This window comes from Streptomyces sp. ASQP_92, from assembly GCF_025399895.1.
In the GTDB taxonomy this organism is placed as follows: Bacteria; Actinomycetota; Actinomycetes; order Streptomycetales; family Streptomycetaceae; genus Streptomyces.
This window is the reverse complement of sequence record NZ_JAODUA010000019.1, coordinates 1-109,946: the sequence shown is the minus strand read 5'-3', so window position 1 is coordinate 109,946 and position 109,946 is coordinate 1. Positions and strand designations below refer to the sequence as shown.

The 109,946-nt window shown below is 72.5% G+C and carries 98 protein-coding genes and 2 pseudogenes; 62 read left to right on the top strand and 38 right to left on the bottom strand.

Annotated features, from left to right (window positions below; genetic code table 11):
* Window positions 1-240: 240 nt before the first annotated feature.
* Together N4G70_RS37215 and N4G70_RS30585 are read left to right on the top strand one after the other, a co-directional pair.
* Window positions 241-1,686, top strand: coding sequence for a hypothetical protein (locus tag N4G70_RS37215; RefSeq protein WP_261716012.1), 1,446 nt, complete (start codon window positions 241-243; stop codon window positions 1,684-1,686).
* A complete protein-coding gene (locus tag N4G70_RS30585; protein ID WP_261716011.1) occupies window positions 1,686-2,591 on the top strand; it encodes a tetratricopeptide repeat protein in 906 nt (301 codons plus the stop codon). The genes N4G70_RS37215 and N4G70_RS30585 overlap by 1 nt, the downstream gene beginning before the upstream one ends.
* A 235-nt stretch (window positions 2,592-2,826) precedes the next feature.
* Here the strand turns inward: N4G70_RS30585 and N4G70_RS30580 are convergent, their stop codons facing one another.
* A complete protein-coding gene (locus N4G70_RS30580) occupies window positions 2,827-4,110 on the bottom strand; it encodes a DUF1015 domain-containing protein (protein WP_261716005.1) in 1,284 nt (427 codons plus the stop codon).
* Between the two features lie 72 nt (window positions 4,111-4,182).
* Here N4G70_RS30580 and N4G70_RS30575 point away from each other — a divergent pair, with 72 nt between their 5' ends.
* The 4 genes from N4G70_RS30575 to N4G70_RS30560 all read left to right on the top strand — a co-directional run bounded on the left by N4G70_RS30575 (window position 4,183) and on the right by N4G70_RS30560 (window position 8,334).
* Window positions 4,183-5,211, top strand: a complete 1,029-nt coding sequence (locus N4G70_RS30575) for an HAD-IIA family hydrolase (RefSeq protein WP_261716004.1) — start codon at window positions 4,183-4,185, stop codon at window positions 5,209-5,211.
* Between the two features lie 102 nt (window positions 5,212-5,313).
* Window positions 5,314-6,372: an iron ABC transporter permease gene (locus N4G70_RS30570; protein WP_261716003.1), complete on the top strand. Its 1,059-nt coding sequence runs from the start codon at window positions 5,314-5,316 to the stop codon at window positions 6,370-6,372.
* Between the two features lie 50 nt (window positions 6,373-6,422).
* Window positions 6,423-7,397: a FecCD family ABC transporter permease gene (locus N4G70_RS30565; protein ID WP_399037428.1), complete on the top strand. Its 975-nt coding sequence runs from the start codon at window positions 6,423-6,425 to the stop codon at window positions 7,395-7,397.
* 136 nt (window positions 7,398-7,533) lie between these two features.
* On the top strand, window positions 7,534-8,334 hold the full coding sequence (locus N4G70_RS30560; RefSeq protein ID WP_315904309.1) for an ABC transporter ATP-binding protein: 801 nt from the start codon (window positions 7,534-7,536) through the stop codon (window positions 8,332-8,334).
* 478 nt (window positions 8,335-8,812) lie between these two features.
* Here N4G70_RS30560 and N4G70_RS30555 read toward each other — a convergent pair whose 3' ends face one another.
* A complete protein-coding gene (locus N4G70_RS30555; protein WP_261716000.1) occupies window positions 8,813-9,160 on the bottom strand; it encodes an SCP2 sterol-binding domain-containing protein in 348 nt (115 codons plus the stop codon).
* A gap of 42 nt (window positions 9,161-9,202) precedes the next feature.
* On the opposite strand from N4G70_RS30555, the gene N4G70_RS30550 reads away from it, so the two are divergent.
* The 6 genes from N4G70_RS30550 (at window position 9,203) to N4G70_RS30525 (ending at window position 15,788) form a co-directional block, all read left to right on the top strand.
* Window positions 9,203-9,493: a hypothetical protein gene (locus N4G70_RS30550; RefSeq protein ID WP_261715999.1), complete on the top strand. Its 291-nt coding sequence runs from the start codon at window positions 9,203-9,205 to the stop codon at window positions 9,491-9,493.
* Window positions 9,494-9,541: 48 nt separating this feature from the next.
* Window positions 9,542-10,357 (top strand): TlyA family RNA methyltransferase, encoded by an 816-nt coding sequence (locus tag N4G70_RS30545; RefSeq protein WP_261715998.1) that lies wholly within the window; start codon window positions 9,542-9,544, stop codon window positions 10,355-10,357.
* On the top strand, window positions 10,354-11,283 hold the full coding sequence (locus N4G70_RS30540) for an NAD kinase (protein WP_261715997.1): 930 nt from the start codon (window positions 10,354-10,356) through the stop codon (window positions 11,281-11,283). Before N4G70_RS30545 ends, N4G70_RS30540 begins: the two co-directional genes overlap by 4 nt.
* 303 nt (window positions 11,284-11,586) lie before the next feature.
* On the top strand, window positions 11,587-13,332 hold the full coding sequence (gene recN / locus N4G70_RS30535; RefSeq protein WP_261715996.1) for a DNA repair protein RecN: 1,746 nt from the start codon (window positions 11,587-11,589) through the stop codon (window positions 13,330-13,332).
* Between the two features lie 194 nt (window positions 13,333-13,526).
* Entirely contained in the window at window positions 13,527-14,324 is a 798-nt protein-coding gene (locus N4G70_RS30530; RefSeq protein ID WP_261715995.1) for a hypothetical protein, read from the top strand.
* Window positions 14,325-14,708: 384 nt separating this feature from the next.
* Window positions 14,709-15,788: a glycosyltransferase family 4 protein gene (locus N4G70_RS30525; protein ID WP_261715994.1), complete on the top strand. Its 1,080-nt coding sequence runs from the start codon at window positions 14,709-14,711 to the stop codon at window positions 15,786-15,788.
* Between the two features lie 122 nt (window positions 15,789-15,910).
* Here the strand turns inward: N4G70_RS30525 and N4G70_RS30520 are convergent, their stop codons facing one another.
* Together N4G70_RS30520 and N4G70_RS30515 are read right to left on the bottom strand one after the other, a co-directional pair.
* A complete protein-coding gene (locus N4G70_RS30520) occupies window positions 15,911-17,554 on the bottom strand; it encodes a PucR family transcriptional regulator (RefSeq protein WP_261715993.1) in 1,644 nt (547 codons plus the stop codon).
* Window positions 17,555-17,718: 164 nt separating this feature from the next.
* Window positions 17,719-19,527, bottom strand: coding sequence for a glycoside hydrolase family 15 protein (locus tag N4G70_RS30515; protein ID WP_399037416.1), 1,809 nt, complete (start codon window positions 19,525-19,527; stop codon window positions 17,719-17,721).
* 424 nt (window positions 19,528-19,951) lie between these two features.
* On the opposite strand from N4G70_RS30515, the gene N4G70_RS30510 reads away from it, so the two are divergent.
* The 12 genes from N4G70_RS30510 (at window position 19,952) to N4G70_RS30455 (ending at window position 32,946) form a co-directional block, all read left to right on the top strand.
* Entirely contained in the window at window positions 19,952-21,643 is a 1,692-nt protein-coding gene (locus N4G70_RS30510) for a CTP synthase (protein ID WP_261716009.1), read from the top strand.
* Window positions 21,644-21,729: 86 nt separating this feature from the next.
* Window positions 21,730-22,356: an NUDIX hydrolase gene (locus N4G70_RS30505; RefSeq protein ID WP_261715992.1), complete on the top strand. Its 627-nt coding sequence runs from the start codon at window positions 21,730-21,732 to the stop codon at window positions 22,354-22,356.
* 193 nt (window positions 22,357-22,549) lie between these two features.
* Complete coding sequence (locus N4G70_RS30500; protein ID WP_399037413.1) at window positions 22,550-24,577, top strand: tetratricopeptide repeat protein; 2,028 nt, start codon at window positions 22,550-22,552, stop codon at window positions 24,575-24,577.
* A 164-nt stretch (window positions 24,578-24,741) separates the two neighbouring features.
* Window positions 24,742-25,857, top strand: coding sequence for an alanine dehydrogenase (gene ald / locus N4G70_RS30495; protein WP_261715991.1), 1,116 nt, complete (start codon window positions 24,742-24,744; stop codon window positions 25,855-25,857).
* A gap of 403 nt (window positions 25,858-26,260) precedes the next feature.
* Window positions 26,261-27,379, top strand: coding sequence for a ParA family protein (locus N4G70_RS30490; RefSeq protein WP_261715990.1), 1,119 nt, complete (start codon window positions 26,261-26,263; stop codon window positions 27,377-27,379).
* Complete coding sequence (locus N4G70_RS30485; RefSeq protein WP_261715989.1) at window positions 27,364-27,897, top strand: hypothetical protein; 534 nt, start codon at window positions 27,364-27,366, stop codon at window positions 27,895-27,897. Before N4G70_RS30490 ends, N4G70_RS30485 begins: the two co-directional genes overlap by 16 nt.
* A gap of 73 nt (window positions 27,898-27,970) precedes the next feature.
* Window positions 27,971-29,089, top strand: a complete 1,119-nt coding sequence (locus N4G70_RS30480; protein WP_261715988.1) for a ScpA family protein — start codon at window positions 27,971-27,973, stop codon at window positions 29,087-29,089.
* Complete coding sequence (gene scpB, locus N4G70_RS30475; RefSeq protein WP_261715987.1) at window positions 29,086-29,706, top strand: SMC-Scp complex subunit ScpB; 621 nt, start codon at window positions 29,086-29,088, stop codon at window positions 29,704-29,706. Before N4G70_RS30480 ends, scpB begins: the two co-directional genes overlap by 4 nt.
* Window positions 29,706-30,866: a pseudouridine synthase gene (locus N4G70_RS30470; protein WP_261715986.1), complete on the top strand. Its 1,161-nt coding sequence runs from the start codon at window positions 29,706-29,708 to the stop codon at window positions 30,864-30,866. The genes scpB and N4G70_RS30470 overlap by 1 nt, the downstream gene beginning before the upstream one ends.
* 138 nt (window positions 30,867-31,004) lie before the next feature.
* Window positions 31,005-31,160 (top strand): hypothetical protein, encoded by a 156-nt coding sequence (locus N4G70_RS30465; protein WP_261715985.1) that lies wholly within the window; start codon window positions 31,005-31,007, stop codon window positions 31,158-31,160.
* A complete protein-coding gene (locus N4G70_RS30460; RefSeq protein ID WP_261715984.1) occupies window positions 31,157-31,936 on the top strand; it encodes an NUDIX hydrolase in 780 nt (259 codons plus the stop codon). Before N4G70_RS30465 ends, N4G70_RS30460 begins: the two co-directional genes overlap by 4 nt.
* Complete coding sequence (locus N4G70_RS30455; RefSeq protein ID WP_261715983.1) at window positions 31,933-32,946, top strand: ADP-ribosylglycohydrolase family protein; 1,014 nt, start codon at window positions 31,933-31,935, stop codon at window positions 32,944-32,946. Before N4G70_RS30460 ends, N4G70_RS30455 begins: the two co-directional genes overlap by 4 nt.
* Before the next feature lie 10 nt (window positions 32,947-32,956).
* On the opposite strand, the gene N4G70_RS30450 is transcribed toward N4G70_RS30455, so the two are convergent.
* From N4G70_RS30450 to N4G70_RS30440, 3 genes are all read right to left on the bottom strand, one after another.
* Window positions 32,957-33,697 (bottom strand): nucleotidyltransferase domain-containing protein, encoded by a 741-nt coding sequence (locus N4G70_RS30450; protein WP_261715982.1) that lies wholly within the window; start codon window positions 33,695-33,697, stop codon window positions 32,957-32,959.
* A gap of 18 nt (window positions 33,698-33,715) precedes the next feature.
* Entirely contained in the window at window positions 33,716-34,228 is a 513-nt protein-coding gene (locus tag N4G70_RS30445; RefSeq protein ID WP_261715981.1) for a Rieske (2Fe-2S) protein, read from the bottom strand.
* Window positions 34,229-34,385: 157 nt separating this feature from the next.
* Complete coding sequence (locus tag N4G70_RS30440; protein WP_261715980.1) at window positions 34,386-34,721, bottom strand: DUF952 domain-containing protein; 336 nt, start codon at window positions 34,719-34,721, stop codon at window positions 34,386-34,388.
* 152 nt (window positions 34,722-34,873) lie between these two features.
* Here N4G70_RS30440 and aroH point away from each other — a divergent pair, with 152 nt between their 5' ends.
* From aroH to der, 5 genes are all read left to right on the top strand, one after another.
* Complete coding sequence (gene aroH, locus N4G70_RS30435; RefSeq protein ID WP_261715979.1) at window positions 34,874-35,236, top strand: chorismate mutase; 363 nt, start codon at window positions 34,874-34,876, stop codon at window positions 35,234-35,236.
* Complete coding sequence (locus tag N4G70_RS30430) at window positions 35,233-36,318, top strand: prephenate dehydrogenase (protein ID WP_261715978.1); 1,086 nt, start codon at window positions 35,233-35,235, stop codon at window positions 36,316-36,318. The genes aroH and N4G70_RS30430 overlap by 4 nt, the downstream gene beginning before the upstream one ends.
* 101 nt (window positions 36,319-36,419) lie before the next feature.
* The gene (gene cmk, locus N4G70_RS30425) at window positions 36,420-37,127 is read left to right on the top strand and encodes a (d)CMP kinase (RefSeq protein WP_261715977.1); all 708 of its coding nucleotides are present in this window, start codon (window positions 36,420-36,422) and stop codon (window positions 37,125-37,127) included.
* On the top strand, window positions 37,085-37,789 hold the full coding sequence (locus tag N4G70_RS30420; protein ID WP_261715976.1) for a 1-acyl-sn-glycerol-3-phosphate acyltransferase: 705 nt from the start codon (window positions 37,085-37,087) through the stop codon (window positions 37,787-37,789). The genes cmk and N4G70_RS30420 overlap by 43 nt, the downstream gene beginning before the upstream one ends.
* An 81-nt stretch (window positions 37,790-37,870) precedes the next feature.
* Window positions 37,871-39,319, top strand: coding sequence for a ribosome biogenesis GTPase Der (gene der / locus N4G70_RS30415; RefSeq protein ID WP_261715975.1), 1,449 nt, complete (start codon window positions 37,871-37,873; stop codon window positions 39,317-39,319).
* Between the two features lie 49 nt (window positions 39,320-39,368).
* On the opposite strand, the gene N4G70_RS30410 is transcribed toward der, so the two are convergent.
* Together N4G70_RS30410 and N4G70_RS30405 are read right to left on the bottom strand one after the other, a co-directional pair.
* Window positions 39,369-39,749 carry a hypothetical protein gene (locus N4G70_RS30410; RefSeq protein WP_261715974.1) on the bottom strand — a complete coding sequence of 127 codons (381 nt, stop codon included), beginning with the start codon at window positions 39,747-39,749 and terminating at the stop codon, window positions 39,369-39,371.
* A gap of 127 nt (window positions 39,750-39,876) precedes the next feature.
* Complete coding sequence (locus tag N4G70_RS30405) at window positions 39,877-40,650, bottom strand: hypothetical protein (RefSeq protein WP_261715973.1); 774 nt, start codon at window positions 40,648-40,650, stop codon at window positions 39,877-39,879.
* A gap of 413 nt (window positions 40,651-41,063) precedes the next feature.
* On the opposite strand from N4G70_RS30405, the gene N4G70_RS30400 reads away from it, so the two are divergent.
* Together N4G70_RS30400 and N4G70_RS30395 are read left to right on the top strand one after the other, a co-directional pair.
* The gene (locus N4G70_RS30400) at window positions 41,064-42,344 is read left to right on the top strand and encodes a glycosyltransferase family 4 protein (protein WP_261715972.1); all 1,281 of its coding nucleotides are present in this window, start codon (window positions 41,064-41,066) and stop codon (window positions 42,342-42,344) included.
* The gene (locus tag N4G70_RS30395; protein WP_261715971.1) at window positions 42,341-43,165 is read left to right on the top strand and encodes a hypothetical protein; all 825 of its coding nucleotides are present in this window, start codon (window positions 42,341-42,343) and stop codon (window positions 43,163-43,165) included. Before N4G70_RS30400 ends, N4G70_RS30395 begins: the two co-directional genes overlap by 4 nt.
* A gap of 37 nt (window positions 43,166-43,202) precedes the next feature.
* Here the strand turns inward: N4G70_RS30395 and ctaD are convergent, their stop codons facing one another.
* Window positions 43,203-44,918, bottom strand: a complete 1,716-nt coding sequence (gene ctaD / locus N4G70_RS30390) for a cytochrome c oxidase subunit I (RefSeq protein ID WP_261715970.1) — start codon at window positions 44,916-44,918, stop codon at window positions 43,203-43,205.
* 459 nt (window positions 44,919-45,377) lie between these two features.
* Between ctaD and N4G70_RS30385 the strand changes: the two genes are divergently transcribed.
* A complete protein-coding gene (locus N4G70_RS30385) occupies window positions 45,378-45,593 on the top strand; it encodes an I78 family peptidase inhibitor (protein ID WP_261715969.1) in 216 nt (71 codons plus the stop codon).
* 107 nt (window positions 45,594-45,700) lie between these two features.
* On the opposite strand, the gene N4G70_RS30380 is transcribed toward N4G70_RS30385, so the two are convergent.
* Window positions 45,701-46,705, bottom strand: a complete 1,005-nt coding sequence (locus N4G70_RS30380) for a phosphatase PAP2 family protein (RefSeq protein ID WP_261715968.1) — start codon at window positions 46,703-46,705, stop codon at window positions 45,701-45,703.
* A 500-nt stretch (window positions 46,706-47,205) separates the two neighbouring features.
* Between N4G70_RS30380 and N4G70_RS30375 the strand changes: the two genes are divergently transcribed.
* Both N4G70_RS30375 and N4G70_RS30370 read left to right on the top strand, forming a co-directional pair.
* Window positions 47,206-48,885 (top strand): MFS transporter, encoded by a 1,680-nt coding sequence (locus N4G70_RS30375; protein ID WP_261715967.1) that lies wholly within the window; start codon window positions 47,206-47,208, stop codon window positions 48,883-48,885.
* A 73-nt stretch (window positions 48,886-48,958) separates the two neighbouring features.
* Window positions 48,959-50,152: an acyl-CoA dehydrogenase family protein gene (locus N4G70_RS30370; RefSeq protein ID WP_261715966.1), complete on the top strand. Its 1,194-nt coding sequence runs from the start codon at window positions 48,959-48,961 to the stop codon at window positions 50,150-50,152.
* Window positions 50,153-50,246: 94 nt separating this feature from the next.
* On the opposite strand, the gene N4G70_RS30365 is transcribed toward N4G70_RS30370, so the two are convergent.
* Window positions 50,247-50,684 (bottom strand): cell division protein SepF, encoded by a 438-nt coding sequence (locus N4G70_RS30365; protein ID WP_261715965.1) that lies wholly within the window; start codon window positions 50,682-50,684, stop codon window positions 50,247-50,249.
* A 642-nt stretch (window positions 50,685-51,326) separates the two neighbouring features.
* Between N4G70_RS30365 and N4G70_RS30360 the strand changes: the two genes are divergently transcribed.
* Both N4G70_RS30360 and N4G70_RS30355 read left to right on the top strand, forming a co-directional pair.
* A complete protein-coding gene (locus tag N4G70_RS30360) occupies window positions 51,327-52,232 on the top strand; it encodes a S1 family peptidase (protein ID WP_261715964.1) in 906 nt (301 codons plus the stop codon).
* Window positions 52,233-52,403: 171 nt separating this feature from the next.
* On the top strand, window positions 52,404-52,883 hold the full coding sequence (locus N4G70_RS30355; RefSeq protein WP_261715963.1) for a hypothetical protein: 480 nt from the start codon (window positions 52,404-52,406) through the stop codon (window positions 52,881-52,883).
* 162 nt (window positions 52,884-53,045) lie between these two features.
* Here N4G70_RS30355 and N4G70_RS30350 read toward each other — a convergent pair whose 3' ends face one another.
* Complete coding sequence (locus tag N4G70_RS30350; protein ID WP_261716008.1) at window positions 53,046-53,942, bottom strand: DUF4231 domain-containing protein; 897 nt, start codon at window positions 53,940-53,942, stop codon at window positions 53,046-53,048.
* 206 nt (window positions 53,943-54,148) lie between these two features.
* On the opposite strand from N4G70_RS30350, the gene N4G70_RS30345 reads away from it, so the two are divergent.
* The 4 genes from N4G70_RS30345 (at window position 54,149) to N4G70_RS30330 (ending at window position 58,423) form a co-directional block, all read left to right on the top strand.
* Complete coding sequence (locus tag N4G70_RS30345) at window positions 54,149-54,325, top strand: hypothetical protein (protein WP_261715962.1); 177 nt, start codon at window positions 54,149-54,151, stop codon at window positions 54,323-54,325.
* A 139-nt stretch (window positions 54,326-54,464) separates the two neighbouring features.
* A complete protein-coding gene (gene fxsBH, locus N4G70_RS30340) occupies window positions 54,465-56,657 on the top strand; it encodes a radical SAM/SPASM protein FxsBH, inactivated beta-hydroxylase extension form (protein WP_261715961.1) in 2,193 nt (730 codons plus the stop codon).
* Window positions 56,638-57,429, top strand: coding sequence for an aminoglycoside N(3)-acetyltransferase (locus N4G70_RS30335; RefSeq protein ID WP_261715960.1), 792 nt, complete (start codon window positions 56,638-56,640; stop codon window positions 57,427-57,429). Before fxsBH ends, N4G70_RS30335 begins: the two co-directional genes overlap by 20 nt.
* A 112-nt stretch (window positions 57,430-57,541) precedes the next feature.
* The gene (locus N4G70_RS30330; protein ID WP_261716007.1) at window positions 57,542-58,423 is read left to right on the top strand and encodes a slipin family protein; all 882 of its coding nucleotides are present in this window, start codon (window positions 57,542-57,544) and stop codon (window positions 58,421-58,423) included.
* 89 nt (window positions 58,424-58,512) lie between these two features.
* Here N4G70_RS30330 and N4G70_RS30325 read toward each other — a convergent pair whose 3' ends face one another.
* On the bottom strand, window positions 58,513-59,580 hold the full coding sequence (locus N4G70_RS30325) for an ABC transporter permease (RefSeq protein ID WP_261715959.1): 1,068 nt from the start codon (window positions 59,578-59,580) through the stop codon (window positions 58,513-58,515).
* Window positions 59,581-59,742: 162 nt separating this feature from the next.
* Between N4G70_RS30325 and N4G70_RS30320 the strand changes: the two genes are divergently transcribed.
* The 3 genes from N4G70_RS30320 (at window position 59,743) to N4G70_RS30310 (ending at window position 65,152) form a co-directional block, all read left to right on the top strand.
* A complete protein-coding gene (locus N4G70_RS30320; RefSeq protein WP_261715958.1) occupies window positions 59,743-60,531 on the top strand; it encodes a VOC family protein in 789 nt (262 codons plus the stop codon).
* A gap of 119 nt (window positions 60,532-60,650) precedes the next feature.
* Complete coding sequence (locus N4G70_RS30315) at window positions 60,651-64,187, top strand: DNA polymerase III subunit alpha (protein WP_261715957.1); 3,537 nt, start codon at window positions 60,651-60,653, stop codon at window positions 64,185-64,187.
* The gene (locus N4G70_RS30310; protein WP_261715956.1) at window positions 64,184-65,152 is read left to right on the top strand and encodes a hypothetical protein; all 969 of its coding nucleotides are present in this window, start codon (window positions 64,184-64,186) and stop codon (window positions 65,150-65,152) included. Before N4G70_RS30315 ends, N4G70_RS30310 begins: the two co-directional genes overlap by 4 nt.
* A gap of 7 nt (window positions 65,153-65,159) precedes the next feature.
* On the opposite strand, the gene N4G70_RS30305 is transcribed toward N4G70_RS30310, so the two are convergent.
* Window positions 65,160-65,801, bottom strand: coding sequence for a hypothetical protein (locus tag N4G70_RS30305; protein ID WP_261715955.1), 642 nt, complete (start codon window positions 65,799-65,801; stop codon window positions 65,160-65,162).
* Between the two features lie 370 nt (window positions 65,802-66,171).
* Between N4G70_RS30305 and N4G70_RS30300 the strand changes: the two genes are divergently transcribed.
* On the top strand, window positions 66,172-67,032 hold the full coding sequence (locus N4G70_RS30300) for a triacylglycerol lipase (protein WP_261715954.1): 861 nt from the start codon (window positions 66,172-66,174) through the stop codon (window positions 67,030-67,032).
* 74 nt (window positions 67,033-67,106) lie between these two features.
* Here the strand turns inward: N4G70_RS30300 and N4G70_RS30295 are convergent, their stop codons facing one another.
* Window positions 67,107-68,165, bottom strand: coding sequence for a lytic polysaccharide monooxygenase (locus tag N4G70_RS30295; RefSeq protein ID WP_261715953.1), 1,059 nt, complete (start codon window positions 68,163-68,165; stop codon window positions 67,107-67,109).
* A gap of 204 nt (window positions 68,166-68,369) precedes the next feature.
* Between N4G70_RS30295 and N4G70_RS30290 the strand changes: the two genes are divergently transcribed.
* Together N4G70_RS30290 and N4G70_RS30285 are read left to right on the top strand one after the other, a co-directional pair.
* Complete coding sequence (locus tag N4G70_RS30290) at window positions 68,370-68,846, top strand: GNAT family N-acetyltransferase (RefSeq protein WP_261715952.1); 477 nt, start codon at window positions 68,370-68,372, stop codon at window positions 68,844-68,846.
* Between the two features lie 41 nt (window positions 68,847-68,887).
* A pseudogene (locus N4G70_RS30285) lies at window positions 68,888-69,460 on the top strand (class I SAM-dependent methyltransferase); the annotation flags it as partial.
* Between the two features lie 80 nt (window positions 69,461-69,540).
* Here the strand turns inward: N4G70_RS30285 and N4G70_RS30280 are convergent.
* Window positions 69,541-70,041 carry a DUF402 domain-containing protein gene (locus N4G70_RS30280; protein ID WP_261715951.1) on the bottom strand — a complete coding sequence of 167 codons (501 nt, stop codon included), beginning with the start codon at window positions 70,039-70,041 and terminating at the stop codon, window positions 69,541-69,543.
* A 121-nt stretch (window positions 70,042-70,162) separates the two neighbouring features.
* On the opposite strand from N4G70_RS30280, the gene N4G70_RS30275 reads away from it, so the two are divergent.
* On the top strand, window positions 70,163-70,537 hold the full coding sequence (locus N4G70_RS30275) for a GntR family transcriptional regulator (protein WP_261715950.1): 375 nt from the start codon (window positions 70,163-70,165) through the stop codon (window positions 70,535-70,537).
* Window positions 70,538-70,654: 117 nt separating this feature from the next.
* On the opposite strand, the gene N4G70_RS30270 is transcribed toward N4G70_RS30275, so the two are convergent.
* Complete coding sequence (locus N4G70_RS30270; protein WP_261715949.1) at window positions 70,655-71,758, bottom strand: DUF5925 domain-containing protein; 1,104 nt, start codon at window positions 71,756-71,758, stop codon at window positions 70,655-70,657.
* A gap of 119 nt (window positions 71,759-71,877) precedes the next feature.
* Between N4G70_RS30270 and N4G70_RS30265 the strand changes: the two genes are divergently transcribed.
* Window positions 71,878-73,269, top strand: coding sequence for a xylan 1,4-beta-xylosidase (locus tag N4G70_RS30265; protein ID WP_261715948.1), 1,392 nt, complete (start codon window positions 71,878-71,880; stop codon window positions 73,267-73,269).
* An 84-nt stretch (window positions 73,270-73,353) separates the two neighbouring features.
* Here the strand turns inward: N4G70_RS30265 and N4G70_RS30260 are convergent.
* The 5 genes and pseudogenes from N4G70_RS30260 to N4G70_RS30240 all read right to left on the bottom strand — a co-directional run.
* A pseudogene (locus N4G70_RS30260) lies at window positions 73,354-73,596 on the bottom strand (hypothetical protein); the annotation flags it as partial.
* Window positions 73,597-73,792: 196 nt separating this feature from the next.
* Window positions 73,793-74,596 (bottom strand): polysaccharide deacetylase family protein, encoded by an 804-nt coding sequence (locus N4G70_RS30255; RefSeq protein WP_261715947.1) that lies wholly within the window; start codon window positions 74,594-74,596, stop codon window positions 73,793-73,795.
* Window positions 74,566-75,642 carry a glycosyltransferase family 2 protein gene (locus N4G70_RS30250; protein WP_261715946.1) on the bottom strand — a complete coding sequence of 359 codons (1,077 nt, stop codon included), beginning with the start codon at window positions 75,640-75,642 and terminating at the stop codon, window positions 74,566-74,568. Before N4G70_RS30250 ends, N4G70_RS30255 begins: the two co-directional genes overlap by 31 nt.
* Window positions 75,639-76,502 (bottom strand): glycosyltransferase family 2 protein, encoded by an 864-nt coding sequence (locus N4G70_RS30245; protein WP_261715945.1) that lies wholly within the window; start codon window positions 76,500-76,502, stop codon window positions 75,639-75,641. The genes N4G70_RS30250 and N4G70_RS30245 overlap by 4 nt, the downstream gene beginning before the upstream one ends.
* Window positions 76,503-76,828: 326 nt before the next feature.
* Window positions 76,829-77,257, bottom strand: a complete 429-nt coding sequence (locus tag N4G70_RS30240) for a hypothetical protein (protein ID WP_261715944.1) — start codon at window positions 77,255-77,257, stop codon at window positions 76,829-76,831.
* A gap of 270 nt (window positions 77,258-77,527) precedes the next feature.
* On the opposite strand from N4G70_RS30240, the gene N4G70_RS30235 reads away from it, so the two are divergent.
* Window positions 77,528-78,337, top strand: a complete 810-nt coding sequence (locus tag N4G70_RS30235; RefSeq protein ID WP_261715943.1) for an SGNH/GDSL hydrolase family protein — start codon at window positions 77,528-77,530, stop codon at window positions 78,335-78,337.
* A 6-nt stretch (window positions 78,338-78,343) separates the two neighbouring features.
* Here N4G70_RS30235 and N4G70_RS30230 read toward each other — a convergent pair whose 3' ends face one another.
* Window positions 78,344-79,969 carry a serine/threonine-protein kinase gene (locus tag N4G70_RS30230; protein ID WP_399037382.1) on the bottom strand — a complete coding sequence of 542 codons (1,626 nt, stop codon included), beginning with the start codon at window positions 79,967-79,969 and terminating at the stop codon, window positions 78,344-78,346.
* A gap of 289 nt (window positions 79,970-80,258) precedes the next feature.
* On the opposite strand from N4G70_RS30230, the gene N4G70_RS30225 reads away from it, so the two are divergent.
* Entirely contained in the window at window positions 80,259-80,522 is a 264-nt protein-coding gene (locus N4G70_RS30225; RefSeq protein ID WP_120724805.1) for a hypothetical protein, read from the top strand.
* 29 nt (window positions 80,523-80,551) lie between these two features.
* Here N4G70_RS30225 and N4G70_RS30220 read toward each other — a convergent pair whose 3' ends face one another.
* Genes N4G70_RS30220 through N4G70_RS30210 form a run of 3 tightly spaced genes read right to left on the bottom strand, consistent with a single transcriptional unit; the run spans window position 80,552 to window position 83,538 of the window.
* A complete protein-coding gene (locus N4G70_RS30220) occupies window positions 80,552-81,748 on the bottom strand; it encodes a CaiB/BaiF CoA-transferase family protein (protein ID WP_261715942.1) in 1,197 nt (398 codons plus the stop codon).
* A 48-nt stretch (window positions 81,749-81,796) separates the two neighbouring features.
* On the bottom strand, window positions 81,797-82,579 hold the full coding sequence (locus N4G70_RS30215; RefSeq protein WP_261715941.1) for an ABC transporter permease: 783 nt from the start codon (window positions 82,577-82,579) through the stop codon (window positions 81,797-81,799).
* Window positions 82,576-83,538 (bottom strand): ATP-binding cassette domain-containing protein, encoded by a 963-nt coding sequence (locus N4G70_RS30210; RefSeq protein WP_261715940.1) that lies wholly within the window; start codon window positions 83,536-83,538, stop codon window positions 82,576-82,578. Before N4G70_RS30210 ends, N4G70_RS30215 begins: the two co-directional genes overlap by 4 nt.
* A 64-nt stretch (window positions 83,539-83,602) precedes the next feature.
* Between N4G70_RS30210 and N4G70_RS30205 the strand changes: the two genes are divergently transcribed.
* Both N4G70_RS30205 and N4G70_RS30200 read left to right on the top strand, forming a co-directional pair.
* On the top strand, window positions 83,603-84,310 hold the full coding sequence (locus N4G70_RS30205; RefSeq protein WP_261715939.1) for a TetR/AcrR family transcriptional regulator: 708 nt from the start codon (window positions 83,603-83,605) through the stop codon (window positions 84,308-84,310).
* A gap of 55 nt (window positions 84,311-84,365) precedes the next feature.
* On the top strand, window positions 84,366-84,899 hold the full coding sequence (locus N4G70_RS30200; protein ID WP_261715938.1) for a GNAT family N-acetyltransferase: 534 nt from the start codon (window positions 84,366-84,368) through the stop codon (window positions 84,897-84,899).
* Window positions 84,900-84,914: 15 nt separating this feature from the next.
* Here the strand turns inward: N4G70_RS30200 and N4G70_RS30195 are convergent, their stop codons facing one another.
* From N4G70_RS30195 to hmgA, 3 genes are all read right to left on the bottom strand, one after another.
* Window positions 84,915-86,114: a type ISP restriction/modification enzyme gene (locus tag N4G70_RS30195; protein WP_261715937.1), complete on the bottom strand. Its 1,200-nt coding sequence runs from the start codon at window positions 86,112-86,114 to the stop codon at window positions 84,915-84,917.
* 81 nt (window positions 86,115-86,195) lie between these two features.
* Window positions 86,196-86,957 carry a GntR family transcriptional regulator gene (locus N4G70_RS30190; protein WP_388724612.1) on the bottom strand — a complete coding sequence of 254 codons (762 nt, stop codon included), beginning with the start codon at window positions 86,955-86,957 and terminating at the stop codon, window positions 86,196-86,198.
* 17 nt (window positions 86,958-86,974) lie between these two features.
* Window positions 86,975-88,300 carry a homogentisate 1,2-dioxygenase gene (hmgA, locus tag N4G70_RS30185; protein WP_261715935.1) on the bottom strand — a complete coding sequence of 442 codons (1,326 nt, stop codon included), beginning with the start codon at window positions 88,298-88,300 and terminating at the stop codon, window positions 86,975-86,977.
* A gap of 102 nt (window positions 88,301-88,402) precedes the next feature.
* Between hmgA and N4G70_RS30180 the strand changes: the two genes are divergently transcribed.
* From N4G70_RS30180 to N4G70_RS30160, 5 genes are all read left to right on the top strand, one after another.
* Complete coding sequence (locus N4G70_RS30180; protein ID WP_261715934.1) at window positions 88,403-89,023, top strand: TetR/AcrR family transcriptional regulator; 621 nt, start codon at window positions 88,403-88,405, stop codon at window positions 89,021-89,023.
* Between the two features lie 78 nt (window positions 89,024-89,101).
* Window positions 89,102-91,327: a molybdopterin oxidoreductase family protein gene (locus tag N4G70_RS30175; RefSeq protein WP_261715933.1), complete on the top strand. Its 2,226-nt coding sequence runs from the start codon at window positions 89,102-89,104 to the stop codon at window positions 91,325-91,327.
* A 122-nt stretch (window positions 91,328-91,449) separates the two neighbouring features.
* The gene (locus N4G70_RS30170; RefSeq protein WP_261715932.1) at window positions 91,450-92,829 is read left to right on the top strand and encodes a CitMHS family transporter; all 1,380 of its coding nucleotides are present in this window, start codon (window positions 91,450-91,452) and stop codon (window positions 92,827-92,829) included.
* An 89-nt stretch (window positions 92,830-92,918) separates the two neighbouring features.
* A complete protein-coding gene (locus N4G70_RS30165) occupies window positions 92,919-94,313 on the top strand; it encodes an aldehyde dehydrogenase family protein (RefSeq protein WP_261715931.1) in 1,395 nt (464 codons plus the stop codon).
* 52 nt (window positions 94,314-94,365) lie between these two features.
* Window positions 94,366-95,445 (top strand): Zn-dependent alcohol dehydrogenase, encoded by a 1,080-nt coding sequence (locus N4G70_RS30160; protein ID WP_261715930.1) that lies wholly within the window; start codon window positions 94,366-94,368, stop codon window positions 95,443-95,445.
* 59 nt (window positions 95,446-95,504) lie between these two features.
* On the opposite strand, the gene N4G70_RS30155 is transcribed toward N4G70_RS30160, so the two are convergent.
* Together N4G70_RS30155 and N4G70_RS30150 are read right to left on the bottom strand one after the other, a co-directional pair.
* Complete coding sequence (locus tag N4G70_RS30155; RefSeq protein WP_261715929.1) at window positions 95,505-96,551, bottom strand: DMT family transporter; 1,047 nt, start codon at window positions 96,549-96,551, stop codon at window positions 95,505-95,507.
* Window positions 96,552-96,648: 97 nt separating this feature from the next.
* Window positions 96,649-97,290, bottom strand: a complete 642-nt coding sequence (locus tag N4G70_RS30150; RefSeq protein ID WP_261715928.1) for a TetR/AcrR family transcriptional regulator — start codon at window positions 97,288-97,290, stop codon at window positions 96,649-96,651.
* A gap of 66 nt (window positions 97,291-97,356) precedes the next feature.
* Between N4G70_RS30150 and N4G70_RS30145 the strand changes: the two genes are divergently transcribed.
* The 3 genes from N4G70_RS30145 (at window position 97,357) to N4G70_RS30135 (ending at window position 99,580) form a co-directional block, all read left to right on the top strand.
* Window positions 97,357-98,508, top strand: a complete 1,152-nt coding sequence (locus N4G70_RS30145; RefSeq protein WP_261715927.1) for an acyl-CoA dehydrogenase family protein — start codon at window positions 97,357-97,359, stop codon at window positions 98,506-98,508.
* Window positions 98,509-98,585: 77 nt separating this feature from the next.
* On the top strand, window positions 98,586-98,873 hold the full coding sequence (locus tag N4G70_RS30140; RefSeq protein WP_261715926.1) for a YiaA/YiaB family inner membrane protein: 288 nt from the start codon (window positions 98,586-98,588) through the stop codon (window positions 98,871-98,873).
* 71 nt (window positions 98,874-98,944) lie between these two features.
* The gene (locus N4G70_RS30135; protein ID WP_261715925.1) at window positions 98,945-99,580 is read left to right on the top strand and encodes a TetR/AcrR family transcriptional regulator; all 636 of its coding nucleotides are present in this window, start codon (window positions 98,945-98,947) and stop codon (window positions 99,578-99,580) included.
* Between the two features lie 112 nt (window positions 99,581-99,692).
* Here the strand turns inward: N4G70_RS30135 and N4G70_RS30130 are convergent, their stop codons facing one another.
* On the bottom strand, window positions 99,693-100,154 hold the full coding sequence (locus N4G70_RS30130) for a MaoC family dehydratase (RefSeq protein WP_120724838.1): 462 nt from the start codon (window positions 100,152-100,154) through the stop codon (window positions 99,693-99,695).
* Between the two features lie 163 nt (window positions 100,155-100,317).
* On the opposite strand from N4G70_RS30130, the gene soxR reads away from it, so the two are divergent.
* Window positions 100,318-100,779 (top strand): redox-sensitive transcriptional activator SoxR, encoded by a 462-nt coding sequence (gene soxR / locus N4G70_RS30125; protein WP_261715924.1) that lies wholly within the window; start codon window positions 100,318-100,320, stop codon window positions 100,777-100,779.
* 12 nt (window positions 100,780-100,791) lie between these two features.
* Here the strand turns inward: soxR and N4G70_RS30120 are convergent, their stop codons facing one another.
* A complete protein-coding gene (locus N4G70_RS30120; RefSeq protein WP_261715923.1) occupies window positions 100,792-101,499 on the bottom strand; it encodes a 3-keto-5-aminohexanoate cleavage protein in 708 nt (235 codons plus the stop codon).
* A gap of 138 nt (window positions 101,500-101,637) precedes the next feature.
* Entirely contained in the window at window positions 101,638-102,249 is a 612-nt protein-coding gene (locus tag N4G70_RS30115) for a hypothetical protein (RefSeq protein WP_261715922.1), read from the bottom strand.
* A gap of 540 nt (window positions 102,250-102,789) precedes the next feature.
* On the opposite strand from N4G70_RS30115, the gene N4G70_RS30110 reads away from it, so the two are divergent.
* Window positions 102,790-105,624, top strand: a complete 2,835-nt coding sequence (locus tag N4G70_RS30110; RefSeq protein ID WP_261715921.1) for a penicillin acylase family protein — start codon at window positions 102,790-102,792, stop codon at window positions 105,622-105,624.
* Between the two features lie 58 nt (window positions 105,625-105,682).
* Here N4G70_RS30110 and N4G70_RS30105 read toward each other — a convergent pair whose 3' ends face one another.
* From N4G70_RS30105 to N4G70_RS30095, 3 genes are all read right to left on the bottom strand, one after another.
* Window positions 105,683-106,993, bottom strand: coding sequence for a serine-threonine protein kinase (locus N4G70_RS30105; protein ID WP_261715920.1), 1,311 nt, complete (start codon window positions 106,991-106,993; stop codon window positions 105,683-105,685).
* An 84-nt stretch (window positions 106,994-107,077) separates the two neighbouring features.
* A complete protein-coding gene (locus N4G70_RS30100) occupies window positions 107,078-108,421 on the bottom strand; it encodes an erythromycin esterase family protein (protein WP_261715919.1) in 1,344 nt (447 codons plus the stop codon).
* Between the two features lie 114 nt (window positions 108,422-108,535).
* Entirely contained in the window at window positions 108,536-109,825 is a 1,290-nt protein-coding gene (locus N4G70_RS30095) for a DUF1343 domain-containing protein (protein WP_261715918.1), read from the bottom strand.
* Window positions 109,826-109,946 lie beyond the last annotated feature (121 nt).

The window sequence follows — 109,946 nt, the reverse complement described above, 5'->3', positions numbered from 1 at the left end:
TATTTATGGACCCTTGGTCCCAGCGTTCACGCTGGGACCAAGGGTCTTTTTGTTTTTCCGCTTTGTTTTGCCGAAGCGCGTCGGGCAGCCGACTGCGCGAGAATGACTGTAGTACCCGAAGACTAGGAGTCACGATGTCCACCAACTCTCCCGACGATCGTCCGGAGCGCGAGCCGCGCCGTCAGGACGGTGGTGACCGGGGCGGCTACCGCGGTGGCCGAGACGACCGCGGTCCGCGTCGTGACAACGACCGAGGTGGCTACGCAGGACGTCGTGACGACAGTCGTGGTGGCTCCTCCACCGGTGGCTCTTCCGGCGGTGGGTACCCCCGCCGCGACGACCGTGGTGGTCGCCCCGCCGGTGGTGGCAGCTCGTACGGGCGTCGTGATGACCGTCCGGCTCCGCGTCGTGATGACGACCGTGGTGGGTTCCGTCGCGACGACAACCGCGGAGGCTCCGCCGGCGGCGGTTTCCGACGCGATGACAACCGTGGTGGCTCTGCCGGTGGTGGCAGCTCCTACGGGCGCCGCGATGACCGTCCCGCCCCGCGTCGTGATGACAATCGCGGTGGCGGCAGCTCGTTCGGCCGCCGTGACGACAGCCGTGGTGGGTCTGCCGGTGGCGGTTTCCGCCGTGACGACAGCCGTGGTGGCTCTGCCGGTGGTGGCAGCTCCTACGGGCGTCGTGATGACCGTCCGGCTCCGCGTCGTGATGACGACCGTGGTGGGTTCCGCCGTGATGACAACCGTGGCGGTGGCGGCGGTTTCCGTCGGGACGACCGTCCGGCCCCGCGCCGTGACGACAACCGCGGTGGTGGCAGCTCCTACGGCCGCCGTGACGACCGCCCGGCTCCCCGCCGCGATGACGACCGTGGCGGTTTCCGTCGTGACGACAACCGTGGTGGCTCTGCCGGTGGTGGCAGCTCGTACGGGCGTCGTGATGACCGTCCGGCTCCGCGTCGTGATGACGACCGTGGTGGGTTCCGCCGTGACGACAACCGCGGTGGTAGCGGCGGTTTCCGTCGTGACGACAGCCGTGGCGGGTCCGCCGGTGGCGGTAGCTCCTACGGGCGTCGTGATGACCGTCCGGCGCCTCGTCGTGATGACGACCGCGGTGGGTTCCGCCGTGATGACAACCGTGGCGGTGGCGGTGGTTTCCGTCGGGACGACCGTCCGGCCCCGCGTCGTGACGACAACCGCGGTGGTGGCAGCTCCTACGGCCGCCGTGACGACCGCCCGGCTCCCCGCCGTGATGACGACCGCGGTGGATTCCGTCGCGATGACCGTCCCGCCCCGCGCCGTGATGACGACCGTGGCGGGTTCCGTCGTGACGACAACCGTGGCGGTTCTGCCGGTGGTGGTAGCTCGTACGGGCGTCGTGACGACCGCCCGGCGCCTCGTCGGGACGACGACCGCGGTGGATTCCGTCGGGACGACCGTCCGGCCCCGCGCCGTGACGACGACCGCGGCGGGTTCCGTCGCGACGACCGGGGCGACCGCGGTGGTTACCGTGGGCGTGACGACCGGCGTGACGACCGTCCGGCTCCCCGTCGCGACGACGACCGGGGTGGCTATGGGCGTCGGGACGACCGCGACCGGGATCGTGACCGCGAGCCCGTCAAGCGGCTGCCGATCGATGAGGACGTCACGGGCGACGAGATCGACGCCGACGTCCGCCAGGAGCTGATGAGCCTTCCCAAGGGTCTCGCCGAAGAAGTGGCGTGCAACCTGGTGATGGTGGCGCGGCTCATCGACGACGAGCCCGAGCAGGCCTACGCCTACTCCCGCATCGCGCTGCGGCTCGCCTCCCGCGTCGCCGCCGTCCGCGAGGCCGCCGGCTTCGCCGCGTACGCCACCCAGAAGTACTCGGAGGCGCTCGCGGAGTTCCGTGCCGCGCGCCGGATGACCGGATCGGTCGAGCTGTGGCCCGTCATGGCGGACTGCGAGCGCGGCCTCGGCCGTCCCGAGCGGGCGCTGGCGATGGCCGGTGAGCCCGAGGTGCAGAAGCTCGACAAGCCGGGCCAGGTCGAGATGCGTCTGGTCGCGGCCGGTGCGCGCCGGGACATGGGGCAGCTCGACGCGGCCATCGTGACCCTGCAGAGCCCCGAGCTCGCGTCGAACTCCGTACAGCCGTGGACGGCGCGCCTGCGCTACGCGTACGCCGACGCGCTGCTGGCCGCCACCCGTGAGGACGAGGCCCGCGAGTGGTTCGCCAAGGCGCTCGAGGCGGACAAGGACGGCTCGACCGACGCCTCCGACCGGCTCGCCGAGCTGGACGGGGTCGACTTCGTCGACGCCATGGTCGAGCACGACGACATCGACGCGGACGGCGACCTCGATGGCGGCGGTGACCTCGACGCTCCGCGCGGTGAGGTCGAGGACGCCCCCGAGTTCGACGACGAGGGTGAGGAAGAGGACGACTTCGAGGGCGACGACTCCGATGTCGTCCGCGCCGCCGAGGTGGTCGACGCGGCCGAGGTCATCGACGCCGACCTGGTGGAGTCCGCGCCGAACGAGGCCGTTCCGTCGGTCGACAAAGCCGACAAGGCCGACAAGGTTGAGCAGAGCGAGCAGAGCGACAAGGACGCCTGACGTCGGGGTGATGTCTGAGCGTTGAGGAAGAGGAAAGAGGCGGTGCCCCCGGTGGGGCGCCGCCTCTTTTCGTTCCGGTGCCCGAGGAGGGGGCGATTTTTTCGTCTGCCGACCGTGCGTGGCTGGTCGCGCAGTTCCCCGCGCCCCTAAGGGGGTTGCAGTAAGCCCGGCCCCGCCCCCGTGTATGGCGGCCGTGGCTGCGGTCACCGGGCCCGGTGGGTGGGGCCGCTTCGGGTCAGTTCACCGTCAGGCTGCGCAGGACCAGGCCCGAGGCCGGCTTCGGGCCGAAGGAGGTCGACTTGCGGGGCATGGTGACGCCCTGGCGGGCCAGGTCCCGTACGACCTCCTCGCGGACCGGATGCATCAGGACGGCCGTCTTGCCGTGGCGTTCCGCCTGTTCGACGGCGGCCGCCGTGTCGTGGATGTACGCGATCTCCTCGGGCGTGTCCGGAATCCGCCAGATGTCGTCGAGCAGGGTCGAGTGCAGCACCGTCGCGTCGAGCGAGCGCCAGGCCGGGGGCCGGTCGGCGCGGATCGTACGCGCGAGGAGTGCCTCGTCCGGGCGGTCCAGGAGGTGGAAGGGGCCGTCGCCCGCGAGGAGGAAGGCGTTGCCGTCGCGAGCCGCCTCGCCGAGGGCCTCCAGGGCGCGGGGGAGCGGGACGTCGAGGGTGCGGACGCGGAAGGCGCCGGACCCGGTGACCGCTGCGAGGGCCTTGGCCACCGGAACGCGGTGCAGGAGGCGGTGGATGGCGCGGACCCGCAGTGGATAGCGGGCCGTGTCCACGAGGAGGACCAGGCCGAAGTCCCAGGGGCCCGGCGAGGCCTGCTCGTCGCGCAGCCGAAGGTAGGTGGCCCAGCGGTGGTGGCCGTCGGCGATCACCGCCTGGTGGGCGGCGAGGTCGGCCTGGACCTCGGCGAGGTCGGCCGGATCGGTGAGCGCCCACAGGCGGTGGCGGAAGCCGTCCTCCGTGGTGGTGCGCAGGAGCGGTTCGCGCTCGATGGCGCGGTCGATGACGGCGGTCGCGCCGGTCGGGGTGCTGGTGCCGCGGTAGGTCAGGAGCAGCGGTTCGAAATGGGCGGCGGTGGTCCGCATGAGGGCCGCGCGGTCCTCGACGACGTGCGGCATCACGTCCTCGTGCGGCAGGACGATGCCCGCGGCCGGTTCGGACAGCGCGAGGGCGCCGATCAGACCGCGCTGGAGGATGCCGTCGCCCTCTTGCTCGTAGACGTACAGGGCGGGCTCGGGGTCGGGGGCGAGAACGCCCTCGTCGAGCCAGTCGTCCAGGGTCAGGGCGGCCTGCTGGTTGCGGGCCGCCGGTGAGGAGGCCTGCGGCAGGATCAGCCGGACGATGTTGTACGGGTCGGCGGATTCCAGGTGCAGCAGACCGTCGGGGCGTACGACCACGTCGTACGGCGGCGAGGTCACGGCGGCGAGGCTGCCCACCCGCTCGGGAACATAGCGCAGTCCGCGGAACGGGATCAGGCGCAGCCCGAGGTCCGCACGCCCAGTTGTGCTCATCCGTGCATGGTATGTGGGGTTCGGGCATACGCGATGATCGGGGGGAGAGCATCGATCGAGGAGTGGATGAAGATGAGCCAGACCGGCCGGATCACGCCGAGCGGCAGCGAGCGGACGCTGAACGAGGCGTACGACACCGCCCTGCTGGATCTGGACGGGGTGGTCTACGCGGGCGGCGCCGCGATCGCACACGCCGTGGACGCGCTCGCCGCGGCGCGGGACGGCGGAATGCACCTCGCGTATGTGACCAACAACGCGCTGCGGACGCCGGACGCGGTGGCCGCGCATCTGACCGAGCTCGGGGTGCCGGCCGAGGCGTCCGACGTGATCACCTCGGCGCAGGCGGTGGCTCGGCTCGTCTCCGATCAACTCCCTGAAGGATCAAGGGTGTTGCTCATCGGCGGCGAGGGGCTGCGGGTCGCCCTCGAGGAGCGCGGACTCGTACCGGTGGAGTCGGCCGACGACGATCCGGCCGCCGTGGTGCAGGGGTACGGTGGCCCGGACATCACGTGGTCGCGGTTCGCGGAGGCCTCCTACGCGGTGGCGCGCGGGGTGCCGTGGTTCGCGTCCAACACGGATCTGACGATTCCGAGCGGGCGGGGCATCGCGCCCGGCAACGGCGCGGCGGTCGAGGTCGTGCGCATCGCGACCGGGGCCGAGCCGCAGGTGGCGGGCAAGCCGCTGCCCCCGATGCACCGGGAGACGGTGCTGCGGACCGGCGCGAAGAAGCCGCTGGTGGTCGGCGACCGGCTCGACACGGATATCGAGGGCGCGCACAACGGCGGGGTCGACTCGCTGCTCGTCCTGACCGGGGTGACGGACGGCGCTCAGCTGCTGGCCGCCCGGCCCGAGCACCGGCCCACCTTCGTGGACGCGGATCTGCGGGGTCTGCTGACCAGGCAGCCCGAAGTGAGCGGGGAGGACGGCCGGTTCACCTGTGGCGGCTGGACCGCGTCCGTCGCCGACGGGGAGTTCGCGCTCGACGGGGACGGCGAGGCGATGGACGGGCTGCGGGCGCTGTGCGCGGCGGCCTGGAGCCGGGCCGGGGACGGCGTGTGCGAGCTGGACGCGGCGAAGGTGCTGGCACGCCTGGGGCTGTGAGGCCCGCACCGGGGGACTCGTGACCGCGGGCGGGCCCCGGCGGCCGGGGGTCCTCTGCGGCCGGGGGTCCTATGCGGCGGAGGGTAGGCTAACCTAACTTCCGTGTTGGTAGACAGTCCTCCTCAGCCGCGCGACGGGACCACGTCCGCGCCCCCGGCCCCGACCGCCAAGCGCCGTACGGTGCGCACCGCGGGTCTGTTCGTGTCCGTGGGCGCGCTGGCGGTCGTCGCCGTCGCCAGCATCGCGATCGGCGCGAAACCGATGTCGCCGGGCGATGTCTGGCACGGCCTGTTCCATGCCTCCGGCACCGCCGACGACGTCCTCATCCATGACGTACGGGTGCCGCGGACGCTGCTCGGGCTGCTGGTCGGGGCCGCGCTCGGGCTTGCCGGGGCGGTCATGCAGGCCCTCACCCGCAACCCGCTCGCCGAACCCGGCATCCTCGGGGTCAACGCGGGAGCGGCCGCCGCGGTGGTCTCCGCCATCAGCTTTCTCGGCGTCAACTCCCTTACGGGATATGTGTGGTTCGCGTTCCTCGGGGCGGGTGTGGTGTCGGCGGCGGTGTACCTCCTCGGTGGCAGCCGCGCCGCGACACCCGTGCGGCTCGCGCTCGCGGGGACCGCGACCAGCGCCGCGCTCTACGGCTACATCAACGCCGTCCAGCTCACCGACTCCGCGGCCCTCAACCAACTGCGGTTCTGGCAGGTCGGCTCGCTGGCCGCGGCCGACATGGCGACCGTCCGCAAGGTCGCGCCGTTCATCCTCGTCGGGCTCGTCGTGGCCCTGCTGCTCGCCCGGCCGCTGAACGCGATGGCGCTGGGCGACGACACCGCCCGCGCGCTCGGCACCCGGCTGACCCGCACCCGGGTCGCGTCGATGGCCGTGGTCACCCTGCTGTGCGGGGCGGCGACCGCCGCCTGCGGGCCCATCGTGTTCATCGGCCTGATGGTGCCGCACATCGTGCGGGCCATCACCGGGCCCGACCTGCGGTGGATCCTGCCGTACGCGGCGGTGCTCTCGCCCGTGCTGCTGCTTGGCTCGGACGTGGTCGGACGGGTCGTCACCCGGCCCGCCGAACTCCAGGTCGGCATCGTGACCGCGCTCATCGGCGGACCCGTCTTCATCCATCTCGTACGGCGCAAGAGGATGGCCCAGCTGTGAAGGCGATACGTACCCCCGGCGGCCTCTCCTTCCGGGCCGAGCCGCGCGCGATGGCCGTGATCGGCGGGCTCGCCGCGGTGGCACTCGCGGCCGGCGTCGTCCTGATCGGCACCGGCGACTTCACCATCGCGCCCGGCGACGTCGTAAGCAGCCTGCTGGGATCGGGCACTCCCGCGCAGGACTTCATCATCAACGAACTGCGGTTGCCGCGTGTGCTCGTGGCGCTCCTGGTGGGCGCCTCGCTCGGCATCTCCGGAGCCCTGTTCCAGTCCATCTCCCGCAATCCGCTGGGCAGTCCGGACGTCATCGGCTTCGGCCAGGGCTCCTCGGTGGGCGCGCTCACCGTCATCGTGTTCTTCCACGGCGGCGCGGTCGCCGTCTCCCTCGGGGCGCTCCTCGGCGGCCTCGCCACCGGTCTCGCCGTGTACCTCCTCGCCTGGAAGAAGGGCGTGCACGGCTACCGGCTCGTGCTCGTCGGCATCGGCGCGGCCGCCATGCTCACCGCGGGCATCCACTATCTGCTCACCAAGTCCACCCTGGTCGACGCCACCCGCGCGATGGTCTGGCTCACCGGCTCCCTCGACGGGCGCGACTGGGCCCAGGTCTGGCCGCTGCTCGCGCTGTTCGCGGTGCTGCTTCCGGTGGTCCTCGCCTACGGCCGTCCCCTGCGGATGCTGGAGATGGGCGACGACGCGGCGTACGCGCTCGGCGTGCCGGTGCAGCGCACCCGTACCGTCCTGATGCTCGCGGCCGTGCTGCTCAACGCCTCGGCGACCGCGGCCGCCGGGCCCATCTCCTTCGTTGCCCTGACCGCGCCCCAACTGGCCCGCCGGCTCACCCGCGCCACCGGCCCCAACATCCTCGCCTCCGCCTGCATGGGCGCGACCCTGCTGGTCGTCGCCGACTGGGGCGCCCAAAGGCTGTTCGGCGAGAGCACGCTGCCGGTGGGGGTGCTGACCGGGATGGTGGGCGGCGTCTATCTGCTGTGGCTGCTCGTGACGGAGCGGCGGGCGGGGCGGATATGAGCGGGTGGTGTCCTGGGCGTTCGGCCGCGGCCCGGCTGTCCGTCACCGAGTGCCGGGCGGGGCGGGTATGAGTCGCTCTCCCCGGCCCGGCCCCAACTCCCTTACGGCTTACGGTTCTTCTGGCAGGAGTACGAGCATGCAGCGCCTCAGCGCCGAATCGGTCACCCTCGGCTACGACCAGCGGGTGATCGCCAAGGATCTGTCGGTCGAGATCCCCGACCACTCCTTCACGGTGATCGTCGGCCCCAACGCGTGCGGCAAGTCCACCCTGCTGCGGGCCCTGTCCCGGATGCTCAAGCCGAGCCTGGGCCGGGTGCTGCTCGACGGGCAGAGCATCCATGCGCTGCCCGCGAAGAAGGTCGCCAGGACGCTGGGACTGCTGCCGCAGTCCTCTGTCGCGCCGGACGGGATCACGGTGGGGGACCTCGTCGCGCGCGGGCGCTACCCGCATCAGGGGCTGCTGCGGCAGTGGTCGCCCGAGGACGAGCGGATCGTCCAGGAGTCCATGGAGGCGACGGGGGTCGCCGGGCTCGGGGAGCGGTACGTCGACGAGCTGTCCGGCGGGCAGCGCCAGCGCGTCTGGATCGCCATGGCGCTGGCCCAGCAGACGCCGCTGCTGCTGCTCGACGAGCCGACGACGTTCCTCGACATCCAGCACCAGATCGAGGTGCTGGATCTCTGTGCGCAGCTCCATGAGGAGCAGGGGCGGACGCTGGTCGCGGTGCTGCACGACCTCAACCAGGCGGCGCGGTACGCCTCGCATCTCATTGCCATGAGGGAGGGGGAGGTGGTGGCGGAGGGGGAGCCGTCGTCCGTGGTCACGGCGGAGCTGGTCGAGCGGGTGTTTGGTGTGCGGTGTCAGGTGATTGCTGATCCTGAGACGGGGACGCCGTTGGTTGTGCCGGTGGGGAGGCGGCGGGTGGCTCTTTCGGGCTGATTCTTCCCCACCCCGCCCCTTCCCGAGACCCTCCGGGGGTGTGAGTGGGTGGGCGCCTCTCCTGGGGCTCCGCCCCAGACCCCGTATCGCGCCTTAAGGGCGCTCGTCCTCAAACGCCGGACGGGCTGTAGGTGCCCCAGCACCCCTGGGCGGGGGCTCCGCCCCCTGCACCCCCGTTCGCGCCTTAAGGGCGCTCGTCCTCAATCGCCGGACGGGCTGAAGGTGCCCCAGCACCCTCGGGCGGGGGCTCCGCCCCCTGCACCCCCGTTCGCGCCTGAAGGGCGCTCGTCCTCAAACGCCGGACGGGCTGAGGTGGCCTGTGCTGGCCCGCACCGAGTAATTAAGGGGCGCGGGGAACTGCGCGAGAAGCGAGCACGGTCCGCACACGACCGCGGGTTTTGGGGGCGCGGGGAACTGCGCGAAATGCCCGCGCCCGGCGGCGGGGCAAGGGGCTCGGGGGCACCGCGGAGGGGGTTGGTCAGAGGAGGGCGCGGAGGCGGAGGAGGTCTCGGAAGCCGGCTTCCAGGCGGACCCTCCCCGACGCCCACGCCTTCGCGAAGTTGAGCTCGCCCCCCACCAGGGCCACCAGGTCGTCCCCCGCCATCGCCAGCCGGATCTGCGCCCGAGCCGGGGGCGCCCCCGGCACCGTGTCGTGGACCTCGATGCGGCCGTTCCGCAGCCGGCCCAAGAACGTGACGTCCAGGTCCGTGATGTGGCAGCTCAGCGAGCGGTCCAGCGCGGCGGCGGCATGCAGGTCGCCCTCCGCGCGGGCCAGATTGTCCGAAAGTTTGTCGAGTGCCGCGCGGCACTCCTCCGTCGTCGCCATCGTGACCGACCGTACCTCAGGGCTTCGCGGTAGCGTCGTGGCATGAGCGACTCGACGCCGGCTGACGCGGCGGAACCCGAGGTGGGCGGCCCCGTGCCGCTGGACGTGCCCCGTGCCCCCACCGGCGAAGCCGGCATCGACGCCCTCGTCGAGCGGCTCGGCGACGTGGACCACCTCGGTACGGACGGTCATCTGGAGGTGTACGAGGATGTACACCGGGGGCTGCGCGACTCGCTGAGCGCGCTGGACGCCCGCCCAGGGCCGGCTCCCTCCCCGGGGGCGGCGCCGGGAACCTCCGGATCGCCCCGGCCGTTGGCCGACCGACGCCCCTGACGGCCCGCCGGGCCGCCCGACACTACGACTACAGGAGCTGAACCGAACGTGGCAGGAGTGGCACGCCGCCGCCTCGACGCCGAGCTGGTGCGCCGGAAACTCGCGCGGTCGCGGGAGCACGCCGCCCAGCTGATCGCCGCGGGGCGGGTGAGCGTCGGCAGGACCGTCGCCACCAAGTCCGCCACCCAGGTCGAGACCGCCGCCGCGATCGTGGTGGTCGACGACGACAGCGATCCGGACTACGTCTCGCGCGGCGGCCACAAGCTGGCCGGGGCGTTCGAGGCCTTCGTCCCGCTCGGGCTGAAGATCGAGGGCCGCCGCGCCCTCGACGCCGGCGCTTCCACCGGCGGTTTCACCGATGTGCTGCTGCGCGCCGGGGCCGGACACGTGGTCGCCGTCGACGTCGGCTACGGACAGCTCGCCTGGTCGCTCCAGAGCGACGAGCGGGTCACCGTGAAGGACCGTACGAACGTACGCGAGTTGACGCTCGACGACCTCGACGGACAGCCGGCGGACCTTGTCGTGGGCGACCTCTCCTTCATCGCGCTCGGCCTGGTGCTGCCCGCCCTGGTGCGGTGCTCGGCGCCCGACGCGGACCTGGTCCTCATGGTCAAGCCGCAGTTCGAGATCGGCAAGGACCGGCTCGGCAGCGGCGGCGTCGTGCGCAGCCCCGAGCTGCGCGCCGAGACGGTGCGGACGGTGGCGGCGCAGGCGGCGGCGCTCGGCCTCGGCGTGGTCGGCGTGACCGCCAGCCCGCTGCCCGGCCCGTCCGGCAACGTCGAGTACTTTCTGTGGCTGCGGGCCGGGGCGCCCGCGCTCGATCCCGCGGACGTGGAGCGCGCAGTGGCGGAGGGACCCCGTTGAGCCCGTCGGAGAACAACCCGCAGAGCGGCACGGCCACCCGGACCGTGTTCCTGCTCGCGCACACCGGAAGACCCGCGGCCATCCGCAGCGCGGAACTGGTCGTCAGGGGCCTGCTGCGCAGCGGCATCGGCGTACGGGTGCTGAGCGCCGAGGCGGCCGACCTGCCGCTGCCGGCCGAGGCGGAGATCGTCGAGGACGCCAGCCCCGAGTGCCTGGACGCCTGCGAGCTGCTGATCGTCCTCGGCGGTGACGGCACCCTGCTGCGCGGCGCCGAACTCGCCCGCGCCTCCGGGGTGCCCATGCTCGGCGTCAACCTGGGGCGCGTCGGCTTCCTCGCGGAGGCCGAGCGCGACGACCTCGACAAGGTCGTCGACCGGGTCGTGACGCGCGCCTACGAGGTCGAGGAGCGGATGACCCTCGACGTCGTCGTGCACAACAACGGCGATGTGGTGCACGAGGACTGGGCCCTCAACGAGGCGGCCGTCCAGAAGGTGTCGCCCGAGCGGATGCTGGAGGTCGTCCTGGAGATCGACGGCCGCCCGGTGACCGGATTCGGCTGCGACGGCATCGTATGCGCCACGCCGACCGGTTCGACCGCGTACGCCTTCTCGGCCGGGGGCCCCGTGGTGTGGCCCGAGGTGGAGGCGCTGCTCATGGTGCCGATCAGCGCGCACGCCCTGTTCGCCAAGCCCCTGGTCACCTCGCCCGACTCGGTGCTCGCCGTCGAGGTGCAGCCGCACACGCCGCACGGCGTGCTGTGGTGCGACGGGCGGCGCACCGTCGAACTCCCTTCGGGCGCGCGGGTGGAGGTGCGGCGCGGGGCCGTTCCGGTGCGGCTCGCGCGGCTGCACCACGCCTCGTTCACGGACCGCCTGGTCGCCAAGTTCGCGCTGCCGGTGCAGGGTTGGCGCGGCGCGCCGCACTGACCGGGCCGGACGAGGGGTGTTCAGGGCGCGCCCGGTGTCCTGAACACCCGGCCGCGCGGCGCTGGGCGCGCCGGGGGAGACCGGCGGCGGTGGCGGTGGCGCCGGCGCGTGCGGCCCCTCTGGCACGCCGAGAGGGGCAGCTGTTGCTGTCGTGTACATGGTGACCCGGTAAGGCCGTCCGGCCGGTCTTCCGGTCGGTCTTCCGATCGCGTTCGGGCCGTCCCCCGCACCGGCGGTTCGGAGCCCACGGGAGGGTGACGGCACGGGGGGCGTCGCACACAGGGCTCCGGACCTCGTAAGGTCGTGTCCGTGTTGGAGGAGATGCGGATACGGTCGCTCGGGGTCATCGACGACGCTGTCGTGGAGCTGTCACCCGGTTTCACCGCGGTGACCGGCGAGACCGGCGCGGGCAAGACCATGGTCGTCACCAGCCTGGGGCTGCTGCTCGGCGGACGTGCCGACCCCGCGCTGGTGCGGATCGGTGCCAAGGCCGCGGTCGTAGAGGGGCGGATCGCGCTGCGGCCCGGCAGCTCGGCGACCCTGCGGGCCGAGGAGGCCGGGGCCGAGCTCGACGAGGGCGCGCTGCTCGTCAGCCGTACCGTTTCGGCGGAGGGCCGCTCACGGGCGTTCCTCGGCGGGCGGTCGGTGCCGGTCGGGGTGCTCTCCGAACTCGCCGACGAGCTCGTCGCGGTGCACGGCCAGACCGACCAGCAGGGGCTGCTGCGCCCGGCCAGGCAGCGCGAGGCCCTCGACCGGTACGCCGGTGACGCGGTGGCGGGCCCCCTCGCCAAGTACGCGGGCGCCTACCGCCGGCTGCGGGCCGTCGCGGTCGAGCTGGAGGAGCTGATCACCCGGGCGCGTGAGCGTGCCCAGGAGGCCGATCTGCTGCGCTTCGGTCTTGACGAGATCGCCGCGGTCGAGCCGCTGCCCGGCGAGGACGCCGAGCTCGCGGCGGAGGCCGAACGGCTCGGGCACGCCGAGGCGCTCGCCTCGGCAGCGGCCGTCGCGCACGCCGCGCTGGCCGGCAACCCCGAGGACCCGGAGAGCGTGGACGCCACGACGCTGGTCGCGGGCGCCCACCGGGCCCTGGAGGCCGTACGCTCCCACGACCCCGCGCTCGCGGCGCTCGCCGAACGCATCGGCGAGGTCGCGATCCTGCTGGGCGACGTGGCGGGCGAACTCGCCGGATACGCCGACGACCTCGACGCCGACCCGTTGCGGCTCGCCGCCGTCGAGGAGCGCCGGGCCGCCCTGACCGCCCTGACCCGCAAGTACGGCGAAGACATCGCGGCCGTACTCGCCTGGGCGCAGGAGGGCGCGGCACGGCTGACCGAACTCGACGGTGACGACGACCGGATCGAGCAGCTCACGGCCGAGCGGGACGGGCTGCGCGACGAACTGTCCGTCCTGGCACAGGAGTTGACGGACGCGCGCACGGAGGCAGCGGCCCGGTTCGCCGAAGCCGTCACCGCCGAGCTCGCCTCCCTCGCGATGCCGCACGCACGGGTGTCGTTCTCGGTGAGCCAGAGCGAGTCCGCCGACGAGGCTTCGGGCGTGGAGGTCGGCGGGCGGAGCGTGGCGTACGGGCCGACCGGCGCCGACGAGGTCGAGCTGCTGCTCGCACCCCACCCGGGCGCACCGCCCCGTCCCATCGCCAAGGGCGCCTCCGGCGGCGAACTCTCGCGCGTGATGCTCGCGGTGGAGGTCGTCTTCGCCGGTACGGACCCGGTGCCGACGTATCTCTTCGACGAGGTCGACGCGGGCGTCGGCGGCAAGGCGGCGGTCGAGATCGGCCGCCGGCTCGCCAAGCTCGCCAAGTCGGCGCAGGTCGTGGTGGTCACCCACCTTCCGCAGGTCGCGGCCTTCGCCGACCGCCAGCTCCTGGTCGAGAAGACCAACGACGGCACCGTCACCCGGTCCGGGGTCACCGTTCTGGAGGGCGAGGACCGGGTCCGCGAGCTGTCGCGGATGCTGGCCGGCCAGGAGGACTCGGAGACGGCGCGGGCGCATGCCGAGGAACTCCTCGCGACGGCTCGCGCGGACGGCTAGCCCCTTTCGCCGCCGCGGCGGCCGGTTCCTGGGGTCGGTCCCAGGGGTCGGCCCTGCGGTCGGACCTGTGGTCGGCCCTGCGGTCGGACCTGTGGTCGGTTCCTGGGGTGTGCTTCGGCGGCCGGCTCTTGCGTCGGCTCCTGTCCGGTCCGCCTGTGAACGGGTCACCCCATGGCTCTCGTAGGGTGGCCCGTATGGCTGATGTGGCAGGTGCGATACGGGCGTTCGGTGTGGCGGGTGTGGTGACGCGGGGCGTCTACGCGGCGCTCAGGACCCGGCGCGATGCCCGGTTCGAGCGCCGGAACTACGCCGGGCGCACCGTCGACCTGTACTCCGGGCCCGCCGTCGCGCTCGGCGCGCTGGCCGGGTGCGCGACGCTGTCCACCCCGCGCGCCCGGGCGGCCGGGGTCCTCGCGGTCGGGGCGGGCGCGCTGTGCGGGGCGTACGACGATGTCCGGGGCGACCACCGGCGCGGGTTCCGGGCACACCTTGCCGCCCTGCGCGGCGGCGAAGTCACCAGCGGGGCCGTCAAGTTGACCGGGATCGGCGGGGCCGGGCTGGCGGCCGGGGCACTCCTCAAGGAGCGGCCCCTGGACAAGGTGCTCGCCGGGATCGTCGTGGCCGGCACCGCGCACCTGGTCAACCTCGTCGACCTGCGGCCCGGCCGGGCCACCGGCGTGGTGCTCGCGCTCGGCGCGTCGGGGTTGCGGCGGGGGGCCGCGGCGGCGGTGCCGATGGGGGCGGCGGTGGCGGTCCTCGCGGATGATCTCGGCGAGCGCACCATGATCGGGGACGGGGGTGCGCATGCGGTGGGGGCGGCTGTGGGGGTGGCCCTTGCGGGGGGCTGGGGGCGGGGTGGTCTTGTGGCGGGGGCGGTGGGGGTTCTGGGGGCCGCGGCGTGGGGGGAGTGGCGTGCGGTTCGCTGCGCGGCGGGGGCGGGAGTTGGGGGTGGGGCTTCTCGCGCAGTTCCTCGCGCCCCTGACCCCTCTTGATCCTGCGGGTCGTGGTCGCTTTTCGCGCAGTTCCTCGCGCCCCTGACCCCTCTTGATCCTGCGGGTCGTGGTCGCTTTTCGCGCAGTTCCTCGCGCCCCTGACCCCTCTTGATCCTGCGGGCTGTGGTCGCTTCTCGCGCAGTTCCCCGCGCCCCTAAAGCCCTTCGGTTCGCAGAGCGTGATCGGTCCTCGCGTCGCTCGGCCCCTGGCGTCTGTCAGTAGTGGGGTGGGGGTTCACCCTTGGGGGTGTTTTGGGGGTGGGGGTTGCTGGTGCGACACGGCAGGAAACTGCGGGCGGTGCCGGAACGTCCGTGCGGGCTGGCATCCTTGGCCGGGAATCATCGACCTTCACCGCCGACTCGGCCGTTCCGGGAGCCCGTTCACGTGTCAGAGCTGCGTACGGTCCAAGTGCTCGGCGGCGGCAGCGCGGGTAGTAGCGCGCACGTCAGGTCGCTCGCGGCCGGGCTGGTCGCGCGGGGTGTGCGCGTCACCGTCTGCGCCCCGGCGGAGCTGGAGCGGGAGTACGACTTCGCGGATTCCGGCGCCCGCTTCGTGCCGGTCGCGCGGCGCGGCGACCCCGGGTCGGTCGCCGCGCTGCGGGCCGCCTGCGCCGACGCCGACGTGGTCCACGCGCACGGGCTGCACGCCGCTGTCCGCGCCGCCCTGGCGCTTCGCGGCCGGAAGGGCGTTCCGCTGGTCGTCACCTGGCACACCCGTTCGCACGCCGAGGGCGCCCGCGGCCAGGTGCTGCGTCTGGTGGAGCGCCGGGTCTCGCGGGTCGCGGCGGTGGTGCTCGCCACCTCCTCCGACCTCGTCGACCGGGCCCGCGACCGCGGCGCGCGCGACGCCCGGCTCGCCCCCGTCGCGATCCCCGCGCCCCGCCCGCTCTCCGGGCTCCCGCACGGCAAGGCGCGGGCCGAACTCGGCGCCGTGGAGCGGCCGTTGCTGATGGCGGTGGGCAGTCTGGTCGCCCACCGCGGCTACGAGGTGCTCCTGGACGCCGCCCGCACCTGGCGCGACCTGGACCCCGTGCCACTGCTCGTCATCGCGGGGGAGGGGCCCGGCCGGGCCGCGTTGCAGCACCGTATCGAGGCCGAGGGACTGCCGGTCCGGCTCGTGGGGCGGCGCGACGACATCACCGAGCTGCTCGCCGCCGCCGACGTCGCGGTGCTGCCCAGCCGCTGGGAGGCCCGCTCGCTGCTCGCCCAGGAGGCGCTGCGCCTGGGCGTGCCGCTGGTCGCGACGGCCGTGGGCGGGGTCCCCGAGCTGGTCGGGGGCGCGGCCCTGCTCGTGCCGTACGGGGACGCGGAGGCGCTGGCCGACGCGGTGGTGGGCCTCCTCGCGGATCCCGGGGCACACCGCGCGCTCGCCGAGGCCGGACGGGTACAGGCCGGGAGCTGGCCCACCGAGGACGAAACGGTGGCCCAAGTCCTCGCCGTCTACGACGAGTTGACCGCCCCATAGACCTGCGGGGCAGCTTTTGCCGGGAGTTGGCGAGGCCCTGGGCCCGTTGGGCGCCGCCCGCGGCGAGTTGGCGGGCCACCAGCGGGTCACGGCCGGGCCTGCGGCGCTCCTGGACCGGGCGTTCAGCCCTGCGGGCCGGCCGCGTGCCGGCGGGCCCGCAGGGCGAGGGACAGGGCGAGCACCGTCTGGGGGTCGTCCAGGTCCGTGCCGAGAAGGTCCGCGATCCGGGCCAGGCGGTTGTACAGGGTCTGCCGGTTGAGATGGAGCTCGCGGGCCGTCTCGGCCTTGCGGCCCGCGTGCGCCAGATACGTCTCCAGGGTGGGCAGCAGGGGCGGCCGTGAGGCGCGGTCGTGGGTCTGGAGCGGGCCGATCGCCCGCTCCACGAACGCCGCGAGGTCGCGGTGGTCGCGCAGCCGCCACAGCAGCAGGTCGATGTCGAGGCGCCGGGCGTCGTACCAGCACCGCTCGGGCAGCCCCTGGGCGGCGGCCGCGGTCTCCGCCGCGTGTCTGAGCCCGGCGCCTGCCGCCGCCCAGCCGCCCGCCATCCCGACCACGACCACCGGCTGCGTCCCGGCCCGCGCGCCCATGAGCCCGGCCCGCTCGACCCCGGCGCGCAGGGCCGCCGCGACCCGGTCCGCGACCGCCGTGCGCTCCGACTCCGAGCGCAGCCCGAGCAGCAGCGGCACCCGGCCCTCGACGGGGCGTACACCGAGCAGGACCGGTACGCCCACCGACGACAGCTCTTCGAGGACGGCCCGCGCCAGGACCGCCCAGTTGCCCGTGGGGGCGAGCTCGGAGGCCAGGCGCATCACGACCGGCAGGAGCGGGCCCTCGCCGGGCTTGAAGCCGAGGACCTTGGCCTGGGCGGGGGCGTCCTCGGGGGTGATGCGGCCCTCGGCGAGGTCGGTCAGGAAGTCGCCCCGGCCGCGCGCGGCCAGCTCCTCCTCCTGGCGGGCCTGCATGAGGACGACCGCGAGGATGCCCGCCGCCCGTTCCGCCGCCATGCGGTGCACCGGCAACAGGGGCGGGCCGACCGCGAGCAGGGCCAGGCGGGCCCGCACCGAACCCGCGCCGGGCCCGCCGCCGGGCACATCCACCAGGACCGCGCCCGTGGGCGGCCCCGAGGCGCGGGCCTCGCGCTGGCCGCGCAGCCCCTCCCACACCTGGAGCGGGTCGGCGGCCGCCTCACCCGTCTCACAGGCGGCGGCGTACAGGAGCTGTCCGTCGGGGGTCTCCAAGAAGACCGGGTTGGCGGTGAAGTCGGCCAGGATGCCGAGGACTTGGGGTATGCCGCCGCCGCCCAGCAGCGCCTCCGTGCACCGCCGGTGGACCTCCTCGGCGCGTTGCAGCAGGGCGTAGTGGCCGTTGACGATCTCGGTGTGGATCTCCTCGGTCACCGCGACGAACGGCACCTCGCGGTGGAGCTGGACGAGGGGCAGGCCCGCGGCCCGCGCGGTCTCCACCAGGGTGGCGGGCAGCCGGGCGAAGCGCGGGCCGAGCTCGACGACGAGCGCGGCGATGCCCCGGTCCGCGAGCCGCCGCACGAAGGCGCGCTGTTCGGCGGGGCGGGTGCCGAGGCCGAGCCCGGTCGTCAGGAGCAGCTCGCCGCCCTTGAGCAGCGAGGCGATGTTGGGCACCTCGCCGGCGTGCACCCAGCGCACCGTGCGCTGGAGCCGCTCGGCGCCCGCCACGACCTCCGGAAGACCTCCGCGCAGCCCCGGCAGTTCCAGTGCCCGCTGCACGGTGATGCCGCCCTGCGTGTCCACTGCGCCCACCTCTCGTCCTGCGGGACCCGGAGCCCGACCCCGGGACGACACCGCACGCTACCTGCGGTTACGTACCGGAACCTGCCTTGTGTGGCATACGTCACGCGGGACGGCACGGCGGTGCGCCGGGACGCGGCAAGGCCGGCCCGACGCACCCCGGCCGCTCAGCCGCCGTACGCGCCCGAGGCGGTCAGCCGCAGGGCGGTGTCGATCAGCGGAACGTGGCTGAAGGCCTGCGGGAAGTTGCCGACCTGGCGCTGGAGGTGCGGATCCCACTCCTCCGCGAGCAGCCCCAGGTCGTTGCGGAGCGCCAGCAGCTTCTCGAAGAGCTTGCGTGCTTCGTCGACCCGGCCGATCATCGCGAGGTCGTCCGCCATCCAGAACGAACAGGCCAGGAACGCGCCCTCCTCGCCCAGCAGACCGTCCAGGTTGTCCGTGTCGTCGCTGGTCGTCGGGTAGCGCAGGATGAACCCGTCCGGTGTGGACAGCTCGCGCTGGATCGCCTCGATGGTGCCGATCACCCGCTTGTCGTCCGGCGGCAGGAAGCCCATCTGCGGGATCAGGAGCAGCGAGGCGTCCAGTTCCTGTGAACCGTAGGACTGGGTGAAGGTGTTGCGCTCCTTGTCGTAGCCCTTCTCGCAGACGTCCCGGTGGATGTCGTCGCGCAGTTGGCGCCACTTGTCGAGCGGGCCGTCGGCGTCGCCGGACTCGATGAGCTTGATGGTGCGGTCCACCGCGACCCAGGCCATCACCTTGGAGTGCACGAAGTGGCGGCGCGGCCCGCGCACCTCCCAGATGCCCTCGTCGGGCTGGTCCCAGTGGGTCTCCAGGTAGCGGATCAGCTTGAGCTGGAGCAGCGAGGCGTAGTCGTTGCGGGCCAGGCCCGTCATGTGGGCCAGGTGCAGCGCCTCGGTGACCTCGCCGTACACGTCGAGCTGGAGCTGGTGGGCGGCGCCGTTGCCGGCCCGTACCGGCGTCGAGTTCTCGTACCCCGGCAGCCAGTCGAGCTCGGTCTCGCCCAACTCCCGCTCGCCCGCGATCCCGTACATGATCTGGAGGTTCTCGGGGTCGCCCGCGACCGCCCGCAGCAGCCACTCGCGCCAGGCGCGGGCCTCCTCGCGGTAGCCGGTGCGCAGCAGCGAGGAGAGCGTGATCGCGGCGTCCCGAAGCCAGGTGTAGCGGTAGTCCCAGTTGCGCTCGCCGCCGAGGGTCTCGGGCAGCGAGGTGGTGGGCGCCGCCACGATGCCGCCGGTCGGGGCGTAGGTGAGCGCCTTGAGGGTGATCAGGGAGCGGACCACCGCCTCGCGGTAGGGCCCGTGGTAGGTGCAGTGCTCCACCCACTCGCGCCAGAAGTCCTCGGTCGCCTCCAGGGACGCCTCGGGCTCCGGCAGCGCCGGCGGCTCGCGGTGCGAGGGCTGCCAGCTGATGGTGAACGCGACGCGCTCGCCGGGCGAGACGGTGAAGTCGGAGTAGGTCGTGAGGTTCTTGCCGTACGTCTCGGCCTCGGTGTCGAACCACACCGAATCGGGCCCCGCGACCGCGACGGTTCGCGTGTCGTCGACCTTGTGCACCCAGGGGGTGATCCGCCCGTAACTGAACCGCATACGCAGCGTGGAACGCATCTGGACGCGGCCGGTGACCCCCTCCACGATGCGGATCAGCTGCGGGGCGCCGTCGCGCGGCGGCATGAAATCGGTCACCCGGACCGTGCCGCGCGGGGTGTCCCACTCCGATTCCAGGATGAGCGAGTCGCCCCGGTAGCGGCGGCGGTCGGCCGCCGGGGGAGCTTCGTCGGCACCGTGTGCCGGGCCGACCCGCCAGAAACCGTGTTCCTCGGTGCCGAGCAGTCCGGCGAAGACGGCGTGCGAGTCGAAGCGGGGCAGGCAGAGCCAGTCCGCCGTGCCGTCCCGGCAGACCAGTGCGGCGGTCTGCATGTCTCCGATGAGTGCGTAATCCTCGATGCGCCCGGCCACGTGCAATCTCCAGTCGAACGGCCACGTCCGCCCCCGGGGGGCGCTTACAGCGACAGCGGTCAAGGGTTCGCCAACGAGCGCATGTTCCCGATGACGGACGGGGTGGCGCCGTGCTACCAGGTGGCTCGGCAAGCGAGTGTCCGAGCAGGATACGACGCACCCCAGTGATCCGCTTGAGCCTCCATTGAACGCCACTGGGCCGAACGAGTGAGGCTCGTACTCACGGCTGACCAGCGGCATACAGAGCGTGGCCGGACGCGCTCTCCCCTGGGCGCTGATACCCTGGTAGCCCGTGGCCGGGTGCTGAAAAAAGCCCCGAACCGCAGCGACGGCGCCCTCTGAGATCTCGCGGGATTCGCACAAGATCCACACAGGGTGACCGGTACGCACTCCAGATCGCGACCACGGGAGCCCCCTCTTGGCCATGCAGCCCAAGGCTTTTCGAAACAGCACAGCCACGACGACCAAGCACATCTTCGTCACCGGGGGTGTCGCCTCTTCCCTCGGCAAGGGTCTGACTGCCTCCAGCCTGGGTGCGCTCCTCAAGGCGCGGGGCCTTCGGGTCACGATGCAGAAGCTCGACCCGTACCTGAACGTGGACCCGGGCACGATGAACCCGTTCCAGCACGGTGAGGTGTTCGTCACCAACGACGGCGCCGAGACGGACCTGGACATCGGCCACTACGAGCGGTTCCTGGACGTCGACCTGGACGGGTCCGCCAACGTGACGACCGGCCAGGTCTACTCGCAGGTCATCGCCAAGGAGCGGCGCGGCGAGTACCTGGGCGACACGGTGCAGGTCATCCCGCACATCACCAACGAGATCAAGCACCGCATCCGCCGGATGGCGACGGACGACGTCGACGTGGTCATCACCGAGGTCGGCGGCACGGTCGGCGACATCGAGTCGCTGCCGTTCCTGGAGACCGTCCGCCAGGTCCGCCACGAGGTCGGCCGCGACAACGTGTTCGTGGTGCACATCTCGCTGCTGCCCTACATCGGCCCCTCGGGCGAGCTGAAGACCAAGCCGACCCAGCACTCGGTCGCCGCCCTGCGCAACATCGGCATCCAGCCCGACGCGATCGTGCTGCGCGCCGACCGCGAGGTGCCGCTGTCGATCAAGCGCAAGATCTCGCTGATGTGCGACGTGGACGAGGCGGCCGTGGTCGCCGCCATCGACGCCAAGTCGATCTACGACATTCCCAAGGTGCTGCACACCGAGGGCCTGGACGCCTATGTCGTCCGCAAGCTGGACCTGCCGTTCCGCGATGTGGACTGGACGCAGTGGGACGACCTGCTCGACCGGGTCCACAACCCGCTGCACGAGGTGACCGTCGCCCTGGTCGGCAAGTACATCGACCTGCCCGACGCCTACCTCTCGATCACCGAGGCCATGCGGGCCGGCGGCTTCGCCAACAAAACCCGGGTCAAGGTCAAGTGGGTCACCTCCGACGACTGCAAGACCCCGGCCGGCGCGAAGAAGCACCTCGGCGACGTGGACGCGATCCTGGTCCCCGGCGGCTTCGGCGACCGTGGTGTGAACGGCAAGATCGGCGCGATCCAGTACGCCCGGGAGAACAAGGTGCCGCTGCTCGGCATCTGCCTGGGCCTCCAGTGCATCGTCATCGAGGCGGCGCGCAACCTGGCCGGCATCCCGGACGCCAACTCCACCGAGTTCGACGCCGCCACCGCCCACCCCGTCATCTCGACGATGGAGGAGCAGCTCGCCTACGTCGAGGGCGCGGGCGACCTGGGCGGAACGATGCGCCTGGGCATGTACCCGGCGAAGCTCGCCGAGGGATCCGTCGTCCGCGAGGCCTACGGCGACCAGCCCTACGTCGAGGAGCGCCACCGCCACCGCTACGAGGTGAACAACGCCTACCGCGCGGAGCTGGAGAAGAAGGCGGGCCTCGTCTTCTCGGGCACCTCGCCCGACAACAAGCTCGTGGAGTACGTCGAGTACCCGCGCGAGGTGCACCCCTACCTCGTCGCCACCCAGGCCCACCCGGAGCTGCGCTCGCGCCCCACGCGCCCGCACCCGCTGTTCGCCGGACTGGTCAAGGCGGCCGTGGAGCGGCAGCAGGAAGCGCGCGAGGCGGCCAAGCCCGCCAAGTGATCGGTGCACGTTAACGTTGCCGGGGTACGGGTCCTTGGGGCCCGTGCCCCGGTTTCTGTTGTACGCGCACTGTGGAGGACGTCGACATGGCCCTTGAGGACACCGCCGAACACTGGCAGGTCGTGGCGAGTGCCACCCCCTTCACCGGCCACAAGACCAGCGTGCGCACCGATGACGTCGTGATGCCCGACGGCGCGGTGCACCAGCGCGACTACCAGGTCCACCCCGGCTCGGTGGCGATCCTGGCCCTGGACGACGAGGGCCGGGTCCTGGTCCTTCGCCAGTACCGCCACCCGGTGCGGCACAAGCTCTGGGAGATCCCGGCCGGCCTGCTGGACGTGCCGGGCGAGAACCCCCTGCACGCCGCCCAGCGCGAGCTGTACGAGGAGGCCCACGTCAAGGCCGAGCGGTGGCACGTCCTGACCGATGTGTTCACGAGCCCCGGCGGCAGCGACGAGGCCGTACGGATCTTCCTGGCCCAGGACCTGTCCGAGGCGGACGGCGAGCGCTTCGAGGTCGCCGAGGAGGAGGCCGACATGGAGCTGGCCCGGGTCCCCGTCGACGAACTCGTGCGCGGGGTGCTCGCGGGCGAGCTGCACAACACGTGTCTGGTGGTCGGCGTGCTCGCGCTGTCGGCCGTCCTGCGCGGCGACGGCGTCGAGGCGCTGCGCCCGGCCGGGGCGCCCTGGCCGGCCCGCCCCTTCGAGGACTAGGACCGGCGCCGCTCCGAGCCGCCGGTCACCTTCGATCACGTCCCGTCCTGCCCGATCTGAAAATCTGCTGATCCGATCGGGCGACATCTCCGCCGCGCTCCACCCAAACGGTCACGAAGCGTGAACTACGCTCGGACTGCCCGTGCGGAGACCCGCACGGTCTCCAGGTGCTCAGGCGGACGGAGCGTGGCCCGTGACGGATCAGGCGGTGGACGTGGGTGGCACTGCCGCCGGGCAGCGCACGCATCAATTCCTGGGCAGGCAGCGCGAGTTGAAGGAACTCCGGGCCGACATCGAACGGGCCGGACTTGACACCCTGTCAGGAAAGAAGTCGCCCCGGCCCAGGGTCCTGCTGATCGCGGGCCGCCCCGGATCGGGACGCTCCGCGCTCGCCGCCGAGCTGGCCCGCCAGGTGGCCGGCGACTACCCCGACGGCGCCCTGCGCGCCACGCTCACCGAACCCGGCGGGACCCGTGTCCCCGTCGACCGCGTCGCCCGGGACCTCCTGGACGCCCTGAAGGTCCCGGCGCCACCCGGCGCGGGTCAGGACGAGCTGACCGAGCTGGTCCGCGGGGCGCTCGCGGGCCGCCGGGCGATCGTGCTGCTCGACGACGCGGCCGACGCGGAACAGGTCGGCCCCCTGCTGCCCGACACCTCCCGCTGCCTGGTCGTGGCGACCGCCGAAGGCCCCCTCACCGGGATCCCCGACGTACGCCCCTGCACCCTGGGCGGCCTCGACGTGAAGTCGGCCGTCGAACTCCTGGAGGGCTACACCGGCGCCGTGCGGGTCACCGTCGACCCGCGCGCCGCCGAGACCCTCGTGGAGGCCTGCGGCGGACAGCCCGCCGCCCTGGTGCTGGTCGGCGGCTGGCTCGCGGCCCGCCCCAAGGCCGCCGTCGCCGACGTGGCCAAGCAACTGCGCACCATGTCCGAGGAGACGGCCGAACTCCCCATTGCCGCCCAGCCGTTGGCCCGCGCCTTCCGCCTCGTCTACGCATCGCTGTCGCAGCCGGCCGCGCGGATACTGCGACTGCTCGCGCTCGCCCCGGCCGGCCTCGCCGACGCGCACACCGCCTCCGCCCTCGCGGGCTGCTCGGTCTCGGGCGCCCAGTCGGCGCTGACCGACTTCGTGGCGTACGGCCTGCTGCGCAGGGATCCGGCCGCGCCCGAGCAGTACCGGGTCCCCGGCGCGCTCGCGCCGCTGCTGCGCGCGCTGTGCGAGAGCGTGGACCGGCCGGGGGAGGTGCAGCTCGCCCGCGCCCGGATGCTGGAGCGGACGGTACGGCTGCTCCAGTCCTGCCGCGCGGTCACCGAACCGGAGGGCTCGCCCGCCCGCAGGAAGCTCGCGGGACTGCCCCGCGCCCTGCGCTTCCCGAACGCGGCCCTCGCCGACGCCTGGCTCACCGGCCGGGGGCCCGCGCTGCTCGCGGCCGCCCGGCTCGCGGTGGAGGACGGCGAGCTCGACACCCTGGCCCGGCGCCTGGTGGCCGCGCTGGTGCGGGCGCTCGCCGCGCACCGGGGGGCCGAGGCCGCCGCCCCCGAGCTGTACGGCCTGCACCAACTGGTCCTCGACGTGGCCGAGCGGCGCGAGCTGCACCGGGAGAAGGCCGCGGCCTTGCTGAACCTCGGCGACCTGGACGCGCGGACCGGGCGCACCACCGAGGCCCTGGCCCGCTACCGGGCCGCCCTGGACGCGGGCCGCGCCGCGAACGACCCGTACGCGACGGCCCGTGCGATGGAATCCGTAGGCGGCGCCCACCAGGAGCTGGGGGACTGGCAGCGGGCCTCCGACTGGTACGGGCGCGCCCTGTCCCAGCGGCTCGCGCGCGGCGAGCGCGCCGACGAGGCCCGGCTGTACGGACGCCTCGCCACCGTGCACACCTACGCGGGCCGCTACGGCGAGGCACTGCGCGGCTGGCGGGCCGCGGTGGCCGGATACCGCCGCCTCGGCGATCTCCCCAGCCAGGCAAGGGCGTTGAGCGAGGTGGCCCGGGTCCAGGAGTACGCGGGGCGCCCCGAGGAGTCGCTGCGCACGTGCCGGCAGGCCGTGGAGCTCGCCCGCGAGGCCGGTGATCTGCGCCTCGAGGCCGCGCTCCAGCTCCGTCTCGCCGACACTCTGGACCGGCTGGGCGACCCCACGGCGGCGCGGTTGCACCGGTCCACAGCCGATCGATTGTTGGAAGATGAGCCATCGGAGCCAGGGAGCCTACGAAATCCGTAGTGCTTCAGCCAAAGATTAAAGCTTTGTAAGGGTAGACAGCGGGAAGACCTTCATTAGACTGGGTGAGCCGCAGCCTCCTGTGGTGCCCCCGGTGCGCCCTTCCGCGTACGGGTATGTATGGCATTGCCCCCGTTTACCCCCCTGAGTCAAGGACCGTGATCGACGTGAAGGTCGGTATCCCCCGCGAGGTCAAGAACAACGAGTTCCGGGTGGCCATCACCCCCGCCGGCGTGCACGAGCTCGTACGCCACGGCCACCAGGTCTTCGTCGAGCAGAGCGCCGGTGTCGGCTCCTCGATCACGGACGCCGAGTACGTCGCGGCCGGCGCGGAGATCCTCGCCACCGCGGACGAGGTCTGGGCCACCGCCGACCTGCTGCTCAAGGTCAAGGAGCCCATCGCGGAGGAGTACCACCGCCTGCGCAAGGACCAGACGCTCTTCACCTACCTGCACCTCGCCGCCTCCCGCGAGTGCACGGACGCCCTGCTGGAGTCCGGCACCACCGCGATCGCGTACGAGACCGTCGAGACGGCCGGCCGCCAGCTCCCGCTGCTCGCCCCGATGTCCGAGGTCGCGGGCCGGCTCGCCCCGCAGGTCGGCGCCTACCACCTGATGCGCTCGGCCGGCGGCCGCGGCGTGCTGCCCGGCGGCGTCCCCGGCACCCACGCCGGCAAGGCGGTCGTCATCGGCGGCGGCGTCTCCGGCTGGAACGCCACGCAGATCGCCGTGGGCATGGGCTTCCACGTGACCCTGCTCGACAAGGACATCAACAAGCTCCGCGAGGCCGACAAGATCTTCGGCACCAAGGTGCAGACGATCGTCTCCAACGCCTACGAGCTGGAGAAGGCCGTCGTCGAGGCCGACCTCGTCGTCGGCGCGGTGCTCATCCCCGGCGCCAAGGCCCCGAAGCTGGTCACCAACGAGCTCGTCGCCAAGATGAAGCCCGGAAGTGTCCTTGTCGACATCGCCATCGACCAGGGCGGCTGCTTCGAGGACTCGCGTCCGACCACCCACGCCGAGCCGACCTTCATGGTCCACAACTCGGTCTTCTACTGCGTCGCCAACATGCCGGGCGCCGTGCCCAACACCTCCACCTACGCCCTCACCAACGCCACGCTGCCCTACATCGTGTCGCTGGCGAACAACGGCTGGGTCGAGGCGCTGCGTCGCGACGCCGCCCTCGCGCTCGGCCTCAACACCCATGACGGCCAGGTCGTTTACGGCCCCGTCGCCGAGGCCCACGGCCTCGACCAGGTCGAGCTGCACACGCTTCTCGGCTAGGCGGAAGGCGGTTCGTCAACCGGACCGTCAACCGCGTACACCCGGCCGGACCTTGTCGACCAAGGTCCGGCCGGATGTGTGTCGCGACACTTCCGCCCGCCCCGGAACGACTCGCTCAACTCGCCTCGAACGTAACCCTTTAACCGTTTCGCGCACTGGTGAAACGTGCGCGTCGATGCCCGTACGCCCTTGACAGAGGGGTGTTCGGTTGCCGACACATCGGGCCGGGTCCGGCGGATTGTGTTGCTGCGGACCGGTGACACGCCATAGAGTCGCCAACCGTCGGCATGGTGCCACGCTGACCTATCGATAAAGTTTCCTGGTCACGTCCAAGGAGGTAAGACGACTTGTGAATGAGTCGACATTTACTCCCGGAGGTGGTCAGTCCGGAATCCCTGTGGGGATGTCCGTACGGGGCCTGAGCCCTTCGGGGCCCGAGGCTGTCGGCTCCGTCGCGGTCCGCACCTTCGAAACCACCCAGCACATGACGACAGCCCCACGGATGATGGACGGCCTACACGTGAACGCCACGGCCGGCAACGAGAGCGGCCGGGACACCGCCGCGCTCGCCGACTTTGACGAGGTGCCCCAGGGGCACTTCTACGACCCCGACGCCGAGTACGAGCCCGACCCCGAGTACGCGGCCACCCTCGCACCCGACGCCGCGCGCCAGCGCCGCGAGCGGATCGGCCCGACCGGACGGCCGCTGCCGTACTTCCCGATCCCGGGTCCGCTGACCGACCACGGTCCCGCGAAGATCATCGCGATGTGCAACCAGAAGGGCGGCGTGGGCAAGACGACGTCGACCATCAACCTGGGTGCCGCGCTCGCGGAGTACGGGCGCCGCGTGCTGCTCGTCGACTTCGACCCGCAGGGAGCCCTGTCGGTCGGCCTCGGCGTGAACCCGATGGAACTCGACCTCACCGTCTACAACCTGCTCATGGAGCGGGGCATGTCGGCCGACGAGGTGCTGCTCAAGACCGCGGTCCCCAACATGGACCTGCTGCCGAGCAACATCGACCTGTCCGCCGCCGAGGTGCAGTTGGTGAGCGAGGTCGCGCGCGAGTCCACGCTCCAGCGGGCGCTCAAGCCGCTGATGCAGGACTACGACTACATCGTGATCGACTGTCAGCCCTCGCTCGGCCTGCTCACCGTGAACGCCCTGACGGCGGCTCACAAGGTGATCGTGCCGCTGGAGTGCGAGTTCTTCGCGCTGCGCGGTGTCGCGCTGCTGACCGAGACGATCGAGAAGGTGCAGGAACGCCTCAACCCCGACCTGGAGTTGGACGGCATCCTCGCCACGATGTACGACTCGCGCACCGTGCACAGCCGTGAGGTGCTGGCCCGCGTGGTCGAGGCCTTCGACGACCACGTCTACCACACGGTCATCGGCCGGACCGTGCGCTTCCCGGAGACCACGGTCGCCGGTGAGCCCATCACGACGTACGCCTCCAACTCCGTCGGCGCGGCCGCCTACCGTCAGCTCGCCAGGGAGGTGCTCGCCCGGTGTCACGCCGAGTGAGTCTGCCCGGGGCCGACGAGCTGTTCCGTACGACCGGGGGGATGGCGCTCTCGCCGTCCGCCCCCAGGCGGGGGCCGGGCAACGAGGCGCGGGTGCCGGCTCCGGCGGGCGAGAGCGAGCCGGTGTCCGCCGAGTCCGCCCCCGAGGCCGAGCACAGCGCGGCCGATGAGGACCCGGGCTCCGGCGAACCGCGCAGCCGGGGCGCCGCCGAGGCGGAGACCGCCCAGGGCCGGCGCACCCCCGCGCAGGGCGGCTCCGGCACCGCGCAGCAGCGGCGCCGCCAGCGGGCGGCCAACCGGCGGCCCAGCGGGCGCGAGCGGCACGACGAGAAGATCACCGTGTACGTCTCCGCGGAGGAGCTGATGGACCTGGAGCACGCGCGCCTGGTCCTGCGCGGTGAGCACGGGCTCGCGGTCGACCGCGGCCGGATCGTGCGGGAGGCCGTCGCCGTCGTCCTCGCCGACCTGGAGTCGCGCGGCGACGCGAGCATTCTCGTACGGCGTCTTCGGGGGCGTTAGCCGTTAGCCTGCGCCGTGCGGCCGCGTGCCGCCCGCGCTTCGTACCGCCCGCTCCGCACCCCTGGAAAGCCCCTTGCCCACCGCCGACGAACCGGACGCTCCCGCCGCGCGGGGGGCTCGCCGTGTGCTCGGGCGGGGGCCGGGGGGTGTTCACCCCGCCCCGCCCCTTGCCGAAGGCCCTGATCGGGCCGCCTCGGGGGTGGCAGAGGGCCCGGACGCTCCGTCCCCGGAACCACCGGCCGCTCCCGTCGGGGCGCCGGACCCCTCGTCGGCGTCCGCGGACCGTCCCGGGCCGGTCGCGGGGTTCCCCGCGCCCCTGGGGGTGCGCACCGAGGCCGAGGATTCCGGGGCCCACCCCGTCGCCGGGCAAGGCGTCTGCGACGAACCCGCCGGTGACGGCAGGTTCACCGTGCGGCTCGCCAACTTCGAGGGGCCCTTCGATCTGCTCCTCCAGCTGATCTCCAAGCACAAGATGGACGTCACCGAGGTGGCCCTGTCCACGGTCACCGACGAGTTCATGGCGCACATCCGGGCCATGGGCCCGGACTGGGACCTGGACCAGACGACCGAGTTCCTCGTCGTCGCGGCCACCCTGCTCGACCTCAAGGCCGCCCGCCTGCTGCCCGCCGCCGAGGTGGAGGACGAGGCCGATCTGGCGCTGCTGGAGGCGCGGGACCTGCTGTTCGCGCGGCTCCTGCAGTACCGCGCGTACAAGCGCGTCGCGGACATCTTCAGCGAGCGGCTCGATGCCGAGGCGCGCCGGTATCCGCGCACCGTCGGCCTGGAGCCGAGGCTCGCCGAGCTGCTGCCCGAGGTCGTGATCAGCGTCGGCGCCGAGGGCTTCGCCAAGCTCGCCGTCAAGGCCATGCAGCCGAGGGCCGCGCCCCAGGTGTACGTCGACCACATCCACGCCCCGCTGGTCTCGGTGCGCGAGCAGGCGGAGATCGTCGTGGCGCGGCTGCGGGAGGCGGGGGAGGCCAGCTTCCGGGTGCTGGCCGAGGACGCCCCGGACACGCTCACCGTGGTCGCCCGGTTCCTGGCCCTGCTGGAGCTGTACCGCGAGAAGGCCGTCGTCCTGGACCAGGACGAGGCGCTGGGGGAGCTGATGGTGCGCTGGAGCGGTGGCGAGGGCGATACGGCGCCGACGGTGACCGACGAGTTCGACCACGTGGTGACGGAGGAGCAGGCGTGAGCGAGGAGCTGGAGCTTAAGCCGGCCCTGGAAGCCGTCCTCATGGTCGTCGACGAGCCCGCGAGCGAGGAGCACCTCGCCAAGGTCCTGGAGCGGCCCACAAGGGCCGTGGCGGACGCCCTGCGGGAGCTGGCCGACGAGTACACCTCCCAGGGCCGGGGCTTCGAGCTGCGGCTGGTGGCGGGCGGCTGGCGGTTCTACAGCCGGGCCGCGTACGCCGACGCCGTCGAGGGCTTCGTCCTGGACGGCCAGCACGCCCGGCTCACCCAGGCCGCCCTGGAGACCCTGGCGGTCGTCGCGTACCGCCAGCCGGTGAGCCGATCGAGGGTCTCCGCGGTGCGCGGAGTGAACTGTGACGGGGTCATGCGGACCCTGCTCCAGCGGGGTCTGGTCGACGAGGCGGGCACGGAACCCGAAACAGGTGCGATCCTGTACAGGACGACGAACCACTTTCTGGAGCGGATGGGCCTGCGCGGCCTGGACGAGCTCCCGGAGCTGGCGCCCTTCCTCCCCGAGGCGGACGCGATCGAGGCCGAGACCCTGAAGGGTGCTTTGTCGTTCGACCCGGACGCGCCCGACGCGCCGGAAACCCCCGCAGACGACAAGACGGAAATGTGATGCGAAGCAGCAGCGGCAGGAACAGCAGCGGAAACAACGGCGGGAGCCGTGGTGGCAACAGCGGCGGCCGCGGCAGCAGTGGCGGTGGCGGTGGCGGCCGGGGCGGATCCGGCGGCGGCCAGCGCCAGGGCGGCGGCCCGCGCCAGAGCGGCAGCGGCAAGCCGCGTCCGCTGCGCCCCGAGGAGCGCACCTACGACGTGGGCGGCGGCTCGTCCTCCGACGCCCCCCGCGGCGGCCGCGGCACCTCCGCGCGCGGCGGCGCCAAGGGCGGCCCCAAGGCGCCCCAGGGCGGCACCCCGGTCCGCCGCGGCCCGCACGGCCAGCGCCTGGGCCAGGCCCGCCCGCGCGAGCTCGACGCCAAGATCGAGCAGCGCAACCGGGACCGGTACGCGGACAAGCCGGACGTGAAGACCCCCAAGACGTTCCCCGGCGCCGAGCAGGAGGGCGAGCGGCTCCAGAAGGTGCTCGCCCGGGCCGGCATGGGTTCGCGCCGCGCCTGCGAGGAGCTGATCGAGCAGGCCCGCGTCGAGGTCAACGGCGAGATCGTGCTCGAACAGGGCAAGCGCGTCGACCCCGAGCGGGACGAGATCAAGGTGGACGGCCTCACCGTCGCCACCCAGTCGTATCTGTTCTTCGCCCTGAACAAGCCGGCCGGCGTCGTCTCCACCATGGAGGACCCGGACGGCCGCCAGTGCCTCGGTGACTACGTCACCAACCGCGAGACGCGCCTGTTCCACGTGGGGCGGCTCGACACCGAGACCGAGGGCATCATCCTGCTCACCAACCACGGCGAGCTGGCCCACCGTCTGACCCACCCCAAGTACGGCGTGAAGAAGACCTACCTGGCCGCCATCACGGGCCCGCTGCCGCGCGAGATCGGCAAGCGGCTCAAGGAGGGCATCCAGCTGGAGGACGGCTACGCGCGGGCCGACGCCTTCCGGGTCATCCAGCAGACCGGCAAGAACTACCTCGTCGAGATCGAGCTGCACGAGGGCCGCAAGCACATCGTGCGCCGCATGATGGCCGAGGCCGGCTTCCCGGTCGAGAAGCTGGTGCGCGTCGGGTTCGGCCCGATCGGGCTCGGCGACCAGAAGTCCGGCTGGCTGCGCCGCCTCACCAACACCGAGGTCGGCATGCTGATGCGCGAGGTCGAGCTCTAGAGGCCCCAACTCCCGCCGCGAGAGCCCGGTTTCCCCGTTCTGGGGAGCCGGGCTCTTCGCGTCGTGCGCGGCCCCGAAGCCTTGTGCGGGTCCCCGAACACCTTTATAGTCAGAGTGACCATTAAGGGGGGAGGCGGCGTGAAGCATCACCAACACGGCCCGGGCGACGGCTCGTTCGGCCCGCCGAGCGTCGGCCACCACCACCTCGTACGCTCCGTCACCGCGCACGCCGGTGAACTCCCGCCTGGCGAGGGCGAGTTCACCAGTGGCGACGTGTCTCGGGAGCGGCGATGACCGCCGTCGGCCCCCGGGCGCGGGAGGGGGGCGCCCGGGAGCCGGCGGCAAAGGTGCCCGAGGGGTACGACCCGCACGCCTTCGCGCCGTTCGCCGTCACCGTGGACCTCGCCGTCTTCACCGTCCGCGACGGCGCCCTGCACGCGCTGCTCATCCGCCGCGGCCAGGACCCGTACGCGGGGGCCTGGGCGCTGCCCGGCGGGTTCGTGCTGCCGCGCGAGTCCGCCGAGCTCGCGGCCCGGCGCGAACTGGCCGAGGAGACGGGGCTGGCCGACGACGTGGTGGCCACCCTCCACCTGGAACAGCTGCGCACCTACAGCGAGCCGGACCGCGACCCCCGGATGCGGGTCGTCTCGGTCGCGTACACCGCGCTCGTGCCCGACCTGCCCGAACCGCGCGGCGGCGGCGACGCGGCGCACGCCGAGTGGGTCCCCTTCGGCGCCTGCGGACGCCTCGCCTTCGACCACGCCGACATCCTGGCCGACGCCCACGAACGCGTCGGCGCCAAGCTCGAATACTCCTGCCTCGCCATCTCGTTCTGCCCGCCGGAGTTCACCCTCGGCGAGCTCCGGCAGGTGTACGAGACGGTCTGGGGCACCGCGCTCGACCGCCCCAACTTCCGCCGCAAGGTGCTGGCCACGCCCGGCTTCGTCGAGCAGGTGGCAGGCGCCTCGCGGCTGACCGGCGGCCGGGGCAAACCGGCCGCGCTCTACCGGGCGGGCCCCGCGACCGCGCTGCACCCGCCCCTGATGCGCCCGGAGGGACGACAGACATGAACCGCTCCGCTCGACAGACGGCCACCGGTGCCTTGATCGGTCTCGCGCTGGGGGACGCCCTCGGCTTCCCGACCGAGTTCAACGATGTGCCCGCGATCCTCGCCACGTGCGGGCCATGGCGCGAGATGGCGCTGCCCACGCCCGCGATCGTCACCGACGACACCCAGATGACCCTCGCTCTCGGCCGCGGCATCCGTACCGCCATGGACCGCGGACTGCTCGGCCCGCTGCGCCTGGAGCGGCCGGTCCGCGAGGAGTTCGTCGACTGGTACCACTCGCCCGAGAACAACCGCGCCCCCGGCCGCACCTGCCTGGTCGCCTGCGCCCAGCTCGACCGCGGACTGCCCTGGCAGCAGGCCAGCCGGCTCGACTCCAAGGGCTGCGGCGCCAACATGCGGGTCGCGCCCATCGGGCTCGTGCCGGGCCTGAGCGAGGAACAGCGGGCGGGCGCCGCCCAGTTGCAGGCCGCGCTCACCCACGGCCACCCCACCGCCCTCGCCGCCTCCGACCTCACCGCGCGCGCCGTCTTCCTGCTCGCCCAGGGCGCCGACCCGATGGGCCTGGTCGGCCAGCTGCGTTCGTACGCGTACGAGAACCGCAGCCGCTATCACGAGCGCTGGCTCGGCGACCTGTGGACGTACGCGCAGGACCCGACCCCCGGCCACTTCATCGCGCGCGGCTGGGACGAGTGCCTCGACGCCCTCGACCGGGTGCTCAAGGCGCTCCGCACGCCCTCGCCCGAGACCGACCCCTGCCTCGACACCGGTGACGGCTGGGTGGCCGAGGAAGCCTTCGCCACCGCCCTGCTCTGCTTCCTGCTCTTCCCCGACGAGCCCCTCACCGCGCTGCGCCGGGCGGCCTGCACCCAGGGCGACTCGGACTCCATCGCCTGCCTGACCGGCGCGTTCGCGGGCGCCCACCTCGGGGTGGCGGCCTGGCCCAAGGAGTGGGCGGAGCGCATCGAGTACCGCAGCGAACTGCTGACCCTGGGGGCGCTCTGGGATGCTTGAGCCCGCCTCGCTACTGCCCGGCGACGCCACCGGGCACGACGCGCCGCACGACGTCGTCGTACGCGTCCGCCTTCAGGGCTGACTCGCGCCGCACGCGGAACAGGAACTCCGCCACCCTGGCCCGGTCGGGCTCGGGCGGCAGGGGAGAGGTGGCGGCCGCCTCGTCGGCCTCGGCCGTCAGGCGGATCATCCAGGACTCCACCTCGGGCCAGGACACCTCCCCGCGCCTGACCGCCAGCAGACGGTCCCGTCCGGCGCCGACGTCGATCGTGAGCGCGCCGGTGCGCAGCAGATCGCGGCAGCTCGTCAGGAGCCGCAGCAGATGCATGGCGTGCTTCCACCGGGGCGCCCCGTGCAGGCGGACGTCGGCGTCGAGCTTCTTGCGCTGGCCGAGCGCGTAGCGGACGAAGGTCCGGTGGGCCCGGCGGGACAGGAACGCCTCGCGCAGGGCGAGCAGTTCACGTCCCGTGTCGTCGACGTACTCGACCAGCGGGGAGTGCAGGCACTCCAGGATGTTCGGGTTGGCGCGCAGCGCCAGTTCGCAGAACCGCTCCAGCTCCCAGCCGAACTGCTCGGGGGCCGGGCCCTCGACATGGGTCGGCGGCTTCTCGAAGCCCCAGAACAGCGCGGTCGGCGCGAGGTAGACCCCGCGGACGTCGGTGTCGCTGTCCTCGGTCGCGAGGCCGAAGGCGCGCGAGCCCATGACGCAGGAGTAGACGGTGTGGTCGGCGACGAGCTCTTCGGGCGTCATGACACCCATCGTCGCCGGTCAGGGCAGCAGGATCGAACCCTTATGGACAGTGATCGGCTGGGCGGGCAGCGGACGCGGGGCCGGGCCGTGCGCCACCGAGGCGTCCGCGATCCGGTACTTGCTGCCGTGGCAGGGGCAGTTGATGGTGCCGTCCGACACCGTGGAGACCGTGCAGCCCTGGTGGGTGCAGATCGCCGAGAAGCCCTTGAAGGTGCCCGCCACGGGCTGGGTGACGACCACCTTCCGGTCGGCGAAGACCTTCCCGCCGCCGACCGGGATGTCCGACGTTCTGGCGAGGACCCGACCGGCGCCGGCGGACGCGCTCGGCTCCCCGGACGCGCTCGGTTCCCCGGACGCGCTCGGCCCGGCGGACGCCACCGGCGGGCTAGGAGCGGCGGAGGCGGCGCCGCTGGGCGCACTCGGGGTGGGCGTCGAACTCCCGCCGCCGTCACCGGAGTTGGAACAACCCGCCAGCGCCGCCGCGCCCGCCGCCGCCACGAGAACCGTCCGGCGGCTGTTGACTGCTTCCATCGTGTGCTCCTCAGGTCTCACCTCACACGCCCGGAAGGACGCGCGGCAGGAGCATCCTGGCGTCCCGGGAGCCCGGGACGAAGCACCGACGGGGCGCATGCCGCCTTTCGTGCGTCCGTCTCCTGCGTGCGGCCCCCCGCCGCGGAGGAGCACCGGGTCAGCTCCGCGACACGAGGCCGAGCGCGCGGCCCCCGGCGTCCCGGCGCACGTCCAGGACCGCGGTCACGGCCGCCCGCTCGACCGGCCCGTACACATGCGGGAACAGCACGCTCCCCGCGCCCTCCCAGCGGACCTCGGCGGCCAGCGCCGACTCCTCGACGCACAGCACCACGAGCGGTCCCGGCACGTCCCGGTAGCGGGCGTCGGCGACGGCCAGGGCCGAGGCCTCGTCGGCCGAGCAGTGCACGAAGCCCTCGGCGGCGAGCGAGGGCGGGCGGTAGGGCAGGTGCGGGTCGGCCGACCACTCGTCCAGAGGAACCACATGCAGGATCATGCGCCGGTTGTACCGCACCCCCGGTCCGGCCGTGACACGCACGGACACCGTGGCCGCCCCGTCCCGAGGGGCGACCGCCGCCGCCGTGTGCCGACGGCCCTGACTACGCTGAACGGGAACGAAGTCGAAGGCCGGAGTCCGAGGAGTACGTCGTGGCGGTACGAGCGGTCCGTGGGGCCGTCCAGCTGGAGCGGGACGAAGCCGGGCACATGGACGAGCAGGTCGGCGCGCTGCTCACCGAGATCCTGGAGCGCAACGGCCTGACCCCCGACGACCTCATCAGCATCTGGTTCACCGCCACCCCCGATCTGCGCAGCGACTTCCCGGCCGCCGCCGCGCGCCAGCTCGGCATCACCGACGTGCCCCTGATCTGTGCGCAGGAACTCGACATCGCCGGGGCCATGCCCCGCGTGGTGCGGATCCTCGCGCACGTCGAGACCTACCTCGACCGCGCCGAGATCGCCCACGTCTACCTCGGCTCCGCCGCCGCCCTGCGCAAGGACATCGCCCAGTGAGAACCGCCCTCGTCATCGGTACCGGCCTGATCGGCACCTCCGCCGCCCTGGCCCTCGCGAGCCGCGGGATCACCGTGCACCTCGCCGACCACGACCCCGGCCAGGCCCGCACCGCCGCGGCGCTCGGGGCCGGCACGGACGAGGCCCCCGGCGGCCGGGTCGACCTCGCCGTCGTCGCCGTACCGCCCGCCCATGTGGCCGCCACCCTGGCCGAGGCGATCCGCGGCGACCTGGCCCGGGCCTACATCGACGTGGCCAGCGTCAAGGGCGGCCCGCGCCGCGAGCTGCTCGCGCTGGGCTGCGACCTGGGCTCCTACATCGGTACGCACCCGATGGCCGGCAAGGAGCGCTCGGGCCCCCTCGCCGCCACCGCCGACCTCTTCGAGGGCCGGCCCTGGGTGCTGACGCCGACCCGGGACACCGACACCGAGGTGCTCAACCTGGCGCTCGAACTGGTCGCGCTGTGCCGTGCCGTGCCGGTCGTCATGGACGCCGACGCCCACGACCGCGCCGTGGCACTCGTCTCGCACACCCCGCAACTGGTCTCCTCGATGGTCGCCGCCCGCCTGGAGGAGGCCGACGAGACGGCGGTACGCCTGTGCGGCCAGGGCATCCGCGACGTCACCCGCATCGCGGCCTCCGACCCCCGGATGTGGGTCGAGATCCTCTCCGCCAACCCGGGCCCGGTCGCCGACGTCCTGTCGGGGATCGCCGCCGACCTCGACGAGACCGTACGCGCCCTGCGCTCCTTGGAGTCCGCCGACGAGGACAAGCGGCGCGGCGGCGCCGCCGGCATCGAGGACGTGCTGCGGCGCGGGAACGCCGGCCGGGTCCGGGTGCCGGGCAAGCACGGCGCGGCGCCCGCCACGTACGAGATCGTCGCCGTTCTGATCAGCGACGAGCCCGGCGGTCTCGCACGGCTCTTCGCGGACGCGGGCCGGGCCGGGGTCAACATCGAGGACGTCCGCATCGAGCACGCCACCGGTCAGCAGGCGGGTCTGGTCCAGCTCATGGTCGAGCCGTCCGCGGCCCCCGGCCTGAGCGCCGCGCTGCGCGAGCGGGGCTGGTCCCTCAGGCAGTGACGCGGCCCTCCCGCCCGGGCGGGACGGGGGGCTCGCCCGAGCCAGTAACCTGGTACGGGGCGGATTTGCGTCCCGAGCATCCCCCGCCCCGTACCAGGAAGGTGTCCGTCACCGTGGAAACCGCCGCCCGGACCGCTCCGGCAGCAGTGATTGTCGCCATCGACGGCCCCTCCGGCACCGGCAAGTCCAGCACCTCCAAGGCGGTCGCCGCCAAGCTGGGGCTGAGCTACCTGGACACCGGCGCCCAGTACCGGGCGATCACCTGGTGGATGATCAGCAACGGGATCGACATCGACGACCCGGCGGAGATCGCCGTGGCGGCGGCCAAGCCCGTGATCGTCTCCGGCACCGACCCGTCGGCGCCGACCATCACCGTCGACGGCGAGGACGCCTCCGGCCCGATCCGCACCCAGGACGTCACCTCCAAGGTGAGCGCCGTCAGCGCGGTCCCCGAGGTGCGCGCCCTGATCACCCAGCTCCAGCGCGACATCGCGGCGGCCGCCGGGCAGGGCATCGTGGTCGAAGGCCGTGACATCGGCACCACCGTGCTGCCCGACGCCGACCTGAAGGTGTTCCTGACCGCGTCCCCCGAGGCGCGCGCGGCCCGCCGCAGCGGCGAGATCAAGGGCGCCGACGTGACGGCCACCAAGGAAGCCCTGATCAAGCGGGACGCGGCGGACTCCGGCCGCAAGACCTCCCCGCTGGCCAAGGCCGACGACGCCGTCGAGGTCGACACCACCGAGCTCACCCTGGACCAGGTCATCGAGTGCGTCGTCACCCTCATCGAGGAGAAGCGAGCCGCCAAGTGACAGCAGTACCTGTCGCCGAGCGGGGCGCGGAGATCGGGCGCCGGATCGGCGTCGGCCTGATGTACGGGCTGTGGAAGCCCAGGGTGCTGGGCGCCTGGCGGGTCCCGGCGAGCGGTCCGGTGATCCTCGCCGTCAACCACTCCCACAACATCGACGGCCCGATGGTCATGGGCACCGCCCCGCGCGGCACCCATTTCCTGATCAAGAAGGAAGCCTTCATCGGGCCGCTCGGCCCCTTCCTCGAAGGCATCGGCCAGCTCAAGGTGGACCGGACGGTCGCCGACCGCGCCGCGATCACCGACGCGCTCGCCGTCCTCGAGCGGGGCGGTGTCCTCGGCATCTTCCCCGAGGGCACCCGGGGTGACGGCGACTTCGCCTCGCTGCGGGCCGGCCTCGCGTACTTCGCGGTGCGGTCGGGGGCGCCCATCGTCCCCGTGGCCGTCCTGGGAAGCACCGAGCGCCGCGGACGGTTGATAAAGGGGCTGCCACCCCTGCGCAGCCGCGTCGACGTGGTCTTCGGCGACGCCTTCCAGGCGGACGACGGCGGCGGACGCCGCACCCGCAAGGCGCTCGACGAGGCCACCGTCCGCATCCAGGACCGGCTCACCGGCCACCTGGAGCACGCCCGGCGCCTGACCGGGCGCCGCACGCCGGGCGCCTGACCGGGCGCCAGGCCAGACTTTCAGTAGTGGACCGCTCGATCGCGCTCCACCGATCACGACGATGAACGAGGTACGGACTTCATGAACGACCAGCACGAACACGGAGCGCTCGGCGACGCCGAGTACGCGGAGTTCATGGAGCTCGCCGCCGAGGAGGGCTTCGACGCCGAGGACATCGAGGAGGCCCTCGACGAGGCCGGCCACGGCCCGCTCCCGGCCCTCGCCGTCGTCGGCCGCCCCAATGTCGGCAAGTCGACCCTGGTGAACCGCATCATCGGCCGCCGTGAGGCCGTCGTCCAGGACAAGCCCGGCGTCACCCGCGACCGCGTCACCTACGAGGCCGAGTGGGCCGGCCGCCGCTTCAAGGTCGTCGACACCGGCGGCTGGGAGCAGGACGTCCTCGGGCTCGACGCCTCCGTCGCGGCCCAGGCCGAGTTCGCCATCGAGGCCGCCGACGCCGTCGTCTTCGTCGTCGACGCCACCGTGGGCGCCACCGACACCGACGAGGCCGTCGTCCGGCTCCTGCGCCGGGCCGGCAAGCCCGTCGTGCTCGCCGCGAACAAGGTCGACGGCATGTCCGGCGAGTCCGACGCGGCGGCCCTGTGGTCGCTGGGCCTGGGCGAGCCGTTCCCCATCTCCGCGCTGCACGGCCGCGGCACCGGCGACCTGCTGGACGAGATCCTCAAGGCCCTGCCCGAGGCCCCCGCCCAGCGCTTCGGCACCACGGTCGGCGGCCCGCGCCGCATCGCCCTCATCGGCCGCCCCAACGTCGGCAAGTCCTCGCTCCTGAACCAGGTCGCGAAGGAGGACCGGGTCGTCGTCAACGCGCAGTCCGGCACCACCCGCGACCCGGTCGACGAGCTCATCGAACTCGGCGGCATCACCTGGAAGTTCATCGACACGGCGGGCATCCGCCGCCGCGTCCACCTCCAGGAGGGCGCCGACTACTACGCCTCGCTGCGTACCGCCGCCGCCGTCGAGAAGGCGGAGGTCGCGGTCGTCCTCATCGACACCAGCGAGTCGATCTCCGTACAGGACCAGCGGATCATCACGATGGCCGTCGACGCGGGGCGCGCCCTGGTCATCGCGTACAACAAGTGGGACACCCTCGACGAGGAGCGGCGCTACTACCTGGAGCGCGAGATCGAGACCGAGATGCAGCAGGTCGCCTGGGCGCCCCGCGTCAACGTCTCCGCGCTGACCGGCCGCCACATGGAGAAGCTGGTCCCGGCGATCGAGACCGCGCTCGCGGGCTGGGAGACCCGGGTCCCCACCGGCCGCCTCAACGCCTTCCTCGGCGAGCTCGTCGCCGGGCACCCGCACCCGATCCGCGGCGGAAAGCAGCCGCGCATCCTCTTCGGCACGCAGGCGGGCACCAAGCCGCCGCGGTTCGTCCTGTTCGCCTCCGGCTTCATCGAGGCCGGCTACCGGCGCTTCATCGAGCGCCGGCTGCGCGAGGAGTTCGGCTTCGAGGGCACCCCGATCCACATCTCGGTGCGGGTGCGCGAGAAGCGCGGCCGTAAGAAGTAACTCCCCCACGGGGAGCCCGCGGGGGAGTCGCTCCCTCGCGGGAGAGGTCTCACAGCCCCCTGCGGGGGCCGGGCGGCAGTGCCGCCGGGAGCTGGTGCTGCCCGGTGTGCTGCCGCCCGTTCGCGTTCATCGCGGGGTGCACATGCCAGTTCCCGGCGTACGTCGCCGGGAAGTGCTGCGTCTGGTGGCCGGACTGCTGGCCGGTGCGGACGGCGTGCATCCCCGACCCGAACCCGCTCAGTGTGCCGAACCCGGTGAACCCGAGGTTCTCCTCGCCGGACCGGTCGCCGGGGAGGGCTCGGAAGGACCGGCGGTACTCCGAGTACAACGCGTCGTAGATCGGCGTGGGGGAGTGGGCGCCCGCGTCGCCCGAGGGGCGCATGGCGGGGATCGGGGACTGGTACGGGCGGGAGGGGTCGTATGTGTGCACGTATGTGCCAACGACCCCGTGGGGCCGGGGATGCGGGGTGTTCCCGCTTATCGGTAGCGCGGGCCGGGACGCCCCACGCCCCTCGGGTGCCCGCCCCGGCCGGGCGGGACGGGCACGGCGGGACCGCTCAGGTGCCCGCAAGCGGCATCGCCGCGGCCACCAGGCGGCCGTCGGCCGCCGCCTTCTCCAGGGCGTCCCGGAGCAGGTCCTCGCGCGGCTGCTGGCCGATCATGCCGACCGGGGCCGCGAAGACCAGGACGCGCTGGAACTTGTTGGCGGCCGCGCGCCAGCCCTCCGTCACCTGGAGGGGCTGGTGGGCCTGCCACCACGACACCGAACTGCCGGCGCCGCCGGTGCCGGGCTGGAGGACCGCGTGGAGCTGGCCCATCGCGAGCAGCACGGACCAGCCCGGAAGCACCGAGGGCAGCCGGGCCACGTCGGTGACCGGCACGAAGCCCTGCTCGATGAGGAGCGGCAGGAATTCGTCGGTGGTGCCGCCCGAGCCGGGCCGGGCGATCGGGCCCGTCGGCTCGACGACGAGCGCCGGGTGCAGATCGCCCTCGATCAGCACCAGACCGCTGGTGATGCCGAGCACGGCCTGCCCGGGGTCGGCGCCGGCCGGCTCCTCGCCGGTGATGGAGCGTACGGCCCCCTGAAGCTGCTCCTCGGCGACCTGGACGACCTGGGAGGGGATGCAGCTGGCGTGGGCGAAGGCGAGGACGGCGGTCTCCTCGCCGACGAACAGGACGGTGCTGGTGCGCTCCTGCTCGGAGTCGCCCGGCGTGCGACAGGAGGTGCAGTCATAGCTGCCCGGGGCGTTCTCGCCGGCGAGCAGCCGCTCGGCTTCTTCGTCGCCGATCTCGGCGCGGACGTCCTCACTGACGTCGAGCATGCGCGGCACGGGTGGCTCCTAGGAACTGAGTGGATGCGCCGGGCGGTTCCCGGCTTCTCTCGTACAGACGACAACGGGTGATCTGCGGCCTGAGTCACGCGCGGAGGCGAACGGAATCGAACCGTCACCGGCGGAGGGTGAACGCACCCCGGAGCCTTCACTTTCCGTCAACACGTCCAAGATCCGCGGAAGTTGGGGTGGGGACGCGCAGGGGCCGGTCGCGTGCGGTCCCGGTGCCCGAGGGCCGCCGCAGCGGGCCGCGTCCCGGCGGGCCGGCCGACGGTGATCGGCTCGCGGTACGGGGGAGGAGCAAGCCAAGTAGAGTCCGTTGTGACCGAAGGCTTTCGGTCCCGACCGAACCGACCGGCCAAATGATCAAGTGGATGATCGACCGATCGAACGACCGAGGGGACGCGTGGCGCATGCACCTTTCATTTCTGCTGCACAACGCGTACAGCCTGGGCGGCACCATACGGTCCACCTTCAACCTCGCCGGTGAGCTGGCCAAGCGGCACGACGTCGAGATCGTCTCCGTCTTCCGCCACCACGACGAACCCACCCTCGCGGCCCCCGAAGGCGTCCGCCTCAGGCACCTCGTCGACCTCCGGAAGGACAGCCCCGGATACGACGGCGACCACCCCCAGCACGGCCGCCCGGCCAAGGTCTTCCCCCGCGGCGACGGCCGCCACAGCCAGTACAGCCGCCTCACCGACGCCCGCATCGGCGCCCATCTGGAGACGACCCGCGCGGACGTCGTCATCGGCACCCGGCCCGGCCTCAACGCGCACATCGCGCGCGCCACCCGGCCCGGCGTCGTCCGCGTCGGCCAGGAGCACCTGACCCTCACCGGGCACAGCTACCGGCTGCGCAGCGAGATAACCCACTGCTACCCCCTGCTCGACGCGATCACCACGGTCACCCGGGCCGACGCCGAGGCCTACCGGGAGCTGCGGCTGCCCGGCGTCCGCGTCGACGCGGTACCGAATTCGGTGCCCGCACCCCGGGTGGAACCGGCCTCGGGCGAGAGCAAACTGGTGGTGGCGGCCGGGCGGCTCACCCCGGTCAAGCGGTACGACCTGCTGGTGCGGGCCTTCGCGCAGGTGGTCGCCGTACGGCCGGACTGGCGGCTGCGCATTCACGGTTCCGGCGACGCCTTCGGGAACGAACGCGACACCTTGCGCAACCTCATCGACGATCTCGGCCTCTACAACCATGTGTTCCTCATGGGCCTGGCAGGCGATCTCGAGACCGAGTGGGTCAAGGGCTCCCTCGCGGCCGTCACCTCCAGCCACGAGTCCTTCGGCATGACCATCGTCGAGGCGATGCGCTGCGGCCTGCCGGTGGTGTCCACGGACTGCCCTCAGGGACCACGCGAAATCATCGACGACACCGTGGACGGCCGGCTCGTCGAGACCGGCAACGCCGACGCGGTGGCCGCCGGGCTGCTCGAACTGATCCAGGACGACGAACTGCGCCACCGCATGGCCAAGGCGGCCCTGGCGAACTCCGAGCGGTTCGACCCGGCCAGGATCGCCGAACGCCACGAGGCGATCTTCGACGAGCTGTGTGCCCGCGGCGCCGGCAGCCGCTCCGCCGGGGCGCTGCGCGGCTCGGTGCACCGGGCCCGCGGCAGCGTCCTCGACGGGGCGTACGCCCTGCGCCACAAGGCCGCCTCCGTGCTCCGGAAAGGGCAGACCCCATGACCACCACCGCCGAGTCACCGGACACCGGCAGGTCGGCCGCGCCGCGCGCCGACTGCATAGCCGACTCCGCGGGCGGCCTGACCTTCGACGTCACCGCGGCCGGCCGGCCGGGTGCCGCGCTCGTCCTGCGCCGGCGCGGTGCGCATCCCGGCGCCGATGTGCGGCTTCCGCTGACCCCGGCCGCCGAGGGCCTGCTGCGGGCCGTGCTGCCGAGCACGGTCGAACTCGCCGAGGGCACCTGGGAGGCGTATCTGGGCGACGGGGACGACAGCGAACAGCGCCTGGAGCCCGGCCTGCGGGACCTGCGCGCGCTCGTCGACCGGGAGCCGGGACCGGACGCCGACGGGGTCGCCGTGCGCATCCCGCACGCCGACCGCTCGGGCGGCTTGGTCGTGCGGAGCTGGCTGCGCAGGCCGCACGCCGAGACCGGAACGATCGGCCTGGACGCGGGCGCCGTTACCGTCCACGGGCGGCTGTACGGAGCGGAGCTCGGCCCCGGTGCGACCGTCGAGGCGCGGCTTCGGGGCTCGGGCGGCCGCGTCCACCGGGTCGCGGCGAGCGCCGAGGCCGGCGGCTTCACCTTCACGCTGCCCTGCGCTCCGCTCGCCGACGGTCTCGACGCCAAGGAGTGGCTCTGGGACCTGTGGCTGATCACCGGCGCCGGCGGTCCGGCGGTACGCCTGGCCCGCATCCTGGACGACGTCCCGCTCAAGCAGGCGATCTTCGTCTACCCGGGTGCGAAGGCGGGGCCGGCGGTGGTGCGCCCGTACTACACGGGCGCCAACGACCTGAGCGTCCGGGCCGACGCGGCGAGGGGCTGAACCGGGCGGAGCTGAGCCGGGCGGGGCCCGGCCGGGTTCATCGGGTCCCGGGTCCCGGCTCGTCCCCGGACGGCACGGCCACCGGCTCCTGCGGCTGTTCCACGTCGTCGCGGAACGGCGCGAACTCGGGGTGGTGCAGATCGAACGCCGGGGACTCGGTGCGGATGCGCGGCAGGGTCACGAAGTTGTGCCGCGGCGGCGGGCAGGACGTCGCCCACTCCAGCGAGCGGCCGAACCCCCACGGGTCGTCGACCTCCACTTTCTTGCCGTACTTCGCCGTCTTCCAGACGTTGTAGAGGAACGGCAGGGTGGACAGGCCGAGCAGGAACGCGCCGATCGAGGAGATCGTGTTGAGCACCGTGAAGCCGTCCGCCGCCAGATAGTCCGCGTACCGGCGGGGCATGCCCTGCGCGCCCAGCCAGTGCTGGACCAGGAACGTCGTGTGGAAGCCGACGAACAGCGTCCAGAAGTGCAGCTTGCCGAGCCGCTCGTCGAGCATCCGGCCGGTCAGCTTCGGCCACCAGAAGGCGAAGCCGCCGAAGGTCGCGAAGACCACCGTGCCGAACACCACGTAGTGGAAGTGGGCCACCACGAAGTACGAGTCGGTGACGTGGAAGTCCAGCGGCGGCGAGGCCAGGATGACGCCGGTCAGCCCGCCGAACAGGAAGCTCACCAGGAAGCCGACCGCCCACAGCATCGGGGTCTCGAAGCTCAGGGAGCCCCTCAGCATGGTGCCGGTCCAGTTGAAGAACTTCACGCCCGTCGGCACCGCGATCAGGAACGACATGAACGAGAAGAAGGGCAGCAGCACCGCGCCGGTCGCGAACATGTGGTGGGCCCACACCACGATCGACAGCCCGGTGATGGCCGCCGTCGCCCCGATCAGGGCCGTGTAGCCGAAGATCGGCTTGCGCGAGAACACCGGGATGATCTCCGTGATGATGCCGAAGAACGGCAGCGCGATGATGTAGACCTCGGGATGGCCGAAGAACCAGAAGAGGTGTTGCCACAGCAGCGCGCCCCCGTTCTGCGCCTCGAAGACGACCGAGCCGAATCGGCGGTCCGCCTCCAGCACGAGCAGCGCCGCCGCGAGCACCGGGAACGCGATGAGCACCAGGATCGAGGTGAACAGGACGTTCCAGGTGAAGACCGGCATCCGGAACATCGTCATCCCGGGCGCGCGCATGCCGATGATGGTGGTCACGAAGTTGACCGCGCCGAGGATGGTGCCGAAGCCGGAGAGCGCGAGCCCCATGATCCACAGGTCGGCCCCGGCGCCGGGGGAGCGGGTCAGTGAGTTGAGCGGGGCGTAGGCGAACCAGCCGAAGCTCGCGGGCCCGGTCGGCAGCAGCACCGAGCCGAGCACGATCAGGCCGCCGAACAGGAACAGCCAGTACGCGAGCATGTTCAGCCGCGGGAAGGCCACGTCGGGGGAGCCGATCTGCAACGGCATGATCGCGTTGGCGAAGCCGGCGAAGGTCGGCGTCGCGAAGAGCAGCAGCATGATCGTGCCGTGCAGCGTGAAGAGCTGGTTGTACTCCTCGTTGGTCATGAGCTGGAGCCCGGGCCGGGCCAGTTCGGCCCGCATCAGCAGGGCCATCACGCCGGCGATCAGGAAGAAGACGAACGAGGTGATCAGGTAGAGGTGCCCGATCTTCTTGTGGTCGGTGGTGGTCAGCCAGGCCACGACCACCGCGCCCGGCCGGCCGGGCCGCGCGGGCTTCGCCGCCGGGGTCACCGTCTCCGTACCCATCGCACCCCCACAGGTGTCAGGCGTCAGGCCAGGGGCCATGATGCTCGTCGTCCGGGTCGGCGCGACAGAGGGCGTGCGGCATCCGGCCGCACGGCGCCCGGGGCACCGGCCATGGCGTCACACGTAGGGATTGTGTAAGGGTGCGGTGAATTCCCCACGGTTCGTCAATTGTGCCCGGAGGCCTTCCGGCTGGGAATTGTCTCGGGCTCCCGGTCATGAATTGCGGCAATTCAAGGAATGCGTTCGCGTGGCTGGAAACGCGATGTGCGATAACTGGGCAAGCGGCCAGGAACTGCCCGTACGAGTGACGGAGTTCGAGGCAAACCCGAGTCCCGATCCTGTGACAGAAGTGTGACTGGTGAGGCACCGGGGGCGGACAACGAGGGGGTTCCCGCCGGGCTCCCGGCCGGCCCCGACCCCCGCTTCCGTCCGCGCGGCGGGCCGCCTACGGTGGGGTGCATGGCACCCGTACCGTCCCACTCCGCCCATCCCGACGACGCCCCCGAGTCCTACGTCGGCCTCGACGCCGAGGCCGCCGAGCGGCTGGCCCGATCACGTGGCTGGACCACCGTGAGGTCGCTGCCGCCGGGCTCGATCATCACCATGGAGTATCTGGCGGGCCGGCTGAACTTCGAGGTCGAGAACGGCACCGTGCGGCGCTGCTGGCACGGCTGAGCCACGCCGCTCGCCCGGGGACCCGGCGCGGCACGACGAAGGCCCCCGGCGGCTGCCGGGGGCCTTCGTCGTGCCGCGTGCGTACGTGCGTCTGCGCGCCGGGGCCGTCAGCCGCCCAGGGGGCGGGCCGGGGCGGTGCGCGGCGAGCGCTCGGCGTGCGGGGAGCGACGGGTGCCCGGGGGGACGACCGGGGGCCGCTCGGAGCGGGCCGGCTGGTGGGGGCGGGCCGGGAGCGGCCTGCCGGGCCCGCGCGAGCCGGCCGCCGCGCCGACCGGCTCGCGCACCAGTGCGTCGTCCGCGTCGTGGCCGCGCTGCGGCACCATCGCGGGCGCCACGGGGGCGGGCACCGGGACCGGGACGCTCGCGCCGCGGGTCCGCCGGCGCTCGCGCACCTTCTCGCGGACCGCGAACACGAAGGCCTCGGCGCGGGCGATCAGCGGCTCGACCCAGGGCAGGGCGAGCAGGATGAGCAGCCCGGCCGCCCAGCCGAGGAGCACATCGCTCACCCAGTGGGTGCCCAGGTAGACGGTGGTCGCCCCGACTCCCAGGGCGACCATGGCCGAGATGACCGACAGCCAGCGTCTGGCCCGGGGCGTGGTGGCGAGGTAGGCGAGGATGCCCCAGGTCACGACCGCGTTGGCGGTGTGTCCGGAGGGAAATATGTCGCCGCCGGCGAAGAGCTCGGCGGACCCTATGTGCGTCGCGTAGTGCGGACCGAGCCTTCCGAGGCCGAGCTTGACCGCGCCGACCGTCATGTTGAGCAGCAGAAGGGCCGCCCCGAGGGTCAGGAGCGGCCGCAGTGTGTGCTGGCGCCAGGAGCGCCAGCCGAGCCAGGCCATGACCATGACCGCGGTCGGCCCGCGCTGGCCGAGGACCACGAAGTAGTCCAGGAAGGCGTGCAGTTGCGGCCACTGCTCGTACGGCCGGTACAGCATGACCTTCCAGTCCAGCTCGACGAGCCAGGACGAGGCCAGCACAGCGACGACGATGGCGAGGTAGAACGCCATCGTCGCGCCGAAGAGGACCACGCGGTGACGGCTCATCCGCGGGATCTCTATCTTCGGTGGCTCGGGCTCCCGGTCCAGGCGGGCGAAGATTCGGTCAGTACGCACTCAATCGACGTTACAGCGAGTGAGTGACGGCCCAGGCCGATCCGGGGTCTTTGTGATGACGATGTGATGTGGAGTATGTCTCACGCCCGCCTTTATTCCCGAGCCCCTTCGAATACCCCGGGCCCTTGTCCTCTATTCATTCGTCCCGCTTCCACAACGCCCGTTTGTTTCCGGTGGAATTGCGTTTGCCGGGCGGGTGAGGGGAATTCATCCTTCGGTCACCGGTCCGGTACGGAGCGTAAAGATCACTCGATGGGGGGATGGGGCGTGGCGCACACCACACCGCGGTCCGCCGGGACGTGAGAGGTGGGCCACGCGCCCCGGGGGCGAACTCGCGTACGCTGACGAATCACTCGCCCGTCGATGCCGGGCCCCAAGGACCCCGATCAGGGCTGGTCACTGGTCCACCGGGCCCACCGAGCGCGAGAGTGGTGACGGCACGGTCCGCCCCGGCGCAGCCGTCCCGGACCCGAAGGTCCGCAGTACTGGGAGGTACGTACATGACAGGGACGACCATGACCGGTGCGCGATCCCGTGCCCAGGCCGGCGGCGCCAACCGCTGGGTCATCCTCGTCGTCCTGTGCGTGAGCCTGCTCTTCGTGGCGCTCGACGCCACCGTCCTGCACGTCGCGATCCCCTCGGTCACCGAGGACCTGCGGCCGGGCTCCGTGGAACTCCTGTGGATCGTCGACGCCTACCCGCTGGTGTGCGCGGCCCTCCTCATCCTCTTCGGCACCCTCGGCGACCGGGTCGGCCGGCGACGGGTGCTGCTGCTCGGTTACGGGATCTTCGGCGCGGCCTCCGCGGTCGCCGCGCTCGCCGACTCGGCGCCGGTGCTCATCGCGGCCCGCGCGCTGCTCGGCATCGGCGGCGCGATGATCATGCCCGCCACCCTCTCGATCCTGCGCGTCGTCTTTCCCGACCGCCGCGAGCGGGCCACCGCCATCGGCATCTGGACGGCGGTCGCCGCGATCGGCGCCGCCACCGGGCCGGTGCTCGGCGGCTTCCTCGTCCAGCACTTCTGGTGGGGCTCGGTCTTCCTCGTCAACATCCCGCTGATGGCCCTGATACTTCCGCTCGGCCGGTGGCTCCTGCCCGAGTCCAAGGGCAGCTCCGACGGGCCCTGGGACGTGCTCGGCGCGCTGATGGCGGCCGGCGGCATACTCGCCGTGGTCTTCGGCGTGAAGCGGCTCGGCGCCGGAGCGGGTCCGCTCGACGGCCGCGCCCTGGCCACCCTCTGCATCGGTGCCGCCCTGCTCACCGTCTTCGTCCGCAGGCAGCGCCGTCGCACACACCCCCTGGTCGACATCCGGATGTTCTCCCGGCCCGCCTTCGCGACCTCGGTCGGCTGCATCATCGTCGCCATGCTGGCGCTCGTCGGCCTGGAGCTCATAGCGGTCCAGTACCTCCAGCTCGTCCTCGGGCTCTCCCCGCTCCAGACCGGTCTGCGCATGCTGCCGCTCACCTTCGCCGCGATGGCGGCCGGCGCGACCGGTTCGTACACGCTGCGCCGCCTCGGCCCGCGCCGCATGGTCTGTACGGGCTTCGTGCTGGTGGCGGTCGCCGTGCTGCTCCTGGTGCCGATGGGGCAGACCGACTGGCCGGCGCTGATGATCGTCTCGTTCGTGACGCTCGGCTTCGGGCTCCAGACCACCCTCTTCGCCGCCTATGAGTCGATGCTCAGCGAGGCCCCGCCCGAGCGGGCCGGCGGCGCGGCCGCCATCGGCGAGACCTCCTACCAACTCGGCGCGGGCATGGGCATCGCGCTGCTCGGCAGCGTCATGAACGCCGCCTACGCGCCCGGCCTCGCCTCCGTCGCCGGGGTCCCCGCCGCCGACTCGGCCGCCGCGTCCCACTCGCTCGGCGAGGCCTACGACGTCGCCTCCCGACTCGGCGGCCCCGCCGGTCAGGCGCTGCGCACCGCGGCCCGCGACTCCTTCGTGCACGGGGTGCACGTCACGCTGTTCGTCAGCGCCGCGCTGCTGCTCCTGGGCGCGGTGGCCGGGCTCCGGCTGCCGCGGATCATGGACTGCTCGGTGGCCGGGCAGGACCGGGACGCCGAGCCGGAGCCCGGGGCCGGGCCGGAGCAGGGCCGGGCGCGCCGGCTCGCCGTGAAGCTGCCCGCCCCGGCGCGGTCCTCCGATGTGGCGGCCGTGGAGTCTGGACGCACGGGACACTGACCCGTAACGTCAGCGCTCAGGTAATAACTATCACCGCTAGTTTTAGTTGAGCGAGAGCCGCGGAGGCGCCCTCATGTCCGCTCCTTCCTCCAAGCTGCCCCCCTTCGACCCGGCCGACCCGCTCGGCATCGACGACCTGCTGAGCCCCGAGGACCTCGCGATCCGCGACACCGTCCGCTCCTGGGCCGCCGACCGGGTCCTGCCGCACATCGCCGAGTGGTACGAGAAGGGCGAACTGCCCGGCATCCGCGAACTGGCCCGCGAACTCGGCTCGATCGGCGCGCTCGGCATGTCCCTGACGGGTTACGGCTGCGCGGGTGCCACCGCCGTCCAGTACGGGCTCGCCTGTCTGGAGCTGGAGGCCGCGGACTCCGGCATCCGCTCGCTCGTCTCCGTGCAGGGCTCCCTCGCCATGTACGCGATCTGGCGCTTCGGCTCCGAGGAGCAGAAGCGCCGCTGGCTGCCGGGCATGGCGGCGGGCGAGATCATCGGCTGCTTCGGCCTGACCGAGCCCGACCACGGCTCTGATCCGGCCGGCATGCGCACCTACGCCAAGAAGGACGGCGCCGACTGGGTGCTGAACGGCCGCAAGATGTGGATCACCAACGGTTCGGTGGCGGGCGTCGCGGTCGTGTGGGCGCAGACCGACGACGGCATCCGCGGCTTCGCCGTGCCGACCGACACCCCCGGCTTCTCGGCGCCCGAGATCAAGCACAAGTGGTCCCTGCGGGCCAGCGTCACCAGCGAGCTGGTCATGGACGAGGTGCGGCTGCCCGCCGACGCCGTACTCCCCGGCGTGACCGGTCTCAAGGGTCCGCTCAGCTGTCTCTCGCACGCGCGGTACGGCATCGTCTGGGGCGCGATGGGCGCGGCCCGGGCCTCGTTCGAGTCGGCGGTCGACTACGCCAAGAGCCGCGAACAGTTCGGCAGGCCCATCGGCGGCTTCCAGCTCACCCAGGCCAAGCTCGCCGACATGGCCCTCGAACTGCACAAGGGGATCCTGCTCGCCCACCATCTGGGGCGCCGCATGGACGCGGGACGGCTGCGTCCCGAACAGGTCAGCTTCGGCAAGCTCAACAACGTGCGCGAGGCGATCGAGATCTGCCGCACCTCGCGCACCATCCTCGGCGCGAACGGGATTTCGCTGGAGTACCCGGTGATGCGGCACGCCACCAACCTGGAATCGGTGCTCACCTACGAGGGCACCGTGGAGATGCACCAGCTGGTGCTGGGCAAGGCGCTCACCGGGCTCGACGCGCTCCGCTAGGGACGTCCGGGCCGAAAGCGCCGCGCTCGGCGCCCCTCGCCGCGGTCCGCGGGGTGCGCCGCGGACCGGGCCCTCGGCGACAACTCACCGCGGTTCAGCTCTGGTTGAAGAAGCCGCCGGTCTGACGGCCGGCGGTCTCGCCGTTCACGATCTCGGTGTCGGCGGGGGTCAGCAGGAACACTCTCGTCGCCACCCGCTCGATGGAGCCGCGCAGACCGAAGGTGAGACCGGCCGCGAAGTCGACCACGCGCTTGGCGTCACCGGCGTCCATCGCCGTGAGGTTGACGATGACCGGGACGCCCTCGCGGAACAGCTCGCCGATGCCGCGCGCGTCCCGGAAGCCGTCCGGAGTGACGGTGGCGATCCGGCGGCCCTGCTCCTCGGCGGTCTCGGAGGCCACCCGCACCCGCGGGTCGGTCACCCAGGCCTCGCCGGGCTCGGCGGCACCCCCGGTGTACTCGTCGTCGTAGTAGCGGTCGTCGTTGTCCTCGACAAGCCCCAGCCAGGCACTGGCCTTGCGCACCGATCCCATGGACGCCTCCTCTCACTGCGGTCTGCTTCTTGGCTCTTCTTCAGTTCCCTATCCCTATGGTCGTCCATGATGCGGATACCGCGCCAAGTGGATAGTCGCCGCGCAGGTGATTCGTGACGGTACTGGCACAGATCATGTGGCGATTCGTCAGCAATCTTCTGGGATAGGCCCGGTACGCGACACCCGGCGTAACAAAATTATGAATGTCCCTCCACATGAGTGACACAGGGGTCGTACGGGTGAACGGACGGCTCGACAGGATGCGTGCCGCACTGAAGAACGATGTCTGGTGGGGGTGCCCCCCTTCGGGCGCCCCAATCCTGACGGAGACTCAGCTCACTTCTGCCTCCGGCGCCCGCGCGCGAGCCGCCGGGGTGGTGAACCAACTCCCGCCCGCCGTCACGCCCTTCCGGCGGAGCCGGTGGAACGCACCATCCGCACCACCCGACCCGGGCGCGCGGATCCGCGCCGAGCCCGGACGGTAGGCACCCTTGCGCGGCCGGGCCGGGCGCCCCAATACTCCTCCGCAGCGCTTGTCAGGAGCACGGCTGGGCGTCTCGTCGCGCTGCCGTCCTCCCCGGCTGCGCCTCACGGGGTCCCCCCTGTTACCGGGCCCCTCGATTCCCCTCGGGAGGAAAAGAAGTGAGGATCAAGCGCACCACCCCCACATCCCCCACCACTCTCGCGAGACGCACCAGGCTCGCGGCCGTCGCCACCGGTCTGCTCGCCGCCGTGGCCATCGCCATCCCCAACGCCAACGCCACCCCGACGCGCACCTTCGACGCGGCGGCGCTCAACGCCGCCAGTGACGCCGTGCGCGTCGCGGACGTCGCCGGCACCGCCTGGGGCGTGGACAGCGCGACCGGCAAGGTCGTCGTCACCGCCGACTCGACCGTCTCGGCCGCCGACCTCGCCAAGATCAGACACGAGGCCGGGGCCAACGCGGGCGCGATACGCGTCGAGCGCACCCCGGGCAAGTTCACCAAGCTGCTCTCCGGCGGCGACGCCATCTACACCACGAGCTGGCGCTGCTCCCTCGGCTTCAACGTCAGGAAGGGCTCCACCTACTACTTCCTGACGGCGGGTCACTGCACCGAGGGCTACCCGAACTACTACACCAGCTCCTCGCACTCGACGAGCATCGGCCCGACGGTCGGCACCAGCTTCCCGGGCAACGACTACGGCCTCGTGCAGTACACCAACACCTCGCTCGCGCACCCCAGCGCCGTCGGCAGCCAGCCCATCACCAGCGCCGCCAACCCGACGGTCGGCCAGACCGTCACCCGGCGCGGCTCGACCACCGGCATCCACAGCGGCAAGGTCACCGCGCTCAACCAGACGGTCAACTACGGCAGCGGCGACGTCGTCTCCGGCCTCATCAGGACCACCGTGTGCGCCGAACCCGGCGACTCCGGCGGTCCGCTCTACGCCGGCTCCACCGCGCTCGGGCTCACCTCGGGCGGCAGCGGCAACTGCTCCTCCGGCGGTACGACGTTCTTCCAGCCCGTGGTCGAGGCCATGAACGCCTATGGCGTGACCCTGTTCTGATTCGGCATCACCCCACGGCGGCGGCCGCCCGCCGGCCCGAGCCCCCGTCCACCAGCAACCGGACGGGGGCTTCCGGCTGGACGTGATGCGCTGTTTTGAGAGGATGTGCTGGGGGCGGGACGGAACACCGGTCCGCCGGTGACCGGAACCGGACACGCGGGGTGAGACGCAGTGAAGCGCATCGGAGTGACCGGTCACCGGGACATCCCGCCCGACGCCTTCGAGGAGATCCGCGACCGGCTGCGCGCGGTGCTGTGCGGCCACGACGGCTCGCTCGAGGCGCTGTCCAGCCTCGCCACCGGGGCCGACCAGCTCTTCGCCTCGATCGCCCTGGACTGCGGGGCCGCCCTCACCGTGGTGATCCCGAGCGGCGACTACGAGACGGGCTTCGCGACCGCCGCGGAGCTGGCCCGCTACCGGGGCCTGAAACGCCGGGCGAGCCAGGAGGTCGCGCTCGACTACCCGCACTCCACCGACGAGGCCTACTACGCGGCCGGGGCCTACATCGCCGACCACTGCGACCGGCTCGTCGCGGTCTGGGACGGACTGCCGGCCCGGGGCCTCGGCGGCACCGGCGACATCGTCCAGTACGCCCGGGGCCTCGGCCGTCCCGTCACGGTCGTCTGGCGCGACGGCGCCCGGCGCGCCTGACCCGCGCGCCTCACCTCGGCGACCACGCACACGTCCCGCGCCACACCACCGGCCGCGCACTTGTCCCGCGCCACACCTCCGGCCGCGTACCTGTCCCGCGCCATACCTCCGCCCGCGCACTTGTCCCGCGCCATACCTCCGCCCGCGTACCTGTCCCGCGCCTCAACTGCGCAGCCGCGCAAGCCAGTCGGTGTGCTGGGGCGAGACGATGCGCTCGGTCTCGTACACGGCCTGCGGCCACTGCCGTTCGGTCACCATGTTCTCCATGGCCACATGCATCTCCATCAGGTCCTGCTCCACCAGCGAGTGCGCCGATATCAGCGGCTGGTGACGGCGGATCTCGCTCCAGGCGAGACAGGCCGCGGCAGCGGCCGAGAGCAGGCCCGCCATGTCCACCCTCCGCGCCACCGAGAAGGTCTGGAGGGTGGCGAAGACAAGGGCGAGCAGGGTGAGCAGCGTGATCGCCGTCGACCACAGCCGGGTGGCGCGCCGTGAGGTCTCCTGGCGGCGCCGGTACCAGTTGCGCTGCTCGATGAGCCGGTCCCGCACATAGGTCTCCTTGCGTACGGTGAACGACTTGCCCCGTAACTCCCGCATGCCGGGCGTCACCAGGCCCCCGGAGGCGAGCTCCCCCTCGTCCCGCGGGTCGCGCCAGCCCACCTTCTTCAGCTCGCGCAGCCCCTCCTCGACCCGGGCCACGAACAGGGCGTCCGGATCGGGGGCGTTGAGGTCGAAGGGGGCCCCGTGCACGGCATAGCGCCAGCACATCGACTTGATGAACTCGGCTGCGGAGCGGTTCAGTTGCCAGTGCGAGGCGGCATGGCGACGGGCCGCCCCGAAGCCGGCGAGCAGCACTCCGGCGTACGCGAGCGCACTCAGCGCGCTGAGCACCTGGAAGTCCCCGCTCAGACGCACCTCCGGCAGGGCCGCCGCGACCGCGCCGACGACGAGAAGGGAGAGCTGGATCCGGGTCAGCTTGAGCGCCGACTGCTGCCGGCCGATCGCCAGCGCGTCCGCGTGGTGGAAGAGGCCCGGCAGATCCGCGTTCCGGAAGACCATGCTCTGCAATGGGCCGGGAATCGCCGTCACATGCACCCCCGTCTGCGGTTTTGCTTTCATCCCTGCACCATGCGGCAGTTGTGCGCTCCCTTTGCGCACTCCTTACGCCGGTGGGGATGAGGGTAAAGTCGTCCTGCCGACACTGCAACGGTGCATGTGCCGGTGCCACTGTCCACGCGCGGTTATCACTCACCCCAGGGACGAACGTGAAAACCTCCGTAAACACAGCCTCATTCACCGCCGCGAAGAAGAACCGGGTCCCCCTGGCCGAACTGGCCTCACGGGACGCCGGCCAGGTCGCCGACAAAGCGCTCGACAGGGTGCTGCGCAGCCCGGACGGCCACCGGCCATCGGCGGTGTCCACCTTCAGCTCAGCGCTCTGACAAGCGTGTTGGGGCCCGCACCCGCCGGGCGTGCCCGGCGGGGAGCGGGGGGCCGACGGGACGGGCGAGGCCGCGCGGACAGCGGCCCGACAACTCCCGGACCGGACACCCGAATTCCCCTTTTCGCTAAACTGGCGAAATGACAGGACCCCTGGTCCCATTCCGCGAGATCGTTCTGAAAGTGCACAGCAGATGCGATCTTGCCTGCGATCACTGTTATGTGTACGAAGCCGCAGACCAGAGCTGGCGCGGTCGGCCCCGAACCGTCTCCGAACAGGTCATTACCGAGACCGCCCGACGACTTGCCGAGCACGCCGAAAAACACCGGATCCCCTCCGTTTCGGTGATTCTGCACGGCGGTGAACCCCTGCTCGCCGGGCCGGGGCGGCTGCGCCGCGTCTGCGAGGAGCTGACCGCCACCGTCACCCCCGTCGCCCGGCTCGATCTGCGCATCCACACCAACGGGGTGCTCCTCGCCCCGCGCTTCCTCGACCTGTTCGAGGAGTTCGGGGTGAAGGTCGGCATCTCGCTCGACGGCGACCGCGCCGCCAACGACCGCCACCGGCGCTACGCCGACGGCCGCAGCAGCCATCCCCAGGTGCTTGCCGCCGTGGCCCTGCTCCAACAGCCGCGCTACCGCCCGCTGTTCCTCGGTCTGCTCTGCACCGTCGACATCGCCAACGACCCGCTCGCCGTGCACGACGCACTGGTGGCACTCGACCCGCCCCGCATCGACTACCTGCTGCCGCACGCCACGTGGGAGAGCCCGCCGAAGCGGCCCGGCGGCGCGGCGAGCCCGTACGCCGACTGGCTGCTCGCCGTCTTCGACCGCTGGGACCGGCAGGGCCGCACCATCCCGGTGCGGCTCTTCGACTCGGTGCTCTCGACCCTGCGGGGAGGTCCGAGCCTCACCGAGTCCCTGGGCCTGGCCCCCGCCGACATCGTCGTGGTGGAGACCGACGGCTCCCTGGAACAGGTCGACTCCCTGAAGTCGGCCTACGAAGGTGCCGCCGCCACCGGATTCTCCGTGTTCCGGGACGACTTCGACGCGGTCGCCGCCCACCCCGGCGTACGCGCCCGCCAGCGCGGTCTGCCCGGCGTCGGCGACCGGTGCCGCCGCTGCCCGGTCGTCCGATCCTGCGGCGGCGGCCACTACACCCACCGCTACGACGCCGAGCAGGGCTTCGACAACCCGTCGGTGTACTGCCCCGACCTGCTCGCCCTGGTGCGCGGCATCGAGGCCCGCACACCGATACCCGAGCTGCCCGACGCGGCTCAACTGGCCGACGCGGGGCTCGAGTTGAACCGTTCGCTGCTCGCCCGGCTGCACACGGCGCTCGACGGGCGGGGCGGGGCGCGATGGGCGCGGGCCTGGGAGCTCGCCACCCGCCTCGACGGCCCGGGCCTTGACCGGGTCCTCGCCGATCCATACGCCCGCCGCTGGCTGCTCGCGACGCTGGAGGCGCTGGAGGGGGCGCGCCCCGACGCGGTGACGACGGCCCATCGCCTCGCCGCGTACACGGTCGCCGCGGCCGTGCACGACGGCGCGGAACTCACCCTCCCCGTGCCGTGGACCGGCGGCCGGCTCCACCTGCCGACCCTGGGCGAACTCCGCCCGCCCGTCCCCGCCCCCCGGGGCGTGGCCGAGGTCACCGTCGCGGACCACGGCTTCACGGTCCGGCACGCCGGGGCCGAGCACCACATCGGCCGCCCCGCCCAACCCGGCCCGTATTGGCGGCCGTTGACCCGGATCGACGGCATGGTCCTGGACGACCTCGACCCGTACCGCGACTGCTTCGAAAGCCCCGTGCGGCCCCCGCTCGGGCCGCGCGCGGCGGGGGAGTGGGGGCGCCGGGTGGCACGGGCCCGCGCACGGCTGGCCCGGAGCGTTCCGCACTACGCCCCGGCCGGGCTGCTCACCACGCTGACACCGCTCGCCGGGGCTGAGGGGCCCGAGGTGGGACGCCACGGCCCCGGTGCCCTCGGGCTGCCCCTCGACCTCGCGGACGGCCCGCTCGCCGTCGCCCTGCTGCGCGGGGGGCGCCGGGCGGAGCTGCGCGCCCTCCTGGACGTCGAGGACCTGTACGACATGGACGGCGCCTGGCGGCATCCGTCGCCGTGGGGGCCGCTCCCGGTCTCCCGGCTGCTCGCCGAGACCTATGAAGCGGTCGCGGTCGCCGCGTACGGCGGCGACGCGCCGACCCCGGCGGAGCTCGGCTCCGCGCTGGACGCCCTGGAGTCGGCGGCCGAACTCACCCTCGCCGGAAAGAGTCTGGTGCGGATGGTGCGCCAGGAGTGGAAAGAGGTATCGCGTGCCCGAGAACACCGCTGAGCACCCGGGGGAACACCCCGAGGGGGATGTGGCCGGCCAGCTGCGCGCCCTCGGGGTGCGGGAGGGCGGGATCCTCCTGGTACACGCCTCGCTGCGCGGCACCGGGCTGCGCAGCGCCGTGCTCCTGGACGCGCTGCGCACGGTGCTCGGGCCGGAGGGGACGCTGGTGGTCCCCGCGTTCACGCCCGAGAACTCCGACACCTCCCCGGCCCATCTGGCCCTGCTGCGCCAGGCCCCCGACCCGGTCGCCTTCCGGGCCGCGATGCCGCCCTTCGACCCCGACCACACCCCGTCGCCGGGGACGGGACGCCTGGCGGCGCGGGTCAGGACCAGCCCGGGGGCCGTCCGCAGCGACCATCCGCAGACCTCCTTCGCGGCGCTCGGGGCCCGGGCCGCCGAGCTGATGAAGGGCCACGCGCTCGACTGCCACTTCGGCGCGGAGTCCCCCCTGGCCAAACTGCTCGCGGCCGACGCCCAGGTCCTCCTCGTCAACGTGGGCTTCGCGGTGTGCTCCGCCTTCCACCACGCCGAGTACCTGCTCCCGGCTCCCAGCCGCACCTATCGCGCGGTGATCAGGGACGAGAGCGGCGCGGTCACCTGGTTCGAGTACCGGGACGCCGCGCTCGACGACAGCGACTTCGCCCGCATCGGCGCCGCGTTCCCCGCCGAGCACCTGCGCGGCGGCCCGCTGGGAAGCCGTGACGCGCTGCTCTTCCCGATCGGTGTGGCCGTCGAGCACGCGGCCGCCTGGATGGCGCGGGAACGGCGCTGACGGAGGACGGTGCGAGCGGGGGCCGCGTACGGGGTCTCCCGGGGTCTCCCTTTGGGGCAGCCACGGAGTTACCGTCGAGGTACACGTCCGATTCGGACCCTTGGGGGCCGTGATGGTCGAGGCAGTGGTGGCGGCCGGCATCGCCGCCGGATCAGCCGGCGTCGTCTACGCGCTGGCCGCGGCACGGGTCGTCAAGCAGTACGAGCGCGGAGTGGTGCTGCGGCTCGGCAGGCTGCGGGAATCGGTGCGCGGGCCCGGCCTCACGCTGATCGTGCCCTTCGTCGACCGGCTGCGCAGGGTGAACATGCAGATCGTGACGATGCCGGTGCCCGCGCAGGACGGCATCACCCGGGACAACGTCACGGTCCGGGTCGACGCGGTGATCTATTTCAAGGTGATCGACGCCGCCGACGCGGTCATCCAGGTCGAGGACTACCAGTTCGCGGTCTCGCAGATGGCGCAGACCTCGCTGCGTTCGATCATCGGCAAGAGCGACCTGGACGACCTGCTGTCGAACCGGGAGAAGCTCAACCAGGGCCTTGAGCTGATGATCGACAGCCCGGCCATGGGGTGGGGTGTGCAGATCGACCGCGTCGAGATCAAGGACGTGTCGCTGCCGGAGACGATGAAGCGCTCGATGGCCCGCCAGGCGGAGGCCGACCGTGAACGGCGGGCGCGGGTCATCAACGCGGACGCCGAGCTCCAGGCCTCCAAGAAGCTGGCCGAGGCGGCCGCGGTGATGTCGGAGCAGCCCGCCGCCCTCCAATTGAGGCTGTTGCAGACCGTGGTGGCGGTGGCCGCCGAGAAGAACTCGACGCTGGTCCTGCCGTTCCCGGTGGAACTCCTGAGGTTCCTGGAGCGCGCCCAGCAGCCCGCCGCCGAGCCGGCGAAACCCGCGGCCGCGCCGGTGGAATCCGTTGCCGCGGACGTGCCGGCGGCGCAGGCGCATTCGGAGATCGTGGGAGAGGGAAGCGACCCGGCGAAAAGCTTGTGAAGGTGCGCCGTCCGATCCGCTTCCCTGTCGCCACGAGGGGCGGCCCCGTCCGCTCTCCCGGGGTGTACGTGGGGGAGAGGCCATCTCCCTTACGCGGCAGGCCTGTTGGGCATCTCCGGCGCGACGGGCGAGGCGCCGGAGGTGGCCGAGCCCACCGGCGTACCCGGGTCGCGGCGGAACCCGGCCAGGACCAGCGTGACCACGGCGCCGAGCAGCGCCCAGATCGAAAGGACCTGGAGCGGGCCGCTGATCGACTCGCCCCGGAAGTACGCGATGGAGCGGGCCGCCCAGGTGCCGGCGCCCGGCGGGAGGCCGGGCCCGATCGTCCGCCAGAACGGGGGAAGCAGCGGGTACGGATAGGCGCCGCCCGCGCTCGGGTTGCCGAGCACGACGATGACCAGGATCGCCAGGCCGATGCCGACGACACCGGCGAGGCCCTGGAAGGCGAGGGTGGTGGCCCCCACCGCGAACACGACCAGCGCGCCGAGCCCGGAGAGGCCGAGGTAGCTGCCGGGCAGCGCGCCGAGGACGGGCCCGATGATGAGCGCGCCCAGGAGCCCCGCGGCGATCGAGTACAGCGCGAGCACCGCGAGCCGGATCAGCGCGCGATGGGTGTTGGCGGGCCGGGCTCCCGCGCTGATCGCCAGGATCGCGGCGCACAGATAGCCGCCCACACACCAGCCGACGACGAGGTAGAACGCGGACAGCGTCCGGGAGTCCTGGCGCGCGGCGGGCGCGACGTCGACCACCTTGACCGTGCGCTGCTGCGCCTTCTCGGCCGCTGTCGTGATCGCCTCCACGGCCTGCGCGAGCGAGGCCCCGCCGCCGCTCGCCACCAGCACCGTGTCGGTGGTGCCCCGCGGGTCGACGATCAGGGCCCCGTCGATGCGGCGGTCGCGCACCTGCCGGGTGGCGTCGGCCTCGTCCTTGGCCGTGCGCACGTCCAGCGGATCGCCGGGCAGCGCTCCCAGCCGCTCGACGAGCTGCCCGCTGATCTGCTGGGGCGCGACCACGGCGAAGGGGATGTCCTTCGGCTCGGGGTTGTGGAAGGCGCCGGCGTAGGACGCGATGAAGGCGACCATCAGCCCCAGTACGCCGATGACCAGCAGGGCGGCCCGTACGGAGACGGCGGTCTTCACCTCGTCGACGAAAGTCATGCCCCTACGCTCTGCCGCACCGTGCGCCCACGCAGGCGGGGCGGGGCCGAATGGCTGACCCGGGGCGTCCGGCTGTCGGGGCCGGGTTCCCGCTGCCAGGCTGGGAACGGATGCCGGGGCCCTCGTCCCGGGCAGCGCGACGCACGCGACAGGAGCACCACCATGCTGACCTCCACCCAGGTGCCGGGCGGGCTGAACTGGCTCGACCTCGGGACCCCCGACATCGACGCGGCCGTCACTTTCTACACCGGTCTGTTCGGCTGGCGGTTCCAGTCCGCGGGGCCGGAGGCCGGCGGCTACGGCTTCCTGCGCCAGGACGGCAGGACGCTGGCCGCGATCGGACCGCTGACCGAGGAGGGGGCGCGCTCCGCCTGGACGGTGTACTTCCGCACGGTGGACGCCGACGCCACCGCCAAGGCCGTCGAGCAGGCGGGCGGCACGGTCCGCTTCCCGCCGATGGACGTCTTCACGGAGGGCCGGATGGCCGGCTTCACCGACCCGGCGGGCGCCGAGTTCGCGGTGTGGGAACCCCGGGAGACCGACGGTCTGGAGATCGTCAACGAGCCCGGCAGCGTGAGCTGGATCGAGCTGTACACCACCGACGCGGCCGCGGTGAAGGCGTTCTACGGCAGCGTCCTGGGGTGGGAGACCCGCGACATGCCCATGGGTGACGGCCTCACCTACAGCATCGCCGGGCCCGCGGGCGGCGGCGAGCAGACCATGCACGGCGGCATCATGCAGCTGCCCCGGGAGAACCTGGACGCCGGCTCGACCTCCGAGTGGCACCCGTACTTCGAGGTCGAGGACTGCGACGCCCTGGTGGCCACGGCCCAGGGGCTCGGCGGCACCCTCATCATCCCGGCCATGGACGCCCCGGGCGTGGGGCGCGTCGCGATGCTGCTCGACCCGTTCGGCGCCCCCTTCGCGCTGATCACCAGCGCCACGGCCTGAGTCCTCGAACACCTGCGGAGCCGCCTCATGGGTATTCGAACAGGTGTGTCGCACGCACGTTCGAACTGGTCTATGGTGGAAGGGAGGGGGAGGTGAGAACGGATCGGTAGGAGGTGCGGATGACCGGCTTCACGCATCTGCACACCGTGTCCGGGTTCTCCCTGCGGTACGGAGCCTCCCACCCGGAGCGGCTGGCCGAACGTGCCGTCGAACGCGGCATGGACGCCCTCGCGCTGACCGACCGGGACACCCTCGCGGGCACGGTCCGCTTCGCCAAGGCCTGCGCCAAGGCGGGCATCCGGCCGCTGTTCGGAGCCGAACTCGCGGTGGCGGAACACCTGGGGGACCCCGGTCCCGCCCGGGGCCAGGCCCGGCGCACGCCCGTGCGCGGCGGCGCCTTCGTCGACGAATCCGCCCCCCGGGTCACCTTCCTCGCCCGTGACGGCGCGGCCGGCTGGGCCGAGCTCTGCCGCCTGGTCAGCGCCGCGCACACCGCCGGGGGCCGCCCCCTGCTCGCCCCCGCCGACCTGCCCGCCCAGGGGCTCACCGTGCTGCTCGGCCCCGCCTCCGAGGTCGGCCGCGCGCTGAGCGCGGGCCGTCCCGACCGGGCCGCGAAACTGCTCGCGCCCTGGCGGGAGCTCTACGGCGACGCGCTCCGCCTCGAAGCCGTCCACCACGGGCTCACGGGGACGGGACCCGGCTCGCTGCGGCTCGCCGCGCGCACCGTCGGCCTCGCCGCCGAACAGGGCGTACGCGCCGTCCTGACCAACGCCGCCCGCTACGCCGACCCCGGCCAGGGACCGGTCGCCGATGTGCTGGACGCGGCACGGCGCCTGGTGCCGGTGCGGCCGCCGTTCGACAGCGGGGAGCGCTGGCTCAAGGGGCCGGACGCCATGTTCAAGATCGCCGAAAGGGTCGCCGAAGCGGCCGGCTGGCGGCGCGACGTCGCCCACCGGCTCCTCGCCATGACCGAGGAGACCGCCGCCGAATGCCTCGTCGACCCCCAGGACGACCTCGGCATCAAGACCTTCGCCCACTTCCCCGAACCGCATCTGGTCGGCGCGGCCGACCGCACCCCCCAGCGGGTCCTCGCCTCCCGGGCCGCGGCCGGGATGGTGTTGCGCGGATACGAGGGGCGGCGCGCGTACTGGGAGCGGATGCACCACGAGCTGGACATCATCGCGCACTGGGGGTACGCCTCGTACTTCCTCACCGTCGCCCAAGTCGTCGACGACGTACGGGAGATGGGCATCCGGGTGGCCGCGCGCGGCTCCGGCGCGGGCTCGCTCGTCAACCACCTGCTCGGCATCGCCCACGCCGACCCGGTGGAGAGCGGGCTCCTGATGGAGCGCTTCCTGTCCACCCGGCGGCCGGTGCTGCCCGACATCGACATCGACGTGGAGTCCGCCCGCCGGCTCGACGTCTACCGCGCGATCATCGACCGCTTCGGCACCCAGCGGGTGGCCGCCGTGGCCATGCCCGAGACCTACCGGGTGCGGCACGCCGTCCGGGACGTGGGCGCGGCCCTGTCCATGGACCCGGCGGTGATCGACAAGATCGCCAAGTCCTTCCCGCACATCCGGGCCCGCGACGCCCGCACCGCCCTGAAGGAACTGCCCGAACTGCGGTACCTGGCAGGGGAGATGGAGAAGTACGGCAAACTCTGGGAGCTCGTCGAAGCCCTGGACGCCCTGCCGCGCGGCATCGCCATGCACCCGTGCGGCGTGCTGCTCTCGGACGCCTCGCTGCTGCGGCGTACGCCCGTGATGCCCACCAGGGGGGAGGTCCCCCTGGGCCTCAAGGGCCAGGGGGGTGCCCCCTTCCCCATGTCCCAGTTCGACAAGGAGGACGTGGAGGACCTCGGCCTGCTCAAGCTGGACGTGCTCGGGGTCCGGATGCAGTCCGCGATGGCCCACGCGGTCGCCGAGATCGGCCGGGCCACCGGCGAGGAACTCGACATCGACGACCCGGCACAGGTCCCGCCGGGCGACCGGAAGACGTACCAACTCATCCAGTCCACCGAGACGTTGGGCTGCTTCCAGATCGAGTCGCCCGGCCAGCGCGACCTGGTCGGCCGGCTCCAGCCGTCCACCTTCCACGACCTCGTCGTCGACATCTCCCTGTTCCGCCCCGGGCCGGTCGCGGCCGACATGGTGCGCCCGTTCATCGAGGCGCGGCACGGCCGGGCCCCGGTCCACTTCCCGCACCCCGACCTGGCGGACGCGCTGCGCGACACCTACGGGGTGGTCGTCTTCCACGAGCAGATCATCGAGATGGTGAACATCATGACCGGCTGCGGCCGGGGCGAGGCCGACCGGGTGCGGCGCGGGCTCTCCGACCGGGAGTCGCAGGCGGGCATCAAGGTCTGGTTCGCCCAGCGTGCCGAGGAGCGCGGCTACACGCCCGAGGTGATCGCCCGCACCTGGGAGATCATCGAGGCCTTCGGGTCGTACGGCTTCTGCAAGGCGCACGCCGTCGCGTTCGCGGTGCCGACCTACCAGTCGGCCTGGCTCAAGGCGCACCACCCGGCCGCCTTCTACGCCGGGCTGCTCACCCATGACCCCGGGATGTACCCCAAGCGCCTGCTGCTCGCGGACGCGCGGCGGCGCGGGGTGCCGATCCTGCCGGTGGATGTGAACCGGTCCTCGGTCGCCCACACAATCGAACTGGTGTCCGGTACCTGGGGGGTGCGGCTCGCCCTCTGTGACGTCCACGGCATCAGCGAGGCCGAGAGCGCGCGCATCGAGGCGGGCCGCCCCTACGCCTCGCTGCGCGACTTCTGGCAGCGGGCCAGGCCGAGCCGGCCGGTCGCCGAACGGCTCGCCCGGATCGGCGCGCTCGACGCGTTCGGCGCCAACCGGCGCGACCTGCTGCTCCACCTGTCCGAACTCCACGGCGCCCGCCGCGCACCCGGCGGTCAACTCCCGCTGGACGGAGGCCAGTTGACGGCCGGTGCGGGGCTGCCCGACCTGGACGGGGCGGAGCGGCTCAGCGCCGAGCTCGGCGTGCTCGGCATGGACACCTCCCGCCATCTGATGGAGGATCACACGGCGTTCCTGAACGAGCTCGGCGTCCTCTCCGCCAAGCGGCTGCGCGAGGCCGAGCACGGACAGACCGTCCTGGTCGCGGGCGCCAAGGCGGCCACCCAGACCCCGCCCATCCGCTCCGGCAGGCGGGTCGTCTTCAGCACCCTGGACGACGGCACGGGCCTGGTCGACCTGGCCTTCTTCGACGACAGCCACGACGCCTGCGCCTACACCGTCTTCCACTCCTGGCTGCTCCTCGTGCGGGGCGTGGTGCAGCGGCGCGGCCCGCGCAGCCTCAGCGTGGTGGGCGCCCGCGCCTGGAACCTGGCCGAACTCGCCGAACTGCGCCGCGAGGGCGGCCTGGACGCCGTCTCGTCCCGCCTCGCGGCCCCGCCCGAACCACCCGCCCCCACCGCCGGCACCGCGCCCGGACCACGGGCGGACACCCCGGCCGGACCCGGAACCGACACCCCGCCCGCCACTCCGCCCGGCCCCGCCGCCGACCACGGCCGCCGCATCCACCTGTCCACCGGCTACGAACTGAACCCCTGGGCCGATCTGCGCCCGGCGGGCGAAGGAGCTGCCACCGGGCGGAAGTTGTGGCATTCGAGCCCGGGGAGCGCCGGATGATCCTCTGTGCACGCTTCGTCCTCGACGACACGGGAGCGGCGCTTCCCGCGCTGGTCGCCCTCGCCGAGGGCCTCACCCCGGTCGTCCAGGCCCTGCCCCCCGAGGGCCTCCTCGCCGACCTCGCGGGCGCCGAGAAGTACTTCGGGCAGGACGCCGGACAGCTCGCCGCCGTCCTGCGGGTCCGCGCGCTCGCCCACCTCGGCCTGGACTGCGCGATCGGACTCGCGCCCAACCCGATGCTGGCCAGGATGGCCGCCCGGGACGCCGGTCCCGGCACGACCCGCACGGTGCGCCCCGACGAGGTGGACCGCTACCTCGCCACGCAGCCGGTCCGCGCCCTGGACGGTGTCGGCCGCTCGACCGCCCGCACCCTCTGCGCGTACGGCCTCGACACGGCGGGCCGCCTCGCCGCGGCCCCGCCCGGCACCGTCCAGCGGATCCTCGGCGCCCGGCAGGGCCGCGACCTCCAGGAGCGCGCCCGCGGCATCGACCGCACCCCCGTCGTGCCGAACGCCTCCGCACGCTCGCTCGCGGCCGAACGGTCCTTCCCCCGCGACGAGTTGGACCCGGTACGCCAGCGCCGGGCGCTGCTCTCCCTCGCGGAGGAACTGGGCGTCCGGCTGCGCGGCGCCGACCAGGTGTGCCGCTCCCTCGCCCTCACCGTGCGCTACGCCGACCGGTCCACCACCACCCGCACCCGCACCCTGCGCGAGCCCTCGGCCCACTCGCCCGCGCTGGCCGAGCTCGGCTACGCCCTCCACTCGGCCCTCGGCCTGCAACGGGCCAGGGTGCGCGGCATCTCCCTGCGCGCCGAGGGGCTCATGGCGGCCGAACACGCGGCGCACCAGCTGACGTTCGCCCCCGAGGACGAGCGGGCCCGCCGCATCGAGGAGGTGGCCGACCGGGCCCGGGCCAAGTTCGGCCCCCGCGCCATCATCCCGGGAGCCCTCTCGAAGGCGGCCTGATCGTTCGTCAGGAAGCCAGTCGCCGTTTGACGTCCGCCGCCTCGGGCCCCGAGTCGGCGGCCGGCACCTTCCAGCGGTTCTCGCTGCCGGTGGCGTCCGTGTAGACGAGGGTGGCGCCCGGCCCGGCCTGCTCCGGCGTCAGATCGAAGACCTCGGAGCGCGGCTGCGAGGTCCCCGGCTCGATCCTGCCGGCGCCCTCGTATCCGGTCACCGAGACCCTGGAGGCGCTGCCGTTGTTCTCGGCGACGCTCTGCCCGTTGGCGGCGATCCAGCGCCAGCCCCCCTTCGTGCCGTTGGCGGGCTCCTCGTCCGCGGCGTTGGCGGTCAGCGAGGCGTCCTTGGTCGTGACGACGACGAAGGTGCCGAACCGCGAGGCCGTTCCGTTCGCCCGCCCGACGTGCACGACGGACGTCGGCGTGATCTCCAGGATGCCGACGAGTTTGGCCCCCACCGTCCGGGCCGGGACGCCGAACTCCAGCGCGCTCTGCCCCCCTCCGGCCCCCGGACCCGGTGTGGCCGAGCCGCTGCTGGAGGAGCCCGAGGGCGTGGACGCGGCGGTGGACGGCCGGTGGTCGGAGCCGCCGCCCGGGCCGCAGGCGGTCAGGGCGAGACAGGCTGTCGCGGCGCTCGTGAGCAGGATCTTGCGCATGGTTTCCCCCAAGGCTGTGGCACTCGCCGTGAACGTACCGCGACGCCGGCGCCACCCAGCGTGAAGTGACCGGACTGGGACGAAAGGGGGCGCTGTCGTTGCCAACCCCCGACAACCGGGACGCGGCAGGCGGGAAAGCGGCGCGGCGGCAGTCGGGAAAGCGACGCGGCGGTAGTCGGGAAAGCGACGCGGGACCGTCGCCTTCCGGCACCACAGTTTTTACCGACGCGTAACTTCACTCCTGGGCTACTCGTGCGTAATTTGGCGTGAGCACGCCCCGTACATCACCCCGTACGGCACCTCACTTGTGGTCCGGGCCGCAGGGCGAATCCCCCATCGCAACTCCCTTGAGCCGCAAGGAGATCACCCGATGCTGCCCTGGAAACGTGTGCTCAGACCGCTCTCGGCGCTCCTGCTGGCCGCCGCGGCCTCGCTCGCTCCGGCCACCGCCGCGCACGCCCAGTCCGCGCCGAGCAGTGGCTGGAACAACTACTCCTGCCGGCCCTCCGCCGCCCACCCCCGGCCCGTCGTCCTCGTACACGGCACCTTCGGCAACGGCACCGACAACTGGCTGGCCCTCGCGCCGTATCTGGTCGACCGCGGGTACTGCGTCTTCTCCCTCGACTACGGCCAACTCCCCGGGGTCCCCCTCTTCGACGGCCTCGGCCCCATCGACAAGTCGGCGGCCCAACTCGCCACCTTCGTCGACAAGGTGCTCGCCGCGACCGGCACGCCCAAGGCCGATCTGGTGGGTCACTCCCAGGGCGGCATGATGCCGCGCTGGTACCTGAAGTTCCTCGGCGGCGCCGCCAAGGTCAACGCCCTCGTCGGCATCGCCCCCGACAACCACGGCACCACCCTGGACGGCCTGACCCGGCTCCTGCCCTACTTCCCCGGCGCCCAGGACCTGTTGACGCTCGCCACCCCCGGACTCGCGGACCAGATCGCGGGCTCCCCCTTCGTCACCAAGCTGAACCAGGGCGGCGACACCGTGCCCGGCGTCCACTACACGGTCATCGCGTCCCAGTACGACGAGGTGGTCACCCCCTACCGCTCGCAGTTCCTGAACGGTCCCGACGTCAACAACATCCTCATCCAGGACAAGTGCGCGCTCGACCTCTCCGAGCACGTGGCGATCGGCCTCACCGACCGCGTCGCCTACCACGAGGTGGCCAACGCGCTGGATCCGGCGCACGCCACCCCCACCACCTGCGCCGCCGCCCTCGGCTGACCCTCCGTCGCACCGCTCCGCCCCACGCGTCCGCCCCCTCCCGGGATCCGGGAGGGGGCGGTGTGCGGTACGGGTCAGCGGCTGTGCCGGCCGGTCGCCAGGCTCTTGCGGCGGAGCGTCGCGAAGAGCGCCGCCGCGCCCAGCGCGATCGCGCCCGCGCCGCCGACGGCGAGGTAGGAGGTGCTGCCGTCGCCTCCGGTCTCCGCGAGACTGCGCGTGCCGGTCGCATCCGTCGTGCCGGTGCCGCCTGCCGTACCGACGGGGGTGGCCGCCGCGGCCTCGTTCGGGCCCGGCTGGTTGCCCGGGGTCGCGGCGCCCGCCGCCGGGACCGAACTCGGCTGCGCGCCCGGGGTCGCGGCGCCGTGGTGGTGCTGGACCGTCGACTTGGCCGCACCGTCCGCGATCTCCTGGTCGGTGGGCGCGGAGGCCTTCGGCGCCGGTGCGCCCGCGCCGCCGTCCTTGCCGAACACCACGTCGGAGCAGGTGTAGAAGGCCTCGGGGCTGTCGGAGCGCTGCCAGATCGAATAGATCAGATGGCGGCCCGAACGCGCCGGGATCCTCCCCTCGAAGACATAGTCGCCGCCCCGCATCGGCGGGTCGCTGACCTCGGCGAACGGGGTCGCCTCCAGGTCCGACCAGGCGAGCGGCTTCGACGGGTCGTAGCCCGCCTTGGTGATGTACAGCGCGAACGACCCCTTGTGCGGCGCCGTCCCCTTGTAACGGAAGGTGTGCTCGCCCGCCGAGAGCGTGGTGGCCGGCCAGTCTGCGCGCGGCAGGTCGAGGCCCTTGTACTTGTCGTTGCCGCCACTGCACAGCTTGCCGTCCGGGATGATCTGCTTCGACTTCCCCGCGGCGTTGGCCATGTTCACCCCGTTCCAGTCGTACAGGGCCTGCGCCCCGCCGGCCGCCACCGCCGCCTTGCACGCGGCCGACCTGGGGCTCTCGGGGCCCTCCGCGTAACAGGCGGAGACCCGGCTGACCGGGTCCGTCATGGAGCCGTGGGCCGCGGCCGGCCCGGCCGCGAGACCCGTCAGGGCGAGCGGCGCCACCCCCAGGGCGGCGGCGATGACGACGGCCCCGCGCCGGCGGGACCCCCGCTGCTCGAACGCGGTGGAGAGCTGGGGGAAGGTCATCGTGGGGTACTCCTTCAACGGTGCGCGGGCAGGGGGCGCGTGGGGTGCGCGACGGCCGGACATCCCGTCCGGCGATCAGCACGCTAGCCCCGGAAAACCGTGAAATCCCCTGCTGGGAGCGGGTGATGGCGATCCTTATGGTCGCGTTAAGAGGCCACTCAGAACTCATTAAGAACGGCGCCGCCCGCGACGTACCGTGTCCCCATGAACGATTGGATCCGGCTCGCCCGCCCCGACGACGTGCCCCGCGTGAAGGAGGTCACCGAAGCCGCCTACCACCACTACATCGAACGCATCGGCGTCGTGCCGGCCCCCATGGAGGCCGACCACGCGGCCAATGTGGCGGCGGGACGGGTCTTCGTCGCGGGCGACCCGGTCGTCGGGGTGCTCGTCCTCGTCGCCGAGCCCGACCATCTGTTCCTGGACTCGATCTCCGTCCACCCAGACGTCAAGGGCACGGGCCTGGGAGGCAGGCTGCTGCACTTCGTGGACGACCACGCGCGGGCGCTCGGACTGCCCGAAGTCCGGCTCTACACCAACGCGATGATGTGGGAGAACCAGAAGATCTATCCGCGGTACGGGTACGAACTCGTCGAGCGGCGGGTGCGGGGGCCGTACGACCGCCTCCACTACCGCAAGGTGCTGGCCCCGCCGGCCGGGGCGGGCCCGGACCGCGACTGATCGCCGGACCGATTGTCAGTGGCGCCTGGCAGCATCGGGACATGGACATCGACTGGGACGACGCCGCGGACACCTTCGATCAGGAGCCGGACCACGGGCTGCTCGACCCCGTGGTGCGCGCCGCCTGGGACGAGCGCCTCGGCGGCTGGCTGCCGCACCGCCCCGGCGAGCTCCTCGACCTCGGCTGCGGCACCGGCAGCCTGTCGCTGCTGGCCGCCGCGCGGGGCTTTCGGGTCACCGGCGTCGATCTGTCGCCCCGGATGACCGAGCGGGCCCGCGCCAAGCTGGCCGGCACCGGCGCCGAGGTGCTGATCGGCGACGCGGCACGGCCGCCCGTCGAGGGGCGCGCCTTCGACGTGATCCTGGCCCGCCATGTGGTGTGGGCGCTGCCCGATGACGAAGCGGCGCTGCGGCACTGGTGGTCGCTGCTGCGCCCGGGCGGCCGGCTCATCCTGGTCGAGGGAGTGTGGAACGGCACCGGGATACCCGCCGAGCGCCTCACCGCGACGCTGGAGGGGCTGACCGCCGAGGTCCGCCACGAACGGCTGTCGGGCGATGCGCGGTTGTGGGGCCGCGAGGTGGACGACGATCGGTATGTGGTGGTCGCCACGGCGCTCGCGGCCTGACACCGGGTCGGCGAGGACACGGGGGAGGGCGCCGTCCGGCGCCGCGCGCCCCCGCGCCGGGGAGCGGCTCAGTCGATCAGGGACATGAACCGACCGAGTTTCGCCAGGAGTTCGAGCTCCTCCAGGGCGGCCAGCGCGCGGGCCGCCGCCTCGGGGTCGCGTTCGGCGAGCCCGCTCTCCGCGAACTCGTCCTCGTCCAGGCGCAGTACGGTGGCGCCGTCGGCCGAGAGCCAGAGGTCGAGGTCGAGATCCTCGGACAGCACCTCGCCGTCCGCGACCACCGCGGGCCGCGTGATGTCGCAGTACCAGCCCTTGAGCACCGAGCCGGCGTCCCGGACCTCCTTCACCGCGTACCAGCGGTCGCGCCAGTAGTGCTCGGTGAACACATCGCCCGGCTCGAACCGTACGAAGCCGAAGTCACGGACGCCCTCCGCGGCCCAGGGTGCGCGCACGCTCAGCCGGGTCCCGTCGTCACAGACCACCGACGCGGGGTAACGCAGCTTCGTACGACCGGCCTTGACGAGAACGATCTCGATACGGGCGCCGGCCTCGGCCGAGCTCGTGGACATCACATACCTCCGTGGCAGGGTTTGCGCGGGCCGACCATGACCTCGACCGCACGCTACGCGGGGCGTCGGCACCGCCGCCTCCCCATTTCCGTCCGGCTCCGGCGCGGGGGAGAATCGGACGGTGACCCTCAAGATCGTGATCGACCCGGGCGCGGCCACCGCGCCGTACGAGCAACTGCGCGCCCAGATCGCCGACCGGGCCCGCTCGGGAAAGCTGCCGGTGGGCTTCAAACTGCCCACGGTCCGCGGCCTCGCCGAGGACCTGGGCCTCGCCGCGAACACGGTGGCCAAGGCGTACCGGGCCCTGGAGGCCGACGGGGTCATCGAGACCCGGGGCCGCAACGGGACGTTCATCGCGGCGGCGGGGGACGCCTCGGAGCGCCTCGCCGCGGCGGCGGCGGCCACCTACGCGGCGGAGGCCCGCAGGCTCGGCCTGAGCCGCGAAGCGGCCCGCACCGCGATCGAGGAAGCGCTGCGGGCGGCGTACGGCACGTAGGCCCGGGGCGCCGGGGACGGACCGCGCGCGGGACGAACCGGAACGTGCCGGGGCCGGGGCGCCGCGCGGCGCACCCGGCCCCTCGGCGTCCTTCAGGCCCTACACGTCCTACGGGTCCTACAGATACAACCCCGCGTCCGCCCCCGGGCGCTGGTCCGGGACCGAGGCCGGCGAGGTCCCCCGGCGCAGGGCGTACAGCTCGGCCAGGGTGGCGCCGTCGTGTGCGACGCCCTCGTCCGTGCCCAGCCAGCCGATCGCCTCCGACCGGGTCAGCGCGCCGACCTCGATGCGGGCCAGACAGCGGCCGGGCCGGACCACCGCAGGGTGCAGGCGTTCCAGGTCCTCGTTGGTCGTGACGCCGACCAGCACGTTGCGGCCCTGGCCGAGCAGACCGTCGGTCAGGTTGAGCAGCCTCGAAAGGGCCTGGCCCGCCGTGTGTTTGGCCTCGCCGCGGATCAGCTCGTCGCAGTCCTCCAGGAGCAGCAGGCGCCAGCGGCCCTTCGCGCTGCCGTCGTCCTCACCGATCGCGATGTCCATCAGATAGCCGACGTCGTTGAAGAGCCGCTCGGGGTCCAGCACACAGTCCACCTGGCACCAGTCGCGCCAGGACCGCGCCAGGGTGCGCAGCGCCGAGGTCTTGCCGGTGCCCGGCGGGCCGTGCAGCAGGAGCAGCCGGCCCGCGATGTCGTCCGGGGTCATCTTCATCAGGCGGTCGAGCCCGTCGGCCACCGGCGCCGTGTAGTTGGGCCGTACCTCGTCCCAGGTGCCCGCCGTGATCTGCCGCGTCGTGCGGTGCGGGCCGCGCCGGGGCGACACGTACCAAAAGCCCATCGTGACGTTCTCGGGCTGCGGCTCCGGCTCGTCCGCGGCGCCTTCGGTCGCCTGCTTCAGGACCTGCTCGGCCAGCTCCTCGCTGGTCGCGGTCACCGTGACGTCCGCGCCCCGGTTCCAGCGCGAGACGAGCAGGGTCCAGCCGGGGCCCTCCGCGAGCGTCGCGCTGCGGTCGTCGTCGCGGGCGGCGCGCAGCACCTTCGCGGCGGGCGGCAGCAGGCTGAGGCCCTTCTTGACGCGGTCGATGGAGGAGCTGTGCGAGAACGGCTGCTCGCCCGTGGCGAAGCGGCCGAGGAAGAGCGCGTCGACGACGTCGGACGGCGAGTCGCTGTCGTCCATGGTCAGCCGAATCGGCAGCGCGGCCTCAGGGAGTGCGGACATGGCGCCCATGATCCGGCAACTCGCCCGTGCGCGCACGTGTTTTGTCCCGTTGACGCTCGTGGGACGTTCTGTCCCCGTTCCGGCGAATCCTGCCGGAATGACACCTACCGCCGATACGCTGCCCCGTGATGGAACGTCGTCGAGGAAGCGCTGCCCCGAGCGGCCCGCCACCCGCCAGGGCGCCCCGGCACAGGAGCCCGGCGGCCCTGGCTGTCGCCCTTCTTGCCGCGCTCGCCCTGCTCGTGGCGACGACCGGATGCACGGGGGAGGACAAGGGCGCCTCCGGGCCCGGGCCGACCGGCGCGAGCAACACCGACCCCGCGCTCGGCTGGGGCTTCACACACACCCAGTACAGCGCGGACACCGGCGACGACGACGCCGTGGCGCGCGCCCGCGAACTGCTCTCGGGGCAGGGCCTGCCGCAGGACCAGGCGATCATGGGCTGGGGCGCGGGCAACCCCGAACCCTCGCCCGGCCGTTACGACTTCTCCGACCTCGACCGGCGCGTGCGCTACATCCGCTCCACCGGCGCCACCCCCGTCATCACCCTGTGCTGCGCCCCCGACTGGATGAAGGGCGGCCGGGCCGGGGCGGCCGCGACGGACTGGAGCGTGCGCTCCCTGGAGTCGGCGCCGCTCCCCGCCCACTACGCGGACTTCGCGGCCCTGGCCGCCACGGTGGCCAGGCGCTACCCGGACGTACGGCACTTCATCGTCTGGAACGAGCTCAAGGGCTTCTACGACGACACCGCCCAGCGCTGGAACTACGAGGGCTACACCCGGCTCTACAACCAGGTCTACGAGGCGCTGAAGAAGGCCGACAAGCGCAATCTCGTCGGCGGCCCCTATCTGGTCATGGACAGCTACGGGCCACAGGACCAGTCCTACGCGTCCGCGCTCAAGGGCCCCTGGGGGTCGGTGGACCAGCGGGTGCTCGACGCCTTCAGCTACTGGAACAAGCACAAGAAGGGCGCCGACTTCGCCGTGGTCGACGGTGCCTCCTTCGGCCGCGACGGCCGGCCGGTCCCCGACGCGTTCGGCGCCACCGACAAACTGACCGCCGTCAGCCGGTGGGTGCGTGAGGAGACCGGTCTGCCGGTGTGGTGGGCCGAGTACTACGCCGAGCCCGAGAAGTCCGGCTGGAGCGATCGGCGCCGGCTCGCCACCCAGGCCGTCGCCATGATGGCCCTGGCGCGCGGCGGCGTCGCGACCGCGCTCTACTGGAGCCCGCAGGAGCGGAGCGGCGCCTGCCCCGGCTGTCTGTGGACGCCGACCCAACAGGGCGACGGCGGACGGGAGTTGCCCATGTACGCGCTGATCGCGAAGTTCGCCGCGTCCTTCCCGCCCGGCACCGCCCTGACCACGGTGGGCGTCGCCGGCGACGGCCTGCCGAACGTCCGGGTGCTCGCGAGCGCCAGGAACGTGCTGGTGGTCAACACCCTCGACCGCGCCGTCGACGCGAAGGTCGACGGCAGGCCGCTGACGATGGCCGCCTACGAGGTGCGCTGGCTGCCCCGCTGAGACCCGGCCGGGCGCAGCACCCCGATCAGCTTCACCGCCGCGATCACCCCGATCACGACGAGGCTCGCGACCTCGGCGACCCCCACCCCGGCCCGCGAAGGGGCCGTGCAGGAAGCGGTGGGAGGGGCCCCAGAAGTCCAGCCTCCACAGGAAGAGGAGGGCGGCCACGCCCACGACGCACGCGCTCAGCGCATGGGCGCGCCGCACCAGCCGTCCGGTGGCCGCGCCCGCCACCGGGATGAAGCGCGCCATCGCCCCGGTCAGGGTCAGGGCGGTGATCCCGGCGAGGAACTGCATGGCGGCGATCGCATCCCGCTCTTCCGCAACGCCTACGCCCTGATGCTCAACACGGGCGTCAGCGCGGTCCTCGGGCTCGGCTTCTGGCTGTGCGCCGCCCGCTACTACACCGCCGACGCGGTGGGCCGGGGCTCGGCCGCGCCCCGGCGCCCGTCCGGGGCGGGCCCGTCCGAGTCCTGGGCGGTGCTCACCTCGGCCACGGGTACCGTCGCCCTCCCCTCGCTCGTCAGCCGCCGGCCGGCCCGCGCCCGGCCGCCCGGGCCCGGCGGACCAGGGCGTACCCCCGGGTCAGGGCGCGGTCACCGGCGAACGTGCGCGCGATGTCGCGGCCGCTGCCGAGGACGAGCCGTTCGAACTCGTCGAGGACGGTGGTGCGCCGGACCGTCATCCGCTTCAGCGCGTAGGGGCCCTGGCGCCGCTCGGCGAGCGCGTTGCCCACGGCGAGCGCCTGGCTGAATCCCGCCGAGCGCACCGTGCGGCGCACCCGCCGGTTGGAGTAGCCGTAGGGATAGGCGAAGGAGACGGGGCGCTCACCGAGTTCCCCGGTGAGGATCTCCTTGCAGCGCAGCGTCTCGAACCAGAGCCTGTCATCGGGGAGTTGGTCGAGTTGCGGATGGCTGTGGCTGTGTCCGCCGATCTCGGTTCCGGCCGCGGCGAGTTCGCGCACCTGGTCCCAGTCCAGCATGGTGTCCGGGGCGTCGCCCTCGTCGTGGGCGCCGCGCAGCCAGGCCGTCGACACGAACAGGGTGGAGGTGAAGCCGTAGGTGGCGAGGACCGGCAGGGCATGGCGGTGCACGCCTTCGTAGCCGTCGTCGAAGGTGATCAGGACGGGACGGCGCGGCAGTGATCCCGCCGTGCGCCAGGCGTACGCCAGCTCGGCCGTGGTGACCGGTGTGCACCCGAGCTCGGCGAGCAGTTCCATCTGGTCGGCGAAGGCATCCGGCGACACGGACAGTCCGAACACCGCCTCGGCGGGACTGTGCGCCACCGCGTGGTACATCAGGATGGGTACGGGTTCCGTCGTGGGCATGCCGCCTCGTCCTCCTCGTCCGGCTCGTGCTCCGGCTCCTGGCCCGGTTCCGCGGCCGGTACGCGCTCGATGGGGGCCACGTCGAAGGGGGCCAAGCCGCGCCGCGCCCGTAGGGTGCCGACCAGATAGCCACCGGCCGCCGCCGCCACCCCGGTCACGATGGCGCCCGCCCGGCCCGCACCCCCCGTCCGGCCGAGCACCGCGTCCCGTATCCCGCGCGCCACTCCGGCCGGCAGGACCCGGGTGGCGTAGCGCCGCTCGGCCTCAAGTCCCTTGCCGGAGCCGACACTTCGGGCCACGAGCGCCTTGGAGAGGCCTTCCGCGTACGCCCTCGTACGGAAGTAGCCGAAGCGTTCGCGGGCCGGAGGGACCCGGTGGTGGATCACCGAGCGGTCGTCGATGAGCAGGACGGCGCCGGGCAGCGCCCCGCTGAGCCGGATGCACAGCTCCGTCTCCTCGCAGCCCAGCGGACGCTTGTCGCCGTCGCGCCCGATGCCGGTGGCGAAGCCGCCCGCGGCGTCGAAGGCGGACCTGCGGAAGGAGGCGTTGCCGCCGAGCACATTGCGTACCTGGGCGCGGCCGGTCGGCAGCCCCCGGTAGGTGCAGCCGACGATCCAGTCGAACTCCTCGGGGAACCAGACGGGCCTGCGCCCCGACGCCCAGGCGGCCATCGTGCGGCCGCCGACCGCCATCACCCGGGGGTCGTCGTACCCCTGCGCGAAGTGCCGCAGCCAGTCGCGCTCGGCCACGGCGTCGTCGTCGAGGAAGGCCACGAACTCGCCCCGGGCCACCCTGAGCGCGGTGTTGCGGCCGGCCGACAGGCCGCGGGGGCCCGCGTTGGCGAGCACCCGCACCTCCCCGGTGTGCGTGTACCGCGCGAACTCCTCGGCGAGCCGTGCCCGCAGCCGCTCGTTGTGGTCCACCACGAGCAGCGTCTCGTGGGCCGGCAGCGACTGCGCGCGCACCGAGGAGACCGCCGCCAGGATGTCCTCCCAGCGGTCCTCGGTGTACACGCAGATCACCACCGTGAACTGACGGCCCGTCAAGACGCCACTCCCCGCCGCGCGTTCAGGAAGACCGCCTGGGTGCGCCGGCGGGCCCGGGGCACCGCCTTCTCCCTGAGGATGACCTTCAGGACCCGGATGCCGTCGCGTACCGCGCTGAGGTTGGAGACGCCGTGGATCCGGTTGTACTCGTAGCTGGGGACCTCCTGGACGCGCAGGCCCGCCTTGACGATCCGCACATTGATCAGGGTCTCTATCTCGAACCCGGAGCAGTCGAGCACGATGCTGTCCAGGCAGTGCTTCCAGAAGGCGTTGTAGCCGTAGCAGAGATCGGTGTAGCGGGCGCCGAACTTGCGGTTCACGATGCCGCACAGGACCGCGTTGCCCAGCCTGCGGACCGGGGTCATGTCGTCGGTGCCGCCGCCGTTGGCGAAGCGGGACCCCTTGGCGAAGTCCGCGCCGCCGACCAGGGCCGAGACATAGCTGACGATCTCCTCGCCGTCCGCCGAGCCGTCCGCGTCGACCATGACGATGATGTCGCCGGTGCAGGCCGCGAAGCCACTGATCAGTGCGTCGCCCTTGCCCTTGCCGACCTGTTTGACGACCACGACACCGGGCCACAGTTCGCGGGCGACCCGCACGGTGTCGTCGGTGGAATTCCCGTCGACCAGAACCACTTCATGGATCCAGTCCGGAAGGGTCTTGAACACATGCGGAAGGTTTTCCGCCTCGTTCATCGCCGGGATGACGACGCTCACCGGAGGCGCGATGGCGAGATTCTCGGAGACCGGCCGGTAGGCGGGGGGTGTTCGGACGGCGGTGTCGGATGCGGCGTCGCCGGTCGGCGAATTCACCGTCCATCGGTCTGGGCCCGGTGCGGCCGGGCACGCGAAAGAATTCATGGTGCGTCGGTGTCCCTCTCGTCCGGTGGACCGCCCGCCCCCGGGCGGTCCGGTTGGGTATCCGGTGACGAAAGGGGGGTTCTCACCCCGGTCATGACGACATGACGGCATGGCGCGCCGTATGCGTCGGGTGAGTCGGCTTCGCCGGCCGCGCGGCCCGTGTTCCCGGTCGCCGCAAGGCATGACCGGGCACGGCACCCCCCCTGCCGCGCCCCGCGCCGCTCCCCATCGTGACGCCCGAGCCCACCCCTGGCGCCGTCGTGCGTGATGGTCCGTCGCGGGTGAATGGAAAACGGAATTGCTGACTGGGTCTTTCGGGCACGGCCTCAGTCGAGACCGCGCGGCTCCGTGTTTTCGGCCGACCTTTCACGGTCGGATCCCGAGCGACGCACCCCCGCTCCCCAGAGAAGGAGAACAAGGCTGATCGCGCCCACCGTCGCGATGCCGTTCCGGATCGACCAGAGGTGCCACCGCGTCATGCTTTCGGCGGTCGACAGATCGATGAGTACGGCCCCTGACAAGGACGCCACCGCGCGGGTGAGCGGTTCCAGCCGGCGCAGCGAGAAAGCGGCGGCTTCCGCGGGCGCGGCCACCAGGAAGAAGAGCGCGAGCGGCGCGCGCAGGGGAGAGGTCGAGTCGGCGAGCGCCAGGGCGGCACCGACGGCGGAGGCGGCGAGCGCCGCTCCCGCGAGGACGGACAGCAGGTCGTCGGCGAAGAGCGCGCTAGCGGACGATCTGTCACTGATGGTCGGCATTGGCGACGGTTCCCCCCGATGCGCCGGATGCGAGGCTTCAATGTGACGCAGTCCGGACAGTCCCGTCAATACGACGATTCGCTTACGGTGCACCGCAGTTGACGCTCCGTCAGCGGAGTGTGGGGCTCCGGTGAAGGATTACCCGCGAGTTGCTGACGGATCGCCAGATAGCCGCAGATGTCCGTCAGTTGTTCTTGGCATGGACACTTCCCGCGCCGGGTGGGGGCTGGTACCACTGCCGTGGCGGAAAACCCGCTACAAGGAGGTTCCATGAAACTGTCCCGAATCGCGGCTTATGCATGGGCGCTCGTGCTGACGGTCGCGCTTTCCCTCACCGGGGCCGGCGTGGCCGCAGCGGCAACCCAGGCGGCCGGATCCCACTACGTGGCGCTCGGCGACTCGTACTCCTCCGGGGTCGGTGCCGGGAGCTACGACAGTGCGAGCGGCAGCTGCAAGCGTTCCAGCAAGGCCTACCCGGCCCTGTGGGCGGCGGCGCACTCACCCGCCTCGTTCAACTTCACCGCGTGCTCCGGCGCTCGTACGGGTGATGTGACGTCGAGCCAGCTCGGCCCGCTCAGCTCCACCACCGACCTCGTCTCGATCACCATCGGCGGCAACGACGCCGGCTTCTCGGACGTCATGACGAGCTGCGTCCTGTACTCGGAGTCCACCTGCCTCAGCAAGGTGGCGGCGGCCCGCGCCTACGTCGACTCGACGCTGCCCGGGCTGCTCGACTCGGTGTACTCGGCGATCAGATCCAAGGCCCCCAACGCCCATGTCGTCGTCATCGGCTACCCGCACTTCTACAAGATCGGCGGTAGCTGCATCGCGGGCCTCAGCGACACCTCCCGCACGGCGATCAACGGCGCCGCCGACGAGCTCAACACGGTGACCGCCAAGCGCGCCGCCGACCACGGCTACACCTTCTCCGATGTCGCGGCGGGCTTCACCGGACACGAGATCTGCACCAGCAGCCCCTGGCTGAACAGCGTCGTGTGGACCAACATCGGCGAGTCCTACCACCCCACCGCCGCCGGCCAGTCCGGCGCCTACCTGCCCGCCTTCACCCGCGCGGCCTGAAACAGCTCAGCCGGAGGGCGTAGCCGAGCCCGTCGGTGAGGGAGAGGAGGAGGTCCCGCCCGTCGGGGTCTCCTCCTCGCACGTCACCCGGTACGCCACCGGAGCGGACGAGGCCTTCACCGGGCCGCGCACCTCGACATGGACCTCGTTGGAGCCGCTGTGCGACGGCGACTCGGTGTGCGCGACCTGGCGCGTCCTCGGCCCGCCCGAGGCGAAGGAGAGCGTCTTCCAGTCCGGGTCGCCGGAGCGGCCGTCCCGGGTAACCCAGCGGTACTCCACGTCCGCCGGCGCCCGCCCCACCGTGAACACGGCGACCATCGAGGGCGCCGACGCACTTGGCGCCGGGCAGCGCCCCTGGTAACTCCCGCGCACCACGTGCAGGTCGACCTCCACCGACTGCGCGGGCGGCGACGAGGGGGAGGGGCTCGGGGAGGCGCCGCTCGTGGACGGGGAAGGGGTGGGGGACGTGCCCCCGGGCGTGCCGGCGCTCGTCGCGGGCGGCGCGGAGGGCGAGAGGGAGGGTGCGCGCGAGGCACCGCTCGCGGAACCCCCGCCGTGGTCACGCCCGTTGTCCCGCACCAGTGCGTACACGAGGAAGCCCAGCACCAGCAGCAGCACCACGACCCCGGCCGACACCACCGCCCCGGTGTGTGGCCGGCGGCCGTCGTCCGCCCCGCCCGTCGCGGCGCCCCCGCCGACGGACCCGGCCGGGGGCCGCGGCAGCACGGACGTCGGCGCGATCACAGGCGGCCCGACCGCCACCGTCGTGGCCTCGTAGCGGCCCGGCGCCGGGCGCACCGTGCCGCCCGCCGCGACCAGCCGCAACTGGTGCTCCGCCTCCTCGGCGGGCGGCCGCTCGGCGGGGTCCTTGCGCAGCAGACCCTCGATCACCGGAGTCAGCGGACCCGCCCGGCGCGGCGGCGGCAGCGCGTCGTCGACCACCGCCCGCAGCGTGGACAGCGGGGTGTCCTGCCGGAACGGCGAGTGGCCCTCGACCGCGGCGTACAGGAGCACGCCGAGCGACCACAGGTCGGACGCGGGCCCCGGCGTGCGCCCCAACGCCCTTTCCGGCGCGAGGAATTCGGGCGAGCCGACGACCTCGCCGGTCAGGGTGAGCGTCTGGGTCCCCGCCACCGTCGCGATGCCGAAGTCGGTCAGGACCACCCGGCCGTCGTTGGCGAGCAGCACGTTCGCGGGTTTCACATCGCGGTGCAGTACCCCCGCGTCGTGTGCGGAGCGCAGCGCGGCGAGCACCTCGGCACCGATCCGCGCCGTGCGCTGCGGGCTCAACGGCCCCTCCGCGTCCAGGACGTCGGACAGGGCGAGCCCGCGCACCAGCTCCATGACGATCCACGGCCGGCCGTCCTCGGTGGCCACGTCGTACACCGTCACCACATTGCGGTGCGAGACCCGCGCCGCCGCCCACGCCTCCCGCTCCAGGCGCGCGTACAGCCGCGCCTCCTCGGCGGCGTCCAGCGCGGCGGGCGCGCGGACCTCCTTGACGGCGACCTCGCGCCCCAGGACCTCGTCCCGCGCGCGCCACACCACGCCCATGCCGCCCCGGCCCAGGGAGGAGAGGAGCCGGTAGCGCCCCGCGATCAAACGCTGCTCACTGCCCGGCACTTCGCTCACCGGCGGGCCCCCCTCCGTGACGGAGAAACCCTTTCAAGTTAGCTCAGGGCCGGGCCGTTGCCGCCCCCTTGAACGGCATTGCGCCTCACGTGCGAACACAGGCCGCGACGCTGCGTGATGGGCCGTCAGGGATGTGTCCAACTCGCCCTGGAATCAGTCGTATTCGGAGCGTAGTCGTCAACCTGGCCGCTGTGAGGTGAATCCCGCCGGCGGGATACACGAGTGTGATGTCGGGGCGATAGGGTTAACCTGCCCGGGCCCGGGTGCCCTCGTACGGGTGGGGAGTGACATGGAACAGATAACAGTGCGCAGCAGGGCGCGAGTGCCTGCCATCACCTGCGGGAGCAGCGCGACCAGCTCGCGGCTCGACCGCCATCTCTCGGTGCTCGGCGGCCCCGCCGTCCCGCATCGCGAGGCGGCCGAGGCCACGTTGCTGATGCGGGAGCTGACCTCGCGTGATGTTGCGCACACCCGCAGGAGCAAGAGCGCTCGCGTCTCGCTCTTCGCGCCGCTGCGGCGCCTGCGCCGCTCGCTCTTCGGCAGCCGCGGCTGAATCCACTCCCGACTCCACGCGTACCGCGCTCAGGCGATCACGCCGTCCCGGCGCAACTCTGCCACCTGCTCGTCCGTCATTCCCAGGGCCCGCAGCGTTGTGCCGGTGTGCTCGCCGAGCGCGGGCACCGCACCCATCCGCGCCTCCTGACTGCCGCCCAGATTGATGGGCGGCAGCAGCGCCCGCAGCTTTCCGACCGGTGACTCCACCTCCCGCCAGCGGTCCCGTGCCGCCAGTTGCGGATGAGCGGCGACGTCTTCGACCGTGTTCAGGCGGGCGCAGGCGATTCCCGCCGACTCCAGACGGCCGACCGCCTCGGCGGCCGTGAGTCCGGCCAGTGCCCGCGCCACCGCCTCGTCCGTGCCCGCCCGGTGCGCGACCCGTGCCGCGTTGGTCGCGAAGTCCGCGTCATCCGCCAACTCGGGCCGCTCCAGGACCAGTTCGGCCAGGCGCCGCCACTCCCGGTCGTTCTGCACCGAGAGCAACACCTGCCCGCCGTCCGCCGTGGCGTAGGCGTCGTACGGCGCGATCACGGCGTGCGCCACACCGGTGCGCGCCGGTTCCGTGCCCCCGTGCATCGCATGGTGCAGCGGATGCCCGAGCCACTCGGTGAGCGCCTCCAGCATCGAGATCTCGACCGGGCCGCCCCGGCCCGTGGTGCCGCGCCGGACCAGGGCCGCGAGCACGCCCGAGAAGGCGTACATGGCGGCCGCGATGTCGGCGGCCGGGATCCCCGCCTTGACGGGTTGTTCGGGCGTGCCGGTGACCGACACCAGGCCCGCCTCGCACTGCACCAGCATGTCGTAGGCCCGCTTGTGCGCGTACGGCCCCTCGGTCCCGTACCCCGATATGTCGACGGCGACCAGCCGCGGATGCGCCGCGCACAGCGACGCCGCGTCCAGGCCGAGCCGGGCCGCGGCGCCCTGCGCCAGGTTCTGTACGAACACATCGGCGTCCGCGATCAGTCGGTGCGCGAGGTCCAGGCCGCGCGGGTCCTTCAGGTCCAGGGCGACCGACTCCTTGCCCCGGTTGCACCACACGAAGTGCGAGGCGAGGCCGCGGGCGGCGGTGTCGTAGCCGCGGGCGAAGTCGCCGCCGTCGGGGCGCTCCACCTTGATGACACGGGCTCCCAGATCGGCGAGCTGACGGGTCGCGAACGGTGCGGCGACGGCCTGTTCGACGGCGACGACGGTGATGCCTTCGAGGGGCAGCGGCTGAGTGCTCATAGCCGTACCTATCGCGTGCGGGGTGTCCTTGTCACCTCGCGGCGCTGCTCAGCGGCCGTTTCGCGCGTACCGGCGCACGGCAAGCGGCACGAAGACGAGCAGCAGCAGCCCGCACCAGGCGAGCGAGCCCGCCACCGGGTGGGCCACGGGCCAGGCGGCGTCAGCGGCGGGCGTGGCGTTGCCGCAGAGGTCGCGGACGGCCGAGGCGACGGCGCTGATCGGGTTCCACTCGGCGATGGTGCGCAGCCAGCCGGGGAGCCGGTCGGTGGGGATGTACGCGTTCGACAGGAGCGGCAGGATGAAGGTCGCCGAGCCGAGCTGGCCCGCGGCCTCCTCGCTGCGGGTGAGCAGCCCGAGGAACGAGCCCGCCCAGGTCGTCGCGAGGCGGAGCAGCATCACGAGCCCGAAGGCACCGAGCGCGCCCGCGATCCCCCGCTCGATCCGCCAGCCCACCGCGAGCCCCACCAGAACCAGCGGAATCATGCCGAGCGCGGTGGTCAGCAGGTCGGCCGCGCTCTGGCCGACCGGCACCGCGGCCCGGCTCATCGGCAGGGTGCGCAGCCGGTCCATCACGCCGCGGTGCGAGTCCTGCGCGGCCTGGAACATCCCGGTCATCAGCCCGTTGGCCGCCGTCGCCACCACCAGGCCGGGCACCAGATAGGCGCGGTACTGCTCGCCCGGCACCGCGAGCGCGCTGCCGAAGACGTAGCCGAAGAACAGCAGCATCGTGATCGGCATGGTCTGGGTGAGGATCAGCACCCCCGGCGCGTGCTTGATGCGCTGGAGCTGGCGGCCGAGCAGGGCCGTGCTGTCGTAGGCGAGCGAACTCATGTCACAAGCTCCTTGCGGGAGTTGGCGGAGTCGGTGAGGCGCAGGAACACCTCGTCGAGGGTGGGCGGGCGCAGGCTCGCGTCGAGGATCGGGACCCCGGCCGTGTCCAGTTCGCGCACGATGCGGGGCAGGGTGAGCGTCGGGTCCATGGAGACGGCGCCCACGGTCAGACCGGCGGAGTCGAGGTGGGGGCGCGCGCCGGTCAGCTGGTCGAGGACCGCCGCCGCCCGGCTCAGCCCGGCCTCGCTCGCCACCACCACCTGGGCGTAGGCCCCGATCCGGGCCTTCAGTTCGGTGGGGGTGCCGGTCACGGCGGCCCGGCCCTCGTCGATCAGCACGATGTGGTCGGCGAGTTGGTCGGCCTCCTCCAGGTACTGGGTGGTGAGCAGCACCGTGGTGCCCTCGGCGGTCAGGGCGCGCACGGCGTCCCAGATCCGGTTGCGGCTGCCCGGGTCGAGCCCGGTGGTGGGCTCGTCGAGGAAGAGCACCCGGGGGCGGGTGAGCAGGCTCGCGGCGAGATCGAGGCGGCGCCGCATGCCGCCGGAGTACGTGCCCGCCGCCCGGTCGGCGGCGTCCGTCAGGCCGAACTGGTCGAGGAGTTCGGCGGCACGCTCGCGGCCCGCCGTGCCCCGCATCCCATGCAGCTTGGCGAACAGGTGGAGGTTCTGCCGGCCGGTGAGCTCGACGTCGACGGAGGTCGACTGGCCGGTCACCCCGATGTGCCGGCGCACCGCGTCCTGCTCGCGCACCACGTCGTGCCCGGCCACCCGGGCGGAGCCCGCGTCCGGCGCGAGCAGGGTCGTCAGCAGGCGGACCGCCGTCGTCTTGCCCGCGCCATTGGGCCCGAGCACCCCGCAGACGGTGCCTTCGGCGACGGCGAGATCGAGGCCCCGCAGCGCGCGCACCGCGCCGAAGCGCTTCTCCAGACCTTCACTAAGTACAGCGTACGTAGTTGTCATGCGGCTCACCATAGCGCACTACGTACGGTGTACGTAACTACGATGGGAGGCGAGGTGATGATCCATGGCAGGGCGACCTGCTGAACCAGAAGTGATCTGGGCGCGCCCCGAGCGCGCCGGACGGGGCCCCAGGCCCGCATTCAGCCGTGCCGACATCGCGGCCGCCGCCGTGCGCATCGCGGACGCGGACGGCCTCGACGCCGTATCCATGCGCCGCGTCGCGACCGAAATCGGCTGCGGGACGATGTCGCTCTACAACTACGTCCCGCGCAAGGAGGACCTGTACGAGCTGATGGTGGACGCGGTCAGCGCCGAGTACGAGCTGAGCGAGCCGACCGGCGACTGGCGGGCCGACATGCTCGGCCTCGCCCACCAGACCCGCGCCCTGATGCACCGCCATCCCTGGTTGCCGCGCCTGATGTCACCCGTGTACGGCTTCAGCCCCAACGCCCTGCGGTACCTGGAGCACTGCATGACCTGCCTGGACCCGCTCCAGACGCCGTACGGCACCAAGATGGAGCTGATCGCCTCGGTGAACGGCGTCGTCACCACCTATGTCGCCAACGAGATCGCCACCGCCGAGCGGACCCGCTCCCTGCCCTGGTCGCCGGAGCAGGAGCAGACCGTACGGATCGCCTACCTCTTCGGCCAGGTCGCCACCGGCCGCTATCCGCGCCTGGCCGCCGCCTTCGCCGAGGACTCGGGCCCCATCGACCTCGACGCGGTCTTCGACCGGGCCCTGACCAGGACACTCGACGCGTTCGGCGGCTAGCGGGGCGCGGGCGGCGGATTTCCGGCTCGGGCCAGGTCCGTGCAGGATGGGCCCCATGACCGAGATCCGCACCCCCCGCCTTCTGCTGCGCCGCTGGACCGACGACGACCTCGTCCCGATGGCGGACATCAACGCCGACCCGGAGGTCATGCGCTGGATCGGCGACGGCTCGGTCCGCGACCTGGAGCAGACCGCCGAGGACATCGAGAACTGGGAGGAGGAGTGGGACGAGGAGGGCTTCGGCCTGTTCGCCGTCGAACTGCTCGCCTCCGGTGAACTGATCGGCTTCGCCGGTCTGTCCGTGCCCGAGTTCCAGCCGGCCGGCGTGCCCGGCGTGCAGATCACCTGGCGCCTGGCCCGGCAGTTCTGGGGGCAGGGCTACGCCTCCGAAGCCGCCCACGCCACCTTGGAGTTCGCCCTCCAGGACCGGGGACTGGACGGCGTCATCAGCATCACCCATCTGAGCAACACCGCCTCCGAGAACGTCTCGCGCAAGCTCGGTATGGACCTCGTCAGCGAGATGCGGCACCCGGTGCACAAGACCCCGCAGCACATCCACACCATCGACCTGACCGAGTACGCGGGCTGACCGCGCCCGGTCCGCTCACACCAGGGCGAACTGGCCGCCCGGCCCCTCCTCGCGATGGTCGAACACCGAGGCCGGGCGGCGCGCCCCGGACGGCACGGGCAGCACTCCGGCGGCCGTGAGCCGCGCGCGGCCCAGCACCGGCCCGACGGTCAACTCGGCCTGGAGCGGCCGCAGTTCGGCGAGCAGCGCCAGTACGGTGATCAGTTCGAGCAGGTCGGACGTCCACTCCTGGGGCCACCGGGCCGGGCCGACCGCGGCCAGCGTGTCCGGCTCGGCGGGCTCGGTGCGCCGCCGGAACCACAGCTCCAGCATCCGCTCTCCGCCGACCTGGAACTCCCAGGCCTCGGGCGGCACCGGTGAGACGCGACCGCCCTCGCCCACGTGCAGCGTCTCCTCCCCGGCGTCGTAGCGCAGCTCCGTGGGGCGGGCCGGGATCGCCGCCCGGACATACGGGCGCCGCCCGCCCGGGAGGCGGGGCTTGTCGCCATCGCGTGCGCCGCGCGTCATCAGCGCGGTCATCCGCCGCCCCGACTCCACGCCCGCGAACCACAGTTGGGGGTCCTCGGGCAGCGGCACCTCGCACCCGGCGGCGCTCGGCCGGGCGGCCGCCACGGCCCAGGCGAGCACGTCGTGCGCGGTGACCTCGCTCCCGTAGGCGGTGGTGAGGAAGGGGAGCAGGCCCGGCGCGAGGTTGGGTTCCAGGCCCCCCGGGCGGCGGTGGAGCGGACGGATACGGCCGGGGCGCCCGGCGGGACAGTGGCCGTCGGGCAGCAGGGCGGAGACCGTCAGCGCGGGACCGCCGGCCCTGGCCCCCGGGCCCTGCTCCAGGGCGAAGAGCTGCTGGGCGTCGGCCACCCGCCACAGCTCCGGCCGGGCCGCGTCGATCAAACGCTGGTCCGGTATCAGCCACTGCGCGTCGAAGGGGCCGTGCTGGACGCGCACCGGATCCGGGCAGGCGCCCCGCTCCTGGGCGAGGGGGCCGGTGCCGGTGGCCTGCCCGGGCAGCGCGGCGACCGCGGAGTGGAGCGTGCGGGAGCGGGTCGGGCCGAACAGGCGCTCCCGCTCGGCCGGTTCGGAGCGCAGGAGCAGATCCCAGCGGGACCGCAGGGTCCGCTCGTCCGGCGCCCTCACCCAGTCGCGCCCCAGCCGCAGCGGGGCCACCGACCAGGGCATCAGGTCGTCGAGGAGAGGCACGTCATCGCTCACAGCCAGCATGCTAGGGGGTGCCCGGCGGGTCGTGGCCGGGGTCGCGACGTCCGGCCCGGCTCGCGCGGTGAGCCCCTCGGCGCGCACCTGTCAGCGGGCCTCGACCGTGACCGAGAACGAGAAGCGGTCGCCCCGGTAGTGGATGCGGGCGACGTCGACGACCCGGCCGTCCTTGTCGTAGGTGACTCCGGTGTAGTGCAGGATCGGGGAGAGCAGCGGGACCTGGAGCAGCTCGGCGGTGACCGGATCGGCGAGCCGGGCCTCCACGGTGTCCGTGATGCGTGCGATGTCCACCCCGACCGCGTCCCGCAGCACCTTGGTCATCGGCCAGCGGCCCAGATCGGCGAGGTCGATCGCGGCGGCCACCTCCGGACGCACCGCGTTGTACGCCCAGTTGGTGGGCTCCCCGCTCTCCTCCTCGCAGCGCAGCCGCCGATAGGCCACGATCTCGGGGCAGCCCGGGAAGTACTCGGCGAGGTCGCCGGGCACCGGCTCCGGGCCGTGGTCCAGGATCGTGGTGCGCTCGCCCGACTGCTGGGCCACGATCGCGTCGATCGAGCCCAGCAGCCGGACCGGGGACGCGCGCCGGGCGGCCGGCTCGATGAACGTGCCGCGCCGCCGGTGCCGGCTGATCAGACCCTCCTCCTCCAGCTCCTTGAGTGCCTGACGCATCGTCAGAACGCTCACCCCGTAGTGCGCCGCCAGCTGCTCCTCGGTGGGCAGCCGCAGTGAGGCGTCGGGGGTGCGGCCCAGTATCGAGGCGCGCAGCGACTGGGAGACCTGGTACCAGAGCGGCAGCTTCCGGTTCAGGAGCAGGGAGTCGGGTGCGAAGGAGGAGGAGGTCACAGGCATTCCGTATCAGGTGGTGCTCAGGAGCGGAAGTGGCGCTGGAGACCCTGCCACACGTCGTCGTAGCCGCGCTGGCGATGGCCGGCCGTCGCCGCCTGCTCGGTGGCGGTGACCGGCCAGCGCGTCTCGAACATGAAGGCCAGGCCGTCGTCGATCTTCTGCGGCTTCAGCTCGGCGGCGCTCGCCCGGTCGAAGGTCTCCCGGTCGGGGCCGTGCGCCGACATCATGTTGTGCAGCGAACCGCCGCCGGGCACGAATCCTTCCGCTTTGGCGTCGTAGGCGCCCTCGATCAGGCCCATGTATTCGCTCATCACGTTGCGGTGGAAGTACGGCGGCCGGAAGGTGTCCTCGCCGACCAGCCAGCGCGGCGCGAACACCACGAAGTCGACGCCGGCCAGGCCTGGGGTGTCGGACGGCGAGGTGAGCACCGTGAAGATCGACGGGTCGGGGTGGTCGTAGCTGATGCTGCCGATCACGTTGAAGGTGCGCAGGTCGTATACGTACGGGGTGTGGGTGCCGTGCCAGGCGACGACGTCGAGCGGCGAGTGGTCGTACGTGGCGGTCCACAGGTTGCCGCAGAACTTGTTGACCACCTCGACCGGCCCCTCGACGTCCTCGTACGCGGCCAGCGGCGCCCGGAAGTCCCGTGCGTTGGCGAGGCCGTTGGCGCCGATCGGGCCGAGCTCCGGCAGCTCGAAGGGGTGGCCGTAGTTCTCGCAGACGTATCCGCGGGCGCTCTCGTCGAGCAGCTCGACCCGGAAGCGCACGCCGCGCGGGATCAGGGCGACCTCACCCGGGCGGGCGGCGAGCAGCCCGAGCTCGGTGCGGAGGAGCAGTCCGCCGTGCTCGGGGACGATCAGGAGCTCGCCGTCGGCGTCGCTGAACACCCGTGCGTCCATGGATGAGTTGGCGTGGTAGAGGTGCACGGCCATCCCGGTGCGCTGGGTCGCGTCACCGTTGCCGCCGAGCGTCCACAGGCCGGCCAGCCAGTCGGTGCCCGCCGGGGGCTCGGGCAGCGGGTTCCAGCGCAGCCGGTTGGGGTCGGGCACGGACTCGGTGAAGGGCGCCGTACGGATCCGGCCGTTGTCGGTCCGGGTGAACGGCGGGTGGGCGGCCGATGGCCGGATTCGATACAGCCAGGAGCGGCGGTTGCTCGCGCGGGGCTCGGTGAAGGCGGAGCCGCTGAGCTGTTCCGCGTACAGGCCGAGCGGGGCGCGCTGCGGCGCGTTGCGGCCGTGCGGCAGAGCGCCGGGGACCGCCTCCGAGCTGTGCTCATTGCCGAATCCCCGGGAGTAACCGAGGCCCTCCGCGATCTTTCCCGCCTGCTCGCCGCTGGGTGTCGTCATCGTGCGCTCTCCTGCTCCCGTGCCGGAATCCTATGCTCAACCGTAGGATTACGATGCGGTCGCGTCAACGGGAAAACCGGCCGCTCGGGGGATGATGGGCGGGTGCCTCCTGCTCCTGATCTTCACGCCAACCTCCGCCGGGCGCCCGTGCAGCGCCGCAGCGCCGAGCGGCTGTCCCGGATACTCGACGCCTGTGCCGAACTCCTCGACGAGACCGGTTACGAAGACCTGTCCACCCGGGCCGTGGCCCAGCGCGCGGGTGTGCCGATCGGCTCGGTCTACCGCTTCTTCGGCAACAAGCGCGCGATGGCCGAGGCGCTCGCCGCCCGCAACCTCGACCGCTACGCCGGCATGATCAACGCCCGCCTCGCGACCATCGAGGCGGCCGACTGGCGGGGCGCGGTCGACGCGGTCCTGGACGAGTACCTGGTGCTGAAGCAGACGGTTCCCGGGTTCAACCTGGTCGACTTCGGCGGGCCCCAGCCGGTGTCCGACCCCGACGCGGACGCCAACCACCTTCTGGCCGCCCGCCTCGCCGAACTCCTGCCCGCCCAGTTCGGCCGCACCCTGGACGCGGAGCTGCGCCGGGTCATCCTGGTCGCCGTCGAGGCGGCCGACGCCACCCTGCGCCTCGCCTTCCGCACGGATCCCCAGGGCGACCCGGGCATCGTCGCCGAGACCCGGCAGCTGCTGCACGCCTACCTCGCCCGCACCCTGGACTGACCCCGGCCGGGACCTCCCGCGCATGCCTACCGGTCGGTATGCTCCAAGGGCCCGCGCGCCGTCGCCCTGGGAGGACGAATGTCCCGCACCGCCCTGCGTATCTGCCCGCTCTGCGAAGCCACCTGCGGGCTGAGCCTCACCATCGAGGGCACCCGGGTGACCGGCGCCCGGGGGGACGCGGACGACGTGTTCAGCCAGGGGTTCATCTGCCCCAAGGGCGCCTCCTTCGGGGAGCTGGACGCCGACCCCGACCGCCTGACCGGGCCGCTGGTGCGCCGCGACGGGGTGCTGCGCGAGGCCGGCTGGGCCGAGGCCTTCGACCTGATCGCGGCCCGGATACGCCCGATCGTCGACCAGCACGGGGCGAACGCGGTCGGGGTGGTCCTCGGCAACCCCAACGTCCACACCATGGCCGGCGCCCTCTACCCGCCGGCGCTGCTCCAGACGCTGCGCACCCGCAACCTCTTCACCGCGAGCACCCTGGACCAGATGCCCAAGCACGTCTCCAGCGGGCTCCTGTTCGGCGACCCGTTCGCCATCCCCGTGCCCGACCTCGACCGCACCAGCCATCTGCTGCTGCTCGGCGCCAACCCGCTGGAGTCCAACGGCAGCCTGTGCACCGCCCCCGACTTCCCCGGAAAGCTGCGCGCCCTGCGCCGGCGCGGCGGCACCCTCACCGTCGTCGACCCGCGCCGCACCCGCACCGCGAAACTCGCCGACCGGCACATCGCGATCCGGCCCGGCACCGACGCGCTGCTCCTCGCCTCGATCGCCCAGGTCCTCTTCGAGGAGAAGCTCACCGCCCCGGGCGGGACCGAGCCGCACATCGAGGGCCTGGCCGAAGTGGCGGACGCGGTAAGGGAGTTCACACCCGAGGCGGTCGGGCCCCGGTGCGACATGGAGCCGGAGACCATCCGCGCGATCGCCCGCGAACTCGCCGCCGCCCCGTCCGCCGCGGTGTACGGCCGGATCGGCAGCAGCACCGTCGAGCACGGCACCCTGGCCAACTGGCTCATCGACGTACTGAACATCCTCACCGGCAACCTCGACCGGCCGGGCGGCGCGCTGTTCCCGCTCTCGGCCACCGACCGGACGCCGAGGCCGGCCGGACCCGGCAAGGGCTTCGCGCTCGGGCGCTGGCACAGCCGGGTCGCCGGACACCCCGAGGTGAAGTCCGAACTGCCGCTCGCCGCCCTCGCCGAGGAGATCGAGACACCGGGCGAGGGGCGGATCCGGGCGCTCATCACCAGCGCGGCCAACCCCGTCCTCTCCGCGCCCGACGGGGACCGGCTCGACCGGGCGCTGGCCGGGCTCGACTTCATGGTCAGCGTCGACCCGTACCTCAACGAGACCTCGCTGCACGCCGATGTCGTGCTGCCCCCGCCGCCGCCCTCGCAGAGCGCCCACTTCGACTTCGCCTTCAACGGCTTCGCCGTCCGCGACCAGGTCCGCTACACCCGGCCCGCCGTGCCGCTCGCCGAAGGGCGCATGGACGAGTGCGAGATCCACGCCCGGCTCGTGCTCGCGGCCGGCGGCCTGCACGGCGCCGCCCCCGACACCGTGGACGCGATGGTCGTCGAGCGCACCCTTGCCCAAGCCGTCGCCGATCCGCACTCACCCGTGCACGGCCGGGACGCGGCGGCCCTCGCCGCCGAACTCACCGGCACCAGCGGCCCCGAGCGTCGCCTGGACCTGATGCTCCGGCTCGGCCCCTACGGCGACGGCTTCGGCGCCGACCCGGACGGCCTCACCCTGGAGCGCGTGCTCGCCCACCCCCACGGCATCGACCTCGGGCCGCTCAAGCCCCGCCTCGCGCAGGTGCTCAGGACCCGCAGCGGCCGCATCGAACTGTTCCCCGCGCCCATCGCCGCCGACCTGCCCCGACTGCGCGCCGCCCTCCACGAACCGGCCGCCCCGCTGGTCCTGGTCGGCCGGCGCCATCTGCGCTCCAACAACAGCTGGCTGCACAACATCCCCGCCCTGAGCGGCGGTTCCAACCGGTGCACCCTCCAGATCCACCCCGAGGACGCGGCCCGGCTCGGTCTCGTCGACGGCGCCGACGTCAAGATCACGGCGGACGGGGGAGCGGTCGCGGCGCCGGTGGAGATCACCGACAGCGTGCGCCGGGGCGTGGTCAGCCTGCCGCACGGCTGGGGCCACAGCAGGCCCGGCAGCAGGCTGACGGTCGCGGCCGAACGGCCCGGCGTCAATGTCAACCAGCTCCTCGACGGGTCGCGGCTCGACCCGCTGTCGGGGACCGCCGTGCTCAACGGTTTCCCCGTCGAGCTCACCCCCCTGCCGTGACCTGGACTTTTGCTCGTATTGCTCAGCTGTCAACGTCTTGTTAAGGATCGAAACGCCGACCTAACGTCATCCGCACCGCCAGCCCCTGGCGGGAGTTCAAGGGTGAACGTTAGGTGTCCTCCATGCTGACCATCCTCGGCTTCGGCATGATCGCGACCTTCCTGGTCCTGATCATGCTGAAGAAGATGTCGCCGATCGCGGCGCTGGTTCTGATCCCCGCTCTCTTCTGCGTCTTCGTCGGCAAGGGAGCCCACCTCGGCGACTACGTCATCAAGGGCGTGGGCTCGCTCGCGCCGACCGCCGCGATGCTCATGTTCGCGATCATCTACTTCGGCGTGATGATCGACGTGGGCCTCTTCGACCCGGTCGTGCGGGGCATCCTGCGCTTCTGCAAGGCCGACCCGATGCGGGTGGTCGTCGGCACGGCGCTGCTCGCCGCGATCGTCTCACTCGACGGCGACGGCTCCACCACCTTCATGATCACCGTGTCCGCGATGTACCCCCTGTACAAGCGGCTCGGCATGAGCCTCGTGGTGATGACCGGTGTCGCCGCGATGGCCAACGGCGTGATGAACACGCTGCCTTGGGGCGGCCCTACCGCCCGCGCCGCCACCGCGCTCAAGCTGGACGCCTCCGACATCTTCGTGCCGATGATCCCCGCCCTCGCGGTCGGCCTGGTCGCCGTGCTCGTCCTCTCGTACGTCCTGGGGATGCGCGAGCGCGGGCGGGTGGGCCACCTCTCCATCGAGGAGGTGCTGGAGCCGAGGACCGAGACCGTGCTCGTGGGGGCCGGCGGGTCCCACGAGACCCCCCACCACCCGGCCGGCGACGCCGGCGGCGGCCCCGCCGACGGCGAGGACTTCCAGGGGCTCGACTCCGCCCGCGAGACCCTGCGCCCCAAGCTGTACTGGTTCAACGCCCTGCTCACCGTCGCCCTGCTCACCTCCATGATCATGGAGTGGCTGCCGATCCCGGTCCTCTTCCTCATCGGCGCGGCCCTCGCCCTGACCGTCAACTTCCCGCACATCCCGGACCAGAAGGCCCGCATCGCCGCCCACGCCGACAACGTCGTCAACGTCTCCGGCATGGTGTTCGCGGCGGCCGTCTTCACGGGTGTCCTCAACGGCACGGGCATGGTCAAGCACATGGCGGACTGGCTGGTGGGGGTGGTACCGGACAGCATGGGCTCGCAGATGGGCCTGGTCACCGGGGTGCTCAGCCTGCCCCTCACGTACTTCATGTCGAACGACGGCTTCTACTTCGGTGTGGTGCCGGTGCTCGCCGAGGCCGGCGCCGCCCACGGGGTGTCCTCGCTGGAGATCGCCCGCGCCTCGCTGGCCGGCCAGGCCCTGCACATGTCCAGCCCGCTGGTCCCCGCGGTGTACGTGCTGGTCGGCATGGCCAAGGTGGAGTTCGGCGACCACACCCGGTTCACGGTGAAATGGGCGGCCCTGACGTCGCTGGTGGTGTTGGGGGCGGGGATTCTTTTCGGCATCATCTGAGCCGGTTCCGCCGGTCACCCCTGGCGCCAAAAAACTAACGGCGCTAGTTTGATCGGCGGACGACGCCTGCTCCGCTCGGGAGGAATGTGATGAAGGCCCACGACGGCATGTACATCGACGGTGAATGGCGGGCCGCCGCGGGCCGCGACACCATCGCGGTGCTCAACCCGGTGGACGAGCAGGTCATCGACCACGTCCCGGCCGGTACGGCGGAGGACGTCGACGCCGCCGTGCGCGCGGCCCGCGCCGCGCTGCCGGCCTGGGCCGCGACCCCGCCCGCCGAGCGCGCGGCCAAGCTCGCCGCGCTGCGGGACGGGCTCCTGGCCCGCAAGGACGAGATAGCCGCGACCATCAGCGCCGAACTGGGCGCCCCGCTCCCGTTCGCGCAGAACGTACAGACCGGGCTGCCGATCGCGGTCGCCGGTTCCTACGCCGACCTGGCCGCCTCCTATGCCTTCGAGGAGAGGATCGGGAACTCCACCGTCCATCTGGAGCCGGTCGGCGTCGTCGGCGCGATCACGCCCTGGAACTATCCGCTGCACCAGATCGTCAACAAGGTGGCGCCCGCCCTTGCCGCAGGCTGCACGATCGTCCTCAAGCCCGCCGAGGACACGCCCCTGACCGCGCAGCTCTTCGCCGAGGCGGTGCACGAAGCCGGCCTGCCCGCCGGAGTGTTCAACCTCGTCACCGGTCTCGGCCCGGTCGCGGGCCAGGCGCTCGCCGAGCACGACGGGGTCGATCTGGTCTCCTTCACCGGCTCGACCGCCGTCGGCCGGCAGATCGGCGCCACGGCCGGGGCCGCCGTCAAGCGGGTCGCCCTGGAACTCGGCGGAAAGTCCGCCAATGTCATCCTGCCCTCCGCCGATCTGGCCAAGGCCGTGAACGTGGGCGTCGCCAATGTGATGGGCAACTCGGGCCAGACGTGCAGCGCCTGGACGCGGATGCTGGTCCACGCCGACCACTACGACGAGGCCGTCGAACTCGCCGCGGCCGCCGCCGCCAAGTACACCGTCGGCGACCGGGTCGGCCCCCTGGTCAACGCCAAGCAGCTGGCGCGGGTGCGCGGGTACATCGAGAAGGGCGTCGAGGAGGGCGCGCGCATCGTCGCGGGCGGCCCCGAGGCGCCCCTGGAGCAGGGCTACTACGTCTCGCCCACCGTCTTCGCCGACGTCACCCCCGAGATGACCATCGCCCAGGAGGAGATCTTCGGCCCGGTCGTCTCGATCCTCAAGTACGAGGACGAGGAGGACGCCCTGCGGATCGCCAACGGCACCGTGTACGGCCTCGCGGGCGCCGTATGGGCGGGCGACGAGGCGGAGGCGGTGGCCTTCGCGCGCCGCATGGACACCGGCCAGGTCGACATCAACGGTGGACGCTTCAACCCCCTTGCCCCGTTCGGCGGTTACAAGCAGTCGGGGGTGGGCCGCGAACTCGGCGTCCACGGTCTGACCGAGTACCTCCAGACCAAGTCGCTCCAGTTCTGAGCCCCCTTCGCCCCCGTCCGCCTCTTTCCGCCGTTCAGGAGTCACGCACACCATGGTTCGCGCCGCCGTACTGCCCGCCGTCGGCTCTCCGCTGGAGATCACCGACATCGACCTGCCCGCGCCGGGCCCCGGCCAGGTGCGGGTCCGCCTGGCCGCCGCCGGGGTCTGCCACTCCGACCTCTCGCTCACCAACGGCACCATGCGGGTCCCCGTCCCCGCCGTCCTCGGGCACGAGGGCGCGGGCACCGTGGTCGCCGTCGGTGAGGGCGTCACCTCGGTCGCCCCGGGGGCCGAGGTCGTCCTCAACTGGGCGCCGTCCTGCGGCAGTTGCCACCCCTGCTCGCTCGGCGAGGTATGGCTCTGCGTCAACGCACTCAACGGCGCGGCCTCCGTGTACGCCCGCACGGCGGACGGCGCCGAGCTGCACCCGGGCCTGAACGTGGCCGCGTTCGCCGAGGAGACCGTCGTCGCCGAGAACTGCCTGATCCCGCTGCCCGAGGGAATCCCGCTCACCGAGGCAGCGCTGCTCGGCTGCGCGGTCCTCACCGGGTACGGGGCGATCCACCACTCGGCCGAGGTGCGCCCGGAGGAGACCGTCGCGGTGTTCGGCGCGGGGGGAGTGGGCCTCGCCACCCTCCAGGCCGCCCGGATCGCGGGCGCCGGGCAGATCATCGCCGTCGACGTCTCGCCGGAGAAGGAGGAGCTGGCCCGCCGGGCCGGCGCGACCGACTTCGTCGTCGCCTCCGAGACCACGGCCAAGGACATCCGCAGGCTCACCGGCGGCCACGGCACCGATGTGGCCGTCGAGTGCGTGGGCCGCGCCGTCACCATCCGCACCGCCTGGGAGTCGACCCGGCGCGGCGGGCGCACCACCGTCGTCGGCATCGGCGGCAAGGACCAGCAGGTCACCTTCAACGCCCTGGAGATCTTCCACTGGGGCCGCACCCTCGCGGGCTGTGTGTACGGCAACTGCGACCCCGCGGCCGACCTGCCGGTCCTGGCCGGACACATCCGCTCCGGCCGCCTGGACCTCAGCTCGATGGTGTCCGAGCGGATCGCTCTCGACGGCATCCCGGCCGCCTTCGACAACATGCTCGCGGGCAAGGGCGGCCGGGCGCTGGTGGTGTTCTAGACACCCCGAGGAGTTCTGGACGCCGCGGCCCGGGTGTCCCAACGGGCCGCGGGGAGCGATCAGTTGACCCGCTCGCCCGGGGTGGGCTCCCCGGAACAGCCCTCGGGGCCGGGCTCCCCGGGGCCCTCGGCCGAAGACCCGGGCAGCCCGGCCCCGGCGGTGGGCGCGGCCGCGTGCGCGGCCCCGGCGACGGGGGCGTCCGCGACGGGCCGCCGCCGGGGACGGGAACGCGAGACCGCCACACCCGCGAGGCAGATCGCGCCGCCCACCAGCGTGAGCGCGGCCGGCACCTCGTCGAGCACCGCCCAGGACATCAGCACCACCAGCGCGGGCACCACATAGGTCGTCGCGCCCATCCGGCTGGCCGAGGTGCGCGCCAGCGCGTACGCCCAGGTGGTGAAGGCGAGCGCGGTCGGGAAGACGCCGAGGTAGACCATGTTGAGGGTCGCCGAGGCCGGCGCGTGCGAGGCGTCCGAGACCAGCTGCCCACTGAACGGCAGGCAGGTCACGGCCCCCACCAGGCAGGCGAAGAAGGTCACTTGGAGCGGGCTCGCGTGCCGCAGCGCGGGCTTTTGCAGCACGACTCCGGCCGCGTAGGTGGCCGCCGCGACCAGGCACAGCACCACCCCGAGCACCGAGGCGTGCCCCTCGCCGGACATGGAGAGCCCCACGGCGATCGCGCCCGCGAAGGAGACGGCCATGCCGGCGATCAACCGGGGCGGCAGCGCCTCGCCGAGGAAGCGCGAGGCGAGCAGCGCCATGAGGATGGGCCCGATGTTCACGATCATCGCGGCGGTACCGGCGTCGACCTGCTGCTCGCCCCAGTTCAGGGCGACCGTGTAGCAGGCGAACCACAGCACGCCGGACGCCACGATGCCCGGCCAGGCCCCGCGCGGCGGCAGCCCTTCGCGGCGTATCAGGAGCAGGAGACCGAGCACGAGCGTCCCGGCGAGCAGACGTCCGAGGGCCAGGGCGCCGGGGGAGTAGGCCGCGCCCGCGCTGCGGATCGACACGAAGGCCGAGGCCCACAGCACGACGGAGACCGCCACCGCGGCCAGGGCGAGCCGAGCGGAGCGGCGCTCGGGCGAGAAGTTCGTCAGGGTCATGCGAGGACAGTAAGCGCAGGAGGGTCGGGATCCGGCCGAATTTCCGGGCGGACCCGGCCGCTCCAACGGCCGGGCGCGGTGGGGCGCTTGGGTGTGGCTATCCGGCGAGCGCCTCGTACTGGAGGGAGAGCCCGTCGAGCAGCGCCCGCAGGCCCGTCTCGAAGGCGCCCTCGTCGATCTCCTGCTGGCGTTCGGCCAGCAGGTGCGCCTGGCCGAGATGCGGATAGTCCGCCGGGTCGTAGGCCGTCTCGTCGTCGACGAAGCCGCGGGCGAAGGAGCCGAGCGCCGAGCCCATCACGAAGTACCGCATCAGCGCGCCGATCCGGGTCGCCTGGGCGGGGGGCCAGCCCGCCGCGACCATCGAGCCGAACACCGCGTCCGCGAGCCGCAGGCCGGCCGGGCGCCGGCCCGGGCCCTGGGCCATGACCGGAACGATGTGGGGGTGGCGGGTCAGGACGGCGCGGTAGGCGAGCGCCCAGTCGTGCAGGGCCGTACGCCAGTCCCGGTCGTCGTCGGCCTCGAACATCGACAGGTCGACCTGGGCCGAGGTGGCGTCCGCGACCGCTTCGAGGATCTCGTCCTTGGTGCGGAAGTGGTTGTAGAGCGAGGGCCCGCTGACCCCCAGTTCGGCGGCGAGGCGCCGGGTCGACACGGCGGCCAGGCCCTCCGCGTCCACCAGCGCGCTCGCCGCCGCGACGATGCGGTCGGTGCTCAGGAGGGGCTTGCGCGGTCGGGCCATGCGGCACATAGTAGGGCCTGCCAACCAAAAACTAGCAGTGGTAATTTAATCTGGGGTGCAGCGAAGATGAACCTGGAGCTGAGCGAGGAACAGACGGCGGTCCGGCGGCTGGCCGAGGAGTTCGTCGCGCGCGAGATCACCCCGCACGTCGTCGAGTGGGACCGCTCCGAGAACGTCGACAAGTCGATCGTGAAGAAGCTGGGCGCGCTCGGCTTCCTCGGGCTCACCATCGACGAGGAGTACGGCGGCTCGGGCGGCGACCACCTCGCGTACTGCCTGGTCACCGAGGAACTCGGCCGGGGCGACTCCTCGGTGCGCGGCATCGTCTCCGTCTCGCTCGGCCTGGTGACCAAGACGATCGCGTCCTGGGGCGACGAGGAGCAGAAGCGGACCTGGCTGCCCCGGCTGACCTCGGGCGACGCCATCGGCTGCTTCGGCCTCACCGAGCCGGGCACCGGTTCGGACGCCGGCAACCTCACCACGAAGGCGGTCCGGGACGGCGACGCGTATGTGATCAACGGCGCCAAGATGTTCATCACCAACGGCACCTGGGCCGATGTGGTGCTGCTCTTCGCCCGCACCAACGACACCCCGGGCCACCGCGGCGTGTCCGCCTTCCTGGTCCCCACCGACACCCCCGGCCTCACCCGCCGCACCATCCACGGCAAGCTCGGGCTGCGCGGGCAGGCGACCGCCGAGCTCGTCCTCGACGACGTACGGGTCCCGGCGGGCGCGCTGCTCGGCCCGGAGGGCAAGGGCTTCTCCATCGCGATGTCGGCGCTCGCCAAGGGGCGGATGTCGGTCGCGGCCGGCTGTGTCGGCATCGCGCAGGCCGCCCTGGACGCGGCCGTCGGATACGCGCGCGAGCGCGAGCAGTTCGGCAAGCCCATCGCCCACTACCAGCTCGTCCAGGAGCTGATCAGCGACATCTCGGTGGACGTGGACGCCGCCCGGCTCCTCACCTGGCGGGTCGCCGACCTCATCGACCGGGGCGAGGAGTTCGCGACCGCCGCCTCCAAGGCCAAGCTGTTCGCCTCCGAGGCCGCGGTGCGCGCGGCCAACAACGCCCTCCAGGTCTTCGGCGGCTACGGCTACATCGACGAGTACCCGGTCGGCAAGCTGCTGCGGGACGCCCGGGTGATGACCCTGTACGAGGGCACGAGCCAGATCCAGAAACTCATCATCGGCCGTGCGGAGACCGGGATTTCGGCCTTCTGATGGGCCCCGGCGTCTGAGTACGTTCTGAGTACGGGAGCGGATGTGGCGCGTGCCACATCCGCTCCATGCTGTCCGTCATGAGTGAGACATCGGTCAAGCAGCAGAACACCGCGGCGTACTACGGACAGGCCGTCGCCGCCTTCTCGATCGCGCTCGTCGCCACCGCGATCGGCATCCTCCGCCTCCAGGCGGACGCCTGGGTCCGCGCCTTCCTGGCCATGGCGGTCCTCTACCTCGTCACCTCCGCCTTCACGCTCGCCAAGGTGATCAGGGACCGGCAGGAGGCCGGCCAGATCGTCAGCCGGGTCGACCAGGCCCGCCTGGAGAAGCTCCTGGCCGAACACGACCCGTTCCAGAAGCTCTAAGCGCTTGCTCACCCTCGGGGTATGGTGTTCGTCCTGCTGAACGAAGCGCGGACGGACGAGAGGGGCGAGCGATGGGTACGGCTGACGTGACCGAGGAGACGGCCGGCGGCGAGGAGAAGCCGTGGGGCGAGGTCACGCCCGAGGCGGCCAGGAGGCTGCTCGTCGCCGCCGTCGAGGCCTTCGCCGAACGCGGTTACCACGCCACCACCACCCGCGACATCGCGGGCCGGGCCGGGATGAGCCCGGCCGCGCTCTACATCCACTACAAGACCAAGGAAGAGCTGCTCCACCGGATCAGCCGGATCGGCCACGACAAGGCCCTGGAGATCCTGCGGTCGGCGGCCGAGGGCGAGGGCAGCGCCGCCGACCGGCTGTCCGCCGCCGTGCGCTCCTTCGTCCGCTGGCACGCCGGGCACCACATGACGGCCCGCGTGGTCCAGTACGAACTCGACGCGCTCGGCGCCGAGCACCGCGGCGAGATCGTGGAACTGCGGCGCCAGAGCGACGCCGCGGTGCGCCGCATCCTGGGCGACGGCGTGGCCGCGGGCGAGTTCGACGTCCCGGACGTGCCGGGCACCACCCTCGCCGTGCTCTCGCTCTGTATCGACGTGGCCCGCTGGTTCAACACCGAGGGGCGCCGGACGCCCGACGAGGTCGGCGCGCTCTACGCCGACCTCGTGCTGCGCATGGTGGGCGCCCAGAAGTAGGGCGGCCGGGGCCGGACGCGTCGGGCGCCCCGTCGCGTGGCCGGTCCGTCGGGTGTGCGCCCCGGAAGGGGCGGGTGTATGCCCCGGAAGGGTTCGCGGGGTTCGCGGCCGCTCAGAAGAAGTAGCGCGAGACCGACTCGGCCACGCACACCGGCTTGTCGCCACCCTCGCGCTCGACGGTGACCTTCGCGGTGACCTGGACGCCACCGCCCGCCTCCACGACCTCCGTCAGCTCCGCGGTGGCACGCAGCCGTGAGCCGACCGGCACGGGGGAGGGGAAACGCACCTTGTTGGTGCCGTAGTTGATGCCCATCTTCATGCCCTCGACGCGCAGGACCTGGGGCACCAGCGTCGGCAGCAGCGACAGGGTGAGATAGCCGTGCGCGATCGTCGTCCCGAACGGTCCGGTCGCGGCCCGCGCGGGGTCGACATGGATCCACTGGTGGTCGCCGGTGGCGTCGGCGAACAGATCGATCCGCTTCTGGTCGATCTCCAGCCAGTCGCTGTGCCCGAGCTGTTCGCCCACCCCGGCCTTCAGCTCCTCGGCGGACGTGAAGATCCTCGGCTCTGCCATGTCCCTGTTCCCTGCCTCTCGCGACGTTCGCACCGTCATGGAAAAGCGCATGCGCACGCACCTGTACAAGCGCTTGCTCAGCTCAGCATGGGTGGGTCCGCTGGTCCTGTCAACGGCGTACCGGGCGGCCCCGCGGGCGGAGGCGGCCAGTAGGGTTCGAGGGGTGCCGCAGATTCCAGAGAAGATCCACGAGCTCACGGTCGGCCAGCTGTCCGCGCGCAGTGGCGCAGCCGTGTCCGCCCTGCACTTCTACGAGACCAAGGGCCTGATCGCCAGCCGCCGGACCTCCGGCAACCAGCGCCGCTACGGCCGGGACACCCTGCGCCGCGTCGCCTTCATCCGGGCCGCGCAGCGCGTCGGCATTCCGCTGGCCACGATCCGGGACGCCCTGGCCGAGCTGCCCGAGGAGCGGACCCCGACCAAGGAGGACTGGGCACGCCTGTCCGAGAACTGGCGTGCCGAACTCGACCGGCGCATCAGCCAGTTGGGCCGGTTGCGCGACCACCTCTCGGACTGCATCGGCTGCGGCTGCCTGTCCCTGGACACCTGTGTGCTGTCCAACCCGGACGACGTCTTCGGCACCAGCAGCGCCGGCTCCCGCCTCCTCGCCGAGCGAAACGCCTGACGTCCCGGACGCCTAGGGGCAGGCCAGTGCCGCCCTCACCAACTGGGCGTTGGATGCTGCCCGTTGACCGTCCCGCAGGACCAATACGTCCTCCAGGCCTATTCGGGTGTCGAGCCCGAGCCCGAGCGCCAGGCGCAGCACCGGCCAGGCGCTCTCGTCCTCGCCGTGCAGCAGCAGGGGCCTGCCGTGCGCGTCGCCCAGCTCGGCAAGGAGGGCGCGGGCCGTCGGCTCGGCGGCTCCCGGCGGGGACTCGGTCACCTCGGCCAGAACCCGCAGCACCCTCGGCGCGAGCGGGGAGGCGAGAAAGCGCCGGGCCCCGCCGGTGCCGGACCAGATGCCGGCCTCGATGCCCACGCCCCGGTCGAGCAGAGCGGCCGCGACCGCCTCGGCGCCCTCCTCGTGCCAGTTGACGGAGGCGTAGTCGGGCAGCACCGTCCAGGACCGGACGTGCTCCACGCGGCGCGCCGGATCCGGCTCGGCCCAGGCGCCGGTGGTGACGCCGACCGGCACGCTCACCACGGCCCGTATGGCCTCAAGTGCCGCTCCCACCACGCGGGGTGAGAGCGAGTCGTCGCCGCAGGGAGTCTTGGGGTGGACATGGATCTCGGTGGCCCCGGCGGCCACCGCCTCGGCCGCGGACCGCGCGAGGTCGGCCGGGGACAGCGGCACCATCGCGCCGTCGGCCGCGCCGCGGGCGCCGTTCAGACAGACCTGCATCATGTCGTCGAGGGTGCCAGAGCCCACTGACAGGGGAGCGGGAAGCGGTCATCGGGAATCATCGTCGCGACCCCTCGGGGACGGAGGAAGCCGAGGGATCGGGTGGCACCGCGGGGGAGAGTCGGCTCGCCCCCGCGCCGCTCACGCCACCGATGCCAGTTCTCCGTGCCGTGCCGCCTTGGCCCGGGACACCGCCTCGGAGGTGAGCACCGGCCGCGGCACCAGGATCCCGCAGCCCGAGCAGACCGGCCCGAACCACGGCTCGTGGGACAGGTCCTGGTTCCACACCAGACGGCTCTCCCCGCACACCGGGCACAGCGTGCCGGGTTCCGCGCGCAGGGCCGCGATCATGCGGCCGAGCACCACGGCCAGCGGTTCGACGGGATGCGTCCGGGGGTCGTCGCACCACGCCACTCCGAAGCCGCCCCAGGTGCGCCGGTGCCAGTCGTCGAAGGAGCCCGGTCGTCGCAGTCCGGCGTGTTTCTCGCGCTTCCTGCGCGCCGCGAACTCCACTTCGTAGGCGAGCCAGACGGCCCTGGCCGCCTCCAGCTCCTCCAGCGCGGCCACCAGCCGCGCCGGATCGGGGGCCCGGTCCTCGGGCCCGATGCGGTGCCTGCCGCACAGATGGTCCCAGGTCGCCCGGTGCCCGTAGGGGGCGAACCGCTCCAGACATTTGCGCAGCGAATAGCGCCGCAACGCGAGATCGTTCCTCGGGTCGCGCACCTGTCTCGCCAGACTGCGGAATCCAGCCATGGCCCTGCCACCTCCGTCGCTCGTACTTCGGCGTCGAGGAATGGACGTACCGGATGACGATCCGGCTCCATCGAATTTCCGATGAGGTCCATTACGGGGGATTCGCCTACCCTGTCCCAACCGTTGGAATCCGATTCTCACGAACTCCTCAGAAGGTGGCCCATACCCGACGGTCACCCCGCCGACCTGCTGGAACGGCCGAAGTGCCAGGTCGCGGGCGGCTCGACAGGGTCCGCAACACGCCACGGGATCCTCACCCTTCGGCGCCTCGGGAATCCCTTCAACAGGTCCGGCAACCATGGTCACTTGCGCCCCGACGGCACGACCGGTCTTCCTCGGCCCCTCCCGACACCGCGCGGCGCGAAGGCGGTACGCGTGCCGATGGAGACCGAAAGGGCACAGCGTGCGGTGGTACGCGGGGAGAACGCGGAGCCGGTCGGGCGGGCATGTGGGGATTCGGAGAAGGTGACGCATGTTCACCTTACGGCGCGGCGTACCCCCCAGTAGCCTCCGGCGCATCGGCCCCCACTAGGAGCGCGCATGCGACGACGCACCGCACGGCTCACAACAGCCGGAACCACCAGCAGACTTCGACGGGTCAGGGGCATCGGACGCGGCAGAGCCGCCGCCTGTGCCGCCACCGTCATCGCCCTCTCCGCCGCCCTGCTCGGACCCGCGGTCCCGGCGGGCGCCGCCGAGCCCGCCGACGGGGATCACTGTCAGGGGCAGTGCTCCGACATCCTGCCCCCGGGCGCCAACGGCAACGCCACCCTCGCCGAGATCCTCGGCAACAAGCTGTTCGGGACCCACCCCGCCCACAGCGACGACGAACTCGGCAAGTACGACGCCCTGGTGGCGGGCCAGTCCTCGCTCACCGACGACAAGCTCAACGCCTTCTTCAACGACGCCTCCTTCGGGGTGCCCAGCGGGCAGGCGCAGTCGACCAGTTCACCCCGCCCGGACGTCACCATCACCCGGGACAAGGCGACGGGCGTGCCGCACATCAAGGGCACCACGCGCTATGGCACCGAGTACGGCGCCGGATACGCGGCGGGCCAGGACCGGCTGTGGCTCATGGACCTCTTCCGCCACATCGGACGCGGCGAGCTCACCTCCTTCGCCGGCGGAGCCCTCGCCAACCAGGGGCTCGAGCAGGAGTTCTGGCCCCAGGCCCCGTACACCGAGGCCGATCTCCAGGCGCAGGTCGACCGCATCCGCACCGGCAACGGCGCCCGGGGCGAACAGGCCATGGCCGACGCCCAGGCCTATGTGGACGGCATCAACGCCTATGCCAAGCAGTCCAAGGACGGCCGCTACTTCCCCGGCGAGTACGTCCTCACCGGCAAGATCGACTCCATAACGAACGTCGGGGAGATCCAGCCCTTCAAGCTGACCGACCTGATCGCGCTCGCCTCCGTCGTGGGCGGTCTGTTCGGCGGCGGTGGAGGCGGCGAGGTGCAGGCCGCGCTCTCGCTCCAGGCCGCGCAGGCCAAGTACGGCGTCGCCGAAGGCACCAAGGTCTGGGAGTCCTTCCGCGAACGGAACGACCCCGAGGCCGTGCTCACCGTCCACGACGGCACCAGCTTCCCGTACGCGGGCAGGCCCGCCAACGCCCGGGGCGCGGCCCTGCCCGACCCCGGCTCCGTCGTCCCCGAACAGCTCGTCTACGACCGCACCGGCTCCGCCAACACCCGGGCCAAGGCGGACGTCAAAGCGCCGCCGAAGCTCGCGCCGCTGAAGGGCATGTACGACAACGGCGTGCTGCCCGGCATCGACCTCGGCAAGCCGCGCGGCATGTCCAACGCCCTCGTGGTGTCCGGCTCGCACACCGCGAGCGGCAACCCCGTGGCGGTGTTCGGTCCCCAGACCGGCTACTTCGCGCCCCAGTTGCTGATGCTCCAGGAGATCCAGGGGCCCGGCATCAGCGCCCGGGGCGCCTCCTTCGCGGGCGTCGGCATGTACGTCCAGCTCGGACGCGGCCAGGACTACGCCTGGTCGGCCACCTCCGCGGGCCAGGACATCACCGACACCTACGCGGTGGAGCTGTGCCAGGACGCCACCCACTACGTCTACCGCGGTGTCTGCACGCCCATGGAGAAGCTGGAGAAGGCCAACTCCTGGAAGCCGACCGTCGCCGACACCACCGCGGCCGGCTCCTACCGGATGCAGGTCTGGCGCACGAACTACGGCATCGTCACGGCCCGCGCGACCGTGGGTGGCAAGCCTGTCGCGTACACCTCGCTGCGCTCCACCTACCGCCACGACGCGGACTCGATCATCGGCTTCCAGATGATGAACGACCCCACCTTCGTCAAGGACGCCCGGTCCTTCCAGGAGGCGGCCCGCTCCGTCGACTACACCTTCAACTGGTTCTACGCGGACTCCCGCACCGCCGCCTACTACAACAGCGGCCTGAACCCGGTACGCAACCCCGACGTCGACCCGTCGCTGCCCGTCAAGGCGGAGCAGACCTACGAATGGCAGGGCTTCGACCCCGCGTACAACACGGCGGCCTACACCCCGCCCGCCCAGCACCCCCAGTCGATCGGCCAGGACTACTACGTGTCCTGGAACAACAAGCAGGCCAAGGACTACTCCACGGCCGGCTTCGGGGACGGCTCCGTGCACCGGGCCAACCTCCTCGACGACCGGGTGAAGGCCCTCGTCGCCCAGGGAGGCGTCACCCGCTCCTCGCTGACCCGGGCCATGGCCCAGGCCGCCGTCACCGATCTGCGCGGTGAGGACGTGCTGCCCGAACTCCTCAAGGTGCTGCACAGCGCACCCGTGACCGACCCCCAACTGGCCACCGCCGTCCAGCAGTTGGACGCCTGGAAGGCCGACGGCACCCAGCGCCGTGAGACCTCCCAGGGCTCCCGCACCTACACCCACCCCGACGCCGTCCGCCTGATGGACGCCTGGTGGCCGCTGCTCGTCGAGGCCGAGTTCCGGCCCGGACTCGGCGACCCGCTCTACACCGCCCTGACCGCCAATCTGGGCATCGACGAAGCACCCTCGGCGGGTCACGGCCCGACCGGCTCGCACGCGGGCTCCGCCTTCCAGTACGGCTGGTGGAGCTATGTCGACAAGGATCTGCGCACGGTCCTGGGTGAGCCCGTACAGGGCCCGCTGGGCCGCGCGTTCTGCGGCGACGGCAAGCCGGCCGCCTGCCGCGACCTCCTGCTCGGCGCACTCAAGCAGGCCGCCGCCAAGACCCCGGCCCAGGTCTATCCCGGGGACGCCGGCTGCTCGGCGGGCGACCAGTGGTGCGCCGACAGCATCGTCCAGCGCCCGCTGGGCGGCATCACCCAGTCGGTGATCAACTGGCAGAACCGGCCCACCTATCAGCAGGTCGTCGAGTTCCCCAGCCACCGCTAGGAACAGCGACCGAGGAGCATCGGCTCCGGACCATCGGTTCCGGACCATCGGCCGCGGGTCAGATCCTGAGGATCCGGCCCGCGGTCAGCACCAGACGGGCGAGCTCCGGGTGGCAGATGTCGCTGTGCGCGCCGGACGGCGGGCCGCCCGACTTCACCACCGAGGCCGCGTCGACGCTGACGCAGCCCGAATCCGGCACCCCGTCGCGCAGCGCCTCGGTCAGCGTCAGCGTGGTGCACGGCACGACCGCCTGAATGCCGTCGTGACCGATCGCCCACCACCGCCGGTCCAGGCCGGGCAGCTCACTCGCGTAGTCGCCGGACAGTGCGGAGGCCAGCGGGTAGATGACGCCCAGCGCGGTGTCGAAGCGCGAGTAGCAGGACACGACCGGGCCGTCGGCTCGGTCCTGTGCGTCGCTCAGCGCGCCCGCCCCCGGCAGGCCGTCCGGCAGCCGCTCGGCGAAGGCGTAGTGGGAGAAGGCTCCTTCCAGCAGGGTCACCGACTTCACATTGCGCGCCCCGCGGGGCAGCCCCTTGAGGGCGAACGCCACCAGCCGGGCACCCTGGCTGTGCCCGACGAGGTGGAGGCGCAAGTCCGGCCGCGACAGGGCCAGTTGACCGATGAGCGGGCCGAGCCCGAGTTGGCCCACCGTGCCCGCGCGGTGCTTCATCTCGTAGTACGTCAGCTGACGCAACACCTCCTTCGCGCCGTTCCACAGGTGCTTGAGGGAGCCGCCGATCGAGAACGAGGCCCCGGGCGGCCCCGCCTCCACGACCGCCCCCGTGTCGGCGAGCGCCGCGGTGAACCTCTGACACAGCGTCAGGATGTCGTCGGTGAGGATCGCGGCCGAGGCGCCCGGACCGCTCTCCACCGCGAGGTCGCCCGCCGCCCCGGGTCTGCCCGCGCCCTCCGTCACCAGTCGCCGGCTCAGCCGCCCGAACTCCCCGAAGGCTTCCGGGGAATCGGGTCGCTGGGCCAGCAGGGCGGCGATCGCGTCCACGGCCGCGTCCTGCCCCGGGAAGAACCCCTTGAGCGCGGACACGGTCGTCTCGTCGAGCCCCGGCCCGGGGGCGGCCTGCGTGGCGTGGGGAAAGTTCGGGATGGTCTCGTCCGTGAAGCGGATCGAGGGCCAGGTGACACCGCCGTACCCGAGCCGCACCCCGGACGCGCCCGTGAGCAGGGCGGGGAACGGCGCGAAGAAGGCCCGGTACAGTCCCCTGGCCGTGGCGGGGGTGTTGTTCCAGCCGTGCGCGAACAGCACCAGATCGGTGGCGTCCACGCCGGTCAGGGCCGTGCGCTCGGCGGGATCGGCGTCGCCGTCCGCGTCAAAGGTGATCTCCCGGTACGGCTCGACTCCGATGTCCGCCATGACCCGACCTCCGGTCCGCTCGACGATGAGCGAGCCCATCGTCCCGCCGGACCGGGGAGCTGGCCATACGCGGGACCGAGACGGTCAGAGCCGGTCGGCCGCCCGCACCCGGTGCAGATGGATCAGGATGTCGAACGAGGCGCCCAGGCTGGTCTGTTCGACATCGGCCGGCCAGGCGTTGCCTATGGAACGGGTCGGCCGCGTCACGCCCAGCCAGGCGCGGGCGGGCCGTGAGGCCGAGCGCAGATCCAGGTAGTAGTCGCGCGGCGACACCCGCTCCAGGACCTCCTCGTTGCTGCCCGCGCCGAGCGGCGGCACCGAGAAGGTGCGGATCGGCTCGGCCGGGTCGTTGAGGTCGAAGGCGTTGAAGGACCCCTGCCCGAAGGTGAAGCCGATGTTGACATACCGGCTGCCGATGGCCTCCCGGAGGAAGGCGCCCTGCATCTTCGGATATTCGCCGTTGCCGGTGGGCTCGTAGCCGACATGTCCGTTGTGCGCGGAGAGCAGCATGCGGTGCCCGGTGTGCCGCTGCCACCACAGCGTGTTCTCCGCCATGACCCGGTCCCGGTAGCCCCGGGACGCGCGCAACTGCTCCGGGTCGTCGAAGTCGTAGCCGAACTGCCGGCCCGTCTGCGCGATGGTGCGGGCGTGCTGCACCACCCAGTCGAACTCCTCCGCGTCCGCGCCCCGGGACTGCGCCGACAGCAGGGCGTAGGCACGGGCGGTGTCGGCGGCCATCTGCCGGCGCTCGGCCATGGGGCGCCGGAGGTAGGACATCATCGTGTCTCCGACGCCCGCGGTGGGCCGCGACTGCCGGTAGAGCCGGTCGATCTCGGGCAGCAGCTTCGGGTAGTGCCGGGCCGTGTACGCCGTCACCCGGTCGAACAGGACCGGACCCGCATAGCCCATGTCGTCCCCCATGAACTGGACCTGGGTGTGGTGGCGCAGGTTGTAGCCGCGCATCCAGCGGATCAGGTCCAGATACTCCTGGGTGTCCCACACGGTGTACGAGCCCTGGAACTCCTCGCGCACGATCCGCTCCGGGTCGCCCCTGCCGTACCGCACATAGTCATTGACGCGCAGGCCCGAACTCCAGCTCACCTCAAGGGCGAAGGTGGTGAAACCCCGCTGCTCGACGAGGTACTGGAAGACGCGCTGTTTCGTCGCGAAGAACTCGTGCGAGTTGTGCGTGGCCTCGCCCAGGCCCACGATGTCGGCCGCTGCGGTCATACGGCCCAGCGGACGCGGATCGGTCAACGGCACGGCCTGGCGCGCCAGTTCCCGTACCGGATCGGAGGGCCCCGCGGGACCGGGGGGACGGGGAGCCGCTCGGGCCGCCGGCGCGGCGGTCAATAAGCCGAGGCACAGGGTGAGCAGGAGCAGCAGCACCTGCCTCGACCGGTGGGGACTGTCCGTGAAGAGGTTCATGGATCAAGGGTGTCGGTCGACGGGCCCCTTTCCCAGCGTGGCACCCCCACCAACCGTGCGGGGGTTAACCCCAGTTCAGGGGGTTCGGCCTGCACGTACATCCCTGCCAGGTGCTCAGTCGTACAGCAGGTGTTCCGCACGCGAACCGCGGAACGCCCTGAGCCCCGGCTGCCAGGCGGCGACGATGTCGTCCGTGCTCGCGCCCGCGTCGATCATCGTGCGGACCAGCGCCGAGCCCGTGAGCTTGTCGACCCAGAGATCCGGACGCCACGCGAAGTCGGGCCACACCCGCTTGGCGGTCACCAGGGCCGCGATGCCGGTGCGCACCGGATCGAACAACTCCCGCTGGTGGACGTGGAGTTGGACCCCTCCCACGGTCTTCCCCGCGAACTTGGAGAAGGTCGGCGCGAAGTACGCCTCGCGGAACCGGACGCCGGGCAGGGCGAGCGCGTCGAGCGCGGCCGCCCAGCGGCCGTCGATGCCCTCGGCGCCGAGCAGCTCGAACGGCCGCGTCGTGCCCCGCCCCTCCGACAGGTTGGTGCCCTCGAACAGGCAGGTGCCGGAGTAGACGAGGGCGGTGTCCGGGGTCGGCATGTTGGGGCTCGGCGGCACCCACGGCAGCCCGGTGCGGTCGAAGAAGTCCGAGCGACGCCACCCGGACATGGCCACGGTCGTCAACCGCACCTTGCCGCCCAGGAACTGGGCGTCGAAGAGCCGGGCGAGCTCCGCGGCCGTCATCCCGTGCGCCTGGGCGATGGGCTCGCGTCCCACGAAGGTGGCGAAGGCGGGGTCCAGGACCGGGCCGTACGCGGCCCGACCCGTCACCGGGTTCGGCCGGTCCAGGACCACGAACCGTTTGCCCGCGAGGACCGCGGCCTCCATGCAGTCGTACAGCGTCCAAATGTAGGTGTAGAAGCGGGCGCCGACGTCCTGGATGTCGAAGACGACGGTGTCCACGCCGGACGCGCCGAAGATGTCCGCCAGGGCCCGGCCGCTCCTGGTGTACGTGTCGTACACGGGCAGCCCGGTCGCCGGATCGTCGTAGCGGCCCTCGGAGCCGCCGGCCTGGGCGGTGCCGCGGAAGCCGTGTTCGGGGCCGAAGACGGCGACGAGGTTCACGCGGGGGTCGGCGTGCATGACGTCCACGATGTGCCGTACGTCGCGGGTCACGCCGGTGGGGTTGGTGACGAGGCCCACCTTCTGGCCTGTGAGGGGGGCGTAGGCGGAGGCGACCAGGTGGTCGAAGCCGGTGCGGGTGGGGGTGTGCGCGGGGGTGGCCGCCCCCGCGGGTGCCCCCGCTGGTGCCTTGGCTGGTGCTTCCGCTGGTGCCTCCGCGCCGAGGGTGCCCGCGGTGGCTCCGGCGGTGAGGGCTCCTCGGAGGAGGGTGCGTCTGGGGAGGGTCATGCCGGGGGGGGGCCTCCTCGGTGGGGCGGGACGCGGCGGGGTGGAGCAGGGTAGTGGGTTCGGGGGGTGGGGGGAACAGTGCCGCGCGGCCGGGGTCGGCCGAAGCGCCCCTGGGGCTTTG

What these genes read in the sequence shown, in the direction of transcription:
- N4G70_RS30370 (WP_261715966.1), top strand. Translation starts at nt 48,959, where the DNA reads ATGTCCGCTCCTTCCTCCAAGCTGCCCCCCTTCGACCCGGCCGACCCG.
- N4G70_RS30580 (WP_261716005.1), bottom strand. Translation starts at nt 4,110, where the DNA reads ATGAGCACAACTGGGCGTGCGGACCTCGGGCTGCGCCTGATCCCGTTC.
- N4G70_RS30470 (WP_261715986.1), top strand. Translation starts at nt 29,706, where the DNA reads ATGCGAAGCAGCAGCGGCAGGAACAGCAGCGGAAACAACGGCGGGAGC.
- N4G70_RS30455 (WP_261715983.1), top strand. Translation starts at nt 31,933, where the DNA reads ATGAACCGCTCCGCTCGACAGACGGCCACCGGTGCCTTGATCGGTCTC.
- N4G70_RS30135 (WP_261715925.1), top strand. Translation starts at nt 98,945, where the DNA reads ATGGGTACGGCTGACGTGACCGAGGAGACGGCCGGCGGCGAGGAGAAG.
- N4G70_RS30210 (WP_261715940.1), bottom strand. Translation starts at nt 83,538, where the DNA reads ATGACAACTACGTACGCTGTACTTAGTGAAGGTCTGGAGAAGCGCTTC.
- N4G70_RS30315 (WP_261715957.1), top strand. Translation starts at nt 60,651, where the DNA reads ATGACCGGCTTCACGCATCTGCACACCGTGTCCGGGTTCTCCCTGCGG.
- N4G70_RS30290 (WP_261715952.1), top strand. Translation starts at nt 68,370, where the DNA reads ATGAACGATTGGATCCGGCTCGCCCGCCCCGACGACGTGCCCCGCGTG.
- N4G70_RS30265 (WP_261715948.1), top strand. Translation starts at nt 71,878, where the DNA reads ATGGAACGTCGTCGAGGAAGCGCTGCCCCGAGCGGCCCGCCACCCGCC.
- N4G70_RS30130 (WP_120724838.1), bottom strand. Translation starts at nt 100,154, where the DNA reads ATGGCAGAGCCGAGGATCTTCACGTCCGCCGAGGAGCTGAAGGCCGGG.
- N4G70_RS30445 (WP_261715981.1), bottom strand. Translation starts at nt 34,228, where the DNA reads ATGGAAGCAGTCAACAGCCGCCGGACGGTTCTCGTGGCGGCGGCGGGC.
- N4G70_RS30310 (WP_261715956.1), top strand. Translation starts at nt 64,184, where the DNA reads ATGATCCTCTGTGCACGCTTCGTCCTCGACGACACGGGAGCGGCGCTT.
- N4G70_RS30550 (WP_261715999.1), top strand. Translation starts at nt 9,203, where the DNA reads ATGAGCGACTCGACGCCGGCTGACGCGGCGGAACCCGAGGTGGGCGGC.
- N4G70_RS30450 (WP_261715982.1), bottom strand. Translation starts at nt 33,697, where the DNA reads ATGACGCCCGAAGAGCTCGTCGCCGACCACACCGTCTACTCCTGCGTC.
- N4G70_RS30440 (WP_261715980.1), bottom strand. Translation starts at nt 34,721, where the DNA reads ATGATCCTGCATGTGGTTCCTCTGGACGAGTGGTCGGCCGACCCGCAC.
- N4G70_RS30330 (WP_261716007.1), top strand. Translation starts at nt 57,542, where the DNA reads ATGGTCGAGGCAGTGGTGGCGGCCGGCATCGCCGCCGGATCAGCCGGC.
- N4G70_RS30490 (WP_261715990.1), top strand. Translation starts at nt 26,261, where the DNA reads ATGTCCGTACGGGGCCTGAGCCCTTCGGGGCCCGAGGCTGTCGGCTCC.
- N4G70_RS30225 (WP_120724805.1), top strand. Translation starts at nt 80,259, where the DNA reads ATGGAACAGATAACAGTGCGCAGCAGGGCGCGAGTGCCTGCCATCACC.
- N4G70_RS30145 (WP_261715927.1), top strand. Translation starts at nt 97,357, where the DNA reads ATGAACCTGGAGCTGAGCGAGGAACAGACGGCGGTCCGGCGGCTGGCC.
- N4G70_RS30305 (WP_261715955.1), bottom strand. Translation starts at nt 65,801, where the DNA reads ATGCGCAAGATCCTGCTCACGAGCGCCGCGACAGCCTGTCTCGCCCTG.
- N4G70_RS30350 (WP_261716008.1), bottom strand. Translation starts at nt 53,942, where the DNA reads ATGGTCTTCCGGAACGCGGATCTGCCGGGCCTCTTCCACCACGCGGAC.
- N4G70_RS30215 (WP_261715941.1), bottom strand. Translation starts at nt 82,579, where the DNA reads ATGAGTTCGCTCGCCTACGACAGCACGGCCCTGCTCGGCCGCCAGCTC.
- N4G70_RS30565 (WP_399037428.1), top strand. Translation starts at nt 6,423, where the DNA reads ATGGCCGTGATCGGCGGGCTCGCCGCGGTGGCACTCGCGGCCGGCGTC.
- N4G70_RS30245 (WP_261715945.1), bottom strand. Translation starts at nt 76,502, where the DNA reads ATGAATTCTTTCGCGTGCCCGGCCGCACCGGGCCCAGACCGATGGACG.
- N4G70_RS30240 (WP_261715944.1), bottom strand. Translation starts at nt 77,257, where the DNA reads ATGCCGACCATCAGTGACAGATCGTCCGCTAGCGCGCTCTTCGCCGAC.
- N4G70_RS30585 (WP_261716011.1), top strand. Translation starts at nt 1,686, where the DNA reads ATGAGCCTTCCCAAGGGTCTCGCCGAAGAAGTGGCGTGCAACCTGGTG.
- N4G70_RS30385 (WP_261715969.1), top strand. Translation starts at nt 45,378, where the DNA reads ATGGCACCCGTACCGTCCCACTCCGCCCATCCCGACGACGCCCCCGAG.
- N4G70_RS30155 (WP_261715929.1), bottom strand. Translation starts at nt 96,551, where the DNA reads ATGACCCTGACGAACTTCTCGCCCGAGCGCCGCTCCGCTCGGCTCGCC.
- N4G70_RS30400 (WP_261715972.1), top strand. Translation starts at nt 41,064, where the DNA reads ATGCACCTTTCATTTCTGCTGCACAACGCGTACAGCCTGGGCGGCACC.
- N4G70_RS30220 (WP_261715942.1), bottom strand. Translation starts at nt 81,748, where the DNA reads ATGAGCACTCAGCCGCTGCCCCTCGAAGGCATCACCGTCGTCGCCGTC.
- N4G70_RS30295 (WP_261715953.1), bottom strand. Translation starts at nt 68,165, where the DNA reads ATGACCTTCCCCCAGCTCTCCACCGCGTTCGAGCAGCGGGGGTCCCGC.
- N4G70_RS30300 (WP_261715954.1), top strand. Translation starts at nt 66,172, where the DNA reads ATGCTGCCCTGGAAACGTGTGCTCAGACCGCTCTCGGCGCTCCTGCTG.
- N4G70_RS30320 (WP_261715958.1), top strand. Translation starts at nt 59,743, where the DNA reads ATGCTGACCTCCACCCAGGTGCCGGGCGGGCTGAACTGGCTCGACCTC.
- N4G70_RS30150 (WP_261715928.1), bottom strand. Translation starts at nt 97,290, where the DNA reads ATGGCCCGACCGCGCAAGCCCCTCCTGAGCACCGACCGCATCGTCGCG.
- N4G70_RS30120 (WP_261715923.1), bottom strand. Translation starts at nt 101,499, where the DNA reads ATGATGCAGGTCTGTCTGAACGGCGCCCGCGGCGCGGCCGACGGCGCG.
- N4G70_RS30560 (WP_315904309.1), top strand. Translation starts at nt 7,534, where the DNA reads ATGCAGCGCCTCAGCGCCGAATCGGTCACCCTCGGCTACGACCAGCGG.
- N4G70_RS30325 (WP_261715959.1), bottom strand. Translation starts at nt 59,580, where the DNA reads ATGACTTTCGTCGACGAGGTGAAGACCGCCGTCTCCGTACGGGCCGCC.
- der (WP_261715975.1), top strand. Translation starts at nt 37,871, where the DNA reads ATGAACGACCAGCACGAACACGGAGCGCTCGGCGACGCCGAGTACGCG.
- N4G70_RS30115 (WP_261715922.1), bottom strand. Translation starts at nt 102,249, where the DNA reads ATGGCTGGATTCCGCAGTCTGGCGAGACAGGTGCGCGACCCGAGGAAC.
- N4G70_RS30200 (WP_261715938.1), top strand. Translation starts at nt 84,366, where the DNA reads ATGACCGAGATCCGCACCCCCCGCCTTCTGCTGCGCCGCTGGACCGAC.
- N4G70_RS30530 (WP_261715995.1), top strand. Translation starts at nt 13,527, where the DNA reads ATGGCTGATGTGGCAGGTGCGATACGGGCGTTCGGTGTGGCGGGTGTG.
- N4G70_RS30105 (WP_261715920.1), bottom strand. Translation starts at nt 106,993, where the DNA reads ATGGCGGACATCGGAGTCGAGCCGTACCGGGAGATCACCTTTGACGCG.
- N4G70_RS30110 (WP_261715921.1), top strand. Translation starts at nt 102,790, where the DNA reads ATGCGACGACGCACCGCACGGCTCACAACAGCCGGAACCACCAGCAGA.
- N4G70_RS30280 (WP_261715951.1), bottom strand. Translation starts at nt 70,041, where the DNA reads ATGTCCACGAGCTCGGCCGAGGCCGGCGCCCGTATCGAGATCGTTCTC.
- N4G70_RS30095 (WP_261715918.1), bottom strand. Translation starts at nt 109,825, where the DNA reads ATGACCCTCCCCAGACGCACCCTCCTCCGAGGAGCCCTCACCGCCGGA.
- N4G70_RS30170 (WP_261715932.1), top strand. Translation starts at nt 91,450, where the DNA reads ATGCTGACCATCCTCGGCTTCGGCATGATCGCGACCTTCCTGGTCCTG.
- N4G70_RS30255 (WP_261715947.1), bottom strand. Translation starts at nt 74,596, where the DNA reads ATGCCCACGACGGAACCCGTACCCATCCTGATGTACCACGCGGTGGCG.
- N4G70_RS30100 (WP_261715919.1), bottom strand. Translation starts at nt 108,421, where the DNA reads ATGAACCTCTTCACGGACAGTCCCCACCGGTCGAGGCAGGTGCTGCTG.
- N4G70_RS30270 (WP_261715949.1), bottom strand. Translation starts at nt 71,758, where the DNA reads ATGGGCGCCATGTCCGCACTCCCTGAGGCCGCGCTGCCGATTCGGCTG.
- N4G70_RS30235 (WP_261715943.1), top strand. Translation starts at nt 77,528, where the DNA reads ATGAAACTGTCCCGAATCGCGGCTTATGCATGGGCGCTCGTGCTGACG.
- N4G70_RS30575 (WP_261716004.1), top strand. Translation starts at nt 4,183, where the DNA reads ATGAGCCAGACCGGCCGGATCACGCCGAGCGGCAGCGAGCGGACGCTG.
- N4G70_RS30555 (WP_261716000.1), bottom strand. Translation starts at nt 9,160, where the DNA reads ATGGCGACGACGGAGGAGTGCCGCGCGGCACTCGACAAACTTTCGGAC.
- N4G70_RS30375 (WP_261715967.1), top strand. Translation starts at nt 47,206, where the DNA reads ATGACAGGGACGACCATGACCGGTGCGCGATCCCGTGCCCAGGCCGGC.
- N4G70_RS30510 (WP_261716009.1), top strand. Translation starts at nt 19,952, where the DNA reads ATGCAGCCCAAGGCTTTTCGAAACAGCACAGCCACGACGACCAAGCAC.
- N4G70_RS30140 (WP_261715926.1), top strand. Translation starts at nt 98,586, where the DNA reads ATGAGTGAGACATCGGTCAAGCAGCAGAACACCGCGGCGTACTACGGA.
- fxsBH (WP_261715961.1), top strand. Translation starts at nt 54,465, where the DNA reads ATGACAGGACCCCTGGTCCCATTCCGCGAGATCGTTCTGAAAGTGCAC.
- N4G70_RS30160 (WP_261715930.1), top strand. Translation starts at nt 94,366, where the DNA reads ATGGTTCGCGCCGCCGTACTGCCCGCCGTCGGCTCTCCGCTGGAGATC.
- ctaD (WP_261715970.1), bottom strand. Translation starts at nt 44,918, where the DNA reads ATGGGTACGGAGACGGTGACCCCGGCGGCGAAGCCCGCGCGGCCCGGC.
- N4G70_RS30205 (WP_261715939.1), top strand. Translation starts at nt 83,603, where the DNA reads ATGGCAGGGCGACCTGCTGAACCAGAAGTGATCTGGGCGCGCCCCGAG.
- hmgA (WP_261715935.1), bottom strand. Translation starts at nt 88,300, where the DNA reads ATGACGACACCCAGCGGCGAGCAGGCGGGAAAGATCGCGGAGGGCCTC.
- N4G70_RS30505 (WP_261715992.1), top strand. Translation starts at nt 21,730, where the DNA reads ATGGCCCTTGAGGACACCGCCGAACACTGGCAGGTCGTGGCGAGTGCC.
- N4G70_RS30175 (WP_261715933.1), top strand. Translation starts at nt 89,102, where the DNA reads ATGTCCCGCACCGCCCTGCGTATCTGCCCGCTCTGCGAAGCCACCTGC.
- N4G70_RS30165 (WP_261715931.1), top strand. Translation starts at nt 92,919, where the DNA reads ATGAAGGCCCACGACGGCATGTACATCGACGGTGAATGGCGGGCCGCC.
- N4G70_RS30190 (WP_388724612.1), bottom strand. Translation starts at nt 86,957, where the DNA reads ATGCCTGTGACCTCCTCCTCCTTCGCACCCGACTCCCTGCTCCTGAAC.
- N4G70_RS30395 (WP_261715971.1), top strand. Translation starts at nt 42,341, where the DNA reads ATGACCACCACCGCCGAGTCACCGGACACCGGCAGGTCGGCCGCGCCG.
- N4G70_RS30460 (WP_261715984.1), top strand. Translation starts at nt 31,157, where the DNA reads ATGACCGCCGTCGGCCCCCGGGCGCGGGAGGGGGGCGCCCGGGAGCCG.
- N4G70_RS30195 (WP_261715937.1), bottom strand. Translation starts at nt 86,114, where the DNA reads ATGCTGGCTGTGAGCGATGACGTGCCTCTCCTCGACGACCTGATGCCC.
- N4G70_RS30365 (WP_261715965.1), bottom strand. Translation starts at nt 50,684, where the DNA reads ATGGGATCGGTGCGCAAGGCCAGTGCCTGGCTGGGGCTTGTCGAGGAC.